95 protein-coding genes, 1 tRNA gene and 1 pseudogene are annotated in these 97,515 nt (G+C 48.3%); 48 read left to right on the top strand and 49 right to left on the bottom strand.

Features of this window, described 5'->3' with window-relative positions; genetic code table 11:
• The first annotated feature begins 631 nt into the window (after window positions 1-631).
• Window positions 632-913, top strand: a complete 282-nt coding sequence (locus tag M0R33_RS16135; RefSeq protein ID WP_292571469.1) for a transposase — start codon at window positions 632-634, stop codon at window positions 911-913.
• Window positions 914-915: 2 nt separating this feature from the next.
• Window positions 916-1,392: a hypothetical protein gene (locus tag M0R33_RS16130; protein WP_292571466.1), complete on the top strand. Its 477-nt coding sequence runs from the start codon at window positions 916-918 to the stop codon at window positions 1,390-1,392.
• Between the two features lie 407 nt (window positions 1,393-1,799).
• Here M0R33_RS16130 and M0R33_RS16125 read toward each other — a convergent pair whose 3' ends face one another.
• The 21 genes from M0R33_RS16125 to M0R33_RS16025 form a co-directional block, all read right to left on the bottom strand.
• Window positions 1,800-2,807: an NAD-dependent epimerase gene (locus M0R33_RS16125; RefSeq protein WP_292571463.1), complete on the bottom strand. Its 1,008-nt coding sequence runs from the start codon at window positions 2,805-2,807 to the stop codon at window positions 1,800-1,802.
• Window positions 2,808-2,810: 3 nt separating this feature from the next.
• On the bottom strand, window positions 2,811-4,082 hold the full coding sequence (gene tviB / locus M0R33_RS16120) for a Vi polysaccharide biosynthesis UDP-N-acetylglucosamine C-6 dehydrogenase TviB (protein ID WP_292571460.1): 1,272 nt from the start codon (window positions 4,080-4,082) through the stop codon (window positions 2,811-2,813).
• Between the two features lie 43 nt (window positions 4,083-4,125).
• Window positions 4,126-4,743, bottom strand: coding sequence for a TetR/AcrR family transcriptional regulator (locus tag M0R33_RS16115; RefSeq protein WP_292571457.1), 618 nt, complete (start codon window positions 4,741-4,743; stop codon window positions 4,126-4,128).
• A 67-nt stretch (window positions 4,744-4,810) separates the two neighbouring features.
• Window positions 4,811-5,371 carry a CDP-diacylglycerol--glycerol-3-phosphate 3-phosphatidyltransferase gene (pgsA, locus tag M0R33_RS16110; protein ID WP_292571454.1) on the bottom strand — a complete coding sequence of 187 codons (561 nt, stop codon included), beginning with the start codon at window positions 5,369-5,371 and terminating at the stop codon, window positions 4,811-4,813.
• Window positions 5,361-7,202: an excinuclease ABC subunit UvrC gene (gene uvrC, locus M0R33_RS16105; protein WP_292571451.1), complete on the bottom strand. Its 1,842-nt coding sequence runs from the start codon at window positions 7,200-7,202 to the stop codon at window positions 5,361-5,363. The genes pgsA and uvrC overlap by 11 nt, the downstream gene beginning before the upstream one ends.
• Before the next feature lie 5 nt (window positions 7,203-7,207).
• Window positions 7,208-7,846, bottom strand: a complete 639-nt coding sequence (locus M0R33_RS16100; protein ID WP_292571447.1) for a uracil-DNA glycosylase — start codon at window positions 7,844-7,846, stop codon at window positions 7,208-7,210.
• 262 nt (window positions 7,847-8,108) lie between these two features.
• Window positions 8,109-8,567, bottom strand: coding sequence for a hypothetical protein (locus tag M0R33_RS16095; RefSeq protein ID WP_292571444.1), 459 nt, complete (start codon window positions 8,565-8,567; stop codon window positions 8,109-8,111).
• 218 nt (window positions 8,568-8,785) lie between these two features.
• Window positions 8,786-10,864 (bottom strand): polyribonucleotide nucleotidyltransferase, encoded by a 2,079-nt coding sequence (gene pnp, locus M0R33_RS16090; protein WP_292571441.1) that lies wholly within the window; start codon window positions 10,862-10,864, stop codon window positions 8,786-8,788.
• An 87-nt stretch (window positions 10,865-10,951) separates the two neighbouring features.
• Window positions 10,952-11,221 (bottom strand): 30S ribosomal protein S15, encoded by a 270-nt coding sequence (rpsO, locus tag M0R33_RS16085; protein ID WP_292571438.1) that lies wholly within the window; start codon window positions 11,219-11,221, stop codon window positions 10,952-10,954.
• Window positions 11,222-11,333: 112 nt separating this feature from the next.
• The gene (gene truB / locus M0R33_RS16080) at window positions 11,334-12,245 is read right to left on the bottom strand and encodes a tRNA pseudouridine(55) synthase TruB (RefSeq protein WP_292571435.1); all 912 of its coding nucleotides are present in this window, start codon (window positions 12,243-12,245) and stop codon (window positions 11,334-11,336) included.
• Window positions 12,245-12,646 carry a 30S ribosome-binding factor RbfA gene (rbfA, locus tag M0R33_RS16075; protein WP_292571432.1) on the bottom strand — a complete coding sequence of 134 codons (402 nt, stop codon included), beginning with the start codon at window positions 12,644-12,646 and terminating at the stop codon, window positions 12,245-12,247. Before rbfA ends, truB begins: the two co-directional genes overlap by 1 nt.
• Before the next feature lie 3 nt (window positions 12,647-12,649).
• Complete coding sequence (gene infB, locus M0R33_RS16070) at window positions 12,650-15,337, bottom strand: translation initiation factor IF-2 (protein ID WP_292571429.1); 2,688 nt, start codon at window positions 15,335-15,337, stop codon at window positions 12,650-12,652.
• 14 nt (window positions 15,338-15,351) lie between these two features.
• Window positions 15,352-16,863, bottom strand: coding sequence for a transcription termination factor NusA (gene nusA, locus M0R33_RS16065; RefSeq protein ID WP_292571426.1), 1,512 nt, complete (start codon window positions 16,861-16,863; stop codon window positions 15,352-15,354).
• Complete coding sequence (rimP, locus tag M0R33_RS16060; RefSeq protein ID WP_292571423.1) at window positions 16,853-17,338, bottom strand: ribosome maturation factor RimP; 486 nt, start codon at window positions 17,336-17,338, stop codon at window positions 16,853-16,855. The genes nusA and rimP overlap by 11 nt, the downstream gene beginning before the upstream one ends.
• A gap of 146 nt (window positions 17,339-17,484) precedes the next feature.
• A tRNA-Phe gene (locus M0R33_RS16055) sits at window positions 17,485-17,560 on the bottom strand.
• Window positions 17,561-17,707: 147 nt separating this feature from the next.
• Window positions 17,708-18,916 carry a primosomal protein N' (replication factor Y) - superfamily II helicase gene (locus M0R33_RS16050; protein WP_292571420.1) on the bottom strand — a complete coding sequence of 403 codons (1,209 nt, stop codon included), beginning with the start codon at window positions 18,914-18,916 and terminating at the stop codon, window positions 17,708-17,710.
• On the bottom strand, window positions 18,917-20,014 hold the full coding sequence (locus tag M0R33_RS16045; protein WP_292571417.1) for an SPFH domain-containing protein: 1,098 nt from the start codon (window positions 20,012-20,014) through the stop codon (window positions 18,917-18,919). It abuts the gene before it with no gap.
• 24 nt (window positions 20,015-20,038) lie between these two features.
• Window positions 20,039-21,208, bottom strand: a complete 1,170-nt coding sequence (locus M0R33_RS16040; RefSeq protein WP_292571414.1) for a toxic anion resistance protein — start codon at window positions 21,206-21,208, stop codon at window positions 20,039-20,041.
• 32 nt (window positions 21,209-21,240) lie between these two features.
• Window positions 21,241-22,098, bottom strand: a complete 858-nt coding sequence (locus tag M0R33_RS16035) for a 5-bromo-4-chloroindolyl phosphate hydrolysis family protein (protein ID WP_292571411.1) — start codon at window positions 22,096-22,098, stop codon at window positions 21,241-21,243.
• 80 nt (window positions 22,099-22,178) lie between these two features.
• Window positions 22,179-22,304: a hypothetical protein gene (locus tag M0R33_RS16030; protein ID WP_292571408.1), complete on the bottom strand. Its 126-nt coding sequence runs from the start codon at window positions 22,302-22,304 to the stop codon at window positions 22,179-22,181.
• Between the two features lie 233 nt (window positions 22,305-22,537).
• Complete coding sequence (locus M0R33_RS16025; protein ID WP_292571405.1) at window positions 22,538-24,508, bottom strand: methyl-accepting chemotaxis protein; 1,971 nt, start codon at window positions 24,506-24,508, stop codon at window positions 22,538-22,540.
• Between the two features lie 707 nt (window positions 24,509-25,215).
• Here M0R33_RS16025 and M0R33_RS16020 point away from each other — a divergent pair.
• On the top strand, window positions 25,216-25,551 hold the full coding sequence (locus M0R33_RS16020; RefSeq protein ID WP_292571402.1) for a DUF1508 domain-containing protein: 336 nt from the start codon (window positions 25,216-25,218) through the stop codon (window positions 25,549-25,551).
• Window positions 25,552-25,609: 58 nt separating this feature from the next.
• A complete protein-coding gene (locus M0R33_RS16015) occupies window positions 25,610-26,209 on the top strand; it encodes a hypothetical protein (protein WP_292571399.1) in 600 nt (199 codons plus the stop codon).
• A 731-nt stretch (window positions 26,210-26,940) separates the two neighbouring features.
• Here the strand turns inward: M0R33_RS16015 and M0R33_RS16010 are convergent.
• The 11 genes from M0R33_RS16010 to M0R33_RS15960 all read right to left on the bottom strand — a co-directional run bounded on the left by M0R33_RS16010 (window position 26,941) and on the right by M0R33_RS15960 (window position 35,156).
• Complete coding sequence (locus M0R33_RS16010; RefSeq protein ID WP_292571396.1) at window positions 26,941-27,567, bottom strand: GNA1162 family protein; 627 nt, start codon at window positions 27,565-27,567, stop codon at window positions 26,941-26,943.
• Window positions 27,564-27,989: a DUF4810 domain-containing protein gene (locus M0R33_RS16005; protein ID WP_292571394.1), complete on the bottom strand. Its 426-nt coding sequence runs from the start codon at window positions 27,987-27,989 to the stop codon at window positions 27,564-27,566. The genes M0R33_RS16010 and M0R33_RS16005 overlap by 4 nt, the downstream gene beginning before the upstream one ends.
• 25 nt (window positions 27,990-28,014) lie before the next feature.
• Window positions 28,015-28,695 (bottom strand): CsgG/HfaB family protein, encoded by a 681-nt coding sequence (locus M0R33_RS16000; protein WP_292571391.1) that lies wholly within the window; start codon window positions 28,693-28,695, stop codon window positions 28,015-28,017.
• Window positions 28,696-28,908: 213 nt separating this feature from the next.
• Window positions 28,909-29,253, bottom strand: coding sequence for a hypothetical protein (locus M0R33_RS15995; protein WP_292571389.1), 345 nt, complete (start codon window positions 29,251-29,253; stop codon window positions 28,909-28,911).
• A gap of 96 nt (window positions 29,254-29,349) precedes the next feature.
• A complete protein-coding gene (locus M0R33_RS15990) occupies window positions 29,350-30,594 on the bottom strand; it encodes an NUDIX hydrolase (RefSeq protein WP_292571387.1) in 1,245 nt (414 codons plus the stop codon).
• 43 nt (window positions 30,595-30,637) lie between these two features.
• A complete protein-coding gene (locus tag M0R33_RS15985) occupies window positions 30,638-31,039 on the bottom strand; it encodes a type II toxin-antitoxin system VapC family toxin (protein ID WP_292571384.1) in 402 nt (133 codons plus the stop codon).
• The gene (locus M0R33_RS15980) at window positions 31,036-31,272 is read right to left on the bottom strand and encodes a hypothetical protein (protein WP_292571382.1); all 237 of its coding nucleotides are present in this window, start codon (window positions 31,270-31,272) and stop codon (window positions 31,036-31,038) included. Before M0R33_RS15980 ends, M0R33_RS15985 begins: the two co-directional genes overlap by 4 nt.
• Window positions 31,273-31,351: 79 nt before the next feature.
• On the bottom strand, window positions 31,352-31,546 hold the full coding sequence (locus tag M0R33_RS15975; protein ID WP_292571380.1) for a CopG family transcriptional regulator: 195 nt from the start codon (window positions 31,544-31,546) through the stop codon (window positions 31,352-31,354).
• 3 nt (window positions 31,547-31,549) lie between these two features.
• Window positions 31,550-32,908 carry a hypothetical protein gene (locus M0R33_RS15970; protein WP_292571377.1) on the bottom strand — a complete coding sequence of 453 codons (1,359 nt, stop codon included), beginning with the start codon at window positions 32,906-32,908 and terminating at the stop codon, window positions 31,550-31,552.
• An 11-nt stretch (window positions 32,909-32,919) separates the two neighbouring features.
• On the bottom strand, window positions 32,920-34,593 hold the full coding sequence (locus M0R33_RS15965) for a hypothetical protein (protein WP_292571376.1): 1,674 nt from the start codon (window positions 34,591-34,593) through the stop codon (window positions 32,920-32,922).
• Window positions 34,590-35,156 carry a hypothetical protein gene (locus tag M0R33_RS15960; protein ID WP_292571374.1) on the bottom strand — a complete coding sequence of 189 codons (567 nt, stop codon included), beginning with the start codon at window positions 35,154-35,156 and terminating at the stop codon, window positions 34,590-34,592. Before M0R33_RS15960 ends, M0R33_RS15965 begins: the two co-directional genes overlap by 4 nt.
• 784 nt (window positions 35,157-35,940) lie before the next feature.
• Between M0R33_RS15960 and M0R33_RS15955 the strand changes: the two genes are divergently transcribed.
• On the top strand, window positions 35,941-36,186 hold the full coding sequence (locus M0R33_RS15955; RefSeq protein WP_292571371.1) for a hypothetical protein: 246 nt from the start codon (window positions 35,941-35,943) through the stop codon (window positions 36,184-36,186).
• 185 nt (window positions 36,187-36,371) lie between these two features.
• Here M0R33_RS15955 and M0R33_RS15950 read toward each other — a convergent pair whose 3' ends face one another.
• The 4 genes from M0R33_RS15950 to M0R33_RS15935 form a co-directional block, all read right to left on the bottom strand.
• Window positions 36,372-37,076, bottom strand: a complete 705-nt coding sequence (locus M0R33_RS15950; protein ID WP_292571369.1) for a helix-turn-helix domain-containing protein — start codon at window positions 37,074-37,076, stop codon at window positions 36,372-36,374.
• Between the two features lie 3 nt (window positions 37,077-37,079).
• On the bottom strand, window positions 37,080-38,114 hold the full coding sequence (locus tag M0R33_RS15945; RefSeq protein WP_292571366.1) for a class 1 fructose-bisphosphatase: 1,035 nt from the start codon (window positions 38,112-38,114) through the stop codon (window positions 37,080-37,082).
• A 15-nt stretch (window positions 38,115-38,129) separates the two neighbouring features.
• Window positions 38,130-38,741 (bottom strand): nitroreductase family protein, encoded by a 612-nt coding sequence (locus M0R33_RS15940; protein WP_292571363.1) that lies wholly within the window; start codon window positions 38,739-38,741, stop codon window positions 38,130-38,132.
• A gap of 170 nt (window positions 38,742-38,911) precedes the next feature.
• On the bottom strand, window positions 38,912-39,871 hold the full coding sequence (locus tag M0R33_RS15935; RefSeq protein ID WP_292571360.1) for an AraC family transcriptional regulator: 960 nt from the start codon (window positions 39,869-39,871) through the stop codon (window positions 38,912-38,914).
• Window positions 39,872-40,214: 343 nt separating this feature from the next.
• Here M0R33_RS15935 and M0R33_RS15930 point away from each other — a divergent pair, with 343 nt between their 5' ends.
• Both M0R33_RS15930 and M0R33_RS15925 read left to right on the top strand, forming a co-directional pair.
• A complete protein-coding gene (locus tag M0R33_RS15930) occupies window positions 40,215-42,179 on the top strand; it encodes a TonB-dependent receptor plug domain-containing protein (RefSeq protein ID WP_292571357.1) in 1,965 nt (654 codons plus the stop codon).
• Window positions 42,180-42,259: 80 nt separating this feature from the next.
• Window positions 42,260-43,486: an amidohydrolase family protein gene (locus M0R33_RS15925; protein WP_292571354.1), complete on the top strand. Its 1,227-nt coding sequence runs from the start codon at window positions 42,260-42,262 to the stop codon at window positions 43,484-43,486.
• Between the two features lie 33 nt (window positions 43,487-43,519).
• Here the strand turns inward: M0R33_RS15925 and M0R33_RS15920 are convergent, their stop codons facing one another.
• The 3 genes from M0R33_RS15920 to M0R33_RS15910 all read right to left on the bottom strand — a co-directional run bounded on the left by M0R33_RS15920 (window position 43,520) and on the right by M0R33_RS15910 (window position 46,323).
• Window positions 43,520-45,007 carry a flagellar hook-length control protein FliK gene (locus M0R33_RS15920; RefSeq protein WP_292571351.1) on the bottom strand — a complete coding sequence of 496 codons (1,488 nt, stop codon included), beginning with the start codon at window positions 45,005-45,007 and terminating at the stop codon, window positions 43,520-43,522.
• Between the two features lie 225 nt (window positions 45,008-45,232).
• Entirely contained in the window at window positions 45,233-45,763 is a 531-nt protein-coding gene (locus M0R33_RS15915; protein ID WP_292571347.1) for a J domain-containing protein, read from the bottom strand.
• A 263-nt stretch (window positions 45,764-46,026) separates the two neighbouring features.
• A complete protein-coding gene (locus M0R33_RS15910; RefSeq protein WP_292571345.1) occupies window positions 46,027-46,323 on the bottom strand; it encodes a hypothetical protein in 297 nt (98 codons plus the stop codon).
• A gap of 45 nt (window positions 46,324-46,368) precedes the next feature.
• On the opposite strand from M0R33_RS15910, the gene M0R33_RS15905 reads away from it, so the two are divergent.
• Entirely contained in the window at window positions 46,369-46,677 is a 309-nt protein-coding gene (locus M0R33_RS15905; RefSeq protein WP_292571342.1) for a hypothetical protein, read from the top strand.
• Between the two features lie 84 nt (window positions 46,678-46,761).
• On the opposite strand, the gene M0R33_RS15900 is transcribed toward M0R33_RS15905, so the two are convergent.
• Window positions 46,762-47,238 carry a NifB/NifX family molybdenum-iron cluster-binding protein gene (locus M0R33_RS15900; RefSeq protein WP_292571339.1) on the bottom strand — a complete coding sequence of 159 codons (477 nt, stop codon included), beginning with the start codon at window positions 47,236-47,238 and terminating at the stop codon, window positions 46,762-46,764.
• 132 nt (window positions 47,239-47,370) lie between these two features.
• Window positions 47,371-47,688 carry a hypothetical protein gene (locus M0R33_RS15895; protein WP_292571337.1) on the bottom strand — a complete coding sequence of 106 codons (318 nt, stop codon included), beginning with the start codon at window positions 47,686-47,688 and terminating at the stop codon, window positions 47,371-47,373.
• 325 nt (window positions 47,689-48,013) lie between these two features.
• Here M0R33_RS15895 and M0R33_RS15890 point away from each other — a divergent pair.
• Window positions 48,014-48,205: pseudogene (locus M0R33_RS15890) on the top strand (IS5/IS1182 family transposase); the annotation flags it as partial.
• 200 nt (window positions 48,206-48,405) lie between these two features.
• Here M0R33_RS15890 and rpiA read toward each other — a convergent pair.
• On the bottom strand, window positions 48,406-49,083 hold the full coding sequence (rpiA, locus tag M0R33_RS15885) for a ribose-5-phosphate isomerase RpiA (protein ID WP_292571334.1): 678 nt from the start codon (window positions 49,081-49,083) through the stop codon (window positions 48,406-48,408).
• Window positions 49,084-49,259: 176 nt separating this feature from the next.
• Between rpiA and ilvA the strand changes: the two genes are divergently transcribed.
• The 6 genes from ilvA (at window position 49,260) to M0R33_RS15855 (ending at window position 59,943) form a co-directional block, all read left to right on the top strand.
• On the top strand, window positions 49,260-50,783 hold the full coding sequence (gene ilvA / locus M0R33_RS15880) for a threonine ammonia-lyase, biosynthetic (RefSeq protein ID WP_292571332.1): 1,524 nt from the start codon (window positions 49,260-49,262) through the stop codon (window positions 50,781-50,783).
• A 289-nt stretch (window positions 50,784-51,072) separates the two neighbouring features.
• Entirely contained in the window at window positions 51,073-51,303 is a 231-nt protein-coding gene (locus M0R33_RS15875; protein WP_292571329.1) for a hypothetical protein, read from the top strand.
• On the top strand, window positions 51,300-52,988 hold the full coding sequence (locus tag M0R33_RS15870; RefSeq protein ID WP_292571326.1) for a PAS domain S-box protein: 1,689 nt from the start codon (window positions 51,300-51,302) through the stop codon (window positions 52,986-52,988). The genes M0R33_RS15875 and M0R33_RS15870 overlap by 4 nt, the downstream gene beginning before the upstream one ends.
• Entirely contained in the window at window positions 52,988-55,993 is a 3,006-nt protein-coding gene (locus M0R33_RS15865) for a PAS domain S-box protein (RefSeq protein WP_292571323.1), read from the top strand. The genes M0R33_RS15870 and M0R33_RS15865 overlap by 1 nt, the downstream gene beginning before the upstream one ends.
• Before the next feature lie 68 nt (window positions 55,994-56,061).
• Complete coding sequence (locus M0R33_RS15860) at window positions 56,062-56,484, top strand: response regulator (protein ID WP_292571320.1); 423 nt, start codon at window positions 56,062-56,064, stop codon at window positions 56,482-56,484.
• A gap of 81 nt (window positions 56,485-56,565) precedes the next feature.
• Window positions 56,566-59,943, top strand: coding sequence for an EAL domain-containing protein (locus tag M0R33_RS15855; protein ID WP_292571317.1), 3,378 nt, complete (start codon window positions 56,566-56,568; stop codon window positions 59,941-59,943).
• A gap of 5 nt (window positions 59,944-59,948) precedes the next feature.
• Here the strand turns inward: M0R33_RS15855 and M0R33_RS15850 are convergent, their stop codons facing one another.
• The 5 genes from M0R33_RS15850 to M0R33_RS15830 all read right to left on the bottom strand — a co-directional run bounded on the left by M0R33_RS15850 (window position 59,949) and on the right by M0R33_RS15830 (window position 65,948).
• A complete protein-coding gene (locus M0R33_RS15850; protein ID WP_292571314.1) occupies window positions 59,949-60,407 on the bottom strand; it encodes an EVE domain-containing protein in 459 nt (152 codons plus the stop codon).
• Window positions 60,408-60,487: 80 nt separating this feature from the next.
• Window positions 60,488-62,713: an ATPase, T2SS/T4P/T4SS family gene (locus M0R33_RS15845; protein WP_292571311.1), complete on the bottom strand. Its 2,226-nt coding sequence runs from the start codon at window positions 62,711-62,713 to the stop codon at window positions 60,488-60,490.
• Window positions 62,700-63,944, bottom strand: a complete 1,245-nt coding sequence (locus M0R33_RS15840; RefSeq protein WP_292571308.1) for an ATP-binding protein — start codon at window positions 63,942-63,944, stop codon at window positions 62,700-62,702. The genes M0R33_RS15845 and M0R33_RS15840 overlap by 14 nt, the downstream gene beginning before the upstream one ends.
• Before the next feature lie 4 nt (window positions 63,945-63,948).
• On the bottom strand, window positions 63,949-64,611 hold the full coding sequence (locus tag M0R33_RS15835; RefSeq protein WP_292571305.1) for a GTPase domain-containing protein: 663 nt from the start codon (window positions 64,609-64,611) through the stop codon (window positions 63,949-63,951).
• 167 nt (window positions 64,612-64,778) lie between these two features.
• Window positions 64,779-65,948, bottom strand: a complete 1,170-nt coding sequence (locus M0R33_RS15830; protein ID WP_292571303.1) for an EAL domain-containing protein — start codon at window positions 65,946-65,948, stop codon at window positions 64,779-64,781.
• A gap of 147 nt (window positions 65,949-66,095) precedes the next feature.
• Between M0R33_RS15830 and M0R33_RS15825 the strand changes: the two genes are divergently transcribed.
• The 33 genes from M0R33_RS15825 (at window position 66,096) to M0R33_RS15665 (ending at window position 96,560) form a co-directional block, all read left to right on the top strand.
• Window positions 66,096-67,241: an alpha/beta hydrolase gene (locus M0R33_RS15825; protein ID WP_292571300.1), complete on the top strand. Its 1,146-nt coding sequence runs from the start codon at window positions 66,096-66,098 to the stop codon at window positions 67,239-67,241.
• Between the two features lie 224 nt (window positions 67,242-67,465).
• Window positions 67,466-67,762, top strand: coding sequence for a nucleotidyltransferase domain-containing protein (locus M0R33_RS15820; protein ID WP_292571297.1), 297 nt, complete (start codon window positions 67,466-67,468; stop codon window positions 67,760-67,762).
• Window positions 67,759-68,199 (top strand): nucleotidyltransferase substrate binding protein, encoded by a 441-nt coding sequence (locus M0R33_RS15815; RefSeq protein WP_292571294.1) that lies wholly within the window; start codon window positions 67,759-67,761, stop codon window positions 68,197-68,199. The genes M0R33_RS15820 and M0R33_RS15815 overlap by 4 nt, the downstream gene beginning before the upstream one ends.
• A 407-nt stretch (window positions 68,200-68,606) precedes the next feature.
• Window positions 68,607-69,026 carry a nucleotidyltransferase domain-containing protein gene (locus M0R33_RS15810; protein WP_292571291.1) on the top strand — a complete coding sequence of 140 codons (420 nt, stop codon included), beginning with the start codon at window positions 68,607-68,609 and terminating at the stop codon, window positions 69,024-69,026.
• Window positions 69,019-69,444: a DUF86 domain-containing protein gene (locus M0R33_RS15805; protein ID WP_292571289.1), complete on the top strand. Its 426-nt coding sequence runs from the start codon at window positions 69,019-69,021 to the stop codon at window positions 69,442-69,444. The genes M0R33_RS15810 and M0R33_RS15805 overlap by 8 nt, the downstream gene beginning before the upstream one ends.
• Window positions 69,445-69,703: 259 nt before the next feature.
• Window positions 69,704-70,525 (top strand): ABC transporter permease, encoded by an 822-nt coding sequence (locus M0R33_RS15800; RefSeq protein ID WP_292571286.1) that lies wholly within the window; start codon window positions 69,704-69,706, stop codon window positions 70,523-70,525.
• An 11-nt stretch (window positions 70,526-70,536) separates the two neighbouring features.
• Window positions 70,537-71,826: an ABC transporter ATP-binding protein gene (locus M0R33_RS15795; protein WP_292571283.1), complete on the top strand. Its 1,290-nt coding sequence runs from the start codon at window positions 70,537-70,539 to the stop codon at window positions 71,824-71,826.
• A complete protein-coding gene (gene rfbF, locus M0R33_RS15790) occupies window positions 71,823-72,590 on the top strand; it encodes a glucose-1-phosphate cytidylyltransferase (protein WP_292571280.1) in 768 nt (255 codons plus the stop codon). Before M0R33_RS15795 ends, rfbF begins: the two co-directional genes overlap by 4 nt.
• Complete coding sequence (gene rfbG, locus M0R33_RS15785) at window positions 72,587-73,666, top strand: CDP-glucose 4,6-dehydratase (protein ID WP_292571277.1); 1,080 nt, start codon at window positions 72,587-72,589, stop codon at window positions 73,664-73,666. Before rfbF ends, rfbG begins: the two co-directional genes overlap by 4 nt.
• Window positions 73,663-74,214, top strand: coding sequence for a dTDP-4-dehydrorhamnose 3,5-epimerase (gene rfbC, locus M0R33_RS15780; RefSeq protein ID WP_292571274.1), 552 nt, complete (start codon window positions 73,663-73,665; stop codon window positions 74,212-74,214). The genes rfbG and rfbC overlap by 4 nt, the downstream gene beginning before the upstream one ends.
• Window positions 74,211-75,434, top strand: a complete 1,224-nt coding sequence (locus M0R33_RS15775; RefSeq protein ID WP_292571271.1) for a class I SAM-dependent methyltransferase — start codon at window positions 74,211-74,213, stop codon at window positions 75,432-75,434. Before rfbC ends, M0R33_RS15775 begins: the two co-directional genes overlap by 4 nt.
• Window positions 75,431-76,546 (top strand): DegT/DnrJ/EryC1/StrS family aminotransferase, encoded by a 1,116-nt coding sequence (locus M0R33_RS15770; protein WP_292571267.1) that lies wholly within the window; start codon window positions 75,431-75,433, stop codon window positions 76,544-76,546. Before M0R33_RS15775 ends, M0R33_RS15770 begins: the two co-directional genes overlap by 4 nt.
• On the top strand, window positions 76,543-77,304 hold the full coding sequence (locus M0R33_RS15765; protein ID WP_292571264.1) for a WbqC family protein: 762 nt from the start codon (window positions 76,543-76,545) through the stop codon (window positions 77,302-77,304). The genes M0R33_RS15770 and M0R33_RS15765 overlap by 4 nt, the downstream gene beginning before the upstream one ends.
• Before the next feature lie 2 nt (window positions 77,305-77,306).
• The gene (locus tag M0R33_RS15760) at window positions 77,307-78,029 is read left to right on the top strand and encodes a class I SAM-dependent methyltransferase (protein WP_292571261.1); all 723 of its coding nucleotides are present in this window, start codon (window positions 77,307-77,309) and stop codon (window positions 78,027-78,029) included.
• Window positions 78,026-78,904 carry an NAD(P)-dependent oxidoreductase gene (locus M0R33_RS15755; RefSeq protein ID WP_292571258.1) on the top strand — a complete coding sequence of 293 codons (879 nt, stop codon included), beginning with the start codon at window positions 78,026-78,028 and terminating at the stop codon, window positions 78,902-78,904. The genes M0R33_RS15760 and M0R33_RS15755 overlap by 4 nt, the downstream gene beginning before the upstream one ends.
• The gene (locus tag M0R33_RS15750) at window positions 78,901-79,899 is read left to right on the top strand and encodes an ATP-grasp domain-containing protein (RefSeq protein WP_292571256.1); all 999 of its coding nucleotides are present in this window, start codon (window positions 78,901-78,903) and stop codon (window positions 79,897-79,899) included. The genes M0R33_RS15755 and M0R33_RS15750 overlap by 4 nt, the downstream gene beginning before the upstream one ends.
• Complete coding sequence (locus M0R33_RS15745) at window positions 79,880-80,572, top strand: metallophosphoesterase family protein (RefSeq protein WP_292571254.1); 693 nt, start codon at window positions 79,880-79,882, stop codon at window positions 80,570-80,572. The genes M0R33_RS15750 and M0R33_RS15745 overlap by 20 nt, the downstream gene beginning before the upstream one ends.
• Window positions 80,573-80,581: 9 nt before the next feature.
• Window positions 80,582-81,364 carry a cephalosporin hydroxylase family protein gene (locus M0R33_RS15740; protein ID WP_292571251.1) on the top strand — a complete coding sequence of 261 codons (783 nt, stop codon included), beginning with the start codon at window positions 80,582-80,584 and terminating at the stop codon, window positions 81,362-81,364.
• Window positions 81,365-81,398: 34 nt separating this feature from the next.
• A complete protein-coding gene (locus M0R33_RS15735; protein WP_292571248.1) occupies window positions 81,399-82,301 on the top strand; it encodes a glycosyltransferase family 2 protein in 903 nt (300 codons plus the stop codon).
• Window positions 82,298-83,239, top strand: coding sequence for a class I SAM-dependent methyltransferase (locus tag M0R33_RS15730; protein ID WP_292571246.1), 942 nt, complete (start codon window positions 82,298-82,300; stop codon window positions 83,237-83,239). The genes M0R33_RS15735 and M0R33_RS15730 overlap by 4 nt, the downstream gene beginning before the upstream one ends.
• Window position 83,240: 1 nt before the next feature.
• Complete coding sequence (locus tag M0R33_RS15725; RefSeq protein ID WP_292571243.1) at window positions 83,241-84,068, top strand: glycosyltransferase; 828 nt, start codon at window positions 83,241-83,243, stop codon at window positions 84,066-84,068.
• Window positions 84,065-84,958 (top strand): hypothetical protein, encoded by an 894-nt coding sequence (locus tag M0R33_RS15720; RefSeq protein ID WP_292571241.1) that lies wholly within the window; start codon window positions 84,065-84,067, stop codon window positions 84,956-84,958. Before M0R33_RS15725 ends, M0R33_RS15720 begins: the two co-directional genes overlap by 4 nt.
• Entirely contained in the window at window positions 84,934-85,785 is an 852-nt protein-coding gene (locus M0R33_RS15715) for a methyltransferase domain-containing protein (protein ID WP_292571239.1), read from the top strand. Before M0R33_RS15720 ends, M0R33_RS15715 begins: the two co-directional genes overlap by 25 nt.
• A complete protein-coding gene (locus M0R33_RS15710; protein WP_292571235.1) occupies window positions 85,782-87,023 on the top strand; it encodes a glycosyltransferase family 4 protein in 1,242 nt (413 codons plus the stop codon). The genes M0R33_RS15715 and M0R33_RS15710 overlap by 4 nt, the downstream gene beginning before the upstream one ends.
• 46 nt (window positions 87,024-87,069) lie before the next feature.
• Complete coding sequence (locus tag M0R33_RS15705) at window positions 87,070-87,852, top strand: glycosyltransferase family 2 protein (RefSeq protein ID WP_292571232.1); 783 nt, start codon at window positions 87,070-87,072, stop codon at window positions 87,850-87,852.
• Window positions 87,853-87,877: 25 nt separating this feature from the next.
• A complete protein-coding gene (locus M0R33_RS24455) occupies window positions 87,878-88,480 on the top strand; it encodes a DapH/DapD/GlmU-related protein (RefSeq protein WP_366044034.1) in 603 nt (200 codons plus the stop codon).
• Complete coding sequence (locus tag M0R33_RS15695; RefSeq protein ID WP_292571230.1) at window positions 88,465-89,589, top strand: glycosyltransferase; 1,125 nt, start codon at window positions 88,465-88,467, stop codon at window positions 89,587-89,589. Before M0R33_RS24455 ends, M0R33_RS15695 begins: the two co-directional genes overlap by 16 nt.
• Window positions 89,586-90,332 (top strand): glycosyltransferase family 2 protein, encoded by a 747-nt coding sequence (locus M0R33_RS15690; RefSeq protein ID WP_292571227.1) that lies wholly within the window; start codon window positions 89,586-89,588, stop codon window positions 90,330-90,332. Before M0R33_RS15695 ends, M0R33_RS15690 begins: the two co-directional genes overlap by 4 nt.
• A gap of 18 nt (window positions 90,333-90,350) precedes the next feature.
• Entirely contained in the window at window positions 90,351-91,622 is a 1,272-nt protein-coding gene (locus M0R33_RS15685) for an oligosaccharide flippase family protein (protein ID WP_292571224.1), read from the top strand.
• Window positions 91,619-92,644, top strand: coding sequence for an EpsG family protein (locus tag M0R33_RS15680; RefSeq protein ID WP_292571221.1), 1,026 nt, complete (start codon window positions 91,619-91,621; stop codon window positions 92,642-92,644). The genes M0R33_RS15685 and M0R33_RS15680 overlap by 4 nt, the downstream gene beginning before the upstream one ends.
• 93 nt (window positions 92,645-92,737) lie before the next feature.
• Window positions 92,738-93,700, top strand: a complete 963-nt coding sequence (locus M0R33_RS15675) for an NAD-dependent epimerase/dehydratase family protein (RefSeq protein ID WP_292571218.1) — start codon at window positions 92,738-92,740, stop codon at window positions 93,698-93,700.
• 167 nt (window positions 93,701-93,867) lie between these two features.
• Window positions 93,868-94,734: a glycosyl transferase gene (locus M0R33_RS15670; RefSeq protein ID WP_366044030.1), complete on the top strand. Its 867-nt coding sequence runs from the start codon at window positions 93,868-93,870 to the stop codon at window positions 94,732-94,734.
• On the top strand, window positions 94,731-96,560 hold the full coding sequence (locus M0R33_RS15665; protein WP_292571212.1) for a nucleoside-diphosphate sugar epimerase/dehydratase: 1,830 nt from the start codon (window positions 94,731-94,733) through the stop codon (window positions 96,558-96,560). Before M0R33_RS15670 ends, M0R33_RS15665 begins: the two co-directional genes overlap by 4 nt.
• 110 nt (window positions 96,561-96,670) lie before the next feature.
• Here M0R33_RS15665 and M0R33_RS15660 read toward each other — a convergent pair whose 3' ends face one another.
• Both M0R33_RS15660 and M0R33_RS15655 read right to left on the bottom strand, forming a co-directional pair.
• Window positions 96,671-97,168 (bottom strand): hypothetical protein, encoded by a 498-nt coding sequence (locus M0R33_RS15660; protein WP_292571210.1) that lies wholly within the window; start codon window positions 97,166-97,168, stop codon window positions 96,671-96,673.
• 7 nt (window positions 97,169-97,175) lie between these two features.
• Window positions 97,176-97,515, bottom strand: a 340-nt coding sequence (locus M0R33_RS15655; RefSeq protein ID WP_292571207.1) for a hypothetical protein, incomplete at its 5' end; no start/stop codon positions are given.

Genomic DNA, 97,515 nt, shown 5'->3' with positions numbered 1-97,515 from the left:
AATTTCTTGAATGGTTCGTTTTCCACGATTGTAGACTTTTGCCAGGGCTTGCTCTCTGAACTCGTCAGAATACTGTTTCTTGGAAAGATTCATTTTTTATCTCAAATTTAAAGGGTTCTAAAAATTTAAGGCGACAACTATTTTGACGCGGGGGGCTACGTGGGCAAGAGTCGCAAAGGTCGGTTCATCGTGGGGCGCACGACGCAACGCGAACGAATCACGAAGAAACTTAAAGAGGTCAACCAGAAACTGGCACAGTTGAGATTGCAAGGCGGGAAAGCCATGATGCTCTACGCGCGGCGGCACTTGGTCGGTCACGTGGCCTACTACGGTGTGAGTGGTAACGCCCGGCAGATCAGAAATTACGCTTATCTGATAAGCCGCGTGCTATTCAAATGGATAAATAGAAGAAGCCAAAGGCGAAGTTGTAACTGGGCGAAGTTTAGCAAGGTGTTAAGGGCATGGATGCCATCGTTGCGAATCCAGCACAACTTATATCCCAAACCATTGTGGATGACTTAAACTGGGAGCCGGATGGTGTAACACTCCAAGTCCGGTTCTGCGAGGGCGGTAGCCCGTAAGGGCTGCCGCTACTCTCCCAATCAAGCAAATATGGTCTATCCTAACAGCCATGGCTAGACCACTCAGATTAGAATTAGCGGGCGGGTTATATCATGTGACGTCGCGGGGGAATGCGCGGAACGCGATATACCTTGATGATAAGGACCGATTAAATTGGCTCGAATTGTTCAGTGATGTTTGTGCCCGGTTTAATTGGATTTGCCACGCCTATTGTTTGATGAGCAATCATTACCATGTGGTTGTCGAGACGGTAGAAGGCAATTTATCCAAGGGTATGCGCCAGTTGAATGGCGTTTACACACAAACGTTCAACCGTCGGCATCAGCGCTGATGGTGAATGATGTAGCGGATTGGCCTTGGAGCAGTTATCGGGCGACGGTTGCTCAAGCTCCGCCGTTGAAATGCTTGCAAGTTGCTTGGTTGTTGCGGCAATTTGGTTTGAATAGAGAGCAAGCGATTGAACGCTATCGAGACTTTGTCCGGGCCGGTGTCGGATTGCCGCCTGTTTGGGAAGGGCTTAGAAATCAGATTTTCCTGGGCGATAAGCCGTTCGTGGAAAAGCTGCAAAGGCAAATTAAAGCCGAATCGCAAGGTCTAAAAGAAATCCCAAAAGTGCAACGAAGACCGTTGGGCAGACCGCTAAGCGACTATGTCGAAACTATCCCCGATACGAAAGAGGGGATAAGAAAGGCTTATGAGACCGGCGATTATACGATGCAGCAAATCGCGGATGCTTTCGGTGTACATTATTCGACAGTCAGTAGGGCGGTCAAAAAAATGGTTTTCGAAATATTTGACTGCAAGACTTAATGGAATGGTCCGCCTCACTTTACTGACCGGCCCGAGACGGCGAAGATGGTCATTTTGAACCCCTCAGGGTAAGTGAGACAAACTGTGACAAACAATGATGCAAGCCTAAAATCAGAAAGCAAAGAGATCAAAGTATTGGGAATCGATTTAGCTAAGCAAAGCGTTCATTTGTATGGTGTCAATGAGGCCGGCCATAAAATCGTTAGCAGAAAGCTCAGTCGCAACCAACTCACATCGTTCATTGCTAAGCTTGCGCCTACCCCTAAAATGCTCAGAAGTGCAGGCACTTTACGGCGGATGGTGAGAGGTTGAGTTGTTAAGCGCTCATGATATTCTGGATGGCGAACCGCATTTCCACGACCAGGGGATTTGAGCTGTCTGCAAGAACAGGTCCGGTACGTCGATGATTATTGCCGGTAATATTCTCTATACCAAGTCACGAAACGTTCTATGCCTTGTTCTATCGTGGTGTCGGGCTTGTATCCGACATCGGTTACCAAGGCCTCTACATCCGCATAGGTATCCGGCACGTCGCCGGGTTGTAACGGCAGCAGATTCTTTTCCGCCGTTTTGCCTAAAAAACGTTCCAAGGTTTCAACGTATGCCAGTAGTTCCACCGGATTTTGGTTGCCGATATTATAAACCCGCCACGGCGCTTTACTGGTGCCGGGGTCCGGTTTTTCGCCGCTCCAATCCGGGTTGGCTTGCGCTGTATGATCCAGTGTTCTTATCACGCCTTCGACAATGTCGTCGATATAAGTGAAATCGCGCCGGTGTTTGCCGTAATTGAATACATCTATCGGCTTACCCGCCAAAATCGCTTTGGTAAACAGAAATAGCGCCATATCGGGCCTGCCCCACGGGCCGTATACGGTAAAGAAACGTAGACCTGTAGTCGGCAACTGGTACAAATTGCTGTAGGTATGCGCCATCAGCTCGTTGGCTTTTTTCGATGCGGCATACAGGCTGAGTGGATGGTCGACATTATCGTGTACTGAAAATGGCATCGATTCGTTGGCGCCATACACGGAACTGCTGGAGGCATAAACCAAATGTTCGACTTGGTTATGCCTGCAGCCTTCCAGGATATTGATAAAGCCGACTATGTTGCTGTCTATGTAAGCATGCGGATTTTCCAATGAGTACCGTACGCCGGCCTGCGCAGCCAGATTGACGACTTTTTGCGGATGATGTTTCTTAAACACCGCCTTCATGCCTTCACGATCGGCGATATCCAGTCTGACGTCGGTAAAAGCAGCATGGTCTTTGATGCGGGCTAAACGGTTGATCTTCAGGTTGACGTCGTAATAGTCGTTGAGGTTATCGATACCAATGACTTCGTCGCCACGCTCCAGCAAGCGCAGAGCCAGATGATTGCCAATAAAGCCGGCGGTGCCGGTGACCATGATTTTCATTGCTTACAGTCTCGCGTCGGTTAGCTCTGCCGGGAATAGATATTTCAAGTCGTAAATGATGGACTGCTCCTTGCCCAGTGCCCGGATATCGCTGATCGGCATTTCCTTGAACTCCTCATGAGCGACAGCCAATATCATCGCGTCGTATTTCCTTCTGCCGGGTTGTGCGATGGGGCGTATGCCGTATTCTTCGAAAGCTTCATCGCCATTGACCCAAGGGTCATAAACGTCGATGGTGACGCCATAGGTTTTCAGTTCCGCCACAATGTCCACCACGCGGGTGTTGCGAATGTCCGGACAGTTTTCCTTGAAAGTCAGGCCCATGATCAGGACTTTGGCATCTTGCACTTGGATGCGCTTTTTAAGCATCAATTTGATCAGTTGCGAAACCACATAAGCGCCCATGCTGTCATTGATGCGGCGGCCGGACAAAATGACTTCCGGGTTGTAGCCGATAGCCTGGGCTTTATGGGTTAGATAATAAGGATCGACGCCAATGCAGTGGCCGCCGACCAAACCGGGACGAAACGGTAAAAAATTCCATTTGGTGCCGGCTGCCTGTAACACTTCTTCGGTATCGATGCCCAGTTTGTTAAAAATCAGTGCCAGCTCGTTGATCAGGGCGATATTAACGTCGCGCTGGGTGTTTTCGATGACTTTAGCCGCTTCGGCTACTTTTATACAGCTGGCTTTGTGCGTGCCGGCAGTGATGATGCTTTTATAAAGTTGGTCGACTTTTTCGGCAATCTCCGGGGTTGAGCCGGACGTGACTTTTAAAATATTGGTCACCCGATGTTGTTTATCGCCCGGGTTTATTCGCTCCGGGCTATAACCAACATAAAAGTCCCGGTTAAACTTTAATCCGGAGACTTTTTCCAGGATAGGCACGCACACTTCTTCGGTGGCACCGGGGTAGACGGTGGATTCGTAAATAATAATGTCGCCGGATTTAATGACTTTTCCCAGCAGGTCGCTGGCCTTTTGTAACGGAGTCAAGTCCGGCTGTTTATGCTCATTAATTGGGGTAGGTACCGTGACAATGTAGATATTGCAGCCGGCGATATCTTGAATGCTAGCGCTATAAGTCAGCAGGGTCGCTTCCGCCAGTTCCGCCGAGCTGACCTCCAAGGTATGGTCATTGCCGGATTGCAGTTCGGTTATGCGGTGCTGATTAATATCAAAACCCACGGTTGGGTATTTCTGTCCGAACTCCACTGCCAGGGGCAAGCCTACATAGCCCAAGCCTATCATGCCGATTTTGATGTTACTTAGCATCGTTTTGCCACTCCTGTTTTGTCCGCATGGAAGAAGATGAAAATTATTTTTTAGCTATACAACCCCAAGCTGTCAGCCAGGCTTGCGATTGATAGCTGTCGGCCGATTTGGGCAGTGCGCCGTTCAAGACCATTAGCAACGTTTGATTGATAATGCCAAAAAAATAACAATAAGCCAAAAGGTAATCGATGGATTTGATTTCGCCTTCTTTAATGCCGTTTTGAATAATGCGTTTAATTTTATTAAATGCCGCGGTATCCATTAACGGTGTCGAGTCCGTCAGAAAGTCTTCGGTTTTTACAAATAATAAAAATTGAATGATTTCCGGCGCGTCTTCGGTCAACTTAAACAGCAGATCGACAATTTCGCGTAATTGTTCGGAAGCTTTGCGATTTCTGCGGCGGATGTCGTCTATGGAAATGCTGAAGCTATCCAGAATGTTTTCGCGCAGTGTCTCGGCTATGGCCTGCTTGGTCTTGAAAAACTGATAAACACCGCTGGCGGTTTTTAGGCCTACCGCGTCCTTGATATCCGTTAATGAGGTATTGGAATAACCTTTTTGGGCGAAAAGTTTTAAGGCTGCCTGTAAAACTTCATCTTGACTCAAAGTTTTATTGGGGGTGGTTTCGATTTCAGGTTCTGTTTTTATTTCTTGTTCCATGCTTTTATTTACAGCTTTACCTGCTGTTTGACTCTCTGGTTTGTGCAGTATAAAGCTGCAATTATTATTATTCTGTAATGGTGTCAATGGCGGCAATTAAATAATTGACCATCGACCATAACGTTAAGACCGCGGACAAGTATAGCAGCCAGTAGCCCATATCATTGATGGGTAGGCCGAGCAAATTATCGCGGTATAGCAGTAAGCTAATGGCCGCCATTTGAGCGGTGGTTTTCCATTTACCTAATTGGGACACTTTGACCTTGGCGCGTTGGCCGATTTCAGCCATCCATTCTCGCAAGGACGCAATGGTAATTTCTCTACCGATAATGACCGCCGCTGGAATGGCCAGATAAGGGTTGGCTTCTGCCTGCACCACCAAAACCAATACAAAAGCCACCATTAATTTATCGGCAACCGGGTCCAGAAAGGCGCCGAATGCGGTTTCCAGATTCAATTTTCGGGCCAGGTAACCATCCAGCCAATCGGTGAAGCCCGCAAATAAAAAAATACCGGTACTGGCGATGCGGCTGTATTCCCACGGCAAATAAAACACAATGGCCAATAAAGGAATCATGGCGATGCGTAAAAATGTCAAATATGTGGGTAAATTAAATTTAACTGCCATCTTGATGGTGGAAAGTATCGTAAATTCGTTGCGCCAATTGCCTGCTAATGCCTTCGATGCTGGCCAAGGCATCGACGCCCGCACTGGAAACACCCTGTAAACCGCCAAACTGTTTCAATAAAATCTGCCGTCTTTTCGGCCCTAATCCGGCGATATCTTCCAACGCGGATTGCTGTTTGGCTTTGCCGCGGCGTTGCCGGTGGCCGGTAATCGCAAACCGGTGCGCTTCATCACGAATATGCTGAATCAAGAGCAGCGCGCTGGCGCCGGGAGAGACGTCCAAGGGTTGATCTTTATTCGGCAAAATGATTTTTTCCATGCCTGCCTTACGGTCCGGTCCTTTGGAAACGCCGACTATCATAACATTGTTTATCTCCAATTCCGCCAATGCCTTTTGCGCTGCGGAGACTTGCCCCTTGCCGCCGTCTATCAGCAAAATATCCGGCGCCGGGTGTTCGCCCTGTTTCTGGCGTTTGAAACGGCGGAATACTGCCTGATGTATCGCCGCATAATCATCACCTCCGGTGACGCCTTCGATATTAAAGCGCCGATAGTCCGACTTGACGGGGCCTTCACGGTCGAATACCACGCAGGAAGCCACCGTTTGTTCGCCTTGGGTATGGCTGATATCGAAACATTCCAGACGCTTCGGTACTTCGGCGCAGCGGAATTCCTGCTGCAAACTAAGAAAACGCGCGTACAAACCCTGTTTGTCGGCCAGTTTGGCCATTAAAGCGCTATCGGCGTTGGTGACAGCCATCCGTAGCCATTTTTGCCGCTCGCCGCGCACATTGTGACTGATTGTCACATTATGCTTGGCTTGTCCGCTCAATACTTCGATCAATAAGGCCGTTTCCGGCAGCGGGTGACTGATGATGAGATCGTGCGGAACAGTTTTATCCAGATAATACTGGCTGATGAAGGCCTGCAAAATCAGGCCGGGATCGTTTTCCACGACGATTTTAGGGAAAAATTGCCGGTTACCCAGGTTTTGGCCGTTGCGGATAAAAAACACCTGCACGCAAGCCAAATCGGCCTTGGCAGCGCAAGCCAAAATATCAACATCGCCTTTCTCACCCTCGACGAAATGTTTCTCCAGTACGGCCCTTAGGCGTTGAATTTGATCGCGGTATACGGCAGCCTGTTCGAATTCCAGGGCCGAGGCGGCGGTTTCCATTTTTTGCACCAGCTGGTCGATCAACTGGCCGCCTTGACCTTCCAGAAACAAAATCGTGCTGTCTACATCGTTCCGGTAATCCTGCTTGCTGATCAAACCGACGCAGGGCGCGCTGCAGCGTTCGATTTGATGTTGCAGGCAGGGCCGGGAGCGGGCGTTGTAGTAGGAGTCCTCGCACTGGCGTACCGGAAAGATTTTTTGCAACAGTTTTAAAGTTTCCTTGACTGCGCTGGCGCTGGGATAAGGTCCGAAATAGCGGCCTTTGCGTTTTTTTGCGCCGCGGTGATAGGACAATTGCGGGAAATCGTGAAAACTGGAAATGAATACATAAGGGTAGGATTTATCGTCGCGCAAGCTGATGTTGTAACGCGGTTTATGGCGTTTGATCAGCTGACTTTCCAATAATAAGGCTTCGCCTTCGGTATGAGTAACGGTGACTTCGATACCGCATACCTTGGCGACCATGGCCGACTGCTTGGGCGACACCGCATTGCTGCGGAAATAGCTCGATACCCGGTTTTTCAGGTTTTTGGCCTTACCGATGTAAATGATTTCGCCTTTGGCATCCAGCATCTTATAAATGCCGGGACGCTGGGTCAGGGTTTTTAAAAAGGCTTTGACGTCAAAATCGATTGGTGAGACGGCGTCGTTCATGGCATTCAGGCCAGCAAATCCTTAATGTCGGCAAACACAGCAGCCAGCATCTCCATATTCAGGCGCTTGGTTTGCACGTTGTAGCGGCTGCAATGGTAAGAGCTGACTAGCTTATTGCCGTCCGGCAAATCGTATAGTGTGTGGTGGCCAAATTTGGCGGCGGTGGCTTTTAAGCCATACGCGCGCAGTACCGCTTGGTGGGCAATGTTGCCCAAAGCCAGAATCACGGCGTTTTTCGGCAATGTCTTTATTTCTGCGGCCAGATAAGGATTGCATTGCTTGATTTCGTCGCCGGTTGGTTTGTTTTGCGGCGGCAGGCATTTCACGGCGTTAGTGATGCGGCAATTAGTCAATTGCAATCCGTCCGTCAGGGAGGTCGACTCCAGTTGATTGCTGAAACCGAAATCGTACAGGGCTTTATATAACAGTAAGCCGGCATAATCGCCGGTAAACGGCCGGCCGCTGGCGTTGGCGCCGTGCATGCCGGGTGCCAGGCCGACGATTAACAACCGCGCATTCGGGTCGCCGAAGGGGGCGACGGGCAGGGCATGATAGTCGGGGTGCTTTTGTTTGACGTCGTCCAGAAAATGGGCCAGCCGGGGGCATAGCCGGCAGGATTGCTTGAAGTAGGCGGAGTGGGGCATGGTTGGCTGTTTGGTTGAAATCGGTAGGATTTTACCTGATTGGACAGCGTATTGCGTTGCCACTCCGGCGAGTGAGTTTAATTCGGTTCGCAGACCGGCAACCGCAGTACTTGTTCTCGACACCCGCTTCATCAGCACCTACGGGCTGTCAAATGCCCTTGGTAGCAGAAAATGTAACGGATGTTCGATGGCGCGGGAAGAGAGCGATTCGGTTAGTGGGTACTGTTGCAGTTTTTCTTTTACCTGCTCCAGTTGTACTAGCTCAAACCAAGGCTGAATTAGCCAATTCAATTTCCTTTTGTAATCTGGTCAACTCGGCTCTAGCGGCATGTATTTGATTATCCAGTCTAATCAGATCAACCTTGGCGGCGCGGGCATCATCGCTATTTATAGCCTGGAAGTTAGGTTGTAATTTGGCTAATGCCTCTTCAAGTTCCTGCTGCCTAACATGGTAATCTGCACATTTTCTATGCAACTCGAGTTCGATTGCTTTTGCGTCATCCAGTAATTTTGAGTAATAGTCTTTATATGAGCGCGCTTCTTTTAATTTCTGTTTTAATTCGCTGATTTCTTTGGTTAATGCGGTTTCGCGACTCGCGGCGTCTGAAATTGTCTGTTCCAGCTTGCGGCTCTCGGCTAACCAAATCTCTTTTGCTTGCGCGACCCTGGATGCTATCAGTCGCTCAATCTCTTGCTCATGGTTCTGCAGTAAAGTTTTCATGCTAAATTTATCGAGTGGTAATGTTTTGAAAATATTGCTTATTTTGCCATTAGTTTATATCACTTACCATTCATGCCGGTAAAAGTCGCGATTGATTTTGCTTCATAATGTTCAGCATGTCTGCCGAGCTGGGTATATAGGATTTCAGGTTTGGTGTCGCGATAGCGACACAAAAAAAAGGGCCTTTCGGCCCTTTCTCAAATCAATCAGCGAAAAAATTACTCGCTATCAATTTCCTTCATGCTCAATCTCACCCGTCCTTGACGGTCAATCTCCAGCACCTTAACCCTAACCACATCGCCTTCCGACAACTTGTCGCTGACTTTCTCAACACGCTCTTCGGAAATTTGCGAAATGTGCACCAAGCCGTCTTTACCTGGCAGGATGGAGACGAATGCGCCGAAGTCCATCAGACGGACTACTTTGCCTTCGTAGATTTTGCCTACTTCGACTTCAGCAGTGATTTCTTCGATCATGCGTCTGGCTTCTTCACCGGCGGCTCTGTCGACGGAAGCGACGTTAACCACGCCGTCGTCGGTCAAATCAATGCTGGCACCGGTTTGTTCGGTTATGGCGCGAATGGTGACGCCGCCTTTGCCGATGACTTCGCGGATTTTCGCCGGATCGATCTTGAAGGTGATGATGCGCGGTGCAAAGTCGGACATTTCTTCGCGGGTCGCGGACAAGGCTTTGTTCATTTCGCCCAGAATGTGCAGACGACCGTGCTTGGCTTGTTCCAAGGCGACTTTCATAATCTCCGGCGTGATGCCGTCGATTTTGATGTCCATTTGCAGGGCGGTGACACCGTTTTCGGAGCCGGCCACTTTAAAGTCCATGTCGCCCAGGTGATCTTCGTCACCCAGGATATCGGACAATACTGCAAATTGATCGCCTTCTTTGATCAAGCCCATGGCTATACCGGCCACAGGTGCTTTGATCGGCACGCCGGCATCCATTAATGCCAAGCTGCTACCGCAGACTGACGCCATGGAGCTGGAACCGTTGGATTCGGTGATTTCCGATACCACACGGATCACGTAAGGGAATTCCGCCATGTTGGGCAATACAGCCGCCACACCGCGTTTCGCCAAACGGCCGTGACCGATTTCGCGACGTTTTGGCGAGCCGACAAAGCCGGTTTCGCCCACACTGTAGGGAGGGAAGTTGTAATGCAGCATGAACGGGTCTTTGTATTCGCCGGACAGCGCGTCGATAATTTGCGCATCACGTTCGGTACCCAGAGTAGCTACCACGATGGCTTGAGTTTCGCCGCGGGTGAATAGGGCCGAGCCGTGAGTTCTGGGCAGTACGCCGGTACGAATGGTAATCGGTCTGACAGTGGTCAGGTCGCGGCCGTCGATACGTTTGCGGTCGTTCAAAATCGCGCCGCGCACGATGTCGTATTCCAGATGCTCGATGACATTACGAATATCTTTTTCGGCAAATTGGTCGTCGGTGGTCAGTTTTTCCACCACGGCGCTACGGATGCCGCTAAGTTGGTCTTGTCTAACCAATTTTTCGGCCACTTGGTAAGCGGCTTTGATGGCGGCTTCGGCTTCGGCGGCAACGGCGGCTTTCAGTTCGGCGTTGGATTCGACCGGCGTCCAGGCCATAGCCGGTGTGCCGACTTCGGCGGCCAGTTCGTTGATGGCGTTGATGGCTACTTGCATTTGTTCGTGGCCGAACAAAACGGCACCCAACATTACTTCTTCTGGCAGTAAATCGGCTTGCGATTCCACCATCAATACGGCTTTGGCTGTGCCGGCAACCACCAGTTGCAATTGCGATTCCTTCATGGCTGCTAAAGACGGGTTCAGCAAATAGTTACCGTCTTTGTAACCGACGCAGGCAGCACCCAATGGACCGTTGAAAGGCAGGCCGGAAACGGCCAGCGCCGCGGATGCGCCCAGCAGAGCGGGGATCTCGGTGTCCACTTCCGGGTTAAGGGAAACCACGGTAGCAATGATCTGTACTTCGTTAGTGAAGCCTTCGGGAAACAACGGACGGATAGGCCGGTCGATCAGGCGGGAAATCAGGGTTTCATTTTCGCTGGGTCGGCCCTCTCGTTTGAAAAAGCCGCCGGGTATTTTACCGGCCGCGAAGGCTTTTTCCTGATAGTTAACGGTCAACGGGAAAAAGTCTCCGCCAGTCGCTTCTTTTTTACCAACGACTGTCACCAATAAAGAAGTGCCTTCGACATCAATCATCACCGCGCCATTGGCTTGGCGGGCTATTTCACCGGTTTCTAACGTGACGAGACGATCGCCGTACTGAAATTGTTTCCTGATAGGATTCACTATAAGGTTCCTTTGTGTTTAAAGGTTGTTTTGAAAATTTGCCATAAAGCAGAAACGGCACCCAGAAGTGCCGTCTCTTTAAATACGTTACTTACGAATGCCCAAGCGCTCGATCAAGGAGCGATAACGGACCACGTCAGTGTTTTTCAGGTAATCCAGCAATTTGCGGCGTTGGTTAACCATGCGTAATAAACCACGGCGTGAGTGGTTGTCTTTTTTGTTGGCGGCAAAGTGAGGAGTCAACTGATTGATGTTGGCGGTCAATAAAGCAACCTGAACTTCGGTGGAACCGGTGTCGGATTCCGACAAACGATATTCTTCGACGACTGCTTTTTTTTGTGCTGCGGTTAATGCCATTCTTAATCCCTATCGATTAAATGTTGTTAAAAATAAAGCCATCGGAGTTGATGGCGAGTAATCACCGTTCCCACAATAGGGTGCAGGAGCGGATGAATTTTTGTCTGAATAATCAAGCAACTTGACGGTTCAGATTAAATAACTTTTTCGGCGCTAGTTTATCATCCAAAAGGATTTCTCCCAAACCTAAAAAGGTTTGTTCGCTATACATGCGCACGGCGCCCGGTGCATGGCCGTCAATACGGATTTGTTGGCCATGATTGATGCTGGCGGCTTGCTCGGTCGATAAGGTAATCGCCGGCAGTTGCCGCAATGGTGCATCCACGGCAATCAGGCATTGCATGCGCTCCGCGTCGGTCATGGCCTCCAGTTGCTCAAGCGTATGGGCGTTCTCCAGATTGAACATGCCCGCGGCGATACGGCGCAGGGCTGTAACGGTGGCGCAACTGCCCATGGCGTGCCCCAAGTCCTCCGCTAATGAGCGGATGTAGGTGCCTTTGGAGCATTCCACCGCTAGGCTAATGTATTCGCTGTCGAAGTCGAGCAGATGCAAGGCATAAATCGTAATGCGGCGCGACTGTCTTTCCACCGTTTTTCCTTCCCGGGCCAGTTCATACAGTTTTTTACCCTGATGCTTCAAGGCCGAATACATCGGCGGTACTTGCTCGATAGGGCCGGTAAATCGCTGTAACTTGTGCAATAAGTCGGCTTCGGTAAACACGGGTACCGGCATTTCCTTGACGATGTTGCCCTCACAATCGCCGGTATCGGTCATCCGACCCAAACGCAGCGTTACCTGATAACGCTTATCGTCATCCAGCATCAGCGCGGATACCTTGGTGGCCTCGCCGAAACACAGCGGTAACAGGCCTGTAGCCAGCGGATCCAGGCTGCCGGTATGGCCGGCCTTGTTGGCGTTAAATAAACGCCGTACTTCCTGCAAGGCTTTATTGGAAGAAACGCCCAGGCGTTTGTCGAGTAGCACGATGCCGTGTACATCGCGCCCGGACTTGCGTTTTGCCATCAATCGTCCTGTTGCGGATTGCTGTCTGTTTCGTCAGCGTCCGCCGTCGTAGCGTCATTCACATCGTGCAGCAGTTCGCTAACGCGCATGCCGGTATCGAAGGAATGGTCATAATGAAAGTGCAGCTCGGAAATATGCCGTAAGCGCATGCGTTTAGCCAATTCGTGGCGAATAAACGGCGACATTTCGTTCAATGCCTTAACGTTTGCCAGTTTGCCGGCTTCATCGGCATTCAAGACGGTGATGTAAATTTTGGCGACAGCCAGATCTTTACTTAACACCACCTCGTTGACGGTCACAAAGCCCAGGCGCCTATCATGTACATCGCGTTGCAGGATCAGCGCCAACTCTTTTTGCATTTGCGAGGCAACTCGCTGGCTGCGGCCGAACTCTTTAGGCATGGATTATATTTCCCGTTTTACTTCGATGCGTTCGAACACTTCGATTTGATCACCCGGTTTGACGTCGTTGTAGTTTTTAACGCCGATACCGCATTCCATACCCATTTTGACTTCGCCGACATCGTCTTTGAAGCGGCGCAAGGACTCCAGCTGGCCTTCGAAAATCACCACGTTTTCGCGCAGCACCCGAATCGGCAGGTTGCGTTTGACGAAACCGTCGATGACCATACAGCCGGCGATCGCACCGAATTTGGGCGAGCGGAATACGTCGCGCACTTCGGCCAGACCGACGATTTTTTCCTGGATGTCGGGAGCCAACATACCGTTGATGGCGCGTTTGACTTCGTCTATGGCTTCATAAATGATGCTGTAATAATGCAGGTCGATGTCTTTTTCTTCGATCAATTTACGTGCTACCGCATCGGCACGGACGTTAAAGCCGATCAAAATCGCGCTGGATGCCAGCGCCAGGTTGGCGTCGCCTTCGTTGATGCCGCCCACGCCGCCGTACACGCATTTGACTTGCACTTCATCCGTCGACAAACCGACCAAAGATTCTCGCAAAGCTTCCAAGCTGCCTTGTACGTCGGTTTTGATGACCACGTTCAAGGTGGCGGTTTCGCCGGCCGTCATTCTGGAGAATACATCGTCCAGTTTGGAAGCGTGAGCGGCCGCGTGGCGGTTGGATTTTTTACGGTCTTCACGGTGAGCCGCCAATTCGCGAGCCACACGTTCGTTTTGCACCACCAGGAATTCGTCGCCGGCATCCGGTGTGCCGGATAAACCGAGGATCTCCACCGGCGCGCTGGGGCCGGCCGATTTAATGGCGTGGGCATTTTCGTCGAACATGGCGCGAATCCGCCCGTATTCGTGACCGCAGAGTACGAACTCGCCTTTGCTCAAGGTGCCTTTCTGAATCAATACGGTAGCCACGGCGCCTCGGCCTTTATCCAGACGCGATTCGATACAGATACCGGACGCCACGCCTTCGGCGGGCGCGGTCAATTCCAGCACCTCGGCCTGTACAATCAATGCTTCGATCAATTCATCGATACCGGTACCGACTTTGGCGGATACTCGCAGGAATTGCACGTCGCCGCCCCATTCTTCAGGGACGACATTCAAGGTAGCCAGTTCCTGCATGACTTTGTCCGGATTGGCTTCCGGTTTGTCGATTTTGTTCAAGGCCACGATGATAGGTACATTGGCCGCGCGAGCGTGTTCGATGGCTTCCTTGGTCTGCGGCATCACACCGTCATCGGCCGCTACCACCACGATGACAATGTCGGTCACTTCGGCGCCGCGAGCCCGCATGGCGGTAAACGCCGCGTGACCCGGGGTGTCCAGGAAAGTAACGGCGCCGTGGTCGGTTTTGACCTGGTAGGCGCCGATATGCTGGGTAATACCGCCAGCCTCGCCGGCGGCGACACGGGTTTTGCGGATGTAATCCAGCAAGGAGGTTTTACCATGGTCGACGTGACCCATGATGGTGACTATAGGCGCGCGCGGCAGTGATTTTTGCTCTTCCGTTTCGCCCAGTACTTCGGCCAGCATTTCCTGTTCGAAATCATCCTCGCTTTGCATGATGGCTTTATGACCCATCTCTTCCACCAAAATCACCGCGGTTTCCTGGTCGATGGCTTGGTTGATGGTGGTCATGATGCCCAGCTTCATCAAGTGCTTGATGACTTCGGCGGCCTTGATGTTCATTTTGGCGGCCAAGTCGGAAACGATGATGGTTTCCGGAATAGTGACGTCAAATACGGTAGGGGCGACGGGTTTTTCGAATTTATGTTTGCCGCCTTGCTGTTCGATTTCATGCTCGGGTTTTTCGCGGCGGCCGGGTTTGCCTTTTTTGCCTTTACCTCGACGGGCAGCATCGCTGGTGTCGGCGGAAATATCGGTAGACGGTCCGCGCGCCGGCTTGAATTCCTGCTTTTTCTTATGCAGGGTTTGCTGTTTGGCTTCGGCGGCTTTTCTGACTTTTTCAGCGTTCCGCTCTACTGCTGCCTCCAAGCGCTGTTTCTTTTCATATTCCAGGCGGTCGGCTTCACTCATTTGAGGTTTGGCCGGTGCGGGAGGGGGGGTAATAGCAACTTCCGGTTTTTCCGCAACCGGTGTCGGGGCGACCGGGGCTTCGACTGGCGCGGTCTCGGCAATGAGGGGTTCCGATTTCGGTGCGGGCGCTGCTTCGGCAGGCACGCTGACGGCTTCCGGCGCGGGTTGCAGTTTTTCAGCTTCGGCCTTTAATTGGGCTTCGTGCTGATGGCGTTTTTCTTCCTCGGCGGCTTGCTGGTGTTTTTGTGCTTCCAGTGCCGCAAGGGCTTGTTTGGCCAGCTCCGCCTCTTTTTGCGCATCGCTGACGGATGCGTCGCTACGTTTGATGTAGGTTTTTTGTTTGCGTACTTCGACGCTGACCGTTTTGGTGCCGGTGCCGGGTGCGGACGACTGTCTGAGTTCGGTCTTGGTGCTGCGTTTTAAGGTAATGCGTTTCGGGGTGCTGCTGTCTTGGCTGGCATCGGCTTTGCCATGGCGTTTACGTAAATGCGCCAGCAATTTGACTTTTTCCTCTTCGCTGATGACATCATCGGGATCGGTGGCGGTTAAGCCGGCCTCCTTCAGTTGTTCCAAAAAACGCTCCAAAGGAATGCCAACTACCTCTGCTAATGCCTGTACTGTTTTATCGCTCATAGAATCCTCCTGCCTTAGCCCTTGTCCTCAGCGAACCATGATTCGCGGGCTTTCATAATAAGTTTACCTGCTCGATCTTCATCCATGCCGGTAAATTCGATAATGTCGTCGATCGACTGCTCGGCCAAATCGTCCAAGGTGACAATGCCCTTGGCGGCCATTTCGTGCGCCAATTTGATGTCCATCTGGTCCAAGGCCAGCAATTCGGGGCTGGGTTCCGACGTTTCGATTTTTTCTTCGGAAGCGATGGCTTTAATTAATAAAGCGTCCTTGGCGCGACTGCGTAAGGCTTCGACCAACTCTTCGTCAAAGCCTTCGATTTCCAGCATTTCGTCGACCGGGATGTAGGCGATTTCTTCAATGTTGCTCAGGCCCACTTCCACCAGGACGTCGGCGATTTCTTCATCGACGTCCAGTAATTTCATAAATTCTTGTTTGGCTTTCGCCGCGGTTTCGTCCAGGTTTTTATCGACTTGCGAGGCATCCTGAATATTCAGTTCCCAGCCGGTCAGCTCCGATGCTAGACGGACGTTTTGACCGCCGCGGCCGATCGCTTGGGACAAACTGTCGCTGGTGACCGCCACATCCATGCTGTGTTTGTCTTCGTCAACCACGATAGACTGAATTTCAGCCGGCGACATGGCGTTGATAACAAACTGCGCTTCGTTGGGGTTCCATAAAATAATGTCCACTCGCTCGCCGGCCAGTTCGTTGGAAATGGCTTGTACTCGCGAGCCGCGCATGCCGACGCAGGCGCCGACCGGGTCCAGACGAGGGTCGTTGGCCTTGACGGCAATTTTAGCGCGGGAACCCGGGTCGCGGGCAGCGGCAATAATGTCGATCATGCCTTCGCCGACTTCGGGGACTTCCAGGCGGAACAAGGCAATCAGCAATTCCGGCGCGGTGCGGCTGACAAATAACTGTGGGCCGCGCGGTTCGGAGCGCACATCTTTGAGATAACCACGTACCCGATCGCCCATGCGTACAGGTTCTCTGGGTATCATATCTTCGCGGGCAATATAGGCTTCGACATGGCCGCCCAAATCCAGGTAGATGCTGCCTTTTTCCAGGCGCTTGACTACCCCGGTTATCAGTTCGCCCACCCGGTCCTGATAGGCTTCGACGATTTTCTTGCGCTCGGCTTCGCGAACTTTTTGAATGATAACCTGTTTGGCGGTTTGTGCCGCGATTCGGCAGAAGGCCACGGATTCGATTTCTTCCTCGACGTAATCGCCGACTTGAATGTCCGGGGTGTCGATCTGTGCTACTTCCTGCAGGACTTGCCAGCTGGGAAATTCTACGTCGCCGTTGATGTCGGGGTTGGCGGCCACCACTTGCCAGCGGCGGTAAGTAAGATAATCGCCGGTATGGCGATTGATGGCTACGCGCGCCTTGATAGGGTTTTCATAGCGTTTGACGGTCGCGGCTTCTAAGGCGGACTCAATGGCCTGAAAGATAATTTCCTTGTCGATTTCTTTTTCGTTGGCAAAAACATCCGCCACTAATAAAATTTCTTTATTTGCCACTACGTCCTCCTTTTTTGAGTAAATATTCCGGCACCAAACGCGCCTTGCTCATTGCTTGAAAGGGCACTTTAAGCGTCTGCTCGCCTTCCGTTAACATGACATCGTCACCGTCGACGGCCTGAATCAGGCCGATAATTTTTCTGCGTTTATCAATGGGTTTGAAAAGGCTGACATTCACTGTGCTGCCAATATATTTTTCAAACTGGCTAAGCTTGAAAAACGGCCTGTCTTCGCCAGGCGATGATACTTCCAATTGATATTCACCTTGAATCGGATCTTCCACATCCAGCATGCCGCTCAGTTGATGGCTGACTTTAGTACAGTCGTCCACTAAAATGCCGTTTTCGCTGTCGATGTAAATGCGCAGCATGCCATGCTGCGGGTGAGGGTTGTATTCAATCCCCACGCATTCGTAACCAAGACCTTCGACAATTGGTTCGATCAATTCCACCAAGTGCTCTGGAGCCAGTTTCATTTCCGCTTCGCCTTATAAAACACAAAAAAAAAGAGCCTCAGGCTCTTCCATAAACATCTATAAACCCAATGGACTTGTTAAAGCCCTAAAGCCCTTAAAACAAAAAACCCCATGAAGGGGCTCTTTGAGAAAAAACCGGGTAAGCATGGTGCCCAGGGACAGAATCGAACTGTCGACACGAGGATTTTCAGTCCTCTGCTCTACCGACTGAGCTACCTGGGCATTTAATTATTGCTTGTTGCTGACAGCAAGTAGTCAACAATCCGGCCATTGTACAGAATGAAATACATTTAAGCAATCGTGACGTGACAATTTTTGCGGGAAACATAGTAGGCGTTTCAATTTTTATCAACAGGCCTATATAAAGCGTTAATTCTGGAAGGAATTATAGTCAAGCGGCTGCCGGTAGGGGTAGGGCTGGATGGTGACGGGATGAGTCTGTTGGTTGTCCAGCGCGCCCGATTGTTCCAAATAGTAGTAAGCACCCGCCGCCAACAGTAGGGCCGCCACGCAGGCAAAGACAATTTTCCAGGGGCTGTAAGGTCGCTCGCCCTGTACTTTGCCGGTTCTGCCGTTAACCACAAAACGGTAGGATTTATCCCGGTAACGAAATGCCGCCGACCAGACCGGCAGCAGACAATGTTTATAAGTGGTGCCGCTGTGCTGGGTGTTGACCTGGTGGATGCGTTGATGATCGCCGCCGATGTCCCGGCAAATGTCCGCATAGATTTGGTTGTCCATGACTTGCCGGGCCAGGTCGAAACCGTCGGCCAGTTCTACTTGATAGTATTCACTGCGAAAGCCGCTTAAATAATTTTCGTCATAGGGAATCAAGTTGTGCAAATCCCAAGGTTGCAGCGCATCCAGAATTTTGCGGGGCAAGGAATTGCTGGCGCCCACCAGTACATCATCGAAAAAACGTTGTACCCGACCGCTGACCGGCGTCCAGCGAATCTTGGGCACTTGCCGTGTTTCGGTAACCAAGCGGTTATTTCTGACCACTTGCACCCGTTCTTGAACGTAATAGACGTCGCCGCGTTCGCCGCTATATGTAGTGGCGGTATGGCTGTCGAAGGTCCAAAACGGCAGATACACGCCGCTTAATTTGGTATCGCTACGGGCGTACTTTTTGACGGCATTCGGTGCGAACCATAATCCGGTGATCCATTGCTGAAAGCGTTGCCGGGCATTGGCCTGGTCGATGCCGAACGGTAACAGCGACTTAGGTTGTATGGGTTTGATTTGCCCCGTGGTAGCTACAATCGGCGTACCGCAGAAAGGGCATTCGCCGGCGTGATTTTTAGCCTCGAATTGAAAGCCGGCACCGCATTCTTCGCAATGGATGGTGGGCGCGGCCGCTGTTGTTGTCGGTGTTTCGGCTAATTGTTGTAAGGCTTGCCTGAGATCGTATTCTGCAATTTTTTCGCTACGCAGCTCAATGACGTTTTCCGTGCCGCAATGCTCGCAAAGTAAATGCGTGGTGCCAGGCGCATATTTCAGCACCGCTCCGCATTGTCTGCAGGGAAATTGCAGCGCGTTAGCCGACTTAGGGTTTAAAGCCTTGAAAACGGCGGACATTTAATTTTTAGGCAGGGGCGGTGGTATGTGTGCAAAAGCCGAGGCTAAATCGGCGACCTTTTCCGCAGGCGTCCATTCTACCAACGTCTCCGTCCACACCAGCGTATCGCGGCCGACTTCGCCGGTTATAATTTTCTCCCGCAATTGGCTCGAATTAAAAGGCCCTTGTTGCTGGCCGGCGATGGCCACAAAATACAGCGCTGAATTGGGCAACGGCGGGGGAGAGGCGGTTTGCGGTTTGCTTTGCGCCAGATTTTGGCCGAGATTTTGCGCTATCGCAAATCCCATCCCCATGCCGATACCTTCGCCGGCGGCGCCGGATGGATTTTTCGCCGCCGCCGCCAGTGCCTCGGCGGTCTGGAATTGAGTATAACGTCCCAAATCGCCGATAATGCCCATGCTGGTGCGTTTGTCCAGGGCGGTTTCCACTTCGGGCGGCAGGGAAATGTTTTCCACCAACATTTGCATCACATCCAGGCCGTAAGCGGCGAATTCGGGGCGGATTTTTTGGGTGATAAAGTCGCCCAGTTCGTCGTAGTTGGCGGCAAGTTCCAGTAGTGGGATGCCCGATTCGCCCAGAATATCGGCAAAGCGGGACACGATCAGATTGCGTAATTGGTCGCTAATGTCGCCGGTTTGAAAGTGGCCGCCGGTGCCGACGATTTCTTTCAGGAAAACCCGGGCTTCGCTGACGCGTAACGTATAAGTGCCGAAGGCGCGCAAGCGCACCGGGCCGAATTCCTTGTCGCGTAGCATGACCGGATTTTTGGTGCCCCATTTCAAATCGGTAAACCGACGCATGTTGATGAAATACACTTCGGCTTTAAATGGGCTGGAAAAACCATGCGGCCAGCTGTGCAGCGTGGTCATGATCGGCATGTTGCGCGTTTCCAGCTGGTATAAACCGGGCTGGAAAACGTCGGCAATCTGGCCTTCATTGACTAAAACGGCCGTTTGCGACTCCCGTACCGTCAGCATCGCGCCGTATTTGATCTCGTTACCATAGCGTTCGAATCGGTATACCATGGTGTTCGGCGAGTCGTCGGTCCATTCAATGACATCGATAAACTCGCCGAACAGTTTGTCTAAAATCCCCACAGTCCTTTCTCCAAGATTAATTGCTTAGCCTTTAGCCGCTGCAGTGGCCTGTGCCGATACCAGGGTTTTTCTTAACTCGTTCTCGCATTGCTGCAATTGCAGCACGGCTTCGCTGCGCATTTTTTTGCCCTGATCGGCGATTTGCAGGCTTTCCTCGATAGTGTCGATTAAGGCCTGATTGGCTTGTTTTACTACCTCGATATCGAACACGCCGCGCTCCAACTGTTTACGGGTCTCGGCGTTAGCCAATTTCAGATTTTCTGCGTTTGAGGCCAGCAAATCATTGGTCAGGTCGGTGGCGGCCTTGACGGTTTCGGCGGCTTGCGAGGATCTGAATATCGTCACCGCGGTAGCCAGTTGTTGGCGCCACAGCGGAATGGTGTTGACGATGGTGGAATTGATTTTATTGACCAGACCTTTGTCGTTTTCCTGCACCAGGCGAATACTGGGCAGACTTTGCATGGCGACTTGCCGGGTTAGACGCAAGTCGTGCACCCGCCGTTCCAGATCGTCACGGGCGGAGCGCAAGTCGCGCAGATTTTGCGCCGTCAGCACTGCCTGGCTGGCTTCCGCCGCTGCGGTCAGTTCCGGAATGACCGCATTGTCCAGTTCCTGTAGTTTTTCGTCGCCGGCGGCAATGTAATCTTCCAGGGTATGGAAATAATCCAGGTTAGCCTGATAGAGCCGGTCCAGCGAAGCGATATCGGTTAATAGGTTGGATTTATGTTTTTCCAGCTTATCGGTGATGCTGTCGATCTGCTTGCGGACTTCTTCGTATTGCTGAATGAATTTCACCACCGGTTTGGCCTTGCCAAGCAATTTGGCGAAAAAGCCGGGTTTTTTATTCGGATCCAGCTCGTCGATGTCGAAGCCGCGAATGGTAGCGACCATATTATTCAAGTCATCGCCGGCCGGGCCGGTATCTTTATTTTTAACCCCTTCCAGCATACGGTCGGATACCGTGGTCAATTGCTCTTGAGCCTTGCTGCCGAAGAATAAAATAGACTGCGAATCCTGGATGTCGATTTCGTGTAACAGTTGCTGAATTTTCTGCTGTTTTTCCGCCGGCGCTTCGGTGAAGGTAACGATGTCGGTTTGCACGCCCGGCACGATTTCTTGTCCGGCGGGTTGCTGGACCGCTTCCTTCAACGGGGCCTCGGCCAGTCGGGTTATCGATGTTTCTCGTGTGCTCATAACGGGTTTTCCCCTTTAGTGAAAATGCAAAATCACAGTATGCCTTCGCGTTTGAGTTGCTGTGTCAATACCTCGATTTTGACGTCCAGATCAAACACATCTTCTGCCAATAGTTTTTGTTGTTGTTCCTGAAAAGCGGATTCGATGGCATCCAGTGCCTGTCTGAAATTCTGCTCCAGTGCCTGGGAGCCGGCTTGTTGGTGGGTTTTAGCGTAGCCCTGGATAACCTGTTGCACGTTCTCTAGGTACACATTCAGGAATTTACGTGCCCGGCGAATACCGCGCGGGTCTGCTTCCAATTCCGCAATCACATCTTCGGCAATCTGGCAGATTCTATCTATGCGTTGGTTGAGTTCGGCATGCAGGATTATGCGGTTACTTTGTTCGATATCGTTAATAATGGCCAAGGCAGCGGCCAGGGTTTGTCTGATCTCGTCGCCGGAATACCCGTACGCCGCCATAATGGGTTTGGATGGACGCCGGTCGAAACCGTAGCTTAAGTACATGCCCAAAAACGCTCCGCCGGCATACAACGCGGCCATTAACAGGCCTTGCTGAAGGCTTAAAACCGTTAATAGCCCGGTTGTTGCGGCCACCAGCAGCGCCGCGCAGAATTTCCTGGGCCATTTGGAGGGATTGCGCAGCCTGTCTTGCCGGACTGGGTTTTCCGCCTTCAAGCCGTTGCGAAGCATGATGGCGGCGGCGCAATACAGCGCAAATGCGCCGGCATTGACCAGTACGGACATGACGTGTCCTTTAACAAGGCCGATCAGGACCGCCGGTATTAGCGCCAACGCCAGCACATACACTAACAGACCGCGCGGCGAATATTGCCGCAAGGCTTCGCCGCTAAAGCGTTTGGCTGAATTCAGTTTGGGGAGCTGAGGCATGATTGGATACCACCCTTAATTTGGCTGTTGACTGCCGCGTCTTCCGAGCAGACTTTCATCTGTTCGCCCTGGCTGCTTCATCAGAATTGCATGCCGGCGGCAGATGCGCTAACCGGCTCGGCTTTAAGCACGGATTGGCAGGTTGCCAAGCCCATGGTCGATAGCAACAAAATAAACCCCAGTAATCTTATAAAAAACTTGGACATACTTAAATAAACCCATTTTTACGATAAACAAGCGTATCGTCAGTACACTTGGACGTTTCAACAAGCAGAAGATATAGCAAGAACCATATCACATCGAATCTTTTCTAAGAACAGGGCGCTAGTCTGGCTAACCTTCCGCGTTGTTAAAACCCGAGCCGTGCCTAATCCAATTCCGGAACGGCTTTAGTTAACCAGCTCCGATGGCTTAAGCATCATGGCTTTTAGGATAGAGGTCAAGCCAATTTGAATTTAACAATCAGTTGACGCAAGTTGTCGGATACACCGGCCAAAGACGATGCGCTGACGATGTTGGTTTGCGCGGCCGCGGTGGTTTGCTTGGACAGTTCGGCGGTGTTTTCAAAGTTATGGGCCAATTGTTGGGTAACCTGTAACTGCTCAACGGTTGCTTCGGCTATCTGCGAACTCTTACGGTAGATCAGGTCTATGGATTGTTTGATGCCGTTGAATATGGCGTCCACTTGTTGCACGGCCTGGGTGGTCTGGTCGGCGGCTTTTTGTTGGTCGCTCATCAACTCCACGGTCGAATTGGTCGCCTTACTGAGTTTTTCCACCAACGCTTGAATCTGGTTGGCCGATTGGGCGGTATTGCCGGCCAGATTGCGCACTTCGTCCGCTACCACGGCAAAACCTCGGCCGTGTTCGCCGGCGCGGGCGGCTTCAATGGTGGCATTCAGCGCCAGCAAATTGGTTTGCTCGGCAAATCCCTGAATCATGCCCAGCACAGCTTCGATGGCTTTGGCGTCACGCTGTAACAGCAGCAGTGCTTCGGCTGTATTGTTGATGACGCGGGCCAAATCGGTGACTTGCCGGTTGGTATGGGTAATGTGCCCGACACCTTGTTCGATGAGATTTTGCGCCGCCGTGGTACTGGTTTGCGATTCGGCGGCATTTCCAGCCACTGCTTTGAACGATCTGGATAAATCATTCATCTGTCTGGCGGCTAGTTCGGTGGCTTGCTGTTGATCGGCAATAATGCTGTTCAGGTTACCTGCCACTTGTTCAATATTGCCGCCGAATTTAGCCAAGGATGAAATTTCCGCATCGATATTGTGTATCAGCAGCTTGAAATAATCGTGCAGTTTTTTTAGCGAGCTTTCCAGTTCCTTGATTTCCGTGACCTTGCTTTTCAATGCAATGGATGAGCTTAAGTCGCCATTCGCCAGTTTATCCACGTAATCGGTAATATGGCTAATGATATGCGCTAGATGCTGTTTTATGGCCAGCATCAGGCCGCTGGCCAGCACGATCAGCAGCACGCAGACAGTCATGCTCCCATATAGCATGCGCTCGTAATATTGGTACTCGTGATTGATTTCATTCTGCAAAGTCTGCAGTTTTTGGTTAAAGACCTGCATTTGCCGGTTGATGTCGGTCTGGGTGCTTATCTTGTTGTTGGCGATGTTTTTGGCGTTGTCTAAATCCTTTTCGTAGCGTTGTAGCAGGGAATGCATTTCGGCCAGGGGTTCCTGTGCCATGTCCTCGGTTTTTGCTTGCGGTCCGCTGTCGCCGAGTGTAAACAGCTGTTCGTCTTCGGCTTGGACTTTCATGACCCCGAGCAAGGACAGTTGTTCCAATGCCGTTTCCTTGCCGATGAGTTGCTGTAAATAGCTATGTAAGCTGTCTGGCGCGCCTGGGTTAGGTTCGGAAAAATAACGTTGGCGGACTCTGGATAAACTTTGCAATGCCGATTGGGCTTGGCCGATCCGCAACAGATAGGCGCGTTGCTGGTCGACGGGCGCATTTACGGCCAGCTCGACATAGTTCAGCAGGGTCTGCAGATGCGCCGACACCTGTTTTTCGTTATTGAGCAAAAGCTGTTGCGGATTAGCCAGTTTTCCGGCCGCCGCCAGTTCCGGCAATGCCTTTTGCTGAATATCGGCCAACATCTGCGAAAGACTGCTTTTTACCGTATCCGAAAGCGAATCGTGAGCTTGCAGATCATTTTTCAGCCGGTCCAGATTGCTTTCCAGATCGTTAAGCAAGGTGGTGTCGCCGCTATACAGGTAGGCAAACACAGGTTGATTGATGTCGTTGTAGATCTGGTCTTTTTGCTGGCCAAAAAATTCAACCATTTTAAAGGCTTGGTTCAAATGATTCAGCGACCAGCTTACCGTGGTCCCAAAGCTTATCAAAACCGCCACTAAGGATAAGGTGACGAGTTTGGATATTTGCTGGATTTTCATGCCTCTGCTATCCCTACTGGAGTGAAGCGGCCTAATTTATTACGGAATTATGACAACATGATTACAGTCTGCCGCCGCCGGCTAAATTTAATACCCCTATCCTTGTTGCGATGGCTAATACCGTTGAAGCCGTGGCGATTGGCTGGATGCGACGGCTTTATAAGCCGGCTTACCGGACCAGTTGGCGGCAGTGGCACCGATACAGTGACTGGTGGAATAAATGTCGCCGATTCAATTTAACGTGTTTTGCCTTAGCCGGGCGGATTATTCGATCCGCCTAACGTTTGCCGTTTCTCTGCAATGGGTTGAAGCGTTCGGGACGGGTTTACGAACCACGTTTTGCTTAGGGGGAACCTATGTTGATTAGCATTATTGCAAACGTTGCGGGTTGCCGAGCGGGGCTTTTCGGAATTCAGGGGCTGGCTTGAAAGCCGGTTGGCCGTTGCTTGATGAGGGCGGTTCGAACGGCTATCGGATCGCCGTCAATGTCGTGTAGCAAAGCCGACAATAGGATAGGAGAAGATATCTTTCCTGTTGATTATAAAGGGTATTTTATTGGCATAATGTTTGCTTTTTGATTTATAGCGTTTGCCGGTCACGCTTAGGTTTCTCTTTCGAAGCGTTTTTTCTGTCGTTTGCGAGGAATCGCAAGGCCGAAATTTGATCGTCGCCAAACCTAATTCAACCGATAACTTCCGGAACAGATTATGCCAGCCACTTTTGAACTTAAAACCAACGATGAAAATCAGTATATTTTTAATTTCCTCAGCAGTAAGGGCGAACTCATTCTGATGAGCGGCGATTACGGCAACAAGGAAGAAGCCATGCAGGCCATTAAAGAAGTCAGAACCGGCTCCTTAATGAGCAATCAAATTGCCGCCAGCAGAGTGCCCGAGGGCGATACTTTTTTTGTCATCAAGGATACGGCCGGCACCATCATTGTCAAAAGCGTTTTATATAACTCGACCATGGTATTCGACAATGCGCTACACATTGTTAAAGACAATGCCTGCGTTGCCGAAATCGTCGATCTGACCGAGTGAGCTAAGGATAGTGGCGATTCTTGAATTTTTCTTCAGCTAGCGGCGAGGTAACGGCGATATGGGGCTCGAACTCAAACTTATTCGGGAATTGGCCACGGTTTGCGTCACCGCGAGCGAGCTGGCCGCGATTGAACATCTGATTAAAGGCGAACTCAGTAAGCCGGCCTTTGTCGAGCAATTCGACAAAATGGCAGACGCGATCAGCGAGTGCTATCGCGTAACGACGGCTAATCTTCAGCCTTGGCTTGAAATGACCAAAGAAACAGAATTTTGCGAAAAATTCGATGCCGCCTATGCCGATTACAAAGCCACTTATCTGAGTATTACCAATCGGCCGCGGGTAGCATCCGAGCAGGCTTACATCGAGTACATGGTGCTGCGGGAATACAAGGAAATGCAAACCGCTTATCCCCTGTTGAAACTGACCTTTGCGCGGTTGGATGAGTTTATCGACAAATGGATTACCAACGATGCCTGGCTGGCGATGACGATCGAGAATTTCGTAAAAATGCTATATCGGTTTCTGACCGAGATCGCCGAGCTTAAACAGAAAGACCCGACCGATGCATTGATTGTTTATCAGGCATTGATGGTCGCATTGCGTCCTTATTATGCCTTGCTTGAAAAGGACTGGAAAGTCTTGGAGGAACCGGTGTGAGGGCCGTGCCCGCTGCAAACCGGGCTGAATCAATTGTTCCAGGTATCCCAGGATTTCTCCAACTCCCGCTTCAGCAAGCAAAAAGCCCGTTGGATTTTTGATACAGAATAAGTTGTAGCATTTCTCTCCTGTCACAACCTGACAACGCCCCGGTTTATGTTTAAATCGAAATGAATTGACAGCTTTGAATCGTTTTCAACGATAAAGACTGCCTTTTTGAAATCAGCCAATTCACAGTTTCGGCCACTATGCATAGTACGCAACTATGAGTAGTCTTAAAAAGCTATCGGCTGCATAGCCTAATTTCACTGATGTTTCGACCTGTCATCAGTTAAAAAGCTTTACATAGTTTTGCAGGTTTTCTGAAATGACAATTTATTCGCTTCAGACAATTCAAAGAATATTTGTCAGGCATCGCATATGAGGATGGCTGCTTCAGTGCCAATTGATACTCTACTCGTGGCTCACTTGCTTGAATGTCGCCATGTGCAACCAGTTTGAAGCCTTATTCTAGCTGGTAATAAGTTTACGCGTTTCCTTCAAGCATTAAAACTATGCATAGCGACTCTACTGTTAGTCGCAGGAAACCCGTGGGGTGTAGATTACTTCTATTCATAGTTAGGTTCTATGCATAGCGGCCACTTTGTGACATTCAAAGACCATTTACAAATAGCCGCTTAGAATTGACAAACCCGCCGTTTGGGGCGAGAAATTACGGTTTCAACAAAAGGCTAAAACTTGCCTTTGTCTTGCTGATACTCAGGATGGTAAGGTCCTGCAGGTATGCCTTTAGGTGGCAGAAATGCCATGAAATTGGCTTGTCTCGCCAACGGCAGATAGTCGGTCATTAATGCATTGATGGCAGCAGAAACAGTCATTGTTATCAGATCACTTCCGCCCGAGCTGTGCACATACCCTTGATCGTTTTTCCATAACACTTGCCCGGTTCTAGTGTCTTTCAAGACATATTCCATCGATACAACCACCGAGGAAGCCAGCACAAGATATTTTGTACTCCAATCCTTGATAGTGATGAATAACACGGCATCGGCGCCAAACAATTCATAAAACCGCTCGGTGGGCAATTGATGAATATGCCCGGCTTCAACCAGTCCGAAATCGCGCAAGATCATATCGGTCAAATAAACCGGAAATACATAGTAGCCGCGCTCGGCCAATGGTTGCGTAATGCTGGTGATGAACACGGAATTTGCCGTGACTTCCGGCGACTCGTTGACCACCGGCACGACCACAATCGATCGCGGTTGATGCGCGTAAAAGGCATCCAGATTGGCATGTTGCGGAGCAATGCAACCTTGCATCAGACCAGCCAGCAAAATGATGACGAATGTTCTCACTTTTGCTCTCCTGTGGCTTGCTGCTCTGCGGAAGGCGTACTGACGACATCAGCCGCTTTCTCTTTTTGTTGAATCCGTTCGATCAATTTATTCATCAATGCCTGCGATTCTGGGTACAAAGCGCGCTCCTTTTGAAAATTTTCGATGGCCCCGGCTTTATCGCCTCGGGTATACAGCAAAAATCCGTAATCGGCATAAACACCCGGCGGCACTTTTCTATGCTGTCTTTCCGCCTCAACCAGGGTTTGGTTCAGATAAGCATCGGTATGCTGGGGATTGTTTTCAACATAACGTTCGAAAAGACTGGTTTCGTAATCCCCCCAGTAATACAGCCCAGGTGGGACGCAACCTGTCACCATCACGGCCAGCATCAAGCCCGTAAAACAAATCGTAGCTCGACTGCGAAATTTCAGTAAATTCACGTTCGGAATCCTTTCAATATTTCGACTACGGTTGAGCCTTGCCGCGGGCATCCAGTGTCGACACCACATTGTTGATCATATTTACAATTGCAGCATCAATCGCTTTACCCTCAAGGGTGGAGTCAAACCCGGCGTTACCGCCAAAACCCAAAGTACTGGACGCCGAAATAGAAGCCTCACCGGAACCTTCCTGACTGTAAAACACTGCCCCGGTTTTAGGATCGACCAACCTCAATACGACCCTAGCACGTGCGCGCTGGGTCTTCTCTTTTCCGACCAGCCAGACGCCGCCGGTAGTATCCCGACCCAATTCTACAACCGAACCCATGATCAAAGCATCGACACCCGTTAGGTTTTGCTTGAATTCCGCTTCGCTTTTCCCCATCAATTCAGCTTCCGATTTAAGCTTGTTGATATCTTGACGCTCAACGACATTGAAATGCTGCGTTGCCAAAAGGTGACGTGATAATAGGTCTGCAGCTTGCTTACCGATTCTGTCTCCGGACTCATCGGTGAATAGCCCGCTACCGTAGACTGATTCGTTAGTGAAGCGCGAAATAGCGATAGTCATCCGGCTCGACGCCGGTAACGGCGCAAAAGCCACTTGCGGCCCGCGATCCTGAACATTTTCGTTGATCTCCCGGCTTACACAACCGGACAAGATCAAGCTCGAAATGATTAAAACCAACAGCTTAGAAAATTTCATTTGGATTTCCCTGTTTAATGAATAGAAATACTGTAAATCTGCATACATAACCGTTGACCTCCCCCTTTGTAAAAGGGGGATCGAGGGGGATTTATTCAGTAAAATCTCCCCTAACCCCTCTTTTTCTAAGAGGGGAACTGAGTGACTACGCAAATAATAAGCTTATAGTTTTTTATTACAGGCGTCATGTTTAGCCACTGTTTGTTATTTGGTTCATTGGCAAACGTAGGGCAACACAAACCGAATGGTAGCGCCATCCTGGCGAATCAAACTCTTAAGGCCTAACGCCTTGAGCCTCGAATCTTGATGCAGACCTTTTTTATACGTGTCTGCGATTTTTACCCCGTCATCATTGTCAGCGGAAAACGGGTGTTCTGACAAAGATTTGAGTTTATGCGCAAAATCCAATGTCGGCTTGAATACTTCGGTTTTATCTAACACAACACCAAAGCCGGTATCAAAGGCGCGCCGGCTAATAGTGGCTGGGATTTTATTTTGGACACCATGCAAATCCGCTAGATTTACTGAAAACGAAAACAACTCATCAGCAAAGAACACCATGTCAGGCCTAATAGACAGCCTGAACAAACGGTCGCGACGACTTTCCATCACTAACTCGCTTCCGGAAAGTAGAGCAAGCAATTCAGTTAATTCTTACCTTAACGGTGACAAATCATCCACTTCTACCCAGCCGTGCGGATGTAAAACAATAAACTCTTCAAGCGAATCGAACTTAAAACCGCGTAGATGTGCCGCCAAACCTAGAATCAATGCCAATTGTCTGGCATTCAAGACTAAATCCAAGGCTTTTTCCTTGCCCAATACACCGGCAAAAACCGGTTTGTCTGGATAGATGGGTAAGCTAATGCCGAATTTATCTTTATCCGACAAATAAACAGAAGCAAAACTCTCAGGCAATTCGGCCAAGGCCGCAACCAAAGCCGAACGGTCGCCAGCAAAATCGTCATACAAGGCCTTGATATAAGGAATCTTGCCATCGCTACTTTCGCCGCGTTCGATGTCGGCCATTGTCAGCCAAGCCAAACGCTCATCTTTAGCGACACGCTGCTGCAAAAACAAATAGCCTTCCAGGGTTAATTTGATCTGGAAAATAGCCAGATAATATTCGGTCAAAGCATGATTCGGCGCCGCACCTTGCACTTGTCGGTAAGGTTTCAAACCGCGCCAAAGCTTGAAGCGGTAATGCTCTTCGAACAACAAACCCGCTTCTTCCCGCAGTTTCCGCCGCAAGGTTTGCGGCAAAGCGTCTTTAATGAGCTGAGAATTTGCGGATTGCAAGGCCTGCAACAACGCCGCTTTGTCGGACATACCGGCCACATCGGTTTGATTACAGCGCCCGCCGAGTAAGCCATAATCGCCCGCCGCTTTGTCGAAACGCTTATGCGTGTCCTCGCGCTGATAAAACAAAATTTTGCCATCCAGCTTGATGATGCTCCAGGCCACGTAGCAGTAACGAATCGGTTGTGCCTGCCGTCTGGCGTGATGATCCAGTCTGGCCTGTTCAATGACCCGCAACATATCGCGCTGCCGATCCTTTTGCTCGTTGTCACTCGCCTGGGTGTTCCAGAAATTGACGGCAAAAAAACTTGACTCGCCTTCGCTCATCGCTGTTAAAACCGAAGTAGCCAGTAATTGTGCCGGAAACGACACGAACCGCCATTCGCCGTTTTGCAGACAGTTTCTATCCAATACCGCCAGTGTATCGAGCAAGGTTTCCAGCAAAGCAATCGTGTTTTCGGCAATCGCCGGTTCGAAAGCCTGGCTTTGGCACAGCACAGCGATCAACTCTTCGCACGGCACGCTATAAAAATCGCCGTCTTCTTCGGCACAACGGGGGAGATGGGGAAGTAGGGATTGGATCAATTCGGCAGTCGGCATGCGATTTTCCTTAATCTGAAGAATAATAGATAGCGCACGGGGCTCATAGCTCCCAATCCTCTAACAGCAAGCCGTTGACCCTGCTAAATTCGCGGGTATTGTGCGTAATCAAAGTAACATCATTGGCCAATGCGATAGCGGCTATCATGAAATCATTGGCGCCAATAGGCTTGCCTATGGCACTTAACTCGCTGCGAATTTTGCCGTAATACTCGGCGGCTTTATCATCGAACGGCAAGGATAGGAAATGGCCGCAGAAGTTTTCAACCTTGTGCAAGCTGGCTTGTGGGTGCTGGCTTTTCATCGCCCCATAGAGCAGTTCCGCCTTGACCACCGAACATAAGACAAGTTGTTGAGGCTCGCACAATTCCAGCCGGTGTTTCAACTTGTCAGAGCGCTTGTTCAGAAAAACGATGCAGGCATTGCTGTCCAGTAAATACTTCATAGCAGCGCATCAATGTCGTTCAATGCCGGTTGCTCGGGACGTTCTAAAGGATCGCCCGCCAAACAACCATAGGTTTGATCTATAAACGCCAACCAGTTTTGCCGTTCCATGCTTTCCTGGCGCGGCTGAATAATCACCACTAGATCGACATCCTGGTTGGCATATTCAGCAGGTAGCGATAAATGCAGTTGGGCGTTGTTTTCTATATGAGTGGTGAATTGCAGGGTTTTCATGGTTTCACCTCTTAAAAGTTGGGTTTATAAATAGGTCTTGCCAACGTTGGCAAAACCCTTCCGTCGATGCGTTTAACAATCAGCCTGCTCCATGTAAACCCCACTCAACATCCTCTCGAATGAATTGCTCGGTCATGGCTTCACGGTGTGACTCCAGATAGCGGCGCATGGATTCAGCAATCAATTCGTCCATATTGGCGACCCAGCCTTGTTGTACCAGATATTGCGCTTGTTGCAGGAGTTGGTCTGGGATTTGGGTTTGTAGGGTGGTCATGTGTTAGGCCTCGGGGAAGCTGCGGTGGTAGATATGGTGACCGATTTCGATCAAGTATTCTTGAGATTTATAATCAAAATAATTGAATTGATAATTCAAATACTTCTGATCTTGAACTTTGTAAGGATCGATATAAACTCTGCCAAACGACGTTAAAAACCAAAAAACTTGATAAAGCCCTTTTATCAGGAACTGATTGTTTTGGGTTTGTTTTTTCTGAAGTTCATTAAGTAAATCATGGAAATTAATCGCCTCAAAGTTTGTACCATACTTGTCTAACATCGCTGCGTAACTTTGAGTTAATGGTATTTGTCTACTTTTATAGTCTTTACCACATTTTTCATTAAAAACTTCTTGCTCAAGCGGTTGTTCAAATAACTTTAATAAGTAGCGTTCATAGGAAGCAAGCTCAGCCCCCAAATCAAACATGGCCCGCATATTAACCATAAATAAAAATGCAACATCCTGTTCTGATAACTGCTCAAATACCGTGGTGTGTGCAGACCAGTTTCGAGTCATTTTCATGATCCAGGAAAATGCCAGAGAAACTTGGTCTTTATCTAGTTTCCTTGGCTTTACAACTTCATCCCACTCATGAGCTAACGTGCGTACAAACAGTTTATAGGCGGTAGATAATTTTTCTGGTTCGTTCAGTGAGAAAAAGCCACTTAATAGGGCTAAATAGTTTTCAACATCCAGAACTACAGTTTTTTCCTTATCAGCACTATATCTATCAAATCGTAATGGTTTATCTAGTAAATAACGACAGCCTTCAACAATCCCTCTTCTCAAACGTGAATACGCATTTTCATGCCGCTCTTTCACCCAAGCCTGTACATCAGAATCAGATTTTAAATAGATTTTGGGCAAAGCAATTTTTGCGGTTTTGAATGCGTCTTGAATGGTCTTGGTGTTATCACCATGATTTGAACAAAATAAGATGTGCTGTTTTGGAAAACCTAGTTCAACAACCAGTTGCGTGTACAAATAAAACCCGGCGATTTGTTTTAATTCATTGCATGCACTTTTCCTGGCGACCTCATTTTTTTGTTCATCCTCATCAATCTGATAACCTTCAAAATCCTTTAATAACTGTAAAACATGGTCACCCATACCATCAACACCATAAGCAGGCAAATCAATATCTAGAATGATATAGTCGATTTTATCCAAATTGGTTTTTATAAAAGACAAACCATCTTGGAAATTTAATTCGACAAATACACCATGCCGCTTAAATTCTTTTCTGATTACGCGCCGATCATCAGCAAATAAACGCTCATCCAAAACCCCGGAAAACACATTACTTGCCGTAACTTTTGGGTTGTTTTCAAAATCTTCTACCCACAAGAAATAACTCATCGCTTGACTCCCTAGCTGGTAATTAATAATTGGTTGGCGATGCCAAATTCTAAGACAAAATCATCATTGACTTTGGGCTTGGTAAATTGACTGCCACTTTTGCGAGCCAGTGCGGATAAAAAGGTATGGCCTTTGCCACTGCCTTTTAGCTTGCTGCGCTCTTTATCTGTACAGGGGTTGCGGCAACTCAACACTTGATACCCTGTTTGTTCCGTCCATGCCAAAACGACTGCCTGCTGTTCATCCGAAGCATAGTATTTAAAGGCGTTCACCAAAATCTCATTGAGCAATATGGTTAGAAACGACTCAGTGATGCCGTAGTCGCGAAATTGTATCGTGCTCGCATCAAAGCCTTGTAGTTCCAGCTTGAAAAAACGCGGTTCAAGCCATGCCAAGCGCTGTTGGATCGTTGGTGACTGATTCAGCAATTGGGCAAAACTGTGTTCCCATTCGGCCTGAAGTTGTTGTTCCAGTTCAAAATAATCCTCATTCCATTGTTTGTCGCTGATCTCGTTTGGACACAAACCCTGTGCCTTGGCATAGCGCACATAATGCTGCTGAATTTTCTCGCTGGCCGATACCGATAGCAAATGCAGCAAAATCATATCCAGCGTTTTAGTCAGCACATTCATCAAATTGCCATTACCTTGATTATCCTGTACCAAACGCTCCTGCAAATGCTCGGCATCGGTGGCAATTGTGCTGAAAATATCCAGCAAACTCTGCATGGTTTGCGCCGCTTGAATATACAACTTGGGCTGATGTTCATGGTTGGTGTTGTAGAGAATCGCATCCAGCGGACTGCGGAACTTATGGGCGAACATGGCCATGGTTTCTTCCAATTCCCGGTCCTTGGCCTGCAACTCCCGCATTCGATTAATACTTTGTTGACCAACTTCCACCAATTGATCAGCCATCCATTGGTAGTCTGTTTCAATCCTCTCAAGCGAGTTTTCAAATTCGTTGTCATCATCTTCGTCAGTAGGAACATCTATTTCTTGAAGACCCGCGAATTTAATTTCTTGTCCAAAAAATCGATTATCATTGCAACGTTCTAAGTTTTTTTTCAGCCTGTCCTGCATAAATGGCTTGAATTTTTCAATGTCGGTTTTTGCTTGATCTGTGTCGACATACCCCTTTAGAACAATTTTCATCATTGGGCCATAAGCTAGTTGAATGCCGGCATGTAATGCTTTAACGTAATAATCGTATGCCAACGCATATTGCTGTCTTTGAGCGTTAATTTTTCCAAGTATTAGATTGCTTTCCTTAAAGCCAGAATTTTCAGATTGTTTAGCCAGTTTTTCAGCCTCAAAAATATATTCTTGATCCAAATATAGGAATGCCAAAGGATAGTAAGCCTCTTTAAAACCCGACTCTGCTGACTTTTTGAGCCATTCGAAACCTTGGCTCAGATCATGTTGATAATGGGTAATAGGAAATACAATTTCTTCTCCAATCGACAAACCTTCAAGCGCAGCGAGTTGATATTCACTATAACGTTCGTCAATAAAATTCATTTTTTGTTTTATCTCCTCAGGTAAATAAAACCACGCCAACGCAAATTGCGCTTTCGAATTGGTTTCGGCCAGTTGCTGCAAGTGATTCAACTCTTCGGGCATTTTCATGATGGATTTTCTGTTGTTTTCTGAAAGTCTATTTACGTTCTTGGATTGCGCAATCAACGCTCGAAAAACTCGACTTTAACCGGCATATTCAACTGTCTGCCGATTTCCTCCAGCACGTTTTTGGCGGTGTACATATTGACGTGGGTGGTGATGTACCAGCCGTCGCAGCGTCTTTGGTTTTGATAGCCGTTGACCGGGGTTCTGGCTAACAGCGGTACCGAGGTAACCGTTTTATTGAGCTTGGCGACGCGATCCAGACCAAACACTCGCAAGGTTTTCACAAAGGTTTCCTTGATGGTGGCTTCCTCGATCACTTTGCCTGCCAAGGTGACTCTTAACAAGCTGCCTTGTTTGCGGGTGCGATTACCGTCCTTTTTGTAGAATCTGGGCTTTTCTGTTGATCTGGCCGTATATTTGGCATCGCTGTTGTTTACGATGGCTTTGATGTCCATTTCCAACATTTGCAATTGGCGGCAAGCATCCGTGATGTTCCCCACTTGCGCAAAATCTCCCAGTAAAAGAGCATCAGCGCCGGCCATTTTAAGGTCGTCTGCGGCATTGTTCATCACCGTGAACAATTCGATGAATTTGTGGGCGACCGTTTCTGGCAATCTGTTCATGTTGATGTTCTCCTGACGTTGTTTGGTTTTCAGCGCTGGATTCGTCACGGCGCTGTTTTAATATTCTTAATCAATATAAATGTGTTGCCAGAGCATTTTGCCCTGCTGGCTGAATCTGCTGGTTTTGGTAAACCTGCCGTCTCAACATGGGGCAAAGTATCCAGGAAAATAGATTGCTTGTAATGGGAGAACTGTGGGAGTTTTTACTGCGGCGTTTGCAATAGCGAACTGATTCTAGTGTGCCTATCCAGGGATTTGGACTGGCAGCTTTGTAAATGAAGTTGACGCTGAAAATGTTCTTGTGTGGGGCCGGTTTGGGTCGAGTGTGACAGTTCATTGCTTTCGATAGCTATCGTTAAATACCGGCATCATCGTATCAGCACTGATGAGCTTTTTTCATCGGAACGCGTGATGGTTTTGATTCGGAATGGCTGGCTGATTGGGGGGGGGGAATATGCGGGGTATTGCGCTGGAATGTGCTGGCCGGGTTATCGAGCCAAAAAATTACCGCGAAAGCGCGAATAAAAAAAACCTCAATGACATGTTTTTTGATTGGCAGGGGCTAGACCGGTGAATAGCGATTTGACGCCATACGGTTGCTATTTATACTGAGACGTCATTTAAACATAGGCAGACTCACACAGGTATGCTGGATTACTTTGCTAATTTATCAAAAGGGAAAACAGCCCTTTGGTGTTACCTTATTTGGTATCTCGTCATTGTCTGTTACTACTTCGATGCGGCGCTTCGAATTTGGCTGAACTCGCTAGCTTTAAGCCTTTTTGTGGGTGTTGCTTTGCTATTGAGTGTCTCTACCCAACAGGGTCACCGTAGCGATAAATGGCAGGTTTTTAGGTTGTTTGCCATGCCGTTTTGCGTGTCGAGTTTTTCTGCTTTGATCAAAGGGCAGGGCTTTATTGTCGTGATGCCGCCAAAACAGGTTGAACAAATCGTCTTGGTCGGTTCTTGCTCGGCATTTATTCTGTTTGTTTTTTTGGTCAAAAAAGTCAGAAATCGGCCGACAGCCTGACAAATTATGCGTGGCTATATTGGCGAGACTGTTTGTTGAGGGTAGGGCTGGGTGCATCGCAGGCCGGCCTCTTAACTACCCCTATTGATTCCGACCTGATTAAAGTCTCCTCACCCTAACCCTCTCCGGCAGGAGAGGGAATTGAAGTGCCGAAATTTGACAAGCAAAAGGTGTGCTTGCAAGGGTTAATTCGACGGCTCCAGCAAGTTTTTTAATGAGTGCGGTTTTTTGATTTGGATAAAGCGGTTTTGCACCACAATCAGACCATCATCCTGGAATTTTTTCAGCAAGCGGCTGACGGTTTCCAAGGCCAGACCTAAATGATTGCCGATTTCCTGCCGGGTGAGTGACAGTTTGAACTCGGATGAGGAAAAGCCTCTCCGTTTCAAACGTTCCGACAAACTGATCAGAAAATAGGCCAGACGTTCTTCGGCGGGGCGCTTGCTTAGCACCAGCTGATTTTTATCCACCAACATTTTTTCGCCGGAATGCCGGAATAGCTCCCGGGTCAGGCTGGGCAGGTTTTGAAACAGTTGCTCCATGTTGGCGGCCGGCAGTATGCAGAAGGTCATGGTTTCCAGGGCAATGGCCGCGCAGCCGTGTTTTTCGTCCGACAAACCGTCAAAGCCCAGCAATTCGCCGGGCAGCAGGATATTCAGAATATGCTCGTTGCCGTGGTTATCGTTAGCAACCAGCTTGGCGCTGCCGGATTTGATGGCCAGGATACCTTTAAAGTTATCGCCTTCGCGATAAATGAAATCGCCGCGCTGCAGGGTTTTTCTGGCTTTTACTACTTGGCTGATGTTGTCGATTTCGGTTTGCGACAAGCCGCGTGGCAGGCAAATATTGTCTAAACTGCAATTGATGCAGCTAACTTGGGTTAGGGTCACGTTCTAGTTGTTTGTTGGTTGTTGATAATAGCTGATCAGGCGCTCGACTTCGCTCTTAGAGCCAAAGATTAACGGCACCCGTTGGTGAATATCGTGCGGTTTGATGTCCATAATCCGTTCAACACCCGTGCTGCAAAGGCCTCCGGCTTGCTCGATAATAAAGGCCATGGGGTTGGCTTCGTACATCAGGCGCAGTTTGCCCGGCCTGTCGGGATCGCGTAAGTCGTAGGGGTATAAAAACACGCCGCCGCGATTCAAAATACGGTATACATCAGCCACCAGGGATGCCACCCAGCGCATATTGAAATTTTTGCCGCGCGGGCCTTCCTGGCCGGCGATACATTCGTCGATATAACGTTTCACGGGCGGTTCCCAGAAACGCTGGTTGGACATGTTGATGGCAAATTCGCCGGTTTCCTCGGGGATACGCATATTGTGGTGAGTCAGAATAAACTCGCCGATGTCCTGGTCCAGGGTAAAACCGTTGACACCATTGCCGGTGGTCAATACCAGCATGGTGGAAGGACCGTATGTAACAAAGCCGGCGCAGACCTGTTCGCTGCCTTTGCGCAGAAAATCCTCGGTTTCCGGTTCCACGCCCTCTCGGCAACGCAACACCGAAAAGATGGTGCCGACGGTCAGGTTGATGTCGATATTGGACGAGCCGTCCAATGGGTCGAACAACACCAGATATTTACCTTTGGGATATTGCTTGGGAATTTTGATCGGGTCGTCGATTTCTTCCGAGGCCATGCCGCCCAAATGCCCGCCCCAATCCAGGGCTTTAACCATGATGTCGTTGGTGATGATATCCAGTTTTTTCTGCACCTCTCCCTGTACGTTTTCGGAACCGGCGCTGCCGAGTACGCCAATCAGGGCGCCGCGGTTGACGCGGTGGGAAATCTGTTTACAGGCGGTGACAATGTTGTTCAGCAACAGGGTAAAGGTGCCGGATGCATCCGGCAGGCCGCGTTGTTGCTCGATAATGAATTGGGTCAGGGTGACTTGTTCGGTAGGACTTTTCGGGGTTTGAGTCATGGCGAATTGGTTGAGTTAAAGTGAATCGAAGCGGTCTGTGAACACAACTTCCTGCATAGCTAATTGACCGCCGCGCGGTTGGGCAGGTTGCAGGGCTTTGCCGATGGCGACGAACATGCTGATGACGTGATCAGCAGGCAAACGAATCAACTTGCCGACTGCCGCAAAATCAAAGCCGTCCATCGGGCAGGTGTCATAACCCATGGCTTTGGCGCTCAACATCAAGGTTTGGGCGGCGATGCCGCAGGAGCGCATGGCTTCGTCGCGCTCGACCTGCGGTTTGTGGTGATAATAATCACGAATGGCCGGCAGTAAAAAATCTTGAGCGGCTTGCGGCGCATTGCGCCAGTAGCGCTCCGGTTGTTTTTGCCAGGCCTTCAGATCGGCGCAGAGGATTACCAATAACGACGCGTCGGTGACTTGGGCCTGGTTCCAGGCCACTTGGCGAATTTGCTGGCGTAGCTCGGGGTCGCGGACCAGCACGAAACGCCAATGCTGAATGTTGAAAGCGGTTGGGGATAACATGGCTAACGAGATGAGCGATTCGACTTCTGGTTCGCTCAGACGATGTTCCGGGTCGAATTGCTTGACGGCGCGGCGCAATTGAATGGCAAGTTGGGTGTCCATACACGGTCCTGATCTATAACGTTAAAGGGGTAGTCAGATGTTTTTGCTGGCGTAGGCCAAGGTGTTTAATAAAGGCTATTGATTGAACCGCCGGAACAGCAAATCGTGGCCGGTATTGTAACAAGATTAACGCGCTTAATGCTGACTGCTGCGCCTGTCGGCAGCGCTGCTTAGCTTCGGCGGGACAGCTGTTTGGGGGGAAAGCCAAAATACTTGGTAAATGCCGCGCTAAAATTGCCGGGGTATTGGTAACCCACGGCTTCGGCCGCCATACCGACCGGGTAATGTTGGCTAGTCAATAAACGGTAGGCATTTTCCATTCTGATCTCCAGTAACAGACCGTAGGGCGTGCTGTTGAAATGGCGGTGGAATAACTGTTTAAGTTTGAACGGATTGGTGCCTACCCGTTTGCTGAGTTCGGCCACGCTAGGCGGATTTTTATATTCCGTGCACAAAATGTCTCGGGCCAGCTCGGCGAACCGTTTTTCCTGGGCTGAAAGGCGTGTGGATTGCACTTCAGTAGCGCTGAGTAAACAGCCTAATTCGTTTGCCACAATCGCCATGGTCTGGCCCTGCCGGAATAATGGCTGGGCATTGGCGGGTAGCGAATTTTGCAGCAAGCCGCGCGCTGCTAGTAAGGTGGCGGCCGCACTGGGGCGCTGGCTGACCAGCTGCAGGGCATTTTGTTTAAAGCAGGCCGTAAAAGCGCCCTCGCCGAAATATTGTTCCAGCCAGGCTTGCGTCATTGAAAACCGCAGCTGGGTCACGACCTGATCGCCCTGGTATTGACGGCTGCCTTCACTGGCATTGAACGTGGTAATAGTGCTGTAACCGGATTTGAAGTTGATCAAATTACCTTGCCTGTTCTCAAAACGGGAACCGCCCGATAAACCCAGGGTTAACACCATGCGGGGCGCTTGTGGAGGCATTCGGCTGCAAATGGCGATATGGCGCTTGGGGTTGTAGCGTGTTTCTATGTAGTTTAAATCCGCATCCAGTTTAAACATTTTCGATTGGCAAAAACCAATGCTGTCAGGAAGGGCTTGAATCAGGCCGTTGGGTTCCGAAGCGGCTTGCCATTGAGCGTCAGCAGGGTCGATTCGCCAAAGACTAGAGGAATTGATTTGCATCTTATTACCTTTGCTTGCATTTGCAGGCGATATCTAAGCAATAAACAGTCCCGATTAGGGATAGGCCCGGAATGCGCCATCGCGGCGGGCCATGGCATTAAGCTATGTTATATCGCTTATTTTGTCGCGGATAACGCCTGAAATCCCCAATTTTTCTTCAAATTATCCTTTTGCCATAACAAAGACTCCGTTTGTCATAAAAAGCCGCGGCGGCAATTGCTTATAGTGGTCCGCAATATCGGCTGTCGATGTTAAGCGCCTCGCTAAGCACAATCAAAGCCGAGCGAACGGCTGCCGGCAGGATTGTCGGTAGTGTTGATCACATTGTTAAAACGGAAAAAGTATGCGCGGAAGAAATACCTATCAGTCTCTTGAGATACTGTCTTGGGGCAAGCCTTTATTGGTTTGCCTGTTATCGCTCAATTCGTTGGTGCCGGCCCTGGCGGAGGAAAACCCGGTCGAACTGCAAGGAACTGAAGTGATTGCCAATCCGATTATTGACGAAAACAAACTGGACGCGTTTTCCGATATTTCCGCGGTAGTCAGCGATGAGCAGATCCGCGATCAAAATGCCGTCGATTTGGCCTCGGCTTTACGCCGCACACCGGGCGTGCAGATTTCCCGCTTTAATCCGGTCGGTGCCTTCGGCGGTAATGAAGGCGGCGGGGTGTTTATCCGTGGCATGGGCAATAGCAGGCCGGGCAGCGAAATCAATACCTATATCGACGGTATTCCCTTGCTGATGGGGGTTTGGGGACACCCGTTATTGGATTTTCTGCCCGTAAACGGTATGCAGTCGATTACGGTGTACAAGAGTCCGCAACCTTATTTGAACGGCAATAATTTTGCCTCTATCAATCTGGAAACCAAGCAGGTGGTGCAAGACGGCATACACGGGCACGGACGTTTTTCCGGCGGCTATTTCGGCACCTTCATCGAACAGGCCGATATTACCGGCAAGCAAGGCGATCTGGATTTCTCGTTGGCGCAAGGTTATTCGACCTCTAACGGCCATCGGCATAATGCCGATGGCGAGCTGAAAAATGTGATGGGCAGTGTCGGCTACCGCCTCAATCAAAATTGGAAAATCGGTTCGCATTTTTTGTATGTGAATAGCCAGGCGGGCGATCCCGGTAATATCCAACTGGCCCAGCCGACAGACCCGCGCTACAACACCGAGGCGGGTCTGGTGTCGATGGATTTGTCGCATCAACACGCTAGCGTTCACGGCGATTTGAAGTTGTATATGAACACCGGCAGGGGCGACTGGTTGGCGTATCAGGACCCGGGACGCGGCAATCCTACCGTGGATACCTTGTCGGATTTCGATATGTACGGCCTGCGCTGGAAAGAAACCCTCGCGCCCTGGCGGGGCGGCGAGCTGATCGGTGGGGTGGATAGCGACTGGACTTCCGGCGGCATCAGCGATGTTAACCATAGCGCGCCGGCCAACAGTTTTAGCTACGATACGCCCACCTTTCGTCTGACCTCGCCGTTCGTGGCGCTGAATCAGACTTTTCAGCTTAGTCAAGATTGGGCCTTGGTGCCTTCGGCGGGTGTACGTTATTACGACCATAGCCGGTTCGATTCGGAGTCGTCGCCGCATGCCGGTATTTCCTTGGCGTCGGATCGGGTAACCCTGTTTGCCAATTTCTCGCGCGGCATTCATTTTCCCGGTTTGGAAGTGCCAACCTTGGCGAAATATATCGTCCCGCTCGGCGATACCTGGCGGGATCTGCGTGCCGAAGAGGTGCAGCATGCGGAGTTCGGCGGCAAATTTACCCCTTTCGACGGCACGCAAATCGATTTGAGCTTTTTTAACGATAGGGTGAAAAATCGCTATGTGTTCCGATTTTTTCCCGGCGCCCCGACTTTTCTGAGTCTGGGCGAATACGCCATGCGCGGTTTCGAAGGTTCGTTCAAACAGGACATCATGCAAGACTGGAGCGTGTTTGCCGGGGTGACCTTGCTTGATCCCAGTATCAATAATTTGCCGTATACCCCGGAGCGGATGGTCTCGGTCGGTCTTAACGGCCGGATTGAGAAGGTCAGGCTGAATTTCGACGCGCAATACCAGTCGGAGACTTTCACCCTCAACCGCGACCGCAATGCCAACGATTCAAACACCCAAACCGTCGCCTCGTTTGTGGTGGTGAATGCCAGGGCTGCTTATCCCATCCCGCTATTGGGTAAGCAAGGCGAAGTGTTTATTGCGGCGGAAAACCTGTTGAGCCGCGATTATTCCTATCGCCAAGGCTATCCGATGCCGGGTCGCTGGGGCCAAATCGGTATTTCCGCCAGCTTTTAGGCCGTTTGCGCCGTCGGTTAGGGTATGCGGTATCGATCCTGGGTCGATACCGCATCACGCTTTAAAATTCATTCAGCCTCATGAAACTTACTTTGCGCCTTCTCAATGGTTTGACATGGCTATGCTGTGCCGCTGTACCCTTATCTAGCTATTCGGCGTTCGCCGACAGTTATGTTATCCACGCAGCCAGGGTTTTCGATGGCTACAGTATACGTACCGACGCTGTGGTACTGGTTGCGGATGACAAGATTGTCAAAATCGATAGCCCGGAGGCTTTTACCCATAGAGGCTTCGCTCGAATCGAACTGGGCGATGCCACCGTGTTGCCCGGCTTTATCGAATTACATGCCCACTTGAGTTTTCGGCAGGTGCCGGCCGAAGTTGTGCTTAGGCACGGCATCACCACATTGCGGGATGTTGGCGGGCCGCTACATGCGCCCTATGGCGGTAACGGTAGTCTGCGTGTGATGACTTCTGGCCCCATCATAACCGCGCCTAACGGTTATCCGATTCCCGGCCTGGGCGAACATAACATCGCCATACCGGTAGCAACCGAAACCCAGGCGCGGGAAACCGTGCGCGCCTTAGTCGCCGGCGGTGCCGTGGTAATCAAGGTGGCGTTGGAGCCGGGTGGTGAAGCGGGTGCGCCTTGGTCGAAAACCCATGTCCATGCAGGTCAACACTTGCATACGGAGTCGCAGCATCAGCCGGCATCCACAAGTCAAAACTGGCCATTGTTGTCGTTGTCTATGGTTAAGGCGATCGTCGACGAGGCGCATGCGTTGGGTCGTATAGTCAGCACGCATATCGCCGAAACAACAGGTACGCAAATCGCGCTGGATGCCGGTATCGACGAATGGGCGCATGCGCCGTGCACGGCCCTGCCGGATGCACAGTTGCGGCAAGCCGTCCAGCAGAAAGTCAAGGTTGTCGCTACCATCGATACCTTATCAAAATGTGCGGGTATTTTTAGTAATGTAGAACGTTTGGCCGCCATGGGGGCTGAATTGTATTATGGGGCCGAAATTGCTCATGCCGATATTCCCTGGGGCATCGATGCACAGGAATTACTGTATTTGCGACAAGCGGCGGGTATGACGTCGTTGGAGGTTTTGCAAACAGCAACCGCAAAAGCCGGGGCTTATTTGAATATCCCTTTGCTGGGTACGTTATTGCCGGGCGCGCCCGCCGATCTGATCGCCGTTAGCGGCGACCCCTTGCAATCCTTGAAATTACTGGAATACCCGGACTTGGTGATTTCCGGCGGTAAGATAGTGGTGAATCATTTTACCCAGACGGAACGGTAGTTAAGCAATAAGGGTATGTTGAATCAGCCACGCTTAAACTTTTTCGTTTAACAGGTTTGTGATCAGCGGTTTACTGCCATCGGTTTGCGCGGGTTGACCTTGATGGGCTTCCATAAAGCCGGCGGTTAATCCGTTTTTCTCGAATTGTTGTTTCAGGTAGTCCAGGTGGTCGTTAATTTTATACACCGTGTCGGCGGCTTCGCTCCAGAAGCGAGTATTCACCGAGCCGTCGTAACAGGAGACCTTGCAATGAATGGTGGCCAAGCCGGGGGGGGTGATGGTAATACTCACCGCCCAGTTCTGCTGTTGATTATCGCCGCCGCCGGCCTTGTCCTGTTCTATCTCTATTCTGACGCTATCGGCGTTTTGGTCGTGATAAAAAGGTAGCTCCAGGCTCCAGGCTTGTTTGGGCGATTCCTCTTTCGGCAGCGAGTTGAGTTGATCCAGGGTCAGTTTGGCCAGTGCGCCTTGGGCTTTTTGTAGGCTGTCCTTCAGTAATTCCAGATTTCCCCTGGTTTTATCGTGCGCTTGGCTGGCCAACTCTTGATTCAGCTGCTGAATCAGTTTATTCAATTTCAGTTTGAAGTCGTCCTGCAAGGACAGATCGGATTTACCCGCTAACAATTCAAGCAGTTTGGCTTCCAGAAACAAACCGGATTGATTGACCGCCTGCTTTAATTCGCCAGGGTCGTTCAACTGAGTTTTATTCGGTATGGTGAGCAAAATTTCCCGGGCCAATTGTTTCAGGGTTTCGGCGACGCTGGCATCGGCTTGTAAATGCGGCATGACTTGCTGCAGTTGGTTGAGTAACGGTGCCGGTGAGCTTTGGATAGGCAGTAATTGCTTTAATGCTTCCACAATCGGTTGTTCGTTAGCGGAGCTTGCCGGCGTCAGGGAGAATTTAGGGCTGTTGCCGGCATCAAGTAGCTGTAAGGTAACTTGCATACCGGGTTTCAGTGCGGCTGGATTCAGTTTCGCATCCGGGAGTGAGGTATTCTGGTTGGTTGCCACCAGTTGGCTGGTGTTTAGCGTCAACTGCAAGGGCTGTTGGCCTGGCGCGGCGTTGGCCGGCTGTAACTGCAACGTCAGTTTGTCGCCTGACACGGTGACGACAGTCGCTTGCAGCTGCTGGCCTTGGGACAGCTGATTCGGGTTTTGATTGAGCGGCGGATTGGCGGGGGCCGGGACATTGACCAGTTTTAACAAAGGCATGTTGGGCGTTTGCGGCTGGTCGGGCGTGTCTGGGTTCGGTAACAGCGCCGCGATAATTTTAAACTCCGGGCTGGGCAGCAATTTGACGACTTGCAGTGTTAAGGTTTGGTCGGCTTGTAGCGTGATGGGTAATTGAGCCTGCAAGTTGATGGTTTTATTATTCATTTTGACCGTCAGGGTATCCAGCATGATCTGCGTATCCACCACCTTGGCATCGATAACTTGGTTGATTTTTAAGTTGAGTCCGCCGTCCGCGACTTTATTCAGAGTCGCCTGAATGTTGGCGCTTAGCGGTAGATTGATATCCATGGCAACGCGCTTAAATTGGCGGGTTTAAAGCAGGATGCGGTAACAATATGTTTTGCATAAGAAAGACTCCGTATCGCCTTGCAAGCCGAGGCGGCCATGGATGGTAGCAAACTTATACCATGCCGATCGCTTAAATTAACGCAATTTAAAGTTGTTCGGGTTTTTGGCTTGCGATGACGGGTCGACAAGGTGTTGTACCTTTCCCGCTCAGTTCGCACGTAGCCATCAGGCAATGTACTCGAGCAACGCGTTGCGCGCTTCCGTAATGCGAATGAACTGTTCGTTGCTGCCCCCGGCGTCGGGATGCGCCTTTTGGGCGAGTCGCCGAAAAGCCGCCTTGATCTGGGATGGCTCAAGCCTCCCGTCGATTGGCAGATTGAGTGTCTGACGATGTTGCCGCTCGCCGACAGGCTTGCGGTTGACTTGATGCCGACCCTGGCCGCCGTAAAGGCGCTCAAAATTCTCGTTTATCCGTTGTTTTGTAGCGCGGCGTATTCTCAGGGACTCCCGCCGCAGTTCCACTTGGTCATCTTGCCATCTCTGGCGTGACATGACGATACAGGCGGCGAAGCCGATTCGACCGTGTGTCTTTAGCTCGTCAAGGCTGAAAGGGCCCACCATGTCGAAGGGTTCAGCCAGCCATGCGTTTCTATCGCAGCTGCCGACTTCGACCCGCTCAATCGTCACCGTGGAGACGAGGCCGTGAGCGCCATTCCAGATGACCCATTCTTCCTCATACACGGACCCGTCATCCAAGCGCTGCCTCCCTGGCTTCGCCGTCACATTGACCGCCGGTCCATGCGCTTGCAACAATTGTGGGATGGATTGAAGTAAACACGACAAAAATAGCCCCTTCGAACAGAATATTTAATGAGCAAGCAAATTGCACACCAATAAAATGGCACACCCGGATCGGGCTCTACCCTCTAAGCCCCCATCGAACAGGTAAGCGAGTTAGTTTTAGGGGTAACCATTTGGAAAGCCACGCACTACCTTAACGGCAGAATTTTACCCACTACTTAACTTGCAACTATTCGCTGATTCCCGGCAGACAACGGATTAACTGTTGTCACAGATGCCTGGCATCCGGCACTGCTCAATTGGCGGCGTAGCGTCATACGGAGGGGCAACGCGCGGTCAACAATGTCCGCAACATTAAACTGGCAGGCTTCAACCAACAATTTATAGTGGAACTTGAGCGTATCATCCGCTAAATCAACGATTTTTACCCCGGTTTTGCCCTGTCTTTTAATGGTTACGAAACGGTTTATCTTCGTTGGGTAGACATCAGGAATCCATACCAATAAATTTGGCATGAACTTTGTAAAGTCAATGATTCCAGATAACCAGCGTTAAGCATCATGATGCCCCCTAAAAACCTATTAACCCCCACGCAAATCGAGCATTTATCGGCGTTGCGATACATCAATAACATTGATGAACATATGAGAATCGTGTCCAGCGTTAAGCTACTCGATGACGCTCATCAGCATGACAACACTGTGCTATTGGTACTCGATATTTTTATTGACGACAAACAAATCGACAAGATGAGTTTCAATTTGCACCATTACGCCTATGAAGAGATCATGGAACTCGCACGGCATATTCGTGACAATGAGTATATTTTGCGCGCTGTGGACGCTGCCCTGGCAGGCGATAATGAATAAACCATGAGCTTGCCGCGCGCCTGATCCGCTCAAAAGCGTGGTCTAGGTGCTTGGATTGCATTTAGGCAACATGGGCCGGCATCTTTATTCATCCCATTCTTCGTCAGCCATCTCTTCAAAACGGCTGTTATCTTTACCGGTTTTTTGTTTGAAGATGCGTTCCAGCAGCGGCGACATGGTCCCGGTAATTTCTTTTTGTAACTCGGTAATGATTTCATCAATATCGGGGCCGCCTTTAACGATTACAGGATGAGCGCCCAATTTGATCAACTCATTTGTCGCAGTACCGCCGACAGAGCCGCAATAAACCATATCGCACCCCGTTAACCAGGCAAGCTTAGGCTTTAATTTGTCTTCGTTCCCGTCACGTTTTTCCTTACCAAACGACTTAACCGCCAATAGCGAAGCGGTACTGCCATCAATACCATAGACATGAAACCCCAAAGACGAACCAAAATGCTGATTGACAATTTCGCCATCCGAACTTGCAAAAGCGACTATCAGCTTATTTCCATCGACTTCAAGCTCCGCAACACTATTTACATCAGCAAGCTGATTCATATGACACTCCTCAATGAATTTGGGCCAAAGAACGACCCGGGCAAGGTCTTACAATCGATTGTCTTTGACGTTGTTGATCCTGGCCTTGCGAATCCAACGGCTACGGGGCCGGATCGCTAAGTACAAACCGAGTTACTTTCGTGGCTGGTATTCCGCAACCAACACTTTAATTTTTAGTCTCATAATGTCTTTCAGCATGCGTATTTTTCGATCATGTTCCTGATGCGCAATATCGTAGATTTGTTTTCTGAGTGTTTCGTTACTATCCTCGGGCAGACTCAAGGACCATTCAGTAAAAAAGGCATCGTAGCTGTCTATCGTTTTGATCAACTCAAACCTGAGATTTTCTCTGTCTTTCCTCGGGATGGCTCTTAGTGCTTCATCGATAACCGCATCAAGATCTGATTTTTGTTGTTTGTTGGAAATGGGGAACTGGATGATTTCAGACATAAGCACCGTAAAATGATAAGCAATCGAACACAGCATTGATTTCTGCATGCTCGCTTAATTCATATTTTGCGCCAATTTTTAAGTGATTGATTAATTGATAAAAAAGGCGGCGCTTATATGTTACGTTTGCAACAAATGGGAATCTGTTGGAATGTCGATGTTTGAATGGTAACAGTTGCGCTTAATCAACTGCCGGACTCCGCTTCGAAATGGACCGGGTAAAGCCGATCCCTTGCTGACCTTGAAACTTCCGACTTTAATGGCTGCAGTAAAATGTATACCTGTCGTTCAAGTTTATTTGCAATACTTGATTGCAAGACTTGGCCCCGTCATTCCAAGAAAACAGAATTCAACCGTCGGTAACGATGAGTTGAATTGGTGCCTCGACAAATATTGCCACCTCGTTGAAAATGTGTTTGCGCGGCTCAAGCATTTCAGAGCCATTGCAACTCGATATGACAAACAGAAACGCAATTTTGAAAGCGTCATCGCTTTGGCATGTCAGTTTTTCTGCTAGGAGCTGACATTCAACGGAGGGTGTTTTTCAATTCTTCAATGTCTCTTGATGGCCGATTGTTGCTCGACGGCGAACGGTCAAGAGCAAAAGTTCAGCCGCGTTGAGATCAAGAAATTCAGCCAGGTGGGGATTCGCCTATAAACAAGGCGTAAAAAAACCGCCCATCCAGGCGGCTTTTTTATGCGGGTTTTGGCGCCCGATCAGTACGTAATTACTTCCGAACCTTTACCGACCAACACCACGTCCGCGTCACGCATCGCAAACAGGCCGTTGGTGATCACGCCCGGGATATTGTTGATGGATTGCTCCATGCCGACCGGGTCGACAATGCTTAGATTGTAGACATCCAGAATTTCGCAGCCGTTGTCGGTGATGTAAGGTTGGCCGGTGTCCTTGTTCATGCGTAACTCAGGCGTGCCGCCCAATTTAGCCAGCTGTCTGGCCACGAAGCTGCGCGATAAAGGCAGTACTTCGACCGGTAACGGGAATTTGCCCATTACATCCACGCATTTGCTTTCGTCGACGATACAAACGAATTTTTTGCTGGCGCCGGCGATGATTTTCTCGCGGGTCAAGGCGCCGCCGCCACCTTTCAGCATTTTTCTGTGCGGGGTGACTTCATCGGCGCCGTCCACATACACTTCCAAATCGCCGGATTGGTTCAATTCCAATACTTTGATGCCGATGGATTGCAAATGTTCGGTGGTTTTGATCGAGCTGGAAACAGCCGCTTCGATATCGTGTTTAAAATCGCAGTCGGCCAGTTGATTGATCAAGTGGGTAACGGTGGAGCCGGTACCCATGCCGATGACAGGCACATTTTTCAGATATTGCAGAGCCGCTGCCGCTACTTGTTTTTTTAATTCATCTTGGGTCATTGTTTTTATTCCTGATGAGGGGTTGCTTGAATCGGCCGCGACGATGCTGTCGCGTATGTGTGGGATAATAACCGATTAAAGCCAATCTCTCAGCAGTTTTTGCGCGGGCAGGGATGTGGAGACTTTACCGTTTAGGCGACATGGGGCAATGGTGATAGCCAGTGCCGAGGACAAGCATGCATCAGTACATCGAAAAAATATTACGGGCCAAAGTGTATGACGTGGCGGAAGAAACGCCGCTGGATTTTGCTTCCGGTCTGTCTGATCGGCTGGAAAACCGGATTTATTTAAAACGCGAAGATTTGCAGCCGGTATTTTCGTTCAAACTGCGCGGGGCTTATAACAAAATGGCCACCCTGACCGAGGAGCAGGCCGCTAGAGGCGTGATTGCCGCCTCTGCCGGTAACCATGCGCAAGGCGTGGCGCTGGCGGCGAAAAAGTTGGGTATCAAGGCCTTGATTGTGATGCCGAAAACCACGCCGGAAATCAAGGTCAAATCCGTCAAGGCCCGTGGCGCTAAAATCGTGCTGCATGGCGATTCTTACGATGATGCCTATGCGCATGCCCAGGAGATTGTCGCCGAGAAAGGTCTGGTGTTCATTCATCCGTATGACGACCCGGAGGTGATTGCCGGCCAGGGTACGGTGGGGATGGAAATTCTACGCCAGCATAATGGCGATATACACGCCATTTTCGTGCCGGTGGGCGGCGGCGGGCTGGTGGCGGGGATTGCCGCCTATGTGAAATTCGTGCGTCCCGAGGTTAAAATCATTGCCGTGGAACCGGACGATGCGGATTGTTTGAATCAGGCCTTGAAGGCTCAAAAGCGGGTTGAGTTAGCGCAAGTCGGCCTGTTCGCCGACGGCGTGGCGGTCAAACAAATCGGCGCGGAGCCGTTCCGTATCGCCCGGCAACATGTGGATGCAGTGGTGACCGTCAGTACCGACGAGATTTGCGCGGCCATCAAAGATATATTCGACGACACCCGTTCGGTAGCGGAACCTGCCGGCGCGTTAGCGGTGGCCGGCATGAAAAAATATGTCGATCTATATGCCATACGCCAGCAAACCCTGATCGCCATCGACAGCGGCGCCAATATGAATTTCGACCGGTTGCGCTATGTGGCCGAGCGTACTTTGGTGGGCGAACACCGGGAAATATTGCTGGCGGTGGCGATTCCGGAGGAGCCCGGCAGTTTTTTAAAGTTTTGCAAAAAACTGGGTAAACGCAGTGTTACCGAATTCAATTATCGCTATTTCGATGCTAGCATGGCACAGGTATTTGTCGGCATTACGAGCAGTGGCGTGGAAGGTGACCGTGAGCAATTGATCGAGCATTTGCAGGCGGATGACTTTTTAGTCACGGACATGACCGTTAACGAACTGGCCAAGGACCATATTCGCCACATGGTAGGGGGGCATGGCCCCAATAATTTGAACGAGCGTGTTTACAGCGTGGAATTTCCGGAACGACCGGGGGCTTTGTTGACGTTTTTACAGTCTTTGGGCAGTCAATGGAACATCAGCTTGTTTCATTATCGTAATCATGGCGCGGCATTCGGCAAGGTTTTGATCGGTATGCAAATGGCCGATGCGGAGTCCGAAGCATTCGAACAATGTCTGTACGGCTTGGGGTTGGTGTTTCAACAGGAAACCGCTAACCCCGCCTACCGCCTGTTTGCGGGCGGTAGCGCTAAATAATCCAGCCGGCGGGCGATTATGTAAAGCGCCTGCTGCTGCGGTTCGAGAAAGCTGGCAAACCTCGTTTATGTATGTCTTTCGCACTTCAAATTTCGGCGCCTGATTTCCCTCGCCTCCGGGTGAGGGTGGCCAGAAACCGGCAATCAAATGCGAGGGTTATAATGTAATGTAATTCTGCGTGCCTTTCCGGTTCCAGCTGGATAAACTGCAAACGTAGCGAGTCTTCAAACTATTGCGGCGGTCTATTGCTTATGACGATCTGCTATTGGCCTATTTATGGTGTGTACTGATGATGGGGTGTAGAAAGCCCCAGCTGTTCCTGTGCCTTGGGGTCAACCTCCGGGTTGGTTATGAACCTTGCTTGCCGGCCAGGGACGGGCGGATTATTGAGTTGATCTACACTACCGAAAGCCTCCGCGCTTTAGGCAACGGCTTGCTGCAGGCGGTTGATGTCGATACCTTGACGGTGTGCGCACCTTGGAATAACTGGACCGCCCGGTCGACATTGGAGCAGGCATGAGTCGGAAAATATTGTTTGCCGTATCGCCACGGTTTTTAGTGCCCATGCTGTTTGCCTCGGCCGCGGCGCTGGCGATTGGCGTCAACTATCGGTTACAGGTTAAACAATGCGCGGAAGCGATTCAGTCTAGCGAGCAAAAACGTCTGCGGGAGTATTTAGGCATGGAGCGGACTGTTCTGGAGCGGGAATGGGAGCTGAATGATTTAGCACGGGTGCGCCGGCTGGTTTCCGGTTTGCCTTTACTGAGCGGGGTTACGCATGCCTGGTTGATCGACGAAACCGGGCGTGTTGTGGCCGCCTTATCCGGGGCCGAACTTGGTCAATCGGTGGCAACGATCCTGGCTAAACAATCCGCAGGCTTACGCAATACCATTCTGGATGTAAAATTTATTTGGCATCCCGAGGTTCATATTCATCCTATCCAAGGTGAGCGGGCATTGTTGGGAGCGGTCGGCATTCAGCCGAATCTGCGCTTGCTGGTGCGCCTGGATTTACAGCCCGCCCTGGCCGAACAGTCGGCGGTGGGACGCCAGCATTTAATTCGCCAGGCCGGCGTCATTGTTGTGTTGACGATAGCGCTCGGCAGTTTATTGCACTTTTTATGGTTTCGCCGCGCGGCGCATCTCAACGCCACGGCTATTGCCATGGGCGGGGGCAATTTAGAGTTGCGCGCGCGGATGGAGGGTGGCGACGAACTGGCCAGCATTGGTGCGGCATTGGACAGTCTGGCCGACGATCAACAACGTTGTCAGGCGGAATTACGCCAGCTGGTGAGTAAACTGGAGACCATCGCCAATGCTTCGCCGGTGTTGTTTTGGTCTTCCAGACCGGATAAAGGCGGCAAGTGGTTCAATCGGCGCTGGTTGGATTTTACCGGGATCGGCATCGAGCAAGCGCAAGGCGTCGGCTGGTTGGAGAGTATTCACCCCGACGACGTAGAAAATTTTTGGGCCGAGTACGTCGCTGCATTCGAGCTGCGCCAGCCGTTTTCCCTGGAATACCGGCTGCGCCGTCAGGACGGTAACTACCGTTGGGTGCTTAATCACGGCATGCCTCGCTACGATGCCGACGGCAATTTCATGGGTTACATCGGTTCCTGTCTGGATATTACCAGGCAAAAACAACTAAACCAGCAGCTTGCCGCCGGCGAGGCTTATTATCGTAATTTGTTTGAACAGAACCCGGCGCCAATGTTGATATTCGCACGGGACGACTTGCAGCTGCTGTCGGTTAACCAAGCGTTTTTGGAACACTACGGCTACAGCCTGGAGGAAGCGCTCTCGCTGAAGTTGCCGGATTTATATCCGGAATCCGAAAAATCAGCTTTGATGAGTTTGGCGCGACAAACCCATTGGCAAAGCTCCAATGGGGAATGGCATCACCGTAAACATAATGGCGAATTTATGGATGTCGAAGTTCATTCCAACGCTTTGATGTATGCCGGCCGGGACTGCAAAGTAACCGTGGCTGTCGATATCACCGAACATAAACGCGCGGAACTGATTTTGCAGCAACGTAATGAAGAACTGGAGCGCTTTAACGTGGCTTCGGCGGATCGGGAGCTGGTGATGATCGATTTGAAGCGGCAGGTCAATGCCTTAGCGGAGCAATTGGGTCAGCCTCGGCCTTACGATTTGAGCTTTACCGCGGAAGTGTCCCTTCCGCGCGAAGTGGGTAAATCCTGATGAATATCGGCAGTCGTCAGTCTTATATCGTCCTGGCCTGTCTGGCTTATATAGGTCTGGCGTTGGTATGGATTTTACTTTCCGACCAATGGCTGGCCTCGATTATGGATCTGGAATCCGTGGTCTGGTTGTCGTCCGCCAAGGGGGTGTTCTTTGTGCTGGTAAGCGGTATTGGGTTTTATTTTGTCTTGCAGGGCGTGCCTTCCGCCGTTGCGGAAAAGGCGGCTCATTCTTCTTTGTCGGATATTTTGGCGGTACACCGCATACCGCGCTGGCTGACATATGCGCTGGCGATATTATTAATCGTCTCGATACAAATTGTTTATTTCCGGATAAGCCCTATTTTTGATAATGCGCCTTTACTGATTCTGTTTATGTTGCCGGTGATTCTCGCCGCGCTGCTAGGTGGTTTAGGGCCAGGCTTGATTGCCACTTTTGCGGCTGCCGCCGCTACTGCATATAACATTCGGCCGGTGGGATATTTTGCGATTGAAAGTGTTCTTAATGTGTTTCATTGGGGCTTACTGATTTTAAATGGACTTACGATCAGCTTGATCAGTGAAGCCATGTATTCGTCCAGACAGAGGGAGGTCAGGCGTCGGCTGCAGCTGGAAAAGACCTCAAGGGAACTAGGCGCCAGCGAAGCGCAATTCAGGCGCCTATTTCAGGAGGCGCCGCTGGGCATGGCGCTAGTGGACAGCGCCGGAGGAATTCCGGCCCAAAATGCCCGATTTGAGGCCTTGTTTGGTTATCCCAAGTCTGAATTGAACAGTTTGGCGGACTGGTGGCCCAAGGCCTACCCCGACCCCGTATATCGCGAACAAGTAAAAGCGGATTGGGGCGTTGCGTTGAGGAGGTCGGCCAAGAGTAAAGGGGATACGCAAGGTCGTGAATACCGGGTGGTTTGCAAAGACGGCTCTGAAAGGACCGTGCAAGTTTATGGCATTTCCTTGCTCGACGGTATGTTGTTTATGTTTTTAGATGTAACCGAATCCAGAAAGGCCGAACAACGGCTTAAGCTATGGACGGAATCGTTCGAGCGTGCTCAGGTAGGACTGATTATTTCGGATGCGCAGAACAATACTATTAGCTCGGTCAATCCGGCGTTTGCCCAACAACGGGGTTATAGCTGCGATGAAATGATAGGCATGCACTTATCCCGGCTTTTTCCCGCGGAGCGTCTGGAGGATATTCGCTATCAGCTGCAAGCCTTGAATGAAAGCCCTCATGAGGTGTTCGAAACCGAACATGTGCGCAAGGATGGCAGGCGTTTTCCGGTATTAATCGATATTTCGGTACTTCGAAACCAACAGCAACGGCCGATCAACCGGGTTGCCTTTGTGATCGATTTGACGGAACGTAAGCGGGCGGAGCAGGCTTTAGCTGCCGTTCAGGCGCATTCCGACAATCAACAGGCCAGAGCCAGGTTAGCCATTCTTAACCAAATGCAAGATGCCAATGATGCACGGCTGAGATCCGAAACCGCCTTGGCGGCTCTGAAGGAGAGCGAGTCCCGCATCAAACTTTTTATCGACTATGCGCCGGCGTCATTAGCCATGTTCGATCGCGATATGCGCTATTTGGCTTGCAGTCGCCGCTGGCTGGACGATTATCAGTTGGGTGATCGGGAGCTGTTCGGCTTGAGCCATTACGCGGTCTTCCCTGAAATTAGCGAAAACTGGAAAGACATCCATCGGCGCGGCATGGCGGGCGAGATTATTCGCGTCGACGAGGATCGCTTCATACGGCGGGATGGCCAGGCGCAATGGCTGCGCTGGGAAGTAAGACCCTGGTATCTCGAAGGCGGCGAGGTGGGCGGTATTGTGATTTTTACCGAAGATATTACCGCGCGGCTTATTGCCAAACAAGCGTTACGCAACAGCGAAGCCCGCCTGAGAGTCTTGATAGGTACCATTCCGGATCTGATCTGCCTAAAGGATTTGAGCGGTGTTTATCTATTATGTAATCCGGTTTTGGAAAAGCTGATCGGCAAACGGGAAGCCGATATTCTCGGTCATACCGACTACGATCTTTTTGATGCCGAACAGGCTGACTTTTTTCGCGGCAATGACCGTCTCGCCCTGGAAGCCGCCGGTCCGGTTATCAATGAAGAATGGCTGACATTTGCCGAGGGCGGTTATCGCGGCTTATTCCAAACCGTGAAGACTTCGGTAGCGAATGCGGAGGGTCAGGTTATTGGTATACTTGCCATTTCCCGGGACATTACCCAATTACGCCAGGCGGAACAGAACTTGCGTGCCATCAATTCCAATTTGGAAGCGCGGGTAGCCGAGCGGACGGCGGAACTTGAAGCCATTAACCAGTCGCTGGAAAGTTTCGTGTATTCGGTTTCCCATGATTTGAAAGCGCCGTTACGGGGTATAGAAGGTTACAGCCAGTTGCTCGCGGAGGATTATGGCCAAGCCTTAGACGATGACGGGCGTTTTTTTATTGCCAATATCCGGGCCGGCGTGGAACGGATGGGTGCGTTGATTGATGATTTATTGGCCTATTCCCGGATGGAGCGCCGTAAATTAGCGAGTCAGCGGCTGGATTTGGTCGCTTTGGTTGAGCAAGCTTTACGGGAAAAGGCCGATGACATTGCTGTAAGAGATGTTGAAATCGTAACCGATTTGTCGCCGGTTTGGGTGCAAGGGGACATTAACGGTTTGAGCCTGGCGTTACGCAATTTGCTGGAAAATGCACTTAAATTCAGCGCTAAGACTGTGCGGCCGCGTATTGAAGTCAGTTTCCGGCTGGAGGGCGACAATGTGGTTGTGCAAATCGCCGATAATGGTATCGGATTCGATATGATGTACCATGATCAAATATTTGAAATTTTTCAGCGCTTGCACCGACAAGAAGACTATCCCGGTACCGGCATCGGCTTGGCCTTGGTCAGAAAGGCCATGCAGCGTATGGGGGGAAGTGTTTGGGCGGAAAGTGCGCCCGGGCAGGGCGCCCGCTTTTATGTGCAACTGCCGGTAGCCCGGCCGGATGAATGATTCCATAACCCATTGGTTAGATCAAGTAAGCGATAAATACTCCCCTTTTTTTATAAGGACCCGCGAATATGATTGTGTACCCGCCAATTCTGCTTGTCGAAGATAATCCCGTCGATGTCGATTTAACCTTGCGGGCGTTCAAGCGCCGCAAATTGGCCAATGAAGTATTGGTGGCGCGTGACGGCGAGGAAGCGTTGGCCTGGATTCCGCGCTGGGAAGCCGGCGAGGAGCGGCCGGCGGTTATTTTGCTGGATTTAAAAATGCCGCGTGTGGATGGTTTAAGCGTACTGCGTGCATTGAAAGCGCATCCTTTGTTACGCAGTATCCCGGTGGTGATATTGACCACCTCCAAGGAAGATAAAGATGTAATGACTGCATACGAGTTAGGGGCCAATTCCTACATCGTTAAACCGGTAGAGTTCGATAATTTCATGGATGTCGTCCAACAAATCGAACTGTATTGGTGTGTTTTTAATGAAAAGCCTCGCTAGTAACGGAGCCGGCGTGTTTGCTCTCCCAACGTTATTTCAATGTGTCCGCAATCCCGGTCGTTGCTTATTCGGCGCTAACGCATGAATATATCCAATATGAAAGTATTGTATATCGAAGACTCGGCGAACGATGCGGACCTGACCCGGCGCGTATTACATAAATTTGCCCCCGGGATAACGCTGGATGTTGCTACCGGCTTGACGGAAGGCTTGCTTAAACTTACTGAACCCAAGCGTTACGATTTGCTGTTGTCGGATTTGGCGCTTCCGGACGGAAATGGGCTGGATGCGTTAGCTTACGTGCGCGAAAAGCAATTGCCCTTGGCGGTGGTCATGCTGACCGGTTCCGGCGATCAGGAAGCGGCTATTGCGGCTCTTAAGGCTGGTGCCGACGATTATCTGGTCAAACGGGACGGTTATTTAAGCAAATTGCCGGCCTCGCTGGAGCTGGCCATGACGCGTTTTCGCGAGCATGCCGACCGCAATCACCGGATACTCAAAGTGCTGCAAGTCGAACATGATGCGTTCGATGCCGACTTGACTCGTCGGCATTTAGCGCAGCACGCGCCTCATATCCGTCTCACCCAGGTTGCCACCGCCCAAGATGCGTTACAACTTATTGACGAGGCCGGTAACGGCCCGCTCAATTTTGACGTGATACTAACCGATTATCGCCTCCCCGGCATGGACGGTCTGGAATTGACCAAAATATTGCGCGAGGAGAGCGGTTTGGATGTGGCCATTGTGCTGGTTTCCGGGCAAGGTAGCGAAGATGTGGCCGCGCGGGCGCTACATTTGGGCGTGGACGATTACCTGGTCAAACACGAGGGCTATCTCTACGAATTGCCCGCAACGCTGGAAAAAGTGGCTCATCAGTTTGAGTTGAATCGTGAAAGGGTGGTGTTAAAACAGACCACTAAACGCTTGTCGCGGGTGTTGGAGGCCAGCCCCACCATTTTATACAACCTGCTTTTTTTCGAGCAAAACTGGGTGACTAGCTGGGTCAGTGACAACATCATACGCCAGTTGGGTTATACCCCGGACCAGGCCATGCAACCCGGCTGGTGGCAGGCCCATTTGCACAACGACGATCAACAACAGGTAACGGCTAGCCATACCAGGCTGATGGCAAACGACCACCTGATACACGAATACCGGTTTAGTCATGCGGATGGCCATTGGCTATGGATACGCGACGAACTAAGACTGCTGCGGGATAGCAGTGGTCAGCCTTGCGAAATTGTCGGTGCCTGGCTGGATGTCAGCGAACATAAGCGCAGCGAAGCTTTGCGGCTAGCCCGGCAGTCGGCGCTGGATAGAATTGTCGCCAACCAATCGTTGCCAGTGATTTTGGATGACATTGCCCGACGGGTTGAAGCTACTTACCCGGATATGCGGGTTTCCATTTTATTGATCGATACGCTTACCGGCAGGCTGACCCATGGCGCCGCGCCGAGCCTTCCGGATTTTTACAATCAAGCGGTCGAGCAGTTGGAACCCAAAATAGGCCATGGTTCTTGCGGAACCGCCGCCAAACTCGGCGAACCGGTTATCGTGGCCGATATCGAGCAGCACCCTTATTGGGTCGACTACCTGGATTTGACCCGGCGGGCGGGATTCGGCGCTTGTTGGTCGGTACCATTCAAGGATGAGGCCGGGCGCGTTTTGGGCACATTCGGGATTTATCACAATACCAAACGGGAACCTACGCCCGGACAGCTTGAACTGATAGACGAATTTACCCGCATTACGGCGCTGGCGGTGCAAAAAGTACGCGCCACGGATACTTTGCGCCAAGCGGCCGCGGTTTTCGATTCGACCCGCGAAGGTATTTTGATTGCCGATCTAAAACATCGCATCGTAGCCATTAACCGTGCCTATACGGAAATTACCGGCTATAGCGAAGCCGATGCGTTAGGTAAAAACCCTAACTTCTCAAAATCGGGCCGCCATGATAGTGCTTTTTACCAACTACTCTGGTCCGAGCTGTCGGCGACGGGCCACTGGCAGGGCGAAATTTGGAACCGGCGTAAAAATGGTGAATTTTATCCGCAGTGGCTGACTATCAATACCGTATATGACCAACAGGGCTTGGCTTGCCAGTATGTCGGCGTATTCAGCGACATATCGCAAATCAAGGAGTCCGAGGCCCGTCTGGAACGCTTGGCGCATTTCGACCCGTTAACCAACTTGCCTAATCGGTTGCTGGTGCAATCGCGTCTGCGGCATGCGGTCGAGCATGCCGAACGGCACGGACATAGGGTGGCGGTGCTGTATCTGGATATGGACAGGTTTAAAACAGTCAATGATAGTTTGGGGCATCCTAGTGGGGATGAGTTATTGCATCTGTTGGCTATTCGGTTGAGCGAGCGTTTACGGGATGAAGATACCTTGGCCCGCCTGGCGGGCGATGAATTTTTACTGGTATTGGAGCATATCGAGGCAGCCGAAACGGCCGCCACGGTGGCGCAAGCCATGATCGATTTGTTGCTGCCGCCGTTTCATTTGAACGGCGGACAAGAAATTTATCTCGGCGTGAGCATCGGTATCAGCCTGTATCCGGACGATGCCGGCGATGTCACCGAATTGATACAGCATGCCGACATGGCTATGTATCTGGCGAAACAGGAAGGCCGCAACACCTTTCGCTTCCACACCCAGGCGTTGAGTAGCGCGGCCAGCGAAAGACTTAACCTGGAAACCCGTTTACGCAGGGCCCTCGCCGACGAAGAATTTGTGCTGCATTATCAGTTGTTGATAGATGCCCGTGATGAGTCTGCCGTGGGCGTCGAAGCGCTGGTGCGGTGGCAGCCGCCGGGAGAGGCCATCGTGTCGCCGGGAAAATTTATCCCGATTGCCGAAGAAACCGGGCTGATCGTACCGTTGGGTGAGTGGGTGCTACGCAGCGCCTGCAAACAGGGAAAGGCCTGGATCGATGCCGGCTTGCCGGCCATGATCATGGCGGTGAATTTGTCGGTGCGGCAGTTTCAGTCGGTCGATGTGGTGGAATTGGTCAGCCAGGTGTTGGCGGACAGCGGTTTTCCGGCGGATTATCTGGAGCTGGAGTTGACCGAAGGTATGTTGATGGACGATGCCAAGCAGTCCATTGCCACCTTGAACGCCTTAAAAGAGCTTGGCGTCCGGCTGTCCATCGACGATTTTGGTACGGGGTATTCTTCTTTGGCGTATTTGAAACGTTTTCCGATCGATAAACTAAAAATCGATCAAAGCTTTGTGCGGGGGCTCTTCGAGGATTTGAACGACAGGGAAATTACCGCCACCATTATCGCCATGTCGCGCGTTTTAAAACTGGCTGTATTGGCCGAGGGCGTGGAAACCGAGCAGCAATTGGCCTTCTTGCGGGAAAACGGCTGCGATTATTACCAGGGTTATTGGTTTCATAAACCGGAACCCGCCGCCGATGTGGAAAAGCGCCTGATCGAACGTTTTTCAGGCTAATCGGGTTATTTCAGGCCCAAGATAAAATCCCATTGTTGTTGGGTGATCGGCATGATCGATAAACGGTTGCCGCGTCTGACCAAGGCCAGTTCGGCCAACGCCTGTTGCGGTTTTAGTTCCTGCAGACTGATGGTGCGTTGCAGTTTACGCACAAATTTTACGTCGACCATATACCAAGTAGGTTGGTCCGGATTGCTTTTCGGATCGAAATGTTGGTCGTCGGGATTGAAGGCGGTGAAATCCGGATAGCTTTCCTTGGCGACTTCGGCGATGCCGACAATGCCCGGCAGCTGGCAATTGGAGTGGTAAAAAAAGATCAGGTCTCCGACTTTCATCTGGTCGCGCATCATATTGCGGGCCTGATAATTACGCACGCCGTCCCAATGTTCGGTTTGCCGGGGACGTTCGGCCAGGTCGTCGATACTGAAGGCTTCGGGTTCGGATTTCATCAGCCAGTACTGCATAAAAACTCCAGGGTGGGTTTGATTAGTGTCGTAGCATAGCATTTCAGGTCGTGCCCGAAACAGTCGTGCCGTTATCCGGTTTAAATGTCTTGCGGGCCCAACACCCGCAGGATTTCCTCGCAAGTGGTCAAACCTTGTAACACCTTGCTGAGCGCATCATCGGCTACGGTTTTATAGCCGTTTTTTAGGGCGGCATTTTTGAATTCCAGATGTCCGGCTTGTCTGGCAATCATGTCGCGCAGTTCTTCATTGGGAATTAATAGCTCGATCAGGCAAATTCGGCCGTGATAACCGCTGGAGGAGCAGTGTTCGCAGCCTTGACCCTTAAATAGTGGTTGGTTGAGGTTACTAAATAGCGGCCCCAATTGTTCCAGCAAGTTTGGATCGACTTGAGTCGGTGTGCGGCAATACGGACAAATTTTACGCACCAACCTTTGGGAGATGACGCCTGCCAGGCTGCTGGCTATGCTGTAAGGCTTCAGGCCTATATCGAACAGGCGGGCAATGGTGGCGATGGCCGAGTTACCGTGCAGGGTGGAAAACACCAGATGGCCGGTCAAGGCCGCTTGGAACGCTATTTCCGCGGTCTCCAGATCACGTATTTCACCCAATAAAATCACGTCCGGATCCTGCTTCAAGACGGCGCGTAATACGGCGGGGAAAGTCAGATCGATTTTGCCTTTGAGGTTCACTTGACCGGCGGTATCCAGATAGTATTCAACCGGTTCTTCCAGTGTGACAAAATTTTTGCTGGGAGTGGCCGAGTGCTGCAATAAGGAATAAAGAGTTGAGGTTTTACCGCTACCGGTCGGGCCGGTGGCCAAAATGATGCCCTGCGGTTTATTGATCAGCCGCTCCAGTTTAACCAAATCGCAGGTTGAGAAACCCAGTTGATCGATCGGGTGTATCGATGCGTTTTGATCCAAAATTCGCATCACCAGTTTTTCGCCGTTTAAAACCGGCAGGGTGGATATGCGCAGGTCAATGATACGGTTGGGGGTTTTTATGGTCACCCGACCGTCTTGCGGACGCCGGCGTTCGGCAATGTCCATTGCGGCCATGACTTTAATGCGTGAAACCAACGGGCCGTGGAAATGATGCGGGATATAAATTCTATCTTCCAGGATGCCGTCGATCCGATAGCGCACGGCGACGCTTTTGGCGCGGGGTTGGATATGTATGTCACTAGCCCCCAAACGAATGGCTTCCAGGATAACGGCGTTGACCAAACGTATTGCCGGCGGTTCTTCGGTTTGCTTTAAAAGTTGCCCCAGCGATAGGTTGGTATCCTCTTCGTCGATGACGATTTGGATGTTTTCGAAAGGATCTTCGGTGGCTACAATGGCGTTAAAGTCGCTAAACGATGGCATGCCGCCATAAGTGTCCTCTACTTTTCGCTGAATCTCGGCGACATTGGCCATCACCACTTTCAATGGCAGTCCGCTCATGAAACTTAATTCGGTTTGTAAATCCAGATTGACCGGATCGGCCATTGCCACGAGTAATTGGCCGTTTTCGATTTTTAAGGGCAGAACCGCATGTTGCCGGCAAATCGAATGCGGGATCAGATTACGCACCTCGGGTTCGACTTGAAATTCGGCCGGGGCGATCTCTTCCACCAGCAAATCCTTACGCAAGATGTCGCGGATGACGGCTTCGTCTAGCCATTGCCGATCCAGGATCAGTTTCAGAACCGAGTCGTCGGCGTTTTGTTTGAGTTTAAATACTTCCTGCAACTGGGTATTGTTGAGTAGGTTTTTTTTATTCAGCAAAATGGCAATCTGGCCGCCATCGGAACCGACCGCTTTGCGGAGTTTGCCAATTTCTTTGGTTTTTTCCTGATTTTCTATGTTGAGTTTTTTGTTTTTGTTGATCAGGTCGTATTGTTCCAGCGCCAGACTGACCGTAATGCGCAAATCGTCATCGTTCCAGGGTTTTAAAATAAACTTGTAGACCGCGCCATCATTGATGGCGCCCATGACCGCGCCGGTGTCGGCTTGGCCGGTCAACATGATGCGAATGGTATCCGGGTGCAGGGCTTTGATGCGTTTTAACAATTCCGCACCGTTCATATGCGGCATTTTGTAGTCGGTAATGATGAGTTGATAGGCATTGTCCTTGAGTAGTTGCAAGGCCTCCTGGCCGGACATGGCGGTGTCGATGCGGTAGTTCTCCCGCCGAAAAATCCGCCGCAAAGCACTCAATACATTGGCTTCGTCGTCAACGAACAGCAAGCGGTAATTGTGCTTACCAGCTGAGTCGCTATCCGGATGTCCGCCGGTAAATAGTGAACTATATTTCGACATGAGTGACGGGCGGTTTGACAGGCAGACTAATCGTTACCCGCGTGCCGGTGGGCCGGCTTTTGATTGTCAGGTTGCCGCCATGGGCCTGGACAATATTGCGCGACACGCTCAACCCCAGTCCCATGCCTTTGCCTACTTCCTTGGTGGTAAAAAACGGGTCGAAAATGTGCGGCATGTCGGTCTCGGTAATGCCGCGGCCGTTATCTCGTACCTCGATAGTAATTTGATTGTCTTGAAAGGCGGTACGCAAGTGAATGTTACCCAGGACGGTCGTGGCGTCAACGGCATTCATCAAAACACTTAAAAACACTTGCCCTAGCTCGCCGGGATGGCAGTGCAGCAACGGCAATACGCCTAAATCCAAATGCAATTCGGCTTTGTCGCGCCATTCGGCGGTGGCCACATGGCAGACTTGCCGGATAAGCATGTTAAGGTCGGCTTCTTCGCGTGCGGTTTCGTCGATGCGGGAAAAGCCTTTTAAGTCTTTTACGATGGCTGCGATCCGTTCGGTACCGTCTATGCTTTCAGCCAGGATGTCTTGCATGTCCTGCTGGATAAAATCCATGTCTGCCTGTTGCCAGGCGGATTTTAAGGCGCTCATGTCCTGGCAGGATGGCAGCATAGCGCCGATTTTCTTCAGGGCGTCCAGGTACGAGCAGGCCGTGGTCAAATTGCTGCGGATAAAGCCGATCGGGTTGTTGATTTCATGAGCGATTCCCGAGGCCAGACGGCCCACGGAGGCGAGTTTTTCGGTTTCGTAAAGTTTTAGTTGGGCGCTTTCTATGGTTTTAACTTGTTGCTGAACGCGAAGCTCCAGGTTTTCCGCCAAGGCTTTATAGCGTTGCTCGGATTGTTCCAAGGCTGTGTGTCGGCGTTGCAATTCTTCAAAGTCCGCTTGCTGAGTTTGCAGGTGTAAATCCGAGGCCATTAAGTAGCGGGCATTGGCGCGAAGTAATAGGGTAATCAGGGCAGTGGCGGCTTTTAAGCGGTCTTGGGGGATGGCGGCGGTGAGGCGGCCGATGGGTTCCAGTTCGCCGTATAAGGGTTGGCTGATGGCGTCTTTTGCTTGCTCGGGCGCGCCCAACAGGCATTCGCCTTGTTGGTTGAAAATGGCTAACGGAGCGTTCAACAGGGTATGCAAAGCCGTTTCCAGACGCTGTTTGTCGATACCGTGCAGTAACTCGTTTAAACTTAAATCGCGTTCGAAATCGTGGTCGGATTCTTTAGACATCGGATTACGCCTGATTGTCTATTCGGCCACAGGCCTGATCGACAAAGGCCGCCTGGGACAAATGGTGTAGGCATTGAAAGTCAAATTCCTGATCCAGATGGTTATAAACCTGGTGTAATAAGGCGTGGAAGGTCTCAACCACGCCGCCGCCGGCCAATGCCGAGCTGAAAAGTACCGGCCAGGGCGCGGACTGCCAACGTTGCAATACTTCTGCCTCGCTCAAAATGTCGGGCAGGTCGCGCTTATTGAATTGCACCACTAAAGGCAACTGGTCGAAGTCGATGCCGACGCGGGCGGCGTTGTCTTCCAGGTTGGAAAAGGCTTCGCCGTTATTGGTGCTTTGGGTGCGTTGCGAATCGGCGACGAATACCACGCCGTCGGCCCGTGATAGTACCGCTTTGCGGGTACTGTCATGTATTACTTGACCGGGTACCGTATAGAGCTTGAATTTAATCAGCAGACCCGATGGGGCTTTAAAACCCAGCGGCAATAAATCGAAGAACAGGGTGCGATCGTTGGCGGTTTCCATCAGCATCATTTCGCCTTTTAGGTCGGTGCGCAAAATATCGTGCAAACGCATCAGATTAGTGGTTTTACCACTCTGCGCGGGACCGTAGTAAACCAGTTTGATCGTTAAGCGGTTGTTTTCTTCGTCGAAATTTGCCATGACATTTCATTGGCCCGTTCTTGAAAGGCTGGGAAGTTGATAAACCCAACAGTTTATACGATATAACACAGTCGCAGTTGACAGGTATCGTCGGCAGCCAAATTCCAGCCGGGCAAGCGGGCGTGACCACTGGCCCGAACCGCTTCCGGTTGAAATCGCGAGGTCAGCTATTCATTGGCAACGATATCTACCAGCAATATGCGGTCTGGATCCAGACGCAAGGATAGGGTTTTGCATAATAAGTCGCTGGCGAAGTCGCGATAACGCTCCGAGGTGACGATGCGGTTGCGGTCGCCCGCGGCTTCCAGGGCCAGTAGCTGAAAAAAATAAGGCCGCCAGGACCAATTGAAGCCAATTTTGCGAGGGTCGGTAAACCATTGGTTTTCTAAAAAACTGAAGTCCGGGGAGAGTTGATTGCCTTGGTTATCGCACAAATAAAAACGCACAACATCGCTTTGGGCGAAATTCCAGCTAGCCAATTCGTTCAAATTAAAATCGCCCTGTAATACTTCGGATAAACGGTAAATAAGTTCCTTAGTGGTGTTGATGGCGGCGACCTTGGTTTGCAGTTTGGTTACCGTATTTTTCAGGAACTTGTTACGTAACGAGATGATGTGTTGTTCGTAAAGCTGCGGCTGTTTGAATTCGGCTTGGGCGGGCGAAAACAGATAACCTTGCATGAATTGCGCACCGCAACTGAGCCCGAACAAAAACTCCTCGTCGGTTTCCACGCCTTCGCAAATAATCTGGCAGCCGGTACGTTTGCCCAGTCGGGTCATCAGATGTACCACTTCGCTGGCAAGACCGCCTTTGGTGGCTTGCTTGAATAAGCGCATGTCGATTTTTATGATGTCCGGATGTATTGCCAGTACCCGCTGTAATTGCGACGAACCGGCCCCAAAGTCGTCTAATGCCACCCGCAGTCCCTGCTTGCGGTAGCGTTTGACGATTTCCTTTAATTTATTCAGGTCGGCATGGTCTTCGGTGATTTCAATAATGATGCGCTGACGATCGATGTTGAGTTCTTCCAGCATCTTTAAGGTGGGTAGCGCATTGAGATGGCGCAGATTATTGATCCAGGCCGCGGAAATATTGATCGCCAAATAAGTGTTGCTGTCCAGCTCGGCGAATTTTTGCAAAGCCTGCCAGCGCACTTGCCGATCCAGCTCGGTGCGTTGTTTTTCGTCTAAATTCGGCGAGGAAAACAGCGCGCCGGCGGAGATGATTTTGTTGTTGGCGTCCAGCTGTCTGGCTAGTGCTTCATAGCCGATAATTTTGCCGTTGGCCACACTGACGATGGGTTGAAAATGCGGGAATAGGTTGATTGTGGATTCCATATGAGATTTAACTAGCCTCTATTGTCATGTGGGGTCTCGGGTTATTGAGCTAGAATTGGGCGAAACGCGTATTTCCGGTCTACGCTTTAATGATCCGTTTTTCGCGTGAGCGTAATTATGGTTCATTATTAACTAAAAGGAGGCTTTATGTTCGAATATAAGCTCTATTATGCGACAAACCGTAAGCATAAGGGGTCGCGTTGGCACCCGGATAGTTACGGGAAGAAATTTAGCGACGACGGCATGGAGAATCTGCGTTTTGGGGTTATGAGGGTCAATGCGGACCACAAGACGGTGCAAAAATATCTGAATGCACCGTTGAAAGATTGCGGGGCCGGCGATGGCGAAAAGTTGGCTGCTTATCTGGCGGGATGCGCGGAGGAAGCCGAAATTGTCGTCTATGAGGAATCCATCAAAGCGGATATTGCCGAACAAGCCCAGGCCAATACTAAATTGGGTTCCAAAGCCATGTTTGCCGATTTGATGCAGGACATGCAAAGCAGCAGCGATGTGTTGATTTATATCCATGGCTTTAATGTGGCCTGGAACGATGCGGTAGGTTCGGCATTGGCGTTGCAATTGATGCTGGGAAACGCCCCAACCCGGGATGAAGCGCAAAAAGTGCAAGTGGTTTTATTCAGTTGGCCTTCCGATGGCTTGGCGTTGCCGTGGGTATCTTATAAATCCGATCGTTCGGAGGCCGTCGGTTCCGGTGCTGCCGTGGGGCGCGGCTTTTTGAAATTACGCGATTTTCTGGCCGATTTGCGCGATAAGGCTAAAAAAGGCGGCAAACAGCTCTGTGGCCAGGATATCCATCTGCTGTGCCATTCCATGGGCAATTTTTTATTGCAAAGTGCCTTGTCCAGAATTACGGACTTTACGCCGGGCAATAGCTTGCCGCGTATCTTCGAACACGTGTTTCTATGCGCGCCCGATGTGGACGATAACGTTATGGAGGCGGGGCAGCCGCTGGAAAAAATCGACCAGATTGCTCGTAACATATCGCTTTATCATAATCGGCAGGATACCGCGATGGTGATCTCCGACTATAGCAAGGGTAATCCGGAGCGTTTGGGAGGCGCGGGCGCCGCGCATCCAGCCTTGCTGCACAACAAAGTGCATCAAATCGACTGCACCCCGGTTGTGCATGGCATAGTCGAGCATAGTTATTATCTGGCGGGCAAGGTGGCGGCCGACATTAGGGCCAGTATCGATGGCTGGGAGCAGGGCGATAGTCGCCGGGAGAGGCAGCGAAGTGCCACTTTGGAGAATGTTTGGACGCTGAAGAAGTAGAGGAGATTGTGGGGGCGTTGGCGACCGGTGCTTGTCTAATTCGTCCAACAATTGGCTGAAATAACATCTCGGAGGTTAGATTTATCATATCCTGTGATACTATTCCCGGCCTTACAGTAGATGGCAAATCGCAATTACTTAGATGTGTTTGTTTTGAAATAGATAATTGATTGAATGTTAGCCCGATTGTGCCTCGATAGTCTTAAGCGTTTTATTAAATCTAAATGCGCCTCGATAAATCTCAAAGATACGCTTTGAAACAAGCCTTACAACATCTTGATCCTGATGATGAAGCATTTTTGTTTGGCTCGCGGCTAAATGAAAACGCCCACGGCGGTGATGTGGATGTGTTAATTTTTTCTCAGCAACCTAGTTTTGAATTGTCTCTAAAATTTACCCGGGATTATTTTAAAAATTGCGAAGAAAAAATCGATGTGGTCGTTATAAATCCCCAAGCCATGACGGAAGAACAGTCGCTTTTTGTTAAGTCAATTGATAAGGAAGCGCTCATCGATTTATGAATCAGCTAGATATTCAGCAGCTAACAATTGCTGCGCAAAAATACCAAAAAGTCTTTCTGTTGCTGAGTGCCAGTATTAATAAAACATCGGGCTTTGAAGTGGATAAAGCCTATACTGCAGACGAATTGGAGCCTTTTGATGCGTTAAGTGATCGGTTTATCCGTATTGTAGAAGTAGCGATCAAGCTCTTTAGGACCTATGAATATTACATGCAAGCTCAGCAAAGCCAGACGCTAAGAGACAGCTTACACCAAATGGAGAAAGCTGGGCTTATTTCCGATATTGATATTTGGCTGGATATGCGAGATGTGCGCAACAGAATCGTACATGACTATATTCCAGAAAAAATAGCTGAAATGTACTTGCTGGTCAGGACGGTTTTTTACAGGGAACTGGCGTTATTAAACGATAAGGTTAATGATCTGCTTAAAATATAAAAAGCCATGGCTAAATATAATTGACAGAGGCGAAAGCTTGGCCGGTTTGAAAAAGATTAGTGATTTGATTAGTGGCTTGAATTGAACGGGTGATTGAGGCTTTAAGGGACAATGGCCCTTTGTATTTGGTAAAAGACTTTGCATCTATTTGCTTGCACCTGTTGAATGATTTTTGGTGCCGCATCATACCGCGTGAATCGATCCTACGGTTATGGAGTAAATTGCCCAAAAATAGTGGGAAACGGTTCGAAGATATGTAGCAGAGACAGCGGCGGTTTGTGTTGTGGTCGCTGGCGTTAAAATCGCCTCCGCTGCACTTTTTGTTGTCAATTACTTGAAATGATTGAAAATGGTGACATCAATAAAAGGCTTATTTGGACGCTACCCGTTCCGCGCGAAAAAACAGCATGGATTTTAACGATTTAAAAGCCCAGTTAATTCAGCTGGCAAAATCAAATGACAACATAGAGTTGCTTTGGCTATATGGATCGTATGCAAAAGGCAGTGCGCACGAGAACAGCGATATCGACTTGGCGGTTGCGTTTAAAACCTGGGAAAACGATGTGGTCGAGCGTCGATTAAGGCCGGAGTTACTCGCTTTGGATTGGCTGCACACATTAAATTTGCCTGAGGGAAAATTGAGTGTATTGGACATCAATGCCGCACCCATTCCGCTAGCCATGTCTGTGCTAAAAAACGGCGAATTGTGGCTTTGTAAAAATACTTATCGTCTCGCCCAAGAGTTGCAGCGCATCATGTCGAAATGGGAGATAGATTACCTTTTTCACTATAAAAAACAACAGGCTATGAGTATCAGAAATGGATGATACCTATGTTTTTTCGATGCGAGAGCATCTTGCTGAGTTGAAAAGCGAGTTGCAAGGATTAACGGATATTATTAATCAACGGGAATTAAGTCGTTACGAATATCGAGCAGCTGAGCGCACCTTGCAAGTGTTGATAGAAGCCTGTATCGGCATCGCCAAACATTGGAATTACGTTTTTTATAAAACAGCACCTGCCGATGCCTATGCGGCGTTCGAAAAACTATCTCAACAAGGCGTTGAGGCGGTGAATGATGTAGAATGGCGCAAAATTATTGGTATGAGAAATGCGCTAGTACATGATTATCTCAATATAGAACCTGACATCATTAGGGCTGTAATCAAAAAAACGGCTTATAACGAATTGCTTGAGTTTGCCAATAAGGGATTAACGGTATTGCAAGAATCAATCGCTGATTAAATCCTTGGGAAGGGTTCTGAACGGAGTCTGAAAGCACTGAGTTAGCAAAGAATGTTTGATGCTTGTATTTTGGGTCATTTGTTTCATGCCAAGGTTAAACTGTCGAGTGTGGGATGTGGAAATCCAGTCTATATTTCGGAGGATTGAGTATTGGCAGCAAATCATAGGGTTCTGACCCTGTTTCTTCGCTGTGTTGATATTCGTTAGTGGCTTATCAACAAAACCCACTGCTTTGTCTATAACTAATTTTATAACTTAAATGAAAACCCTTGTAATAGAACCCGGTTTGGCCGAGCGCCATTACTGGCGAGATCTTTGGCGCTACCGTGAACTTTTTTATGTATTGGCGTGGCGCGATATTTCAGTAAGATATAAACAAACCATAATCGGTCTGGCATGGGCGCTAATTAGGCCATTTCTTACTATGATAGTGTTTAGCGTAATTTTCGGTCAAATCGCTAAATTACCAACCGAAGGGACAGCGCCTTATTCATTGATGGTTTTTGCCGGACTATTACCATGGCAATTTTTTTCTACGGCATTGTCTGAGTCATCTAATAGTCTTATTGGTAACGCCAACCTTATTAGCAAAGTATATTTTCCTCGGCTTATAGTACCAACGGCGGCGGTTGTTGTGTCTTTCGTGGATTTTTTGATAAGTTTCGTTATTCTGATTGGCTTAATGATTTATTATCAATTTTTACCTGGTTGGCAAATTTTGACCTTGCCACTTTTTGTAATTATGGCTTTTCTTGCCAGTCTTGGTCCTGGGTTATATATCACTGCACTTAATGTAAAATATCGGGATTTTCGTTACATCATACCTTTTATTGTACAAATTGGGCTTTACGTATCGCCGGTAGGTTTTAGCTCTTTGGTGGTGCCTGAACAATGGCGGCTACTTTATTCCCTCAATCCTGTTGTAGGGGTCATCGATGGTTTTCGTTGGGCGGTGCTTGGCGGACAAACACCCATTGATTGGAATGCTTTTATGATCAGTTGGGGTGTCATCGTTTTTTTTCTTTGTCTTGGTATACGCCAGTTTCGCAAGATGGAAAAGAGCTTTGCCGATTTAATTTAATAGATAAACGAATGACCAAAGATTTTGCTATTTCTGTAGAAAACTTAAGTAAATCCTATTTTGTCGGGCATAACACCGCTAAAGGTGAGAGGTATACCTCATTGCGTGACGTGATGGCTAGAAATGCGATTAATCTTGCCCGTAAAACTCGTGATATGTTTCGGGGGCAAGCGATTGTGCAGGGTGACGAAATTGAAGAATTTTGGGCGCTAAAAGATATATCGTTCGAGATTAATCGGGGTGATCGTGTCGGCATCATAGGCCGTAATGGTGCTGGAAAATCAACGCTACTAAAAGTTCTAAGCCGCATTACCGAACCTACTAAGGGACGCATTGAAATCAATGGCCGAGTGGCTAGTCTATTGGAGGTCGGCACCGGTTTTCACCCCGAGCTAACCGGAAGGGAAAATATCTACCTAAACGGTGCTATTTTAGGAATGTCTCGAATTGAAATTCAGAAGAAATTCGATGAAATAGTAGCGTTTGCGGAGGTAGAAAAATTTTTAGACACCCCGGTCAAGCGATACAGTAGCGGCATGTATGTTCGTCTCGCTTTTGCCGTGGCCGCGCATCTTGAGCCTGAAATATTGATAGTTGATGAAGTTCTGGCTGTCGGTGACATGCAATTTCAGAAAAAGTGCTTGGGTAAAATGGAGGAGGTTAGCAACCAAGGGCGCACAGTTTTATTTGTTAGTCACAATATGGCGATGATTTCTAACCTTTGTCAAAAAGGAATTATGCTTGAGGCTGGTCGATTAGTATTCCAGGGACGGATTTCAGATGCTGTTTTGCATTACTATCAAAAACAAAATGAACAGAATGTTAGAGCAAGCAAATTATTTGAGAGTGATAGGGCGGCATTAATTAATGGTGAATTAATTGGCTTAAGTAGCGCTTCAGATATATCTATTCATGAGCAGTTAGTTGTACGAATGCGTTATAAGATTAAGAAGCCGGTTGATGGAAAATGTGTGCCAAACTTTCATTTTTCAGCTGCAAATGGTACCTGTGTGTTTGTATCGAATGCTGATGGGGTTACTGTTACGACTCCCGGTGATTATATTGCAGATTGTAAAGTTCCAAGTAATCTTTTGAATGAAGGGGCGTATTTTGTAGGATTGGCCTTAACCACTTATTTAACTTCAGGTTCATTCGAGGTTGATTTTTTTGACCAAAATGCCCTAACTTTCAATGTGGTTGATCCAATGGATGAAAGTTCAAACCGTTACGGCTATGCTGGAATGATTCCTGGTGTAGTACGGCCCAAGTTAATTTGGAATATTCACCAGGATATTAAATGAAAGTAGTCATTCTTGCGGGTGGATTAGGTACCCGTATTAGTGAGGAATCACACCTCAGACCTAAACCGATGATTGAAATCGGTGGAAAGCCCATTCTTTGGCACTTGATGAAAATCTATTCCCACTACGGGATTAACGATTTCATTATCTGCTTGGGTTACAAAGGATATGTAATTAAAGAATATTTCGCTAACTACTTTTTGCATATGTCTGACGTCACTTTTGACATGGAAAATAACAATATGGAAGTTCACCAAAAAAATGCCGAGCCTTGGCGCGTGACATTAGTTGATACCGGCGAATCAACATTGACAGGTGGACGACTTAAGCGAGTGCAAAGTTATGTCGGCGATGAGACGTTTTGTTTTACCTATGGCGATGGAGTTGCGGACATCAATATTGCCGAACAAATTACCTTTCATCGCAAAGCTGGAAAATACGCTACTGTAACCGCCATCCAACCCCCAGGTCGCTATGGCGCGCTGAATTTACAGGGTAATTTGGTGCATCACTTTCAAGAAAAGCCAGCAGGTGATGGTTCATGGATAAACGGTGGTTTTTTTGTGTTGGAGCCGGATGTCTTCGATTACATACAGGGCGATCAAACCAGTTGGGAATCGCAACCATTGCAAAGACTTGCTTCCGAAGCTCAATTATTGGCTTTTAAACATACTGGGTTCTGGCAAGCGATGGATACATTGCGTGACAAAAACCATCTTGAGGAGCTTTGGAATACCATTCCGCCCTGGAAAGTATGGACATGAAATTATTTGGTGAGCAATATCGAGGACGCCGGGTTTTGGTAACCGGGCATACTGGCTTCAAAGGTAGTTGGTTAGCGCTTTGGCTAACCAAGCTGGGTGCAAATGTCTTTGGTTACTCGTTGCCACCTGAAAGTACGCCCAATCATTGGGAATTGCTTAGTATTGATATTCCGCAGTATTTGCATGACATTCGCGATGCGGAAGAAATGGCAAAAATTGTTGCAGAATTTCAGCCGGACATTGTTTTTCATCTCGCCGCGCAACCGCTAGTCAGACGTTCCTATCGAGAACCCCTCGAAACGTGGTCTACCAATGTCATGGGAACCGCCAATTTGTTGGAAGCCTGTCGACATTCTGCTACCTTGCAAGCGATCGTGGTGGTGACTACTGACAAATGCTATGAAAATCAAGAATGGGCCTGGGGGTATCGGGAGAGTGATCGCCTAGGCGGGCATGACCCTTATAGCGCATCTAAAGCTGCGGCTGAACTGGTGGTCAATAGTTATCGTAAGGCTTTTTTTCATCATGCCGAAGCACCGTTGTTGGCGTCTGCTCGGGCCGGCAATGTAATTGGCGGTGGTGATTGGTCGGAAGACCGACTGATCCCTGACTTGGTGAGATCGTTGGCGGAACAAAAAACGCTACTAATTCGCTCGCCATCTGCGACGCGGCCTTGGCAACATGTACTAGAGTCGCTCAGCGGTTATCTTTTGCTCGGACAAAAACTTTTGCAAGGTAAAACAGAAATGGCTGATGCCTGGAATTTCGGCCCGGAAACCGAAGGAAACCGGACTGTGGCAGACGTTTTGGCGGGTTTGCAAGCGAACTGGCCGGAAATGACTTGGCAAACTACTGATCAACCTCAGCCACATGAAGCGAATTTACTGTACCTGGATAATGCTAAAGCCAAAACCCTGTTAGGTTGGAAACCTGTTTGGAATTTCGATAAAACACTTGAAGCAACAGGTCAATGGTATCGTCATTACTATCAAAATGGCCAGCTGTCCAGTGAGGTACAATTGGCCGATTATATCGCTTCTGCTCAAATGGCTGGAGTTGGGTGGGCGTCCTCATGAACCTTCGTCAAACAAAAATATCAGGCGTCGTCATCGTCGAAAGTGCTGTGTTTAAGGATCATCGCGGCGCATTTTCACGTTTGTATTGCGAGCAGGAACTAAACGAACTTATTGGCACTCGGCGAATAGTGCAAATCAACCATTCCCTTACCAATGCTAAAGGCGCGGTGCGTGGTATGCATTTCCAGCATCCGCCGCATGCGGAAATGAAACTAATCCGCTGTTTAAACGGGCGTGTATGGGATATTGCTGTCGATTTGCGTCAAGATTCGCCCACTTTTCTGCAATGGCATGCCGAGGAATTGAGTGCGGACAGCCCTAAGATGATGGTGATCCCAGAAGGATGCGCCCATGGATTTCAGGTATTGGAGTCCGAAAGCGAATTGCTTTATCTACATACCGCTTTTTATCAGCCGTCCGCTGAGGCTGGTTTGCGCCATGATGATCCCCGTTTAGCCATTACCTGGCCATTGCCGGTAACCGATCTTTCCGTTCGCGATCGCCAACATGCCTTGATCCCTCAAGATTTTTTCGGAATCAAACTATGAATTGCCGACATTGTCACTCCCCACTCGAACATGTTTTTCTTGATCTGGGGTTTGCGCCGCCTTCGAATGCCTATTTAACGGTTGCCGATCTAAACAAGCCCGAGTTGTATTTCCCGCTTAAATTGTTTGTCTGCGAGCATTGCTGGTTGGTGCAAACCGAAGATTACGCCGAGGCCGACCAGCTTTTTAGTCACGATTACGCCTATTTTTCTTCCGTTTCAAAAAGCTGGTTGGATCATGCTGCGCGTTACGTCAGTATGATTACCGAGCGGCTTGGACTAAACAAAAACAGTCAGGTGATCGAAATTGCCTCCAATGACGGCTATTTGCTCAGAAACTTTGTTGCATCAGGGGTCCCCTGTCTCGGCATAGAACCAACCGATAGCACTGCTACTGCCGCTGAGAAGCAAGGTGTCCCGGTGTTGCGCGAATTTTTCGGTAAAAAGCTGGCAGAATGCCTCGTTGCCGAAGGAAAGCAGGCCGATCTGATCATCGGCAACAATGTTTTTGCGCACGTCCCGGATATCAACGATTTTACGGCCGGGCTTAAAACCGTGCTTAAACCCGATGGCACTATCACACTGGAATTTCCGCACTTGATGCGCCTCATCGAACATACCCAGTTTGACACCGTTTACCACGAACATTTCTCTTATCTTTCGTTATGGACGGTTAACCGGATTTTTCAGCAAGCCGGTTTGCGGATTTATGATGTGGAAGAATTGCCAACTCACGGCGGAAGCCTGCGCATTTATGGTTGCCATGCGGAAAAATCAATTTCAGCCACTTCCGCAGTCGATGCTGTACTTACTGCAGAAGCGCGACAAGGTTTGCGCGACCTGGATACCTATCATGCCTTTCAGGTTAAAGCGGATCGGGTCAAAGATGATTTTCTTGGTTTTTTGATCGAACAAAAACGCTTAGGGAAAACAGTAGCCGCCTATGGTGCAGCCGCTAAAGGCAATACCTTACTCAATTACGCCGGCATAAAGCCTGATTTATTGCCATTTGTTTGTGATGCCGCTGCTTCCAAGCAGGGCAAATTCATGCCGGGTAGTCATATTCCAATTCTGTCGCCCGAGGCGCTGTTTGCAGAGCGCCCCGACTATTTGGTGATCCTACCTTGGAATATTGCAGCTGAGGTCAAAACCCAAAATGCAAAATTAGCTGAACTTGGGGCTAAGTTTGTCACCGCAGTGCCAAAATTGGAGATTCAATGAAGCCGCGCATACATTACACCAAACCTTCGATCACCGAATTGGAGGTCCGCTACGCCACCGACGCGGCGGCGAATGGTTGGGGCGACAAATGCTACGACTATATCAACCGCTTTGAAGAGGCGTTTAAAGCCCATCTAGGTGTCAAATATGCCATTGCCACATCGAGTTGTACCGGTGCGTTGCATATGGGTATGGCGGCATTGGGAATAGGTCCAGGCGACGAGGTTATCATGGCTGATACCAATTGGATCGCCACTGCTGCGCCTATTGTTCATCTGGGAGCAAAGCCCGTTTTTGTCGATATTCTTCCGGATTCTTGGTGCCTTGATCCGGATTTGGTTGAACAAGCAATTACCCCCCGAACCAAAGCGATTGTTGCTGTTCACCTTTACGGAAATCTTTGTGAGATGGATCGATTGTTCGAAATTGGCGAAAAATACGGTATTTCAGTGATTGAAGATGCGGCAGAAGCAATTGGTTCTGTGTATCATGGCAAACGCGCCGGTTCTATGGGGAAGTTTGGAGCTTTTTCATTTCACGGCACCAAAACGCTAACCACCGGCGAGGGAGGGATGTTTGTCACCAACGATCCAGACTTATACGTGCATGTACTGACGTTGAGCAACCATGGTCGTGCCCGTGGCCAAATCAAGCAGTTCTGGCCGGATATGGTCGGATACAAATACAAAATGTCCAATATTCAAGCGGCGATTGGCTGTGGACAAATGGAGCGTATTGAAGAGTTGATCTATCGTAAGCATGAAATTTTCAGTTATTATCGCGAGCAATTCAAAGGTTTGCCAGGTATTTTATTAAATCCTGAGCCAGATGGGATTGTTAATGGGGCTTGGATGCCGACCACCGTTTTTACGAGCGAAACCGGTATTACGCGGGAAAAACTGCAAGCCGCTTTTGATGAAGAAAATATTGATGCGCGCGTGTTCTTCTGGCCACTGTCCAGCTTACCTATGTTTGATCCCGTGCAAAGTAACCAGAACGCATGGTCGATACCAGAGCGAGCGATCAACCTGCCAAGCTATCACGAGATGAATGACGATGAGATTGTTCGTGTCGTAAGCGTAATTCGAAAAGTCACCCAGGAAATGGCATGACTGATTCTCAGAGATGTGCGTCACCTTGTGTTGTAGTTTCTCAACCCATGTATTTTCCTTGGGTTGGAATGCTTCAACAGATACGACTTTGCGATATTTTTGTTTATTACGATGACGTGCAATTCTCGCGTGGTTTCTTTAACCGTGTGCAGATCAAGACGAAACATGGTATCCGTTGGTTGACAGTGCCATTGCTTGACTGGAAACGAGGGCAACTCATAAATGAGGTCAGGATTGATAACTCGCAAGATTGGAAGCGAAGTCACATCAGTCAGTTAAAACAAGCTTATGCAAGTGCGCCTTACAAAGAAGAAATGCTAGATCTGGTGCATGATGTATTTGCAGGTAGCTATAGCCGAATTAGCGAATTGTCATCAGCTTCGACTAGCGCTCTCGTAAGCTATTTTTCTGCGATAGGGGAAAGCAAAGAATTCTTGTTTTCGTCAGCTATGAAAATTCAAGGTGCGAGTTCAAGAAGGCTGATAGATATTTGCCTTAGCCTGAATGCGGGTTACTATCTAACCGGACATGGTGCTCGCAATTATTTAGATCACCAGGGATTTGAAAAAGAAGGTATGGATGTTGCATATATAGGCTATGTGCTAGAGCCTTATCCACAGCTTCATGGCGAGTTCACCCCTTATGTCAGTGCGCTCGATCTGATTGCGAATTGCGGCAAGGATGGGTTGAAGCTCATTCAGGGTGCCCCGGTTGATTGGTACGACTTTATTGCGAAAACACAAGCAGACAAGGATTGAAAGTGAAAAAAGATTTGAACGCTGTTTCATCAGAATATCGCCCGGATGCAGTAACAGAAATTGAAAACAATCTGATGCTCAATTGGTATCCTCAGCGCATTATCAGCCGCTTCAAGCATGTTCCATCACTGCTTGAACTCGGTCTCGGGCATGGGTTTTCAGCAAAAATCTTTGCCAATGCCTGCAATCGTTATGTGGTGCTTGATGGTTCGTCAGTCGTGATTGAACAGTTCAGGCATAACACTCCGGATTTTCGCGGCGAGATCGTTGAAACCTATTTTGAGGATTACAGCCCAGATCAGAAATTTAATGTCATCGTGATGGGGTTTGTTCTTGAGCATGTCGATGATCCCGATTTGATACTCAAGCGTTACCATGACTTTCTGTTGCCGGGCGGCAAGCTTTATGTGGCGGTGCCAAACGCCAAATCGATGAATCGTCGCCTGGGGCTCGAGCTTGGCTTGATTGACGATATCTACAGCCTGAATGCGAATGACCTTGCGCTTGGTCATCAACGCCAATATTGCCGAGACACACTGAAAGCGGCTGTCGCCCGTGCGGGTTACCGTGTCTTGCACGAAGAGGGCATCTACCTCAAGCCGCTTCCGCTCGGAGTCTTGAAAACGCTTGAAGACTTCGAGGCCAATTTGCAGGCGATGTTACGCGTTGGCGTTGATTTTCCCGATTTGTGTGTGGCCCTGCTAATGGAGCTGGAAGTGCAATGAACTCCGTTATTCTCGTTGGTGCAACCTCAATGCTAGGTCTAGAGGTTGCACGGCAATTACTTAGCGAGGGAACTGAGGTGATCGGTGCGGGGCGCCAGATCGATAGCAACATCCGGGTGAATCTGGGTTCCGATCAGGAACCGGTGTTCCAAAAGCCATACAAGGCGGATGTTGTGATCCACTGTGCATCGGCCTTCGGCGTTGATAGCCCAGAAGGGCTGCGTGAAAATTTACGGGTCAATGTCGGGGGCTGTTTCCAAGTCTTGGAAATAGCTCGGGAGGCTGAGGCCAAGAAAATCGTCTATGCAGGTACGGGTTTTTCCGATCCAAGTTTTAATCTCGACCCGATGGGTGTATACGGTTTTAGCAAAGCAGAGGCTGAGCGCATTTTAGACTGGGGCATCACTCGGGCAGGTGGAACATTTTGCAGCTTGCGCCTGCCCCAACTGTGGGATACAGACGGCATGTGCTGTGTCCATCAGCCTTGGTTTGGCCGCATTGTGGCCTATGCCTCGCGTGGGCTTAGCTTGAAGATGCCGACATCCAACGGCGTGCGCAACTTCATGCATGTTTCTGATGCGGTGCGCTTATTGATTCTGGCCTCACAGACTGACCTGACAGGTGTGCATACAGTGGCGCACCCCATTGATGTTGATCTCGTCGAGTTGGCGCGATCGGCCTATCAGGTGTTTGGCAAGGGCGGCAGTGTTGTGATCGACCAAAACAAAGCCCCCTTCCGTAAGGTAGCATTCCCAAAAGAAGATGGGGTTTACGCAAGGCTTGGTTTTGAACCAGCCCTTACAACGTTGCAAGGGCTAGAAAGAATTCGTGAGGCGGGCACGTCCGATCGATTCGGCCCGATGGATGTGCAATGAGTGCAGGTAATGAAATCGTTGTCTTAGTGACCGGTGTGGGCGCAATAATTGGGCTGGGAATCGTTCGAAGCCTCCGCGCCTCGGGCCGTGCTCTCCGGGTCGTGGGGGTTGATCGTAGTGCCGGATCTCCCGGGCCGTACATGGTAGATGCTTTCGAGCTGAAACCAACTGATCCGGAGGATTCACCCGAGTATCTTGCTTTTTGGCAAGCTATTATCTGCAGGCATGGAATTCAACTCGTGATGCCCGGGCTTGAAGTCGATATGTTGTTCCTTGATAAAAACCGAGGCTGGGTCGAATCCCTGGGAGCCCGGCTGGCGCTTAATTCTCCAGAATTAATACAACAAACAGCCAATAAATGGGATTTCGGAAATACTCTTGCCAAGATAGGCTATCCGGTCATTCCTTCGATGCGCCCAGCTACGTGGGGTGAAGCAATCGATAAACTAGGAGCTCCTCCCTTATTGCTCAAACCTTTGCATGGAAATGGGTCGCGGGGTATCGTTAAATTGCAGGATGAGCAAGATTTTGAGTATTGGCGCAATAAAGCTTCGGGTGATTGGATGCTGCAAAGGATTGTTGGCAATACTGACGAAGAATATACCGTCGGTGTATTTGGCCTGGGGGGAGGGGAATTTATTAGTCCATTGATATTTCGCCGACGTCTGTCTGCCTCGGGCAATACGCAAGAAGCAGAAGTCGTTTCAAATCACCTAATAATGGAGCGGGCAGTAGAACGACTGTGCAAGAATTTCTGCCCCGTTGGCCCGACCAATATGCAATTTCGCATGGAAGGCGACACCCCCTACCTGCTTGAAATAAATCCTAGGTTTTCTAGTAGCAATTCATTGAGAACCGCATTTGGGTATAACGAGGCCACGATGGCCATCGACTTTTATCTGCTTAAAAAAACACCTGAAATGCCTTCCATTCGAAAAGGCATTGCGTGGCGCTATTCCGAGGATTTTGTAATTCATGCTAGCGATACTGTCTGACATCCATGCAAATTTGCCCGCTCTCCAAGCCGTGATCGCGGACGCAAGATCGCGGGGTTGCTCACGTTTTATCTCATTGGGGGATGTGGTTGGCTATGGCGCTCAGCCCGGAGAATGTATCGACCTGCTGCAATCGTTTCATGTAACGAACATTTTGGGAAATCACGACAGCTACATCACCCGTAATGAAAACTGCCCCCGATCCAGAGTGGTCTCTCAAATCATTGAATACCAGCGAGCTGTTCTTAGCTCGAATCAGGTTAACTGGTTGCGCAATTCCCTCGATTTTTTGCGAAAAGAGGAGCTTTTATTTGTTCATGGAGGTCCCGATGATCCCTGCGATCAATATCTTTACACGGTTTCCCGCAATACGGTACCAGACGGCGTACGCTGGCTTTTCTCAGGACATACGCATGTGCAGTTGCTAGTCGACTTCAATGGGCTTGGTTATTGTAACCCTGGTTCAGTTGGGCAACCGCGTGACGGCGATTCCCGTGCCGCGTATGCCATACTTGATGGAGAAACGGTGCAACTGCATCGGATCGCGTACGACATTGATCGCACGGTTGCAGCAATGAAAGCTGCCGGATTCGAGCCCTTCTGCTACGAGAATCTTTACCAAGGTGCCCAGATTGGTGGGCGCGTTGACACCATCAATATTGTTTTACCCTAAGGAAGTCATATGAATACATCTGAGCTGTTCGGAAAAGAAGTTGCGGAAAACATTAGGTGTTTAGGTAATGATCCTACCTTGTTTTTAGAATCATTAACTTGGATGCTTAGGGCCGGTATCGTAGGCGGGTATACCTATAATTTTCGTTGGCTCGGGCGTCCGATTATCCAATACCCGCAGGATATGGTGGCGATGCAGGAATTGATCTGGCAAATAAAACCCGATCTAATCATAGAAACAGGTATCGCTCATGGCGGCTCGCTGATTTTCAGTGCTTCCATGCTGGCGCAACTGGATATGTGCGAGGCTATTGAAGAGGGCAAATCGTTTGATCCAAAAGTTTCGAATCGCAAGGTACTGGGTATCGACATCGACATTCGCGCTCATAATCGTGCCGCAATCGAGGCGCACCCGATGGCTTCACGAATTCAGATGATACAGGGCTCCAGCATCGCACAGGATGTCATCGAGCAGGTTCACGCTATCGCCGCCAATTATTCCCGAGTATTGGTTTGCCTGGACAGCAATCATACCCATGAACATGTATTGGCTGAATTGAATGCCTATGCTCCACTTACTAGTAAAGACAGCTATTGCGTGGTGTTTGATACTATTGTCGAAGACATGCCCACCGAGATGTTTCCTGACCGTCCATGGGGGCCAGGCAATAATCCCAAAACCGCCGTATGGGAATATCTAAAGTCGCATCCGGAGTTTGAAATTGACAAGTTAATTCAGAGCAAATTGCTGATTACTGTGGCACCGGATGGTTATCTGAAAAGAATACGATAGTCATGATCGTTATATTTGAAAACAGTAGTGAACTATGAGACAGCCTTTAGTTACTATAGGTATCCCTACTTATAAAAGAACGTCTGGCTTGAAAAAGGCTCTGGATTGTATTCTTAATCAATCTTATTTTAATTTGGAAGTGATTGTTTCAAACAATAATCCTGAAAATGACGAAACAGACAATTTACTGATTGAATATTTAAAAAAAGATAGCCGAATTAAATATTTTAAGCAAAGTCATAATGTTGGTCCTATTGGAAATTTTGAGTTTGTTTTGAACGAAGCTAAAGGCGAGTATTTCGCTTGGGCAGCAGATGATGATTTATGCGAACCTGAGTTTGTGGAGAAAATAATAGTTGAGATGCTCTCTGATGAAAAAATTGTTTTGTGCGCATGCGATATCAAAGTAATTGATGTTGAGGATAGGGAGATTGGTATGCATAGGCTAAACTCAATAAGAATTAACTCGGATTGGAGCATTGCGAAGCAATTATTTTTTGAATATCCAACTTCTAATATTTTCTTCTGCATTTACGGCATTTATAAGACCAATGTTCTCAGGGATTGTGGTCTTTCAATTTCAAAAGGTTGGAAGAATTTGTGTACGAATGGTGAAGTGCCATTTTTGGCTAGGATTAGTGCGAGAGGTAGAATAACGGCAGTTTCAGAAGTCTTGAAGTTTTACAGAACCCACGATAATTCAGTTTATAGTAATGAAAGTTCTGGCATGACATCCGTTGATTCTTTAATGATGAAAGCAATTATTAGAGTAAAACTATACAAAATTGCGCTATTTGAAGTTAGTGGGCTAGCAGAGAAAAGCGTTTTGTTAAAAACGATTTCCCAATCATGGATAAAAAGTATTAGCCCAAGAAAGCTAATTGTACCATTGGTGCCTAAAGGCCTGAAGGTAGCTATCAAGGAGTTGTACAAGTGAATTGTTCAATATGCAATTCCGAATCCGAAATCATCACCAGTTTGCATGATGATCGATATGGCTATTCTGGCACGTATCCGCTGAGAGCTTGTTTGATTTGTGGACATGCGTTTCTGGATGCGCATTTTTCGCAAGCGGACCTAAATACACTTTATTCAACCTACTATCCACGGTCTGCTTTCAGTCTCGAAAGCTACCAACCGCATTACGAAGCATCTGGATTTTCAGCGTGGCTAAATGGGGTGAGTGCATCAGCATTTCGCTGGGTTCCAAAAAATGTGCGTGTGTTGGATATTGGCTGCGGTTTTGGTGAAACTTTGGGGTATCACCAAGCCAGAGGTTGTGACGTATACGGAGTTGAGGCTGACCAAAATATTAAACGAGTAGCTGAGAAATTTGGTTATAAGGTTCATGTAGGGTTGTTTGATCCAAAGCGATATGAATCGGCGTTTTTTGATTACGTAACCATGGATCAGGTACTTGAGCACGTTCAAAATCCTATTTCTGTATTGCAAGGTGTTGCTCAGGTTTTAAAACCTGATGGACACTTAATAGTGAGTGTGCCTAATGCAAAAGGCTGGGGTGCTTGGCTTTTTGGACGGTATTGGATAAATTGGCATGCTCCATATCATTTACAATTTTTTTCTGAGAGTTCGATGCAAATTGCTGCAGAAAAATCCGGGTTTCGTATAGAGCGGTCTTTTACTATAACATCGTCTTCGTGGTTGCATTACCAGTGGGTGCATTTGTTGACCTATCCTGATGAAGGTGTACCTTCAAAATTTTGGGCGCAGAAAGGGACATATTCTTTTTCTCAAAAAGTTGGCGTCAAGTTTTTATCGGTTGCACATAGATTAAAGATTAATCATGTACTTACTCGAATATTTGATGCTCTGGATTTGGGCGATAGTCGGCTATATATATTAAGAAAAATATAAAATGTCTCGACTCTATATACTCCTGCCTGTCCATAATAGAAGGGATATAACAGAAAAATTTATACGATGTCTGCTTGATCAAACTTATGAGAATTATCATTTGGTTCTTATTGATGATGGCTCGACTGATGGTACCTCCGAAATGGTTCTTGAAAACCTACCGAATACTACTGTTATAAAGGGTAGCGGAGATCTATGGTGGGCAGGAGCATTGCAAGAAGGTTATAAATGGCTTTTGGTTAATGCTAAGAATGATGATTATTGCCTCATTATTAATGACGACACTATTTTCGATAATAAGTTTTTGAAAATTGGCGTAAACCTATTGCAGACTTCTACTGCAAGCTTGTTTTTAGCTAAATGTTATAGTCAGAAAACAAAAGTAATTATTGATTCAGGCGTGCATGTTGATTTTCGAAAACTTAGTTTTCTTCAAGCAAAAGAATATGAAGAAATAAACTGTTTATCAACGAGAGGCTTGTTTCTGGTGATTCGTGATTTTAAGACGGTTGGCGGCTTTTTTCCTAGCCTACTTCCTCATTATCTTTCTGATTACGAGTTTACAATACGGGCGCATCGTAAAGGATTTATCTTAAAAACTGATGATAGGCTGAAGCTTTATTTAAATGAAGAAACTACTGGATTTCATACTATTGACAGTAATAATTTAAATGAGTATATAAGAAAATATTTTTCGAAGCGTAATCCGTCAAATCCAATTCATTGGCTAATCTTTATTTGGTTAGTATGTCCTTGGTCTTTGAAAATACAACATACTTCACGTATTCTCTATCAATCCTCAAAAGATTTATTATCTAGATTGGCATGAATTTAGCTCCCATAGTGCTCTTTGTATACAATCGACCAGAGCATACAAGAAAGACTGTAGAATCGTTAAAATCGAATGAATTAGCTGAATATAGTGATTTGATAATTTACAGTGATGGCCCTATCGATGAGCATGTATTCCTAAGTGTAAATGCTGTACGCGACTATCTTAAGACAGTCGTTGGATTTAATTCTGTTGTAATTATCGAAAGAGAATTCAATATTGGCTTAGCTGCTAACATCATAGACGGCGTAACGACAGTTGTTAACAAATACGGAAAAGTTATCGTCCTTGAGGATGATATTATTACAAGTCCTGTGTTTCTTACTTTTATGAATAGAGCTTTGGCTTTTTATGAAAATGAGTCTAGGGTATGGCATATCAGTGGTTGGAATTATCCGATTAATCCCGACGGCCTTGGAGATACGTTTTTGTTGAGGATTATGAATTGCTGGGGTTGGGCATCTTGGGCGGATAGATGGGTTAAATATGAAAAGAGCCCTCAAAAACTTATAATTGAATTTTCTAGCCAGCAACGGAGTCAATTTGATTTAGACGATTCAGGAGTTTTTTGGTCACAAATTGTGGATAATGCTAAGGGAAAAATAGATACTTGGGCTATTTTTTGGTATGCGACGATATTTAGGCATAACGGTCTTTGTCTTAATCCAGCACATACATTTATACGGAATATTGGACATGATGGTAGTGGTATCCATTGCACGGATTCTAAAAGTAGTCAGTGCATGAACCTTTCAGAATTGGGGCAGGCAAGTTTTCCCACAGATATCATAGAGAATGAGACAGCAGTATTACGCATTAAAAATCTGATTAAAAAAAAGAGTTATTTAGCCAAACTCAAGATATGGATACGAAACATATGTATATGACACTTTGGGGCAGTAAAATTAATTTAGATGATCTGTCAGAAAGTGAGCGGTCTTATATCGAAAGTTTACCAATAGACAAGCCGGCAGTTGATTGGGTTTGGGAAGAAATGGATCGAATTTGGTATGACTTCGGCCTAAATAATAAAGTTAGCCTTAGTTCGCAGAAGAACATTGCTGAATTTTATAGGCACCCGGTTTGGATTATGAATGGTGTTTTCACCGAAGTAGACCCAGTTAGTTCGTTACACAGAGAGGCTATTTCGACTTATCTCATTAATCATAATTGTCGCGCTTTAGCGGATTATGGCGGTGGTTCCGGTGTTTTGGCCAAAGTGCTGACAAATAAAGATCAAGATGTAACTGTAGACATTGTAGAGCCTTTTGCATCCGATTTCTTTAAATCCAAAGCACGTGATTTTAACAGGGTAGAATTTAAAGATGGATATACGGGTTCGCTATATGATGCAGTAATAGCCCAAGATGTATTAGAGCATGTGGAAAATCCAATAGAAATAGCGTATGAAATGGCGTTACATACCAAGCATGGTGGGGTGCTGGTGTTTGCTAACTGCTTTTATCCTGTCATTCAATGTCATTTACCAATTACTTTTTATCTGCGTTATACCTTTCCAGTCCTAATGAAAGTCATGGGGCTTGAATATTTAGGTACCATTCCGAATGCCCAACATGCCTTAATTTTCCGCAATACAAACAAAGTGAAATTAGAGTATGCCAATAAACTTGAAAAATATTTAAAGTTAGTAGGTTTTTTTCTTAATATTGTAGTTCCAGTAATATCTAGAATCCGGTACTCCTTTAATTTATGAAAGTATTAACAGTCAATGCTTTCGATGTTCAAGGCGGGGCTGCTCGGGCTGCTTACCGTCTACACCGATCACTACTTACGTCTGGCATTGACAGTCTTATGCTGGTGCAAAGAAAAACTAGTGATGACTATACGGTACTTGAACCTCAAAGCAGATCTTTGCAGATAATTGGAAAAATTCGCCCAGTCGCGGATAGTCTGCCAGTATTGCGATACAAGAATAGAAATCAATCGCTTTTTAGTCCTGCTTGGTTGCCATTTAGTGATGTAGTTGGCCGCATCAATGAACTGAATCCCGATATCGTGCATCTGCACTGGATCAATGGTGGCATGTTGAGTATTGAAGATATCGCCAGAATCAATGTGCCGATTGTCTGGAGCCTTCATGATATGTGGTCATTCACAGGTGGCTGTCATTACGATCAAGAATGCGCGGGTTATCAAGAACAGTGTGGTAATTGCCCGTCTTTGAATTCCGGTAAAATTAAAGATTTAAGCCGCTCAGTTTGGCAAAGAAAATATCGTTTTTTTTCTAAAATTTCAAACTTAAATATTATCGCTTTGAGTCAGTGGTTGGCAGATTGTGCGAAGTTAAGCAGTTTGTTTAACAGCACCTCGATATTTAACTTACCCAATCCAATTGATACGGCGCAGTTTTCGCCTTTTGATAAACAACAGGCCAGAGTATTATTCAACCTGCCAAAGGACAAAAAACTTATTTTGTTTGGCGTAATGGGGGCTACAAGCGACCCACGTAAAGGTTTTAAAGAGCTTTCAGATGCTTTACAGAAATTCGATTCAACGAGCACTGAGCTCGTGGTTTTTGGTAGTGGGGAGCCGAAAATTCAGCAAGGGTTTAAGCAAAAAGTGCATTATTTAGGCTGTTTACATGATGATGTCAGTTTGCGGGTGTTATATTCTGCTGCTGACGTCGTAGTTGTGCCAAGTTTACAAGAAAATCTCTCAAACACGATTATGGAATCTTTGGCTTGTGGTACACCTGTAGTGGGGTTTAATGTTGGCGGCAATTCAGACTTAATTGAACACCAAAAAACCGGCTATCTCGCTCGGTTATTCGATACGGTTGATTTTGCTAAAGGCATTGAATGGGTGCTAACTACCCCGACATACCCAAATATTTGCGAGAATTCACGTAAAAAAGTGTTACTTGAGTTTGATAGCCGAGTGGTTGTAAAGAGATATATGGAATTATATCAACATATATTGAATAAAGCTTAACTAGGCTAGATGGTATTTTATTTAATAATGATATGCAGAAAAATTTTTGATTAACCATATGGTATCTAAAAAGGTGTCAGATTCAGGTGAACCGCTTGTTTCTATCATCACCTCCACGTTTAATGCAGTAACGCATTTGCCTGCAGCTATCGAATCGATTCAATCTCAAAACTATCAGAATTTCGAGTGGATTATAATTGATGCATGTTCCAATGACGGAACCGTTGATCTAATAAAACAGCATGAGGATGTTATCGATTACTGGATAAGCGAACCCGACAAAGGCATTTACGAGGCTTGGAATAAAGGTTTGGCCGTTGCGCAGGGCGAATGGGTTTGTTTTTTAGGGGCCGATGACTCGCTTATGCCTAATGCCATTTCGGATATGCTGGCCTATCAAAAGCAGTCCGCCGAGCAGTTCGATTTTATTTGCGGGCGAGTAGAAATGTATGACGGTAACAAATTATTAAGAACCATTGGTAGGCCATGGGACTGGATCATATTTAAACAGTATATGTGCGTTGCTCATACAGGTGCGCTACACAGGCGTTCATATTTCGAGCGCTACGGCGAATTTGACACAACTTTCAGAATTTCTGGGGATTATGAGCTGTTATTACGGAGTGGTGAAACATTAAAGGCGGGATTTATAAGTAAGGTGATTGCTCGTATGCAGATTGGTGGGCAAAGTAATGGAAATGCGGTGGTTTTTGAGGAGGTTTTGCGGGTTAGGTTGTTGCACGGTTTAACAACGCCTTTTTGGGGTAAGCTCCATGCTAAATGGTCCGAAGTTAAATGGCATCTGCGCCGCTATTTAATCGGTGTCTGATAGTGTTCCAAGATTTAGAAAAATGATGTCTTTGCAAAAATTGGTTAGGACCTACGGTTATTGGGGCATTCTTAGGCTACTGTCGGATTATCTACTTACCAAGGTGCTGTTCCCGGGAGCACGTTTGGTGCGTCGTCCCGTCTATGTGCGGGGAAAAGCCAATATTCGTTGGGGTAAGCGGTTAACCACTGGCATCGGCGTACGACTGGATGTGTTTTGCAGCGATTCCGAACAACGGCTTTTTTTCGGCGATGATGTCCAATTAAACGACTATGTTCATATCGGTGCCGTACAGCGCGTCGAAATTGGTAGCGATGTGCTGATTGCCAGCAAGGTGTTTATTAGCGACCATAATCATGGTGGTTATAACGAGTTAATTGGTGATAGCGAGCCATTTGTTCCCCCTTTACATAGGCCGTTAGTCGCTAAGCCAGTGTTCATTGGAGACCGGGTGTGGATTGGCGAACAAGCATGTATTCTGCCGGGGGTCAAAATAGGTGAGGGAGCCATTGTGGGAGCTGGTTCGGTAGTAACCCGGGATGTGCCGGCCAATAGTATTGTAGCTGGGAACCCGGCTAGAATCCTGCGGGTTTTTAATGCGGAGAGTGGAGCTTGGCAAAGGATTTGAAGAAACGTTTGGTTGTCTCCGCAGTAAACTTCACCGAGGGCGGTCCTTTGACTGCTCTGCGGGATTGTTTATCCGCGGCAAATTCGTCTTTATTAGACGATTGGGAGATTATAGCGCTGGTTCATGATCGTCGATTATTCGATATTCCTAGGATACGATTTATCGAGTTTCCGCGCACGAAGTTTTCTTGGCTAAGCCGTTTATATCACGAATTTTGGCGGTTTCATGCTTTATCACTTGAATTGAAACCGAATGTTTGGTTATCGCTTCACGATATTTCTCCTAGAGTAAAGGCTGCCAGACAAGTGGTCTATTGTCATAATCCTGCTCCTTTTTATCAAGCCCGGCTCGTTGATTTCTGGTGGGAGCCAAGGTTCATATTATTTACACTTTTTTACCGTTATTTATATCGTTTTAATATTCATGCTAACGATTTGGTTGTGGTGCAACAAGATTGGATTCGGCAAGAGTTTAAGCGAATGTTCAATGTTAGAAATGTGTTGGTCGCTCATCCCATTCTGGCTAACCAAACGTTAAGAAAGCCAAGTAATTTCGTTAAAATATCTGGCGTTTTTCTTTATCCTGCGTTGCCGAGAGTATTTAAAAATTTCGAAGTGCTCTGCGATGCAGCCCGGCTTCTGAGGCAACGCGTGGGGGATGTGTTTGAAGTTCGATTGACTTTACTGGGCGATGAATCCAAGTATGCCGCCTACATTAAATCACATTATGGCGATCTTCCCGTTATTAAGTTTATCGGGCGACAAACGGCTGAACAAATGATGCGGCATTATCAAGAGGCTGATGCGGTGGTATTTCCCTCACGGTTAGAAACCTGGGGGTTGCCTATTTCCGAAGCCCAAGAGTTTGGCAAACCGATTATTGTTGCCGATTTGCCATACGCGCACGAGTCGGTTGGATGCTATGAGCAGGCTGTGTTTTTCAATCCGCTGGATTCCAAACAACTGGCAACCATTATGCTGGCTTATTTACAAGGCGAGCTGAAGTTTGAGCCACATTTTCATTTGCCCATTTCATCTCCTTTTGCGCCGAACTGGGAAAAGCTTATCGGCATGGTGGTGGGTGAGGCCGGAAGGGAAAATATTTTATGATTTCGATATCGGTAGTTAGTCATGGGCAGGGGACGCTCGTGCTGCAGCTTTTGTCCGATCTAACCAGCGTCAGCCATGAAGCCAGTTTTGAAGTTATTTTAACCAAGAATATCCCGGAGCAATTTCCATTTGCTGTTGACGAATACCCGTTTTCAATTAGCGTGATAGAAAACAGCGCGCCCAAAGGGTTTGGTGCCAATCATAATCAAGCATTTATGAGGGCATTAGGCACATACTTTTGTGTGGTGAATCCCGATATCAGGATGGCCGAGAATCCTTTTCCAAAGTTGCTATCTGTTTTAGAAAACAAAAATGTCGGTATTGTTGCTCCGCAGGTGGTGGATCCAGGCGGCTCATTAGAGGACAGTGTGAGGCGGTTTCCTACGTTACTCAGTTTAGTGGCTAAATTGTTTAGGATTAATGATGGCCGGTATTCTGTACCACAAGATGGGAAGCCGTACTCTGCTGATTGGGTCGGCGGCATGTTTATGCTGTTTCGCTCCGATAACTATAGACTCTTGAAAGGATTTGACGAATCATATTTTCTATATTACGAGGATGTTGATATTTGTACCCGGATGTGGAAAACAGGGCGGAGAGTCGTTGCTAATCCTGAGGTTTTAGTCATTCATGATGCTCGTCGTACTAGCAGACATAGCCTACGCTATATTATGTGGCACATCGAAAGCATGCTTCGTTATTTAATTAAACACTGCTGGTGTTTACCGCGTACTTCACGCTGATTGTAATAGGTCGTGAAGATGAAATGGATGAAAGGCAGTTTTAGCAGAAATGCATTATGGAGCTTACTAGGAGGTGGGGTTCCTGCATTGGCAGGGTTACTGGCTATTCCACTCTTAGTGCATTTACTGAACGTGGAACAGTTTGCTTTGGTTTCATTACTGCTCTCTTTTAATCTGTTTTTCTTTGTTTACGATGTTGGTCTGACTCGTACAATGCATTTTTTGGCGCCCAAAAAAGTTTACCTGAGTCTGGAGGGTGCGGGACGCTTGGTAACAAGCTGCTTATTCGTAGGTTTGTTAATTGGGCTAGTCTTGACACTTTTTTTCAGCTGGATCAGTCCGCTGATAGTGTTAAATTGGCTCAATGTTGATGTAAGTATGCGGCAAGAGGCCATACTTGCATTTCAGTTAACAGCTATTAGCATTACACCCGCATTATTAATAAATGTTCTCAAGGGTAATTTGGAGGGGAGACAACTTTTTCGTTCTGCAAATATTTGTAAAATTATATCCGGTGTCAGTTTGTTTATATTTCCAGTTTTTGCAGCATTTTATTCAGATAAATTGTTTGTAATAGCCTTGGCGATTGTTATCTCAAGAATATTAAGTTTCTTGGTGTATGTTAAGTTTACTTTCTCTAAATTCAGCCTAAAGCATATTAGAATGCACTGGGAAGATGGTAGAAAAATTATAAGATATACGTTTTGGGCGGGTATTTCAGGATTTTTTGCTACATTATTTATATATGGAGATCGTTTTATTGTCGCCGGCTATATCGATACAACTTCACTAGCTATTTATATTACAAGTCAGGATGTGTTAATTCGATATTTGCTGATTCCTTGGTCGATTGCAATCGTGCTGGCACCTTTTTTTGCCTCGGAAAACTTGGATGTAAATGCTTTTTCAAGAGCTTATTCGACCGCGATAAAACAAATATCTATTCTTACGCTAGCTTTTGTATGCGCAACAATTATCTTGTTATTTATTGCTGTTCCGCTATGGTTAAATGCGGATTTAGTCAATATAACTAGGCAGCTCAGTGGTATATTAATGATCGGGGTGGTTTTTGCTGCTTTTTCACAATTACCGCTTATTTATTTGTATGCTAAAGGTCAAGCAAAATTATTAAGTACTATTTTCATAGGGGAGGGTTTGCTTTATTTATTGATTGCCCCTTTTATATTTGATGAGTTTGGTGTGATTGGGGCTGCTTGTGTTTGGTCAGTTAGACTGTTTTTAGAGCTGATTTTGCTTAGTTATTTTTCGCATAGGTTGCTGCGGTTATGATAAGTTTTAAGACGGCCAAGGCTAGGAATTTTTTAAAATACCTGTCTTTCTTGGGGTTGGGAATCATAGCCGCTGTGTTATGCCAAACAGCCTCAAAAGATTGGTGGACATACAGTAGTCACCTATATGGCTATTATAGCGTTCATTCAAGTTGGCAAGAAATGTGGCAATCTTTCTCTTTTTTAAAGGAGCCTCTATATTTCTTTTCTGCGAAATTTTTTGGCGAATTGCTAAGTTTTTCGGCCTTCATTGCGATTACAACTATAGCGCTTTTGATGATCAAGTTAAATTTTTTAACTAAAATAGTTGATGATGTATGGGTAACTTGTTTTTTCTATGGCAGTTTGTATCTTTTTCTATTTGAGGGTACCGTATTACGGACTGCTTTTGCGACGGCGCTTATTTTTCCGGCATTTTATTACTTACAAAAAGGAAATATAATTAGCAGTCTGATTTTAGTGGTATTAGCAACACAAATACACTTGACAACCATAGTATTTTTTTTGATGTATCCACTATATTTTTATCGGCGTTTTAATTGGCTGGTATTTGCTGTTTTTGCTATTTCTCCATTTTTGGTTCTTATAAATTTTTCTATTTACGATATGTTGTTTCAATTAGTAAACATGTTTACCGATAAATATCAGGTCTATGCAATAGAAAAAGATCTCACACAGCAAAACTCTACTGGTTTGTTTTTTTTCTTTGTCGTTTTTTTTTATGTAATTATATTAATTTTATTGTATTTCTTGCGAACATCATTGTTAACAGATCCGCTTAAATTGACACTGCTTTCATTTTCCATGTTAGGCGTGGCTGCAATGTGCTTATTACATGATCATGTGGCGGTTGCTGCTCGATTTGGCGAGCTTTTTTTGATTTGCCTTGTGCCTTTGCTGAGCTGGTTATTCCTGTATTTTAAAGAAAACAATATGAAATATTATCAATATATTCTCACAGCAACTTTTTGCAGTTACGGTTTAGCAAGGTTCGTTTACCTTTTTCCGAGTCTGGTTTTTTAAGTGAGTGTGATGCAAATTCGCTATTGCCTTATGATATGTTTGCTCTGTATAAGCCTGAATTGGGATATGCTTATTGTGGGTTTTGGCTGAGGTATGAAGGATTTGGTAGTAGTAAGTGGTGCCGGTGGTTTTATCGGTGCTAATTTATGTGCATCTTTGCAGCAAGCCGGTTACCAAGTTAGACAGTTGAATCATAGGCAGTTGAATGAAGACAAGCGGTCATATGTTATGGATTTAGCCAATGACCCTTGCCCATCTGATTTACTTCAGGATGTCCATGCAGTATTTCATTTAGCCGGTAAAGCCCATGCCTTGGCCGAAAACCAACAAGACGAAGCCGAATACTACGACATCAACACCGAAGGCACTCGTAAGTTATTAGAAGCCGCCAAGCATGCTGATGTGCAGAGATTCGTTTATTTCAGCAGTGTCAAAGCAGTTGGTGACTGCGACGATCAACCCATGGATGAATCGGTGCAGACGCCTGCCGATACGCCTTATGGCCGGTCCAAATTTGCCGCTGAACAATTGGTGCTACATGGTGGCTATGTTCCGCATCCGGTGGTGATTCGGCCCAGCATGGTGTATGGCAATACCGAAAAAGGTAATTTACCGCGCATGATTCAAGCAATTCGTCGTGGCGTATTTCCACCGTTACCGGAAACCAATAATCGGCGATCGATGGTGCATGTGGAGGACGTGGTGCAAGCGGCGTTACTTGCCGCTGAAATGCCGCAGGCTGCGGGGCAGATTTATATCGTTACTGATGATAACGCTTATTCCACCCGGCAAATTTATGATTGGATTAGAGCCGCGTTGGGGAAATCACCGCAAAATTGGCAAATACCGATGAATTTGTTGACTGTTCTGGCCAAAACAGGCGACACCATCGGCCACTTGATTGGGCGCCGTTTTCCGTTTGATAGCGATGCATTGGATAAATTGACCGGTTCGGCATGGTATTCCTCTGCTAAAATCCAGCGCGAATTAGGTTTTCGGCCTCGGCATTCGCTGCAAACTTCCTTAGCAGACATGGTCCATTTTTTGAATTTTTAATAGTGTTGTTTCATTTTGTTCTGGTTTTGCTCGCGTCATTTATATTGACGGGTGTTATCCGTCACTATGCTTTGACTCGCAACGTGTTGGATATTCCTAATCAACGTAGTTCTCATAGTGCCCCGACTCCCAGAGGCGGAGGTTTAGCTATTGTGTTGGCTTTTGGTATGGCGTTGCTTTTGCTCACGTTCTTGAAGTTGGTCGATGGCCAGGTGTTGGTATTAATGGGCGTCACTTTGTTAGTAGCCGGAATTGGCTTCTGTGACGACCATGCGCATGTGCCCGCGCGTTGGCGTTTGTTGGTCCATTTGGTTACTGCTGCCCTAGCCTTAATCTTGCTGGGTGGTTTTCCGTTATTGTTGTTGCCTTGGCCGCTGGATGGAATGTTACAGCGTTGGCTGATTGATTTGAGCTGGCTGGGGTATATGTTTGGAACGCTATTATTGGTTTGGTTTTTAAATTTATTTAATTTTATGGACGGTACGGATGGGATTGCCGCATCGGAATCATTGTTTCTGTCCATGGCGTTAGCCGGCTATGCTAATTATTTGGATCAATCGCTATTTTATATCTGCTTAAGCCTGTCGGCGGCATCCGTGGGGTTTTTATTTTGGAATTGGCCCAAAGCCAAGATTTTCATGGGTGATGCCGGCAGCGGTTTTTTAGGCTTATGGTCAGGGTTGTTGATATTGATGGCGGCTCAACAGGCGGCTGTATTGCTATATTGCGGATTAATTTTATTCGGTATTTTCATGGTTGATGCGTCCTATACCTTATGCGTACGTTTTATGAGCGGTCAGAAATGGTATGACGCCCATTGCTCCCATACTTATCAACGCGCGGCTAAACGATACGGGCATTTACGGGTCTTGTTAGCCTGCTGGCTAATCAATATTGGTTGGTTATTGCCGTTGTCATTGTGGATATTCGTTCATCCCAGTCAGGCGTTATTGGGGATAGCGGTAGCCTATTTACCGCTGATTTATTTAGCGTACCGATTCAGAGCCGGCCAAGCTGATTGGGTTGATTCATGACGATCAAGTTTCGTTCCCGAACTTCAATATTCCTGCATGATTTGTTAATGGTGCCGTTGGCTTGGCTCGGCGCCTATTGGTTGCGATTCAATCTGGATGAGATTCCCGACGAGTATTTCTATTCGGCGTTATTGTTTTTGCCGGTAGTCGTTGGTATTCAGGTATCCGCATTTTGGACCTTCGGTTTGTATCGTGGCGTTTGGCGATTTTCTTCAATGCCCGATTTGGTGCGTATCGCAAAGTCTGTCTCCGCTGGTATATTTTTTATTACCGGGCTGCTGTTTCTTTATAATCGGTTAGAAGGCTTACCTCGCTCTGTAATACCGCTGTATATGCTGATTTTATTGGCGTTATTGTGTATTCCGCGGTTTGTATACCGGTTTTGGAAAGAGCGGGATATTGTTGAGCGGGTTGGATTGCGGGCATTGATTGTTGGCGCGGGTTCGGCTGGAGACATGCTGATTCGCGACTTATTGTCCAATCCCAACAGCGGCTATATACCAATCCTGTTTGCGGATGATCATCCCAGTAAAATAAACCGGGAAATTCGTGGAGTCCGCGTAGCGGGCAGGATCGAGCAAATTCCCGCTTTAACTAAGCAATGGGAAATCGATGTGGTACTGATTGCCATCCCGTCAGCCACCGATACTCAGATGCGCCGCATCGTGGAAATTTGCGAAGGCTGTAAGGTGCGGTTTCAGACCTTGCCATCTGTCAAAGAATTGCTGAGTGGCGCAGTAACCAAAGCCAGCCTAAGAAACGTCTCCATAACGGATATTTTGGGCCGCGATCCCGTGTGGCTGGATTGGCAAGGTATTCAAGCCGGTTTACAGCATAAAATTATACTGGTAACCGGCGGCGGCGGATCAATCGGTTCTGAACTGTGTAAGCAACTGGCCAAAATCCAGCCGCGTAAATTGATCGTTTTTGACCAGTGCGAATTTAATTTGTACAAAATCGATGCCGAATTGTCGCGGCATTATCCGCAGTTGCAACATTTGGCAGTACTGGGCGATGTCACTGATGCATTAGCCGTGCAGCAAGTCATTGATGGACAAAAACCACAAATAATTTTTCATGCCGCCGCCTACAAGCACGTGCCGTTATTGGAAAGCCAAGCCCGAGAGGCGGTGCATAATAATTTGATAGGTACTAAAATTGTCGCCGAGGCTGCGATTGCGGCCAATGTCGGGCGGTTTGTGTTGATTTCGACCGATAAAGCGGTCAATCCCTCCAATGTAATGGGTGCGACCAAACGGGCTGCGGAGATTTTGTGTCAAAATTTGGATAAAACCAGCAATACCCGTTTTACGACCGTGCGGTTCGGGAATGTGTTGGACTCGGCGGGCAGTGTGGTACCGTTGTTTCGAGAGCAGATTCGTGCGGGGGGGCCGGTTACCGTTACGCATCCCGATATTACCCGCTATTTCATGACCATTCCAGAAGCATGCCAACTGATCATGCTGGCTGAAACCGTGGGTAAAGGTGGCGAAGTATTCGTGCTGGATATGGGGGAGCCGGTCAAGATTGTGTATCTTGCCGAGCAAATGATTCGACTGAGCGGCAAAGTCCCCGGCCAGGATATTCATATTGAATTTGTCGGCTTGCGGCCAGGTGAAAAGTTGTATGAAGAACTATTTCATAACGAAGAACAGTTGATGGAGACCGGTTATAACAAATTACGTCTGGCAAAGGCTAGAGTTTACGAAGGTGATGTTTGGTCGCGCAATATTCAGGCGTTGACACTGGCATGTCAAAAAACAGACCAACAAGGTATTTTGCTGCTATTAAAACAATTGGTGCCTGAATTTAAAGCAGAAATTTAATGCGTAAGTTTATTACATATTTTATCGATGCGGTGGTTCAGTCCAAACCAAGCCGATAGCGATTGGTTTTTTTAGTATGGCCGCCAGGCTAAATCTGAATTATAGGCGGCTTAATCAAATACATCTCCCCAATCGGGTTCTGGTTTGGCATCCGGCTTTTCAGTGGGCTTAGGCTGCGGTTCCGCTGTTATGTGCGTTATTTCTGCGTCGGATGAAATTGGCTGGGTTGTATTAGACGTTTGTGATGAATCTGTGTTTTGAAGAGCTAGGCTATCTAAATAGTAATCCAATAACTCACAAACTTGATCGTAAACAATAGCGCTTGGTTTTTGGTTTAACAGTTGATCAATATACTGTTGTAAAAATAGTTTTTCCGCGCCAATTAGCTGTTCACTGACGCCTTGGGCATCGTTTTCCGTCATTTCGAATTGGAGCGTTAATTTTTGTGACAGTTTGGTTTTACGGCTATTCTGTGTTTCTTCAATCTCATTCAGCAATTGTTCCAGTTGCCGATGCTGCTTGCGTTTTTTGAACCAGCTTAAAGTTAAAAAGCTGATTATTGCCACTAAAACAAATGATGTTAGCAACGCACCCATGAGTAATTGCATGCGCATATCAATCATTGGTGTCGGGATTCAAAATGTTGTATTCGGTGTCTTGAAAAATCTGTAGCATCTTTTTCCGGCTATTCTCTAATTCCAGTGCAGTCTGATTGCCGCTGAAAACGCGGGTATATTCGGCCGTGATTTCGTCTATGGTCTGCATCGCGGTATCGAGTTGCTGCACCAATTGCTGATTAATGCGTTCAAGTCCTTGTTTAGGGTTGCTGGATACTTGGGGGAGTGTGGTGCTTGTATGTAGGTTTGTCAGCAGATCGCAATAGGGCAGGGATAAGTTGCTAATACGTTTGTCGATTTGATTTAACAAGGCCATTTCGCGTTGCAGGAATAGTTTA

Origin of the sequence: Methylomonas sp. (assembly GCF_023228165.1) — a bacterium.
Taxonomy (GTDB): Bacteria; Pseudomonadota; Gammaproteobacteria; order Methylococcales; family Methylomonadaceae; genus Methylomonas.
Note: the sequence above shows the minus strand (reverse complement) of the source record. Positions and strands in the feature narration are given on the sequence as shown.

Coding starts and splice junctions, on each gene's coding strand:
- M0R33_RS16135 (WP_292571469.1), top strand. CDS start 632: ATGGCTAGACCACTCAGATTAGAATTAGCGGGCGGGTTATATCATGTG.
- M0R33_RS16125 (WP_292571463.1), bottom strand. CDS start 2,807: ATGAAAATCATGGTCACCGGCACCGCCGGCTTTATTGGCAATCATCTG.
- tviB (WP_292571460.1), bottom strand. CDS start 4,082: ATGCTAAGTAACATCAAAATCGGCATGATAGGCTTGGGCTATGTAGGC.
- M0R33_RS16115 (WP_292571457.1), bottom strand. CDS start 4,743: ATGGAACAAGAAATAAAAACAGAACCTGAAATCGAAACCACCCCCAAT.
- pgsA (WP_292571454.1), bottom strand. CDS start 5,371: ATGGCAGTTAAATTTAATTTACCCACATATTTGACATTTTTACGCATC.
- uvrC (WP_292571451.1), bottom strand. CDS start 7,202: ATGAACGACGCCGTCTCACCAATCGATTTTGACGTCAAAGCCTTTTTA.
- M0R33_RS16100 (WP_292571447.1), bottom strand. CDS start 7,846: ATGCCCCACTCCGCCTACTTCAAGCAATCCTGCCGGCTATGCCCCCGG.
- M0R33_RS16095 (WP_292571444.1), bottom strand. CDS start 8,567: ATGAAAACTTTACTGCAGAACCATGAGCAAGAGATTGAGCGACTGATA.
- rpsO (WP_292571438.1), bottom strand. CDS start 11,221: ATGGCATTAACCGCAGCACAAAAAAAAGCAGTCGTCGAAGAATATCGT.
- truB (WP_292571435.1), bottom strand. CDS start 12,245: ATGGCAAAACGCAAGTCCGGGCGCGATGTACACGGCATCGTGCTACTC.
- rbfA (WP_292571432.1), bottom strand. CDS start 12,646: ATGCCTAAAGAGTTCGGCCGCAGCCAGCGAGTTGCCTCGCAAATGCAA.
- infB (WP_292571429.1), bottom strand. CDS start 15,337: ATGAGCGATAAAACAGTACAGGCATTAGCAGAGGTAGTTGGCATTCCT.
- rimP (WP_292571423.1), bottom strand. CDS start 17,338: ATGAAACTGGCTCCAGAGCACTTGGTGGAATTGATCGAACCAATTGTC.
- M0R33_RS16050 (WP_292571420.1), bottom strand. CDS start 18,916: ATGTCCGCCGTTTTCAAGGCTTTAAACCCTAAGTCGGCTAACGCGCTG.
- M0R33_RS16040 (WP_292571414.1), bottom strand. CDS start 21,208: ATGAGCACACGAGAAACATCGATAACCCGACTGGCCGAGGCCCCGTTG.
- M0R33_RS16035 (WP_292571411.1), bottom strand. CDS start 22,098: ATGCCTCAGCTCCCCAAACTGAATTCAGCCAAACGCTTTAGCGGCGAA.
- M0R33_RS16030 (WP_292571408.1), bottom strand. CDS start 22,304: ATGTCCAAGTTTTTTATAAGATTACTGGGGTTTATTTTGTTGCTATCG.
- M0R33_RS16025 (WP_292571405.1), bottom strand. CDS start 24,508: ATGAAAATCCAGCAAATATCCAAACTCGTCACCTTATCCTTAGTGGCG.
- M0R33_RS16020 (WP_292571402.1), top strand. CDS start 25,216: ATGCCAGCCACTTTTGAACTTAAAACCAACGATGAAAATCAGTATATT.
- M0R33_RS16015 (WP_292571399.1), top strand. CDS start 25,610: ATGGGGCTCGAACTCAAACTTATTCGGGAATTGGCCACGGTTTGCGTC.
- M0R33_RS16000 (WP_292571391.1), bottom strand. CDS start 28,695: ATGAAATTTTCTAAGCTGTTGGTTTTAATCATTTCGAGCTTGATCTTG.
- M0R33_RS15990 (WP_292571387.1), bottom strand. CDS start 30,594: ATGCCGACTGCCGAATTGATCCAATCCCTACTTCCCCATCTCCCCCGT.
- M0R33_RS15985 (WP_292571384.1), bottom strand. CDS start 31,039: ATGAAGTATTTACTGGACAGCAATGCCTGCATCGTTTTTCTGAACAAG.
- M0R33_RS15980 (WP_292571382.1), bottom strand. CDS start 31,272: ATGAAAACCCTGCAATTCACCACTCATATAGAAAACAACGCCCAACTG.
- M0R33_RS15975 (WP_292571380.1), bottom strand. CDS start 31,546: ATGACCACCCTACAAACCCAAATCCCAGACCAACTCCTGCAACAAGCG.
- M0R33_RS15970 (WP_292571377.1), bottom strand. CDS start 32,908: ATGAGTTATTTCTTGTGGGTAGAAGATTTTGAAAACAACCCAAAAGTT.
- M0R33_RS15960 (WP_292571374.1), bottom strand. CDS start 35,156: ATGAACAGATTGCCAGAAACGGTCGCCCACAAATTCATCGAATTGTTC.
- M0R33_RS15945 (WP_292571366.1), bottom strand. CDS start 38,114: ATGACTCAAACCCCGAAAAGTCCTACCGAACAAGTCACCCTGACCCAA.
- M0R33_RS15940 (WP_292571363.1), bottom strand. CDS start 38,741: ATGGACACCCAACTTGCCATTCAATTGCGCCGCGCCGTCAAGCAATTC.
- M0R33_RS15935 (WP_292571360.1), bottom strand. CDS start 39,871: ATGCAAATCAATTCCTCTAGTCTTTGGCGAATCGACCCTGCTGACGCT.
- M0R33_RS15930 (WP_292571357.1), top strand. CDS start 40,215: ATGCGCGGAAGAAATACCTATCAGTCTCTTGAGATACTGTCTTGGGGC.
- M0R33_RS15925 (WP_292571354.1), top strand. CDS start 42,260: ATGAAACTTACTTTGCGCCTTCTCAATGGTTTGACATGGCTATGCTGT.
- M0R33_RS15920 (WP_292571351.1), bottom strand. CDS start 45,007: ATGGATATCAATCTACCGCTAAGCGCCAACATTCAGGCGACTCTGAAT.
- M0R33_RS15910 (WP_292571345.1), bottom strand. CDS start 46,323: ATGCCAAATTTATTGGTATGGATTCCTGATGTCTACCCAACGAAGATA.
- M0R33_RS15905 (WP_292571342.1), top strand. CDS start 46,369: ATGATGCCCCCTAAAAACCTATTAACCCCCACGCAAATCGAGCATTTA.
- M0R33_RS15900 (WP_292571339.1), bottom strand. CDS start 47,238: ATGAATCAGCTTGCTGATGTAAATAGTGTTGCGGAGCTTGAAGTCGAT.
- M0R33_RS15895 (WP_292571337.1), bottom strand. CDS start 47,688: ATGTCTGAAATCATCCAGTTCCCCATTTCCAACAAACAACAAAAATCA.
- rpiA (WP_292571334.1), bottom strand. CDS start 49,083: ATGACCCAAGATGAATTAAAAAAACAAGTAGCGGCAGCGGCTCTGCAA.
- ilvA (WP_292571332.1), top strand. CDS start 49,260: ATGCATCAGTACATCGAAAAAATATTACGGGCCAAAGTGTATGACGTG.
- M0R33_RS15875 (WP_292571329.1), top strand. CDS start 51,073: ATGATGGGGTGTAGAAAGCCCCAGCTGTTCCTGTGCCTTGGGGTCAAC.
- M0R33_RS15870 (WP_292571326.1), top strand. CDS start 51,300: ATGAGTCGGAAAATATTGTTTGCCGTATCGCCACGGTTTTTAGTGCCC.
- M0R33_RS15865 (WP_292571323.1), top strand. CDS start 52,988: ATGAATATCGGCAGTCGTCAGTCTTATATCGTCCTGGCCTGTCTGGCT.
- M0R33_RS15860 (WP_292571320.1), top strand. CDS start 56,062: ATGATTGTGTACCCGCCAATTCTGCTTGTCGAAGATAATCCCGTCGAT.
- M0R33_RS15855 (WP_292571317.1), top strand. CDS start 56,566: ATGAATATATCCAATATGAAAGTATTGTATATCGAAGACTCGGCGAAC.
- M0R33_RS15850 (WP_292571314.1), bottom strand. CDS start 60,407: ATGCAGTACTGGCTGATGAAATCCGAACCCGAAGCCTTCAGTATCGAC.
- M0R33_RS15845 (WP_292571311.1), bottom strand. CDS start 62,713: ATGTCGAAATATAGTTCACTATTTACCGGCGGACATCCGGATAGCGAC.
- M0R33_RS15840 (WP_292571308.1), bottom strand. CDS start 63,944: ATGTCTAAAGAATCCGACCACGATTTCGAACGCGATTTAAGTTTAAAC.
- M0R33_RS15835 (WP_292571305.1), bottom strand. CDS start 64,611: ATGGCAAATTTCGACGAAGAAAACAACCGCTTAACGATCAAACTGGTT.
- M0R33_RS15830 (WP_292571303.1), bottom strand. CDS start 65,948: ATGGAATCCACAATCAACCTATTCCCGCATTTTCAACCCATCGTCAGT.
- M0R33_RS15825 (WP_292571300.1), top strand. CDS start 66,096: ATGTTCGAATATAAGCTCTATTATGCGACAAACCGTAAGCATAAGGGG.
- M0R33_RS15820 (WP_292571297.1), top strand. CDS start 67,466: ATGCGCCTCGATAAATCTCAAAGATACGCTTTGAAACAAGCCTTACAA.
- M0R33_RS15815 (WP_292571294.1), top strand. CDS start 67,759: ATGAATCAGCTAGATATTCAGCAGCTAACAATTGCTGCGCAAAAATAC.
- M0R33_RS15810 (WP_292571291.1), top strand. CDS start 68,607: ATGGATTTTAACGATTTAAAAGCCCAGTTAATTCAGCTGGCAAAATCA.
- M0R33_RS15805 (WP_292571289.1), top strand. CDS start 69,019: ATGGATGATACCTATGTTTTTTCGATGCGAGAGCATCTTGCTGAGTTG.
- M0R33_RS15800 (WP_292571286.1), top strand. CDS start 69,704: ATGAAAACCCTTGTAATAGAACCCGGTTTGGCCGAGCGCCATTACTGG.
- M0R33_RS15795 (WP_292571283.1), top strand. CDS start 70,537: ATGACCAAAGATTTTGCTATTTCTGTAGAAAACTTAAGTAAATCCTAT.
- rfbF (WP_292571280.1), top strand. CDS start 71,823: ATGAAAGTAGTCATTCTTGCGGGTGGATTAGGTACCCGTATTAGTGAG.
- rfbG (WP_292571277.1), top strand. CDS start 72,587: ATGAAATTATTTGGTGAGCAATATCGAGGACGCCGGGTTTTGGTAACC.
- rfbC (WP_292571274.1), top strand. CDS start 73,663: ATGAACCTTCGTCAAACAAAAATATCAGGCGTCGTCATCGTCGAAAGT.
- M0R33_RS15775 (WP_292571271.1), top strand. CDS start 74,211: ATGAATTGCCGACATTGTCACTCCCCACTCGAACATGTTTTTCTTGAT.
- M0R33_RS15770 (WP_292571267.1), top strand. CDS start 75,431: ATGAAGCCGCGCATACATTACACCAAACCTTCGATCACCGAATTGGAG.
- M0R33_RS15765 (WP_292571264.1), top strand. CDS start 76,543: ATGACTGATTCTCAGAGATGTGCGTCACCTTGTGTTGTAGTTTCTCAA.
- M0R33_RS15755 (WP_292571258.1), top strand. CDS start 78,026: ATGAACTCCGTTATTCTCGTTGGTGCAACCTCAATGCTAGGTCTAGAG.
- M0R33_RS15750 (WP_292571256.1), top strand. CDS start 78,901: ATGAGTGCAGGTAATGAAATCGTTGTCTTAGTGACCGGTGTGGGCGCA.
- M0R33_RS15745 (WP_292571254.1), top strand. CDS start 79,880: ATGCTAGCGATACTGTCTGACATCCATGCAAATTTGCCCGCTCTCCAA.
- M0R33_RS15740 (WP_292571251.1), top strand. CDS start 80,582: ATGAATACATCTGAGCTGTTCGGAAAAGAAGTTGCGGAAAACATTAGG.
- M0R33_RS15735 (WP_292571248.1), top strand. CDS start 81,399: ATGAGACAGCCTTTAGTTACTATAGGTATCCCTACTTATAAAAGAACG.
- M0R33_RS15725 (WP_292571243.1), top strand. CDS start 83,241: ATGTCTCGACTCTATATACTCCTGCCTGTCCATAATAGAAGGGATATA.
- M0R33_RS15720 (WP_292571241.1), top strand. CDS start 84,065: ATGAATTTAGCTCCCATAGTGCTCTTTGTATACAATCGACCAGAGCAT.
- M0R33_RS15715 (WP_292571239.1), top strand. CDS start 84,934: ATGGATACGAAACATATGTATATGACACTTTGGGGCAGTAAAATTAAT.
- M0R33_RS15710 (WP_292571235.1), top strand. CDS start 85,782: ATGAAAGTATTAACAGTCAATGCTTTCGATGTTCAAGGCGGGGCTGCT.
- M0R33_RS24455 (WP_366044034.1), top strand. CDS start 87,878: ATGTCTTTGCAAAAATTGGTTAGGACCTACGGTTATTGGGGCATTCTT.
- M0R33_RS15690 (WP_292571227.1), top strand. CDS start 89,586: ATGATTTCGATATCGGTAGTTAGTCATGGGCAGGGGACGCTCGTGCTG.
- M0R33_RS15685 (WP_292571224.1), top strand. CDS start 90,351: ATGAAATGGATGAAAGGCAGTTTTAGCAGAAATGCATTATGGAGCTTA.
- M0R33_RS15680 (WP_292571221.1), top strand. CDS start 91,619: ATGATAAGTTTTAAGACGGCCAAGGCTAGGAATTTTTTAAAATACCTG.
- M0R33_RS15675 (WP_292571218.1), top strand. CDS start 92,738: ATGAAGGATTTGGTAGTAGTAAGTGGTGCCGGTGGTTTTATCGGTGCT.
- M0R33_RS15670 (WP_366044030.1), top strand. CDS start 93,868: ATGGCGTTGCTTTTGCTCACGTTCTTGAAGTTGGTCGATGGCCAGGTG.
- M0R33_RS15665 (WP_292571212.1), top strand. CDS start 94,731: ATGACGATCAAGTTTCGTTCCCGAACTTCAATATTCCTGCATGATTTG.
- M0R33_RS15660 (WP_292571210.1), bottom strand. CDS start 97,168: ATGCAATTACTCATGGGTGCGTTGCTAACATCATTTGTTTTAGTGGCA.